87 protein-coding genes and 8 pseudogenes are annotated in these 108,745 nt (G+C 71.2%); 42 read left to right on the top strand and 53 right to left on the bottom strand.

Annotated elements, in window-relative coordinates; genetic code table 11:
- Positions 1 to 459: 459 nt before the first annotated feature.
- The 5 genes from E0504_RS30410 to E0504_RS30430 form a co-directional block, all read right to left on the bottom strand.
- Entirely contained in the window at positions 460 to 1,683 is a 1,224-nt protein-coding gene (locus E0504_RS30410) for a cytochrome P450 (RefSeq protein WP_112109049.1), read from the bottom strand.
- A gap of 78 nt (positions 1,684 to 1,761) precedes the next feature.
- Positions 1,762 to 3,270 carry an aldehyde dehydrogenase family protein gene (locus tag E0504_RS30415; RefSeq protein ID WP_112109050.1) on the bottom strand — a complete coding sequence of 503 codons (1,509 nt, stop codon included), beginning with the start codon at positions 3,268 to 3,270 and terminating at the stop codon, positions 1,762 to 1,764.
- Positions 3,271 to 3,368: 98 nt separating this feature from the next.
- The gene (locus E0504_RS30420) at positions 3,369 to 3,701 is read right to left on the bottom strand and encodes a DUF4286 family protein (RefSeq protein WP_071067129.1); all 333 of its coding nucleotides are present in this window, start codon (positions 3,699 to 3,701) and stop codon (positions 3,369 to 3,371) included.
- A 126-nt stretch (positions 3,702 to 3,827) separates the two neighbouring features.
- Positions 3,828 to 5,309, bottom strand: a complete 1,482-nt coding sequence (locus tag E0504_RS30425) for an aldehyde dehydrogenase (protein WP_112109051.1) — start codon at positions 5,307 to 5,309, stop codon at positions 3,828 to 3,830.
- A gap of 414 nt (positions 5,310 to 5,723) precedes the next feature.
- Positions 5,724 to 6,398 (bottom strand): TetR/AcrR family transcriptional regulator, encoded by a 675-nt coding sequence (locus E0504_RS30430; protein ID WP_112109052.1) that lies wholly within the window; start codon positions 6,396 to 6,398, stop codon positions 5,724 to 5,726.
- 344 nt (positions 6,399 to 6,742) lie between these two features.
- Here E0504_RS30430 and E0504_RS30435 point away from each other — a divergent pair, with 344 nt between their 5' ends.
- A complete protein-coding gene (locus tag E0504_RS30435; RefSeq protein ID WP_112109053.1) occupies positions 6,743 to 8,446 on the top strand; it encodes an amidohydrolase family protein in 1,704 nt (567 codons plus the stop codon).
- Positions 8,443 to 9,225 (top strand): SDR family NAD(P)-dependent oxidoreductase, encoded by a 783-nt coding sequence (locus E0504_RS30440; RefSeq protein ID WP_112109054.1) that lies wholly within the window; start codon positions 8,443 to 8,445, stop codon positions 9,223 to 9,225. Before E0504_RS30435 ends, E0504_RS30440 begins: the two co-directional genes overlap by 4 nt.
- Positions 9,226 to 9,271: 46 nt before the next feature.
- On the opposite strand, the gene E0504_RS30445 is transcribed toward E0504_RS30440, so the two are convergent.
- A complete protein-coding gene (locus tag E0504_RS30445) occupies positions 9,272 to 10,087 on the bottom strand; it encodes a FadR/GntR family transcriptional regulator (protein ID WP_112109055.1) in 816 nt (271 codons plus the stop codon).
- 71 nt (positions 10,088 to 10,158) lie between these two features.
- Between E0504_RS30445 and E0504_RS30450 the strand changes: the two genes are divergently transcribed.
- From E0504_RS30450 to E0504_RS30480, 7 genes are all read left to right on the top strand, one after another.
- Positions 10,159 to 11,307: an acyl-CoA dehydrogenase family protein gene (locus E0504_RS30450; protein WP_112109056.1), complete on the top strand. Its 1,149-nt coding sequence runs from the start codon at positions 10,159 to 10,161 to the stop codon at positions 11,305 to 11,307.
- On the top strand, positions 11,304 to 12,404 hold the full coding sequence (locus tag E0504_RS30455; protein WP_112109057.1) for an acyl-CoA dehydrogenase family protein: 1,101 nt from the start codon (positions 11,304 to 11,306) through the stop codon (positions 12,402 to 12,404). Before E0504_RS30450 ends, E0504_RS30455 begins: the two co-directional genes overlap by 4 nt.
- Positions 12,401 to 13,606 (top strand): acyl-CoA dehydrogenase family protein, encoded by a 1,206-nt coding sequence (locus E0504_RS30460; protein WP_020464250.1) that lies wholly within the window; start codon positions 12,401 to 12,403, stop codon positions 13,604 to 13,606. Before E0504_RS30455 ends, E0504_RS30460 begins: the two co-directional genes overlap by 4 nt.
- Positions 13,603 to 14,814, top strand: coding sequence for an acyl-CoA dehydrogenase family protein (locus tag E0504_RS30465; RefSeq protein ID WP_131626282.1), 1,212 nt, complete (start codon positions 13,603 to 13,605; stop codon positions 14,812 to 14,814). Before E0504_RS30460 ends, E0504_RS30465 begins: the two co-directional genes overlap by 4 nt.
- Positions 14,815 to 15,030: 216 nt before the next feature.
- The gene (locus E0504_RS30470) at positions 15,031 to 16,236 is read left to right on the top strand and encodes an amidohydrolase family protein (protein WP_112109059.1); all 1,206 of its coding nucleotides are present in this window, start codon (positions 15,031 to 15,033) and stop codon (positions 16,234 to 16,236) included.
- A 143-nt stretch (positions 16,237 to 16,379) separates the two neighbouring features.
- Positions 16,380 to 17,576 carry an SRPBCC family protein gene (locus E0504_RS30475; protein WP_131626293.1) on the top strand — a complete coding sequence of 399 codons (1,197 nt, stop codon included), beginning with the start codon at positions 16,380 to 16,382 and terminating at the stop codon, positions 17,574 to 17,576.
- A gap of 1 nt (position 17,577) precedes the next feature.
- A complete protein-coding gene (locus tag E0504_RS30480; RefSeq protein ID WP_235014968.1) occupies positions 17,578 to 18,024 on the top strand; it encodes a nuclear transport factor 2 family protein in 447 nt (148 codons plus the stop codon).
- Positions 18,025 to 18,114: 90 nt separating this feature from the next.
- On the opposite strand, the gene E0504_RS30485 is transcribed toward E0504_RS30480, so the two are convergent.
- Positions 18,115 to 18,306 carry a ferredoxin gene (locus E0504_RS30485; protein ID WP_020464245.1) on the bottom strand — a complete coding sequence of 64 codons (192 nt, stop codon included), beginning with the start codon at positions 18,304 to 18,306 and terminating at the stop codon, positions 18,115 to 18,117.
- Positions 18,307 to 18,412: 106 nt separating this feature from the next.
- Positions 18,413 to 19,228, bottom strand: a complete 816-nt coding sequence (locus E0504_RS30490) for an SDR family NAD(P)-dependent oxidoreductase (protein WP_112109109.1) — start codon at positions 19,226 to 19,228, stop codon at positions 18,413 to 18,415.
- Between the two features lie 236 nt (positions 19,229 to 19,464).
- On the opposite strand from E0504_RS30490, the gene E0504_RS30495 reads away from it, so the two are divergent.
- The 4 genes from E0504_RS30495 to E0504_RS30510 all read left to right on the top strand — a co-directional run bounded on the left by E0504_RS30495 (position 19,465) and on the right by E0504_RS30510 (position 27,960).
- Entirely contained in the window at positions 19,465 to 20,541 is a 1,077-nt protein-coding gene (locus tag E0504_RS30495; protein ID WP_112109060.1) for a Zn-dependent alcohol dehydrogenase, read from the top strand.
- A gap of 111 nt (positions 20,542 to 20,652) precedes the next feature.
- Positions 20,653 to 21,915, top strand: a complete 1,263-nt coding sequence (locus tag E0504_RS30500) for an amidohydrolase family protein (RefSeq protein ID WP_112109110.1) — start codon at positions 20,653 to 20,655, stop codon at positions 21,913 to 21,915.
- Positions 21,912 to 25,661, top strand: a complete 3,750-nt coding sequence (locus E0504_RS30505) for an indolepyruvate ferredoxin oxidoreductase family protein (RefSeq protein ID WP_131626283.1) — start codon at positions 21,912 to 21,914, stop codon at positions 25,659 to 25,661. Before E0504_RS30500 ends, E0504_RS30505 begins: the two co-directional genes overlap by 4 nt.
- Positions 25,662 to 26,289: 628 nt before the next feature.
- A complete protein-coding gene (locus E0504_RS30510; protein ID WP_071059551.1) occupies positions 26,290 to 27,960 on the top strand; it encodes an amidohydrolase family protein in 1,671 nt (556 codons plus the stop codon).
- A gap of 179 nt (positions 27,961 to 28,139) precedes the next feature.
- Here the strand turns inward: E0504_RS30510 and E0504_RS30515 are convergent, their stop codons facing one another.
- From E0504_RS30515 to E0504_RS30525, 4 genes are all read right to left on the bottom strand, one after another.
- A complete protein-coding gene (locus E0504_RS30515) occupies positions 28,140 to 29,339 on the bottom strand; it encodes an amidohydrolase family protein (RefSeq protein WP_112109062.1) in 1,200 nt (399 codons plus the stop codon).
- On the bottom strand, positions 29,324 to 29,485 hold the full coding sequence (locus E0504_RS50590) for a hypothetical protein (RefSeq protein WP_157904194.1): 162 nt from the start codon (positions 29,483 to 29,485) through the stop codon (positions 29,324 to 29,326). Before E0504_RS50590 ends, E0504_RS30515 begins: the two co-directional genes overlap by 16 nt.
- 338 nt (positions 29,486 to 29,823) lie before the next feature.
- Positions 29,824 to 32,172: a CoA transferase gene (locus tag E0504_RS30520; RefSeq protein WP_112109063.1), complete on the bottom strand. Its 2,349-nt coding sequence runs from the start codon at positions 32,170 to 32,172 to the stop codon at positions 29,824 to 29,826.
- Positions 32,169 to 33,182 (bottom strand): LLM class flavin-dependent oxidoreductase, encoded by a 1,014-nt coding sequence (locus E0504_RS30525; protein ID WP_112109064.1) that lies wholly within the window; start codon positions 33,180 to 33,182, stop codon positions 32,169 to 32,171. The genes E0504_RS30520 and E0504_RS30525 overlap by 4 nt, the downstream gene beginning before the upstream one ends.
- Before the next feature lie 213 nt (positions 33,183 to 33,395).
- On the opposite strand from E0504_RS30525, the gene E0504_RS30530 reads away from it, so the two are divergent.
- Genes E0504_RS30530 through E0504_RS30540 form a run of 3 tightly spaced genes read left to right on the top strand, consistent with a single transcriptional unit; the run spans position 33,396 to position 35,875 of the window.
- On the top strand, positions 33,396 to 33,839 hold the full coding sequence (locus E0504_RS30530) for a Zn-ribbon domain-containing OB-fold protein (RefSeq protein WP_112109065.1): 444 nt from the start codon (positions 33,396 to 33,398) through the stop codon (positions 33,837 to 33,839).
- Positions 33,836 to 35,026 (top strand): thiolase family protein, encoded by a 1,191-nt coding sequence (locus tag E0504_RS30535; RefSeq protein WP_071059555.1) that lies wholly within the window; start codon positions 33,836 to 33,838, stop codon positions 35,024 to 35,026. Before E0504_RS30530 ends, E0504_RS30535 begins: the two co-directional genes overlap by 4 nt.
- Before the next feature lie 15 nt (positions 35,027 to 35,041).
- Complete coding sequence (locus E0504_RS30540) at positions 35,042 to 35,875, top strand: SDR family NAD(P)-dependent oxidoreductase (protein ID WP_112109066.1); 834 nt, start codon at positions 35,042 to 35,044, stop codon at positions 35,873 to 35,875.
- 119 nt (positions 35,876 to 35,994) lie between these two features.
- Here E0504_RS30540 and E0504_RS30545 read toward each other — a convergent pair whose 3' ends face one another.
- On the bottom strand, positions 35,995 to 36,660 hold the full coding sequence (locus tag E0504_RS30545) for a cutinase family protein (protein ID WP_131626284.1): 666 nt from the start codon (positions 36,658 to 36,660) through the stop codon (positions 35,995 to 35,997).
- Between the two features lie 236 nt (positions 36,661 to 36,896).
- On the opposite strand from E0504_RS30545, the gene E0504_RS30550 reads away from it, so the two are divergent.
- Together E0504_RS30550 and E0504_RS30555 are read left to right on the top strand one after the other, a co-directional pair.
- The gene (locus E0504_RS30550; RefSeq protein ID WP_306769279.1) at positions 36,897 to 37,481 is read left to right on the top strand and encodes a SigE family RNA polymerase sigma factor; all 585 of its coding nucleotides are present in this window, start codon (positions 36,897 to 36,899) and stop codon (positions 37,479 to 37,481) included.
- Positions 37,478 to 38,611 (top strand): hypothetical protein, encoded by a 1,134-nt coding sequence (locus tag E0504_RS30555; protein WP_112109068.1) that lies wholly within the window; start codon positions 37,478 to 37,480, stop codon positions 38,609 to 38,611. Before E0504_RS30550 ends, E0504_RS30555 begins: the two co-directional genes overlap by 4 nt.
- A gap of 26 nt (positions 38,612 to 38,637) precedes the next feature.
- On the opposite strand, the gene E0504_RS30560 is transcribed toward E0504_RS30555, so the two are convergent.
- From E0504_RS30560 to E0504_RS30575, 4 genes are all read right to left on the bottom strand, one after another.
- Entirely contained in the window at positions 38,638 to 39,714 is a 1,077-nt protein-coding gene (locus E0504_RS30560; RefSeq protein WP_131626285.1) for a MaoC family dehydratase, read from the bottom strand.
- On the bottom strand, positions 39,711 to 40,955 hold the full coding sequence (locus E0504_RS30565) for a CoA transferase (protein WP_112109070.1): 1,245 nt from the start codon (positions 40,953 to 40,955) through the stop codon (positions 39,711 to 39,713). The genes E0504_RS30560 and E0504_RS30565 overlap by 4 nt, the downstream gene beginning before the upstream one ends.
- A gap of 297 nt (positions 40,956 to 41,252) precedes the next feature.
- Positions 41,253 to 42,803, bottom strand: coding sequence for an LCP family protein (locus tag E0504_RS30570; RefSeq protein WP_112109112.1), 1,551 nt, complete (start codon positions 42,801 to 42,803; stop codon positions 41,253 to 41,255).
- A 637-nt stretch (positions 42,804 to 43,440) separates the two neighbouring features.
- Positions 43,441 to 45,021, bottom strand: a complete 1,581-nt coding sequence (locus tag E0504_RS30575; protein ID WP_071059561.1) for an MFS transporter — start codon at positions 45,019 to 45,021, stop codon at positions 43,441 to 43,443.
- 281 nt (positions 45,022 to 45,302) lie between these two features.
- Between E0504_RS30575 and E0504_RS30580 the strand changes: the two genes are divergently transcribed.
- The 3 genes and pseudogenes from E0504_RS30580 to E0504_RS30590 form a co-directional block, all read left to right on the top strand.
- Entirely contained in the window at positions 45,303 to 46,721 is a 1,419-nt protein-coding gene (locus E0504_RS30580; protein WP_112109072.1) for a carboxylesterase/lipase family protein, read from the top strand.
- Between the two features lie 423 nt (positions 46,722 to 47,144).
- Positions 47,145 to 48,350, top strand: coding sequence for an ABC transporter substrate-binding protein (locus tag E0504_RS30585; protein ID WP_112109073.1), 1,206 nt, complete (start codon positions 47,145 to 47,147; stop codon positions 48,348 to 48,350).
- A 174-nt stretch (positions 48,351 to 48,524) separates the two neighbouring features.
- Positions 48,525 to 49,769, top strand: a pseudogene (locus tag E0504_RS30590) (DHA2 family efflux MFS transporter permease subunit); the annotation flags it as partial.
- Between the two features lie 279 nt (positions 49,770 to 50,048).
- Here the strand turns inward: E0504_RS30590 and E0504_RS54420 are convergent.
- The 3 genes from E0504_RS54420 to E0504_RS30600 form a co-directional block, all read right to left on the bottom strand.
- Positions 50,049 to 50,342: a CocE/NonD family hydrolase C-terminal non-catalytic domain-containing protein gene (locus tag E0504_RS54420; protein WP_368672134.1), complete on the bottom strand. Its 294-nt coding sequence runs from the start codon at positions 50,340 to 50,342 to the stop codon at positions 50,049 to 50,051.
- A gap of 116 nt (positions 50,343 to 50,458) precedes the next feature.
- A complete protein-coding gene (locus tag E0504_RS30595; protein WP_112109074.1) occupies positions 50,459 to 51,019 on the bottom strand; it encodes a TetR/AcrR family transcriptional regulator in 561 nt (186 codons plus the stop codon).
- A gap of 271 nt (positions 51,020 to 51,290) precedes the next feature.
- A complete protein-coding gene (locus E0504_RS30600) occupies positions 51,291 to 51,602 on the bottom strand; it encodes a nuclear transport factor 2 family protein (RefSeq protein WP_112109075.1) in 312 nt (103 codons plus the stop codon).
- Between the two features lie 891 nt (positions 51,603 to 52,493).
- Here E0504_RS30600 and E0504_RS30605 point away from each other — a divergent pair.
- The gene (locus E0504_RS30605) at positions 52,494 to 54,467 is read left to right on the top strand and encodes a long-chain fatty acid--CoA ligase (protein WP_131626287.1); all 1,974 of its coding nucleotides are present in this window, start codon (positions 52,494 to 52,496) and stop codon (positions 54,465 to 54,467) included.
- A gap of 109 nt (positions 54,468 to 54,576) precedes the next feature.
- Here the strand turns inward: E0504_RS30605 and E0504_RS30610 are convergent, their stop codons facing one another.
- Positions 54,577 to 55,755: an ABC transporter substrate-binding protein gene (locus E0504_RS30610; protein WP_112109077.1), complete on the bottom strand. Its 1,179-nt coding sequence runs from the start codon at positions 55,753 to 55,755 to the stop codon at positions 54,577 to 54,579.
- A gap of 451 nt (positions 55,756 to 56,206) precedes the next feature.
- Between E0504_RS30610 and E0504_RS30615 the strand changes: the two genes are divergently transcribed.
- Complete coding sequence (locus E0504_RS30615; protein ID WP_020464221.1) at positions 56,207 to 56,545, top strand: hypothetical protein; 339 nt, start codon at positions 56,207 to 56,209, stop codon at positions 56,543 to 56,545.
- 441 nt (positions 56,546 to 56,986) lie between these two features.
- On the opposite strand, the gene E0504_RS30620 is transcribed toward E0504_RS30615, so the two are convergent.
- From E0504_RS30620 to E0504_RS30665, 11 genes are all read right to left on the bottom strand, one after another.
- The gene (locus tag E0504_RS30620) at positions 56,987 to 57,223 is read right to left on the bottom strand and encodes a hypothetical protein (protein ID WP_112109078.1); all 237 of its coding nucleotides are present in this window, start codon (positions 57,221 to 57,223) and stop codon (positions 56,987 to 56,989) included.
- A gap of 482 nt (positions 57,224 to 57,705) precedes the next feature.
- Entirely contained in the window at positions 57,706 to 57,912 is a 207-nt protein-coding gene (locus E0504_RS30625; protein ID WP_198541142.1) for an RNA-binding S4 domain-containing protein, read from the bottom strand.
- 110 nt (positions 57,913 to 58,022) lie between these two features.
- The gene (locus tag E0504_RS52410) at positions 58,023 to 58,679 is read right to left on the bottom strand and encodes a cytochrome P450 (RefSeq protein WP_235014970.1); all 657 of its coding nucleotides are present in this window, start codon (positions 58,677 to 58,679) and stop codon (positions 58,023 to 58,025) included.
- Complete coding sequence (locus E0504_RS52415) at positions 58,676 to 59,242, bottom strand: cytochrome P450 (RefSeq protein ID WP_235014972.1); 567 nt, start codon at positions 59,240 to 59,242, stop codon at positions 58,676 to 58,678. Before E0504_RS52415 ends, E0504_RS52410 begins: the two co-directional genes overlap by 4 nt.
- A 114-nt stretch (positions 59,243 to 59,356) precedes the next feature.
- Positions 59,357 to 60,295, bottom strand: a complete 939-nt coding sequence (locus E0504_RS30635) for an oxidoreductase (protein WP_112109079.1) — start codon at positions 60,293 to 60,295, stop codon at positions 59,357 to 59,359.
- 458 nt (positions 60,296 to 60,753) lie between these two features.
- Positions 60,754 to 61,359, bottom strand: coding sequence for a response regulator transcription factor (locus E0504_RS30640; protein ID WP_071059593.1), 606 nt, complete (start codon positions 61,357 to 61,359; stop codon positions 60,754 to 60,756).
- Positions 61,356 to 62,759 carry a sensor histidine kinase gene (locus E0504_RS30645; RefSeq protein ID WP_235014974.1) on the bottom strand — a complete coding sequence of 468 codons (1,404 nt, stop codon included), beginning with the start codon at positions 62,757 to 62,759 and terminating at the stop codon, positions 61,356 to 61,358. Before E0504_RS30645 ends, E0504_RS30640 begins: the two co-directional genes overlap by 4 nt.
- 73 nt (positions 62,760 to 62,832) lie before the next feature.
- Positions 62,833 to 63,672: an ABC transporter permease gene (locus E0504_RS30650; protein WP_235014975.1), complete on the bottom strand. Its 840-nt coding sequence runs from the start codon at positions 63,670 to 63,672 to the stop codon at positions 62,833 to 62,835.
- Positions 63,669 to 64,811, bottom strand: a complete 1,143-nt coding sequence (locus tag E0504_RS30655) for an ABC transporter ATP-binding protein (RefSeq protein ID WP_112109115.1) — start codon at positions 64,809 to 64,811, stop codon at positions 63,669 to 63,671. Before E0504_RS30655 ends, E0504_RS30650 begins: the two co-directional genes overlap by 4 nt.
- 105 nt (positions 64,812 to 64,916) lie before the next feature.
- Positions 64,917 to 65,693, bottom strand: a complete 777-nt coding sequence (locus tag E0504_RS30660; RefSeq protein WP_112109080.1) for an SDR family NAD(P)-dependent oxidoreductase — start codon at positions 65,691 to 65,693, stop codon at positions 64,917 to 64,919.
- A gap of 495 nt (positions 65,694 to 66,188) precedes the next feature.
- The gene (locus tag E0504_RS30665) at positions 66,189 to 66,860 is read right to left on the bottom strand and encodes a TetR/AcrR family transcriptional regulator (RefSeq protein WP_112109081.1); all 672 of its coding nucleotides are present in this window, start codon (positions 66,858 to 66,860) and stop codon (positions 66,189 to 66,191) included.
- A 283-nt stretch (positions 66,861 to 67,143) separates the two neighbouring features.
- Here E0504_RS30665 and E0504_RS53595 point away from each other — a divergent pair, with 283 nt between their 5' ends.
- Together E0504_RS53595 and E0504_RS30670 are read left to right on the top strand one after the other, a co-directional pair.
- Complete coding sequence (locus E0504_RS53595) at positions 67,144 to 67,266, top strand: hypothetical protein (RefSeq protein WP_255565772.1); 123 nt, start codon at positions 67,144 to 67,146, stop codon at positions 67,264 to 67,266.
- Between the two features lie 138 nt (positions 67,267 to 67,404).
- Positions 67,405 to 68,307: an LLM class F420-dependent oxidoreductase gene (locus E0504_RS30670; RefSeq protein ID WP_112109082.1), complete on the top strand. Its 903-nt coding sequence runs from the start codon at positions 67,405 to 67,407 to the stop codon at positions 68,305 to 68,307.
- A gap of 48 nt (positions 68,308 to 68,355) precedes the next feature.
- Here the strand turns inward: E0504_RS30670 and E0504_RS30675 are convergent, their stop codons facing one another.
- Together E0504_RS30675 and E0504_RS30680 are read right to left on the bottom strand one after the other, a co-directional pair.
- Entirely contained in the window at positions 68,356 to 69,210 is an 855-nt protein-coding gene (locus E0504_RS30675) for a glycosyltransferase (protein WP_112109083.1), read from the bottom strand.
- 238 nt (positions 69,211 to 69,448) lie between these two features.
- Positions 69,449 to 70,300: a sugar phosphate isomerase/epimerase gene (locus E0504_RS30680; RefSeq protein WP_112109084.1), complete on the bottom strand. Its 852-nt coding sequence runs from the start codon at positions 70,298 to 70,300 to the stop codon at positions 69,449 to 69,451.
- 308 nt (positions 70,301 to 70,608) lie between these two features.
- On the opposite strand from E0504_RS30680, the gene E0504_RS30685 reads away from it, so the two are divergent.
- Positions 70,609 to 71,484 carry a hypothetical protein gene (locus E0504_RS30685; protein ID WP_131626288.1) on the top strand — a complete coding sequence of 292 codons (876 nt, stop codon included), beginning with the start codon at positions 70,609 to 70,611 and terminating at the stop codon, positions 71,482 to 71,484.
- A 110-nt stretch (positions 71,485 to 71,594) separates the two neighbouring features.
- Here the strand turns inward: E0504_RS30685 and E0504_RS30690 are convergent, their stop codons facing one another.
- Positions 71,595 to 72,887, bottom strand: coding sequence for an endonuclease/exonuclease/phosphatase family protein (locus tag E0504_RS30690; RefSeq protein WP_235014979.1), 1,293 nt, complete (start codon positions 72,885 to 72,887; stop codon positions 71,595 to 71,597).
- Positions 72,888 to 73,281: 394 nt separating this feature from the next.
- On the opposite strand from E0504_RS30690, the pseudogene E0504_RS54425 reads away from it, so the two are divergent.
- Positions 73,282 to 73,581, top strand: a pseudogene (locus E0504_RS54425) (esterase-like activity of phytase family protein); the annotation flags it as partial.
- A gap of 56 nt (positions 73,582 to 73,637) precedes the next feature.
- Positions 73,638 to 73,841 carry a hypothetical protein gene (locus tag E0504_RS52420; protein ID WP_235014981.1) on the top strand — a complete coding sequence of 68 codons (204 nt, stop codon included), beginning with the start codon at positions 73,638 to 73,640 and terminating at the stop codon, positions 73,839 to 73,841.
- 34 nt (positions 73,842 to 73,875) lie between these two features.
- Here the strand turns inward: E0504_RS52420 and E0504_RS30700 are convergent, their stop codons facing one another.
- Positions 73,876 to 74,343, bottom strand: coding sequence for a hypothetical protein (locus E0504_RS30700; protein WP_243657687.1), 468 nt, complete (start codon positions 74,341 to 74,343; stop codon positions 73,876 to 73,878).
- Positions 74,344 to 74,777: 434 nt separating this feature from the next.
- Here E0504_RS30700 and E0504_RS30705 point away from each other — a divergent pair, with 434 nt between their 5' ends.
- Positions 74,778 to 75,641, top strand: a complete 864-nt coding sequence (locus tag E0504_RS30705; RefSeq protein WP_112109087.1) for an SAM-dependent methyltransferase — start codon at positions 74,778 to 74,780, stop codon at positions 75,639 to 75,641.
- 28 nt (positions 75,642 to 75,669) lie between these two features.
- Here E0504_RS30705 and E0504_RS30710 read toward each other — a convergent pair whose 3' ends face one another.
- A complete protein-coding gene (locus tag E0504_RS30710) occupies positions 75,670 to 77,319 on the bottom strand; it encodes a high frequency lysogenization protein HflD (protein WP_112109088.1) in 1,650 nt (549 codons plus the stop codon).
- Positions 77,316 to 78,695, bottom strand: a complete 1,380-nt coding sequence (locus E0504_RS30715; protein ID WP_112109089.1) for a tetratricopeptide repeat protein — start codon at positions 78,693 to 78,695, stop codon at positions 77,316 to 77,318. Before E0504_RS30715 ends, E0504_RS30710 begins: the two co-directional genes overlap by 4 nt.
- A gap of 190 nt (positions 78,696 to 78,885) precedes the next feature.
- Between E0504_RS30715 and E0504_RS30720 the strand changes: the two genes are divergently transcribed.
- Both E0504_RS30720 and E0504_RS30725 read left to right on the top strand, forming a co-directional pair.
- Positions 78,886 to 80,340, top strand: coding sequence for a DUF4331 domain-containing protein (locus E0504_RS30720; protein ID WP_112109090.1), 1,455 nt, complete (start codon positions 78,886 to 78,888; stop codon positions 80,338 to 80,340).
- A gap of 15 nt (positions 80,341 to 80,355) precedes the next feature.
- Entirely contained in the window at positions 80,356 to 80,760 is a 405-nt protein-coding gene (locus E0504_RS30725; protein WP_112109091.1) for a hypothetical protein, read from the top strand.
- Positions 80,761 to 80,781: 21 nt separating this feature from the next.
- Here the strand turns inward: E0504_RS30725 and E0504_RS30730 are convergent, their stop codons facing one another.
- Positions 80,782 to 81,327: a hypothetical protein gene (locus E0504_RS30730; RefSeq protein ID WP_112109092.1), complete on the bottom strand. Its 546-nt coding sequence runs from the start codon at positions 81,325 to 81,327 to the stop codon at positions 80,782 to 80,784.
- A 278-nt stretch (positions 81,328 to 81,605) separates the two neighbouring features.
- Here E0504_RS30730 and E0504_RS30735 point away from each other — a divergent pair, with 278 nt between their 5' ends.
- From E0504_RS30735 to E0504_RS30755, 5 genes and pseudogenes are all read left to right on the top strand, one after another.
- Positions 81,606 to 81,836: a hypothetical protein gene (locus E0504_RS30735; protein WP_131626289.1), complete on the top strand. Its 231-nt coding sequence runs from the start codon at positions 81,606 to 81,608 to the stop codon at positions 81,834 to 81,836.
- A 782-nt stretch (positions 81,837 to 82,618) separates the two neighbouring features.
- On the top strand, positions 82,619 to 84,820 hold the full coding sequence (locus tag E0504_RS30740; RefSeq protein WP_112109094.1) for an MMPL family transporter: 2,202 nt from the start codon (positions 82,619 to 82,621) through the stop codon (positions 84,818 to 84,820).
- A 206-nt stretch (positions 84,821 to 85,026) separates the two neighbouring features.
- Entirely contained in the window at positions 85,027 to 88,386 is a 3,360-nt protein-coding gene (locus E0504_RS30745) for an AAA family ATPase (RefSeq protein ID WP_235014984.1), read from the top strand.
- A gap of 63 nt (positions 88,387 to 88,449) precedes the next feature.
- Positions 88,450 to 91,116, top strand: a complete 2,667-nt coding sequence (locus E0504_RS30750; protein WP_112109096.1) for an AAA family ATPase — start codon at positions 88,450 to 88,452, stop codon at positions 91,114 to 91,116.
- Positions 91,117 to 91,273: 157 nt separating this feature from the next.
- Positions 91,274 to 93,235: pseudogene (locus E0504_RS30755) on the top strand (BTAD domain-containing putative transcriptional regulator); the annotation flags it as partial.
- Positions 93,236 to 93,249: 14 nt separating this feature from the next.
- Here E0504_RS30755 and E0504_RS30760 read toward each other — a convergent pair.
- Complete coding sequence (locus tag E0504_RS30760) at positions 93,250 to 93,465, bottom strand: 2TM domain-containing protein (protein ID WP_112109098.1); 216 nt, start codon at positions 93,463 to 93,465, stop codon at positions 93,250 to 93,252.
- Between the two features lie 154 nt (positions 93,466 to 93,619).
- Between E0504_RS30760 and E0504_RS30765 the strand changes: the two genes are divergently transcribed.
- The 3 genes and pseudogenes from E0504_RS30765 to E0504_RS30775 all read left to right on the top strand — a co-directional run bounded on the left by E0504_RS30765 (position 93,620) and on the right by E0504_RS30775 (position 97,366).
- The gene (locus E0504_RS30765) at positions 93,620 to 94,429 is read left to right on the top strand and encodes an alpha/beta fold hydrolase (protein ID WP_243657688.1); all 810 of its coding nucleotides are present in this window, start codon (positions 93,620 to 93,622) and stop codon (positions 94,427 to 94,429) included.
- Positions 94,430 to 94,434: 5 nt separating this feature from the next.
- Positions 94,435 to 94,579: pseudogene (locus tag E0504_RS54430) on the top strand (YbhB/YbcL family Raf kinase inhibitor-like protein); the annotation flags it as partial.
- Positions 94,580 to 94,777: 198 nt separating this feature from the next.
- On the top strand, positions 94,778 to 97,366 hold the full coding sequence (locus E0504_RS30775) for a SpoIIE family protein phosphatase (protein ID WP_235014986.1): 2,589 nt from the start codon (positions 94,778 to 94,780) through the stop codon (positions 97,364 to 97,366).
- A 148-nt stretch (positions 97,367 to 97,514) separates the two neighbouring features.
- On the opposite strand, the gene E0504_RS30780 is transcribed toward E0504_RS30775, so the two are convergent.
- Both E0504_RS30780 and E0504_RS30785 read right to left on the bottom strand, forming a co-directional pair.
- Positions 97,515 to 99,038 (bottom strand): catalase, encoded by a 1,524-nt coding sequence (locus tag E0504_RS30780; RefSeq protein ID WP_112109100.1) that lies wholly within the window; start codon positions 99,036 to 99,038, stop codon positions 97,515 to 97,517.
- Between the two features lie 348 nt (positions 99,039 to 99,386).
- A complete protein-coding gene (locus E0504_RS30785; protein ID WP_112109101.1) occupies positions 99,387 to 99,572 on the bottom strand; it encodes a magnesium transporter accessory protein in 186 nt (61 codons plus the stop codon).
- Positions 99,573 to 99,753: 181 nt separating this feature from the next.
- Between E0504_RS30785 and E0504_RS30790 the strand changes: the two genes are divergently transcribed.
- Together E0504_RS30790 and E0504_RS30795 are read left to right on the top strand one after the other, a co-directional pair.
- On the top strand, positions 99,754 to 99,924 hold the full coding sequence (locus tag E0504_RS30790) for a CsbD family protein (protein ID WP_071059584.1): 171 nt from the start codon (positions 99,754 to 99,756) through the stop codon (positions 99,922 to 99,924).
- Positions 99,925 to 100,102: 178 nt separating this feature from the next.
- The gene (locus tag E0504_RS30795; RefSeq protein ID WP_112109102.1) at positions 100,103 to 101,071 is read left to right on the top strand and encodes a TIGR03557 family F420-dependent LLM class oxidoreductase; all 969 of its coding nucleotides are present in this window, start codon (positions 100,103 to 100,105) and stop codon (positions 101,069 to 101,071) included.
- Here the strand turns inward: E0504_RS30795 and E0504_RS30800 are convergent.
- The 4 genes and pseudogenes from E0504_RS30800 to E0504_RS30815 form a co-directional block, all read right to left on the bottom strand.
- Positions 101,068 to 101,313: a DUF6328 family protein gene (locus E0504_RS30800; protein WP_235014987.1), complete on the bottom strand. Its 246-nt coding sequence runs from the start codon at positions 101,311 to 101,313 to the stop codon at positions 101,068 to 101,070. The two genes, E0504_RS30795 and E0504_RS30800, sit on opposite strands and share 4 nt — an antisense overlap.
- 11 nt (positions 101,314 to 101,324) lie before the next feature.
- A pseudogene (locus E0504_RS54435) lies at positions 101,325 to 101,411 on the bottom strand (DUF72 domain-containing protein); the annotation flags it as partial.
- A gap of 30 nt (positions 101,412 to 101,441) precedes the next feature.
- Positions 101,442 to 102,419 (bottom strand): alpha/beta fold hydrolase, encoded by a 978-nt coding sequence (locus tag E0504_RS30810; protein ID WP_306769281.1) that lies wholly within the window; start codon positions 102,417 to 102,419, stop codon positions 101,442 to 101,444.
- A 209-nt stretch (positions 102,420 to 102,628) separates the two neighbouring features.
- Positions 102,629 to 104,188 (bottom strand): CYTH and CHAD domain-containing protein, encoded by a 1,560-nt coding sequence (locus tag E0504_RS30815; RefSeq protein WP_131626290.1) that lies wholly within the window; start codon positions 104,186 to 104,188, stop codon positions 102,629 to 102,631.
- An 80-nt stretch (positions 104,189 to 104,268) separates the two neighbouring features.
- Between E0504_RS30815 and E0504_RS30820 the strand changes: the two genes are divergently transcribed.
- Positions 104,269 to 104,457, top strand: a complete 189-nt coding sequence (locus E0504_RS30820) for a hypothetical protein (RefSeq protein WP_112109104.1) — start codon at positions 104,269 to 104,271, stop codon at positions 104,455 to 104,457.
- Between the two features lie 19 nt (positions 104,458 to 104,476).
- Here the strand turns inward: E0504_RS30820 and E0504_RS30825 are convergent, their stop codons facing one another.
- The 7 genes and pseudogenes from E0504_RS30825 to E0504_RS30855 all read right to left on the bottom strand — a co-directional run.
- Positions 104,477 to 105,037: a hypothetical protein gene (locus E0504_RS30825; protein WP_131626291.1), complete on the bottom strand. Its 561-nt coding sequence runs from the start codon at positions 105,035 to 105,037 to the stop codon at positions 104,477 to 104,479.
- A gap of 162 nt (positions 105,038 to 105,199) precedes the next feature.
- Complete coding sequence (locus tag E0504_RS30830; protein ID WP_112109105.1) at positions 105,200 to 105,652, bottom strand: VOC family protein; 453 nt, start codon at positions 105,650 to 105,652, stop codon at positions 105,200 to 105,202.
- A gap of 50 nt (positions 105,653 to 105,702) precedes the next feature.
- Entirely contained in the window at positions 105,703 to 106,356 is a 654-nt protein-coding gene (locus tag E0504_RS30835) for a TetR/AcrR family transcriptional regulator (RefSeq protein WP_112109106.1), read from the bottom strand.
- A gap of 373 nt (positions 106,357 to 106,729) precedes the next feature.
- Positions 106,730 to 107,005 (bottom strand): annotated as a pseudogene (locus tag E0504_RS30840) (integrase core domain-containing protein); the annotation flags it as partial.
- A gap of 7 nt (positions 107,006 to 107,012) precedes the next feature.
- Positions 107,013 to 107,177: pseudogene (locus tag E0504_RS30845) on the bottom strand (IS30 family transposase); the annotation flags it as partial.
- A gap of 47 nt (positions 107,178 to 107,224) precedes the next feature.
- Positions 107,225 to 108,355, bottom strand: coding sequence for an IS110 family transposase (locus E0504_RS30850; protein ID WP_131626292.1), 1,131 nt, complete (start codon positions 108,353 to 108,355; stop codon positions 107,225 to 107,227).
- Between the two features lie 241 nt (positions 108,356 to 108,596).
- A pseudogene (locus E0504_RS30855) lies at positions 108,597 to 108,745 on the bottom strand (transposase); the annotation flags it as partial.

Here is a 108,745-nt window from a genome sequence, read left to right on the forward strand (position 1 = left end):
CTGGCACGGCGGGAGGGGGTGGTGATGAACCATCAGGCAACACCGCCTCGGGGCGGAAAATACCCCACGACACACAGCCACCATTCCGACCCCCACCACACCCAAACCCAGGCCCCGGAATTCCAGCATCGAGTGCGGTGCGCTCTTGAGTGCTCGCTGTGGATCTTGGCGGCGTGTACCGCGTGTGGTCTGTTTCTGATCTTCGCGGTGTGGTGGGGCGGTCTGGCGGGGCTGTGCCGGGGTGGTCCGGACATGGCGCGCTCGCGCCGGTATCCCTGCTCGACCCAACCAGGCGGCCAACTGGGCGGGCCCGGCGGGTGAACCCGAGCGACTCGCAGAGCCGGATCGCACTGGTGTTCGTGGCGATGGTGTGCGGACAGGCCCCGGCAGCGAACCCGTCCGGGAGACCGTGCGGAGCGCGCGTCCCTGATCAACCGGCCGGCGGCTCCGGTGCCCGGGTCAGCCGACCGGCGCGGAACGGGGGCCGGGGGTGAAGGTGATGGGGACGTGCAGGGGCGCCCGGGTGAGGGTCGAGTGGAAGTGGATGTCGGCATCCTCGCGGAGGCGGATGTCGTGCATCCGCCGAAGCAGCTCCTCGAGGGCGATCCGCATGTTCAGCCGGGCGACGTTCGAGCCGAGGCAGCGGTGCGGCCCGGCGCCGAACGCGAGATGGCGGTTCGGCGAGCGGTCGATGTCGAAGGTCTTCGGGTTCGGGAACTCGGCGTCGTCGTGGTTGGCGGAGGCCCAGTAGATGAGGACCCGGTCGCCCTTGCTGATCTGCTTGCCGTCGAGCTCGATGTCCCGGGTGGCGGTCCGGGCGATCGCGATGAACGGCCCGTCGAGCCGCAGCAGCTCCTCCACCCCGGCGGGAATCCGCTCAGGATGCGAGCGCAGGTAGGCGGGGATCTCCGGCTGCCGGCTGAAACGCAGCAGCATCAGACCGAGCGCCCCGGCCGTCGTCTCGAGCCCACCCAGGATGAGGAGCTGGACGATGCCGACGATCTCCTTCTGGGTCAGCGGGCGGCCCTCGAACTCCGCCTTGAGGAGGGCGTCGACGACGTCACCGCGGGGCGGGCGCTGCCGCCGCTGCTCGACGAAACCGTTGATCCACTCGGAGAGACCGGCCCAGCACTCCTTACCGATCGGGTCGTTCGGAATGGAGGCCTTGGAGGCGAGGAAGGAGACCTTGTCGAGGTCCTCGGTGGGGGCGTCCAACGCGAACTTGAAGAACGACAGGCTCGGGAACGGGCGGGCGAAGTCGTCCATGAACTCGCACTCGCCGCGCTCGATGAACTCGTCGATGAGGTCGGTGACGAGCGCGCGTGCCGGGGCCTCCCAGCCCGCGATCGCTTTCGGCGTGAAGTGCGAGTTCACCAGCTTCTTGTAGACGCGCTGCTCCGGCGGGTCGACCTCCACCGGGATGTTGCGGACGTGCGTCGTGCTCGGCGGGATCGCCAGCCCGTAGGCGGAGCTGAACGACTCCCAGTCCTGGGCGACGTTGAGGACGTCCCCGTACTTCGTCACCACCCAGAAGCCGCCGTGCTGCCCGGTGTGCGTGACCGGGCATAAGGTCCGCATCCGGTCCATCGTCTCGGGAAAGACGGCCGCCAGGTCATGCGAGAGGTGGTCGAAGTCCTTCAGGCACCATTCGTCGGGCATCGGGGCGGCGGCAGGCGTGGGCATCTGGTCCTCACTTTCTCCGAGACGTTCACGGGTAGTTGTGTTCGTTTCCGCCAGGGCGCCCGCACCCGGCCGCCCGGATCAGGCTGTGTCGATCCAGACCGACTTGACGTTGAGGTACTCGTCGAGCGCCTGGTGCCCCATCTCCCGGCCCCAGCCGCTGGCCTTGTATCCACCGAAGGGAACGGCCGGGTCCATGAGGTTGAAGTTGTTCACCCACACCGTTCCGGCCCGCAGGTCGCGCGCCATCCGGTGGGCCTTGCCGATGTCCCGTGTCCACACCCCGCCGGCCAGGCCGAACTCGGTGTCGTTGGAGCGGGCCGTCACCTCTTCGATCGAGTCGAAGGGCAGCACGCAGGCGACCGGGCCGAAGATCTCCTCTCGCACCACCCGCATCTCGTCGTGCACGTCGGTGAGGACGGTCGGCGCGACGAAGTAGCCCCGGGCCAGGTCGTCGGTCTCGATGCGGGCACCGCCGGCGGCGGCCCGCGCGCCCTCCTCCCTGGAGAGGTCGAGGTAGCCGACGACGCGCTCGAGCTGCTCGGCCGAGACCAGCGGCCCGATCCTGGTCTTCGGGTCGAGGCTGTTGCCGACCTGCAGGTTCGCGGCGAACGTGGCGATCCGCTCGACGAACTCGTCGTGGATCGACCGCTCTACGAAGATGCGGGTTCCCGCGCAGCAGATCTGGCCGGAGTTCGTGAACACTGCCATCGCCGCGCCGGGCACGGCCCGATCCAGGTCCGCGTCGGCGAAGACCACATCGGGCGACTTGCCGCCCAGCTCCAGGGAGACCCGCTTCAGGTTGCCGGCCGCCGCCCGCACGATGTGCTGCCCGGTCGTCGTGGACCCGGTGAAGGCCACCTTGTCGACGTCCGGATGCGCAGACAGGGCCGCGCCGGCCGTCTCCCCGGGGCCGGTCACGATGTTCACCACGCCGGGCGGGATCCCGACCTCGGTGAGCAGCTCACCGAGCCGCAGCGCGGCGAGGCTGGCCTCCTCGGCGGGCTTGAGCACCATCGTGCATCCCGCCGCCAGCACGGGCGCGATCTTCCAGATGGCGTTGCTGACCGGCCGGTTCCAGGGCACGATCGCGGCTACCACCCCGATCGGCTCCTTGAGCGTGTAGCTGAGGACCTGGCGCGGGATCGAGTTGGGGATGGTCTCCCCGTGGATCTTGGTAACCCAGCCGGCGAAGTAGCGCAGGACGCCGGCCTCCCAGGACGAGCCCGGCTTCGTCCCGGGGCGGCGGCGCCCGATCGGCGCGCCCATGTCGAGCGCCTCGAGCAGCTTCAGCTCCTCCTGGTGGGCCGTGACCGCGTCCGCGAACGCCCAGATCAGGTCCTGCCGCTCACTGGGGAGCATGCGCCGCCACGGGCCCTCGAAGGCCGCGCGCGCCGCGGCGACGGCCCGGTTGACGTCCTCGGTGCCGCCCTCGGCCAGTTCGGTCAGCGTCTCGCCGGTGGACGGGTTGATGCTGGGAAAGGTCCGGCCGGAGGCCGCCTCGCTCCATTCTCCGCCGATCAGCAACCGCCGTGGCCCGCCGCCGAGGAACGGGAGCGCCACCGCGTCGGGGGGCGTGAGTGTCGACACCGGTTCTCCTCTTTGTGGCGGGTCAGTGGCGGGGTTGGTTCGGTGGCCTCGGGTAGGTGCCCGGCCCTGGTGCCCGGCACCAGGGCCGTCCCGCCGTGCTAGTCGATGAGCTCGTAGAAGGTCCGGATCGGCGGCGGGTCGGTCTGCAGCGAGCTGCTGCGCCGGACGCGGCCGGCGTTCGACGAGGCGCGCAGGTCCTGCAGCGGCGTGGCGAGGTCGTCAGCCTCGATCTCGTAAATGGTTATGTACTCGAGCGTCCCCGGATCGGCCGTCACGTCGGCGGTGTCGCGAACCCGGTAACGGCGCGCGCCCACAAAACCGGGGATCTTGAGGATGTCGGGCACGTGCTCCTCGGAATACCACTTGTTGTACTCGTCCTCGCGCTCGGCGGAGACGGGACGGGTCTGCACGACCAGAATGCCCTTCGGCACGCGATCCTCCCGGTGTCGTTGGCGGCTGCCCGGGACGGTTCTCCGCGGCGGAAGGCGTCGGTATCCCGGACGAGGTGGATGCTAAGCCGCGCTGTCCCCGTCAGGAGACGTTTCCCGCACCCGGTGTCACGGGGTCGGCTGGGACGCCGTCACGAGCGCGGCGGGAAGCCCGATGCTGCGGGTCTCCAGGAAGCCGGCCAGGCCCTCGGGGCCGAGCTCACGGCCGAGACCGGACTGCTTGAACCCACCGAAGGGCACCAGCGGGAACGGCGGATAGGCGCCGTTGACGGCCACGCTGCCGGTGCGGATGCGCCGGGCGACCTCCACGCCGCGTGCCGGGTCGGCCGACCACACACCGCCGGACAGCCCGTACTGGGAGTCGTTCGCGATGCGGACGGCGTCGTCGAGGTCGTCGTAGGGGAGGAAGCAGAGGACCGGCCCGAAGATCTCCTCCCGGGCGATCCGCATGTTGTTGTCGACGTCGCCGATGATGGTCGGGGCGACGTACCAGCCCCGCGGCAGGTGCTCCGGGCGGACGCCGCCGGCGACCACGCGGGCGCCGTCGCGCACCGCGCCCTCGATGTAGCCCTCGACCCGCGTCCGCTGCCGCTCGGCGACCAGGGGGCCGACGAAGACGGAGGGGTCGTGCGGGTCGCCGACCGAGACGCCCGCGGCGGCCGCGGCGGCGATCTCGAGCACCTTCTCGTAGCGCGACCGCGGCACCAGGACGCGGGTGTGCGCACCGCAGACCTGGCCGGAGAGGTGCATGCCGCCGCGCACGACAGTCGGGACGACGGTGTCGAAGTCGGCGTCGTCGACCAGGATCGAGGCCGACTTGCCGCCCAGCTCGAGGGAGACCCGCCGGACGGCCTCGCCGCACAGACTCATGATCCGCTGGCCGGCAGCCGTCGACCCGGTGAACGCGACCTTGGCGACGTCCGGGTGGGTGACCAGGTACTCGCCGACCTCGCGGCCGCCGGGGACGACGTTGACCACGCCGGGCGGCACACCCGCCTCGTCCATCGCGTCGGCGAGGATGAAGTTGCTCAGCGGGGCCTCGGGCGCCGGCTTGAGGACGACCGTGCAGCCGGCGGCCAGCGCCGGAGCGGCCTTCCACGCGGCCAGCGTGACCGGCGCGTTCCAGGGAACGATCGCGGCGACCACGCCGACCGGTTCCTGCGTCACCAGGGCGCCGCGGTCACCGGCCAGCACGGTCCGCTCGAACTCGTAGCTGCGGGCCAGCTCGCTGTAGTACTCGAAGACGGGGGCGACCAGGCCGGTCTGGGCGGCCTTGGCCTGGCTGGTCGCGCAGCCCATCTCGTCGGTGGTGACCTGGGCGATCTCGGTTTCGTGCTTGCGCAGGGCCTCGGCGGCCCGGGCGAGGATGTCGGCTCGCTCGGCCGCGGACATCCGTGGCCAGGGGCCGTTCTCGAAGGCGTCGCGCGCGGCGCGGACCGCCCTGTCCATGTCCTCGCGGGTGGCTTCGGGTAACGCGCCCACGATCTCTTCGGTCGAGGGCGACACCACGTTCAGAGTCCCGGAGCCGGCCGGCGCGGCCCAGGTGCCGTTGATATAGAACGCATCCCTGTACATCAGCCGGTCACGCACAGTGCCTCCCTGGGGGTGACTCTCGGCGGAGCCTAACACCATGAGCGAGTGCTCGCTAGCTTGAATTGATCTTCGTTGGTGTGGTCCGCACTGGTCGTCGACCTTATCAACCATGTGAGTGCTTACTTGCTACCAACGTGCCAGATCGTCGGGCCAGGTGCTGGCCAGAGCGATTCGACGAGCCGGGGTGGCCGTGCCCTCACAGGTATTCCGGGCTGGCGCGGCCGGCCGGCATCCGACCGTCCGCCGGCGCTCGGGGGGCCGGCGCTCGGGGGCCGGCGAGTGAAGCGAGTTGGCTCAGCCATCCTCTTGATCGCACACACACAGCTCACTTCGGCGCTGACACCGCAGCGGGCGCAGGCGTCAGCTGGGAGGTGGGGCGACCGGCAGGGTGGGGCGACCGGCCGGGTGGGGTCAGCGCCGGCGGCGGGAGGGCTCGATGACGGGGAAGAAGCCCTTGATCGTGCTCTCGCTGATCAGGGCGACCGCCCGATCGCGGTTGAACAGGTCGTTGTGGCGGCTCTCCATGGCCAGGACGAGGGCGATGCCCATCACCGCGCGGGCGGAGAGGTCGGGCGACTCGAACTCGAATCCGTAGCGGTCCTCGACGTCGCGCCAGGCATCGGCGAGCCGGTCCATCGCGACCGCGAAGTGCTTGCGGTAGAACCGCCGGCCGACCTTCGGATCGCCGAAGAGCACCAGGCCCAGCAGCGGGAGGACTTCCTCCAGGGTGGAGATGAGCTGGCGGTAGAGGCCGTTCATCGTCTGCAGCTGCCGCTCGGGGGTCAGCGGCTCCTCGAGATCGACGACCTCGGTCGCGGCGACGAGCTCGTCCACGGCCTCGCGCAGCGGCTCGACCACGGCCTCGTAGAAGAGCTGGTCCTTGCTCTCGAAATGGCGGTAGATCACGCCTTCGCTGATTCCGCCACGCTCGGCGATCGCCTTGATGGTCGTGCCGTTCATGTCGCCCGTCTCGATGAAGGCCTGGCGGGCGGCCTTGAGGATCGAGCGCTTGCGGGCCTCGGCGGTGAGCCGCCGAGGCCGTTGTGACCCGGTGGCGTCGGGGGAGTGGGCTACCTGCTCGGCCATGGTTCCTCCCGGCACGCCTAGTACCACAGCTAGTGAATGAACGTACACTACTTCAGCTGGGGGAATCACCGGCTCCGAGAAACGCCGCACCCTCGCGATTTCGGTGTCATGTGCGTCACTGTCGTCCGTGACATTGTTGTCCGTGTCACCGCCTGGCGGGCGCAGCTCGGCGATCGTAGATCATGCGGGCTGCGGGTCGTAGGCGGCGGGTGCCCGGCTCCGGCGATCCACGAGCGGCGTCCGTGCCGCTTGACGGGACACGGCCAGCCTCCCTAGCATTTTTGATGAATGAGGGCTTACTCATCAGTCGACCGCCCGTCCGGCGGACCGGAGGAACGGATGCCATGCACGACATCGTGATCTATGGCGGCGAGGTGGTCGACGGGACGGGTTCGCCGCCCCGTCGCGCGGACGTGGCGATCGACGGGGAGCGGATCACCGCGGTCGGTGAGGTGAGCGAACCCGGCCGCCGCCGGATCGACGCCCGCGGGCGCCTGGTGACCCCGGGATTCGTCGACATCCACACCCACCTCGACGCGCAGCTCTTCTGGGACCCGGTGGCCAGCCCGTCCTCGTGGCACGGCGTGACCAGCATCGTCCTGGGCAACTGCGGCGTCACGTTCGCGCCCGTGCGGCCCGGCGAGCAGCGCTACCTCGCCGAGATGATGGAGTCCGTCGAGGACATCCCGGCCGACACGATCATGGACGGGATCGACTGGAGCTGGGAGAGCTACGGCGACTACCTGAAGGCGCTCGGCCGCCGGCAGCTCGGCGTCAACGTCGGCGGCATGATCGGCCACTGCGCGCTGCGCTACTACGTCATGGGCCCACGTGGCCTGGACGAGGCCCCCGCCACCGACGAGGACATCGCGAAGATGGCGGCGGTCGTCGGCGAGGCGATCGACGGCGGCGCCCTCGGCTTCTCGACGTCCCGCAGCTTCATGCACACCGTGCCGGACGGCCGCGCCGTCCCGGGCACCTACGCCCTGCAGGCGGAGCTCGCCGCGATCGCCGGGGCCCTCGCCTCGCGCGGGCGCGGCACGATCGAGGTCGTCCCCCGCATCGGCGAGCGGGACGGACCGGAGCGGCAGAACTCCGTCGCCGAGCTGGCCTGGATGGAGGAGGTGAGCCGCGCCTCGGGGCGCCCGCTCACCTTCGCGATCATGCAGAGCGACCGCCGGCCCGGCCTGTGGTCCTGGGTGATGGACGAGGTGGCCGCCGCCCGCGGCCGCGGCGCCGACCTGCGTCCGCAGACCGCGGCCCGGGGCAGCGGCATCCTCTACGGGCTCGTCGGCCGCACGCCGTACGACGCGCTGCCGGGCTGGGCGAAGTTCATGGAGCAGCCGTGGGCGGAGCGGCTGGCGGCGCTCCGCGACGCCGAGGTGCGCCGCGCGCTGGTCGAGGAGGCGGAGAACCCGGTCGAGCTGTCGGGCCCGCTGGCGCCGAAGGACCCGTCGAAGCTGTACCTGCTCCCGCCCGGCCCGGCGCGGTACGACGTCGACCCGGGTAACAGCCTGGCGGCCGAGGCGGCTCGCCGCGGGGTCAGCCCGGCGGCGGCGTTCCTCGCCTGCACCCTGGAGACCGACGGCCGCGGGCTGCTCTACTACCCGGTGCTCAACCAGGACCTCGACGCCGTCGCCGCGATGATCACCAACCCGGACGTCGTCGTCGGGGTCGGGGACGCCGGCGCGCACGTGGCCCTCACCATGGACGCGGGCCAGCCCACCTTCCTGCTGCGGCACTGGGTGCGCGACAAGGGCCTGCTGGACGTCGGCACGGCGGTGCGCAAGCTGAGCGCCGAGGGGGCCGAGCTGTTCGGCCTCGCCGACCGGGGCGTCCTCACGCCCGGCGCCTTCGCCGACGTCAACGTGATCGATCTGGATCGCCTCGACCTGGACACCCCCGAAATGCTCGCGGACTTCCCGCACGGCGCGAACCGGTTCGTCCAGCGGGCGCGGGGCTACGACTACACCCTCGTCAACGGCCGTGTCCTGATCGAGGGCGATGAGTTGACCGAGGAGCGTCCGGGACGGATCGTGACCGCATGACAGCGGTTCCCGATCAGTTCGGGTTGTTCGACTTGTTCGCCCTCAAGGACCGGGTCGCGGTGGTGACCGGGGCGTCGTCCGGCCTCGGTGCGGGCATCGCGCGGGCGCTGGCCGCCGCCGGTGCCCGGGTGGCCGTGGTGGCGCGCCGCCGCGACCGGCTCCTCGCGCTCGCGGAGGAGCTGGGCGGCCTGGCCGTCGGCGCCGACCTGCTCGACCCGGAGCAGGTCGACGCCGTGGTGCCGCAGGTCGCCGCCGAGCTCGGCGGGCCGGAGATCCTGGTGAACGCCGCCGGTGCCCGCCTCACCGAGGAACGCGCCGAGAGCGAGCCGCTCGACGCCATCAACCGGACCCTGGCGCTGAACCTGGTGGCTCCGCTCCGGCTCAGCCAGGCGGTGTTCCCGCACATGAAGGCGGCCGGGCGGGGCGCGGTGGTCAACATCTCGTCGATCAGCGGCATCGTCGGTGTCCCCGGCATCCCGCAGGCGTCGTACGCGGCCAGCAAGGCGGGGCTGTCCGGGCTCACCTCCGAGCTGGCCGTCCAGTGGGCGCGGCACGAGATCCGGGTCAACACCATCGCCCCGGGCTTCTTCCGCAGCGAGATCACCGACAGCCTCTACGACACCGAGAGTGGCCAGAACTGGCTGCGGCGGAACACCCCACTGCCCGGCGACGGCCGGGTGGAGGACTTCCTAGGCGCGGTCCTGTGGCTGGTCAGCGACGCGGGCCGGTACGTGACCGGCCAGACCATCGCGGTGGACGGCGGCTGGACGGCCCGCTGACCGCCCACGCTCGACGTGCTGGCCCGGGCGCGCCGTACCGCCCGGGCTAGACGCGCCAGATGGGGTTCGGGACGGCGTACGTCTGCCGGGACCTCGCGTCGGTGACGGTGACCACGCTGTCGTCGAACCGGTCGAGGAGGTAGGCCTGTGAGGCGGTGAGGTGGGCGCGGGTGATGCGCTCGGCCGCCGGCGCGCGGCCGGCCGTGATCTCGGTGAGGATCCGCCGGTGCGTGCGGACGACCTGCTCGGCCTCGACTTCGGCGGGGTACGCGCCCCTGCTGGCGGCCGACTCCGCCCAGGCCTGTTCCTGGGCGGACCACAGCGCCACCAGGCTGCTCACGATGTGGCGGATCGTGGCGTTCGGGGTGAGCGCGACGACGAGTTCGTGGAACTCGCGGGCGGCGTGCGTGAACGCGCTGCCGGTGCCCACGAACCCGGCCGTGGCCTCGACGTTCGCCCGCAGCACGGGGACGATCCGCTCGTGCCGGTCCGGCGCCGCCGCGCACTGTGCGGCGCACAGCGGCTCGAAGGTCTGCAGCCCGGTGGCCAGGTCGCCCAGCGTGACCCGGCCGGCCTGCAGCGCGAGCCCGAGATGGTAGGCGGCGGACGCCTCGTCGGGGCGGTGCACCTCGGCGCCGCCGACCTTGCCGCGCCGCACGGTGACCAGGCCCTCGGTCTCCAGGATCCGGATGGCCTCCCGCACGGACGGATAGCTCACCCCGAACTCCTGGACGAGCTGGTCCTGGGTCGGGAGCTGGTATCCGTCCGTCCCGTCGCCGGCGAGGATGCGCGCACGCAGGGCCGCGGCGACGGTCTCGGCGATCCGAACCTGCGAGACGCGCCCGCGGCGGCTGATCGACACCCCGCGAGCATACCGCTCGTTATCCTTATAAGTATTGAAGGTTGACGCGATTCGGACTACTTTTCCGGTCCATGGAGTACGAGATGGGCGAGGGCGTGGCGACCCTGCGCCGGGAGCTTCGTCAGCTGGTCCGTGAGCACGTGCCACCCGACTTCCTCGGTGCCTTCACCGCCGACCCCGCTGACCTCGAGGTCGCCCAGGCGTTCTGCCGGACCCTCGCGGAGCGCGGCCTGCTGTGCATGGCCTGGCCCCGTGAGTTCGGCGGGCGCGAGTCGTCGCCGTGGGAGCAGATGGCCGTCCGCGAGGAGATGTGGGCCCTGCACGAGCCGCGCGGCGCGCAGTACATGGGCGTCAACTGGGTCGGCCCGACGATCATGCGGCACGGCACGGCCGAGCAGCAGGCCCGCCACCTGCCTCCGATCTCCCGCGGCGAGGTCATCTGGTGCCAGGGCTTCAGCGAGCCCGAGGCGGGCTCCGACCTCGCCTCCCTGCGCACCACCGCCCGCCGCGACGGCGACGGCTGGCGGGTCACCGGCCAGAAGGTCTGGACCTCCTACGCCACGATGGCGCAGTGGTGCTTCCTGCTGGCCCGGACGTCCAAGGGCGCCCGCCGGCAGCAGGGCCTCACGGTCTTCCTGGTGCCGATGTCCGACCCCGCGATCGAGGTCCGTCCCATCGCCAGCATGATCGGTCCACATCACCTCAACGAGGTGTTCTTCGACGAGCTGCGGGTGACCGAGGCGGACGTCCTCGGCACCGTGGACGAGGGCTGGTCGCTCGTCCAGGAGGTGCTGGCCTTCGAACGGGTGGGTATCGCCCGCTACGCCCGGGTCGAGCGGCTGCTGCACGAGGCTCCCACCGCCCTCGGTGACCAGTGGGAGAAGCTCCCCGAGGAGCTGCGCGGCCGCTGGGCCCGGATGCTCGTGCACGCCCGCCGGGCCCGGCTGCTCGCCTACCGCGTCGTGGCACTGCAGGCCAGCGGCCGGATCAGGCCCGACGACTCGGCCGCCTACCGGATCGCGGTGACCCGGCTGGACCAGGAGAGCGCGGAGGTGCTCATGGACATCGTCGCCGAGGCGTCCCTGCCCGACGAGGCGGGCCGCCGGTTCCGCCGCGCGGTCGCCGACCACCGGCGCTACTCGGTGTCGGCCACCGTGGCCTCGGGCAGCGTGGAGATGCAGCGGATCCTGATGGCGCGCGCCCTGCTGGCGGCGTCATGACCGCCGTCCTGGGCGCGGCCACGAGCACGGACATGAACACCGAGCTGAGCGACGAGGCCGCCGAGTACGGCCGGACGGCCCTGCGCGCCTTCGAGGCGGCCGGCGGCGACGAGCTCGTCCAGGCCGCCGAGCGGGAGCCGGAGAAGCGGGCCGGCCTGATCGAGCCGCTGCTGGACGAGATCGGCGCCTGGGAGCTCGACCCGCGCGCCGGCGGCGACGAACTGGAGGCCGCGGCCGCGCTGTGCCGGGCCGCCGGCTGGTGGGTGCTGCCCTACCCGCTGGCCGAGCGGCTGTGCCGGCCGGCGGACGGCTCCACGGCCGGCCTGGTCCTCGCCGCCGGGACCGGAGCCGGCGTCGGCACCGGCCCGACCCCGGCGGCCGCGGTCGCCGGGCTCGGCCAGCGCTGGTCGACGGTCACCCTGGACGGTCGCCGCGGCGTGGCCACCGCCCGCCCGCCGGCGGAGGGGCCCCGCTACGGCGCGTTCGTCGCCGAGCTCGACCCCGAGCCGGTCGCGACGTCCACCGGGACCGGGACCGGCACGGAGGATGGCACCGCCGACGGCCGCGCGGACGCCGCGCTCGCGCTGGTGCTGCCGTGCTGGACGCTGCTCGGCATGCTCGACCGGGCGCTCGACCTGACCCGGGCGCACGTCCTCGCCCGCCAGCAGTTCGGCCAGCCGCTGGCCCGGTTCCAGGGCGTGCAGTTCCAGCTGACCGACGCCGAGGTCGAGCGGGTCGGGGTCGAGGAGCTGGCCAAGTTCGCGCTGTGGAGCGTCCAGGCCGGCCACGGTGACGCCGTCGAGGACGCGCTCGCGCTGCGGCACGCCGCCCTGGAGGCGGCCGACCTGGTGTTCCGGGTGACCCATCAGCTGCACGGCGCGATGGGCTTCTGCGACGAGACCACGCTGTCCTGGATCTCCCGCTACAGCCAGCCCGTGCGCCGCCATCCGCTCAGCCTGTCGGCCACCCGCGACCACCTGACCCGCCGGATCGGCCGGGCGGGCCTGTCCGGCCCGTTCGCCGGGCCCGCGGGAGCCGCCGCCCGTGCCGGCGCGGGTTCCGCCGCGGGTTTCGGTGAGGAGGGGCAGCCGCGATGAACACGTCCACCGAGGACCTGGCGGAGTTCCGCGCCGAGGTCCGCCGCTGGTGCCGGGAGCACGTGCCGGCCGACTGGCGGCGCGCGCAGACGGTCGCCGGCGACGCCGAGTTCGTGGCCTTCCAGCAGGCCTGGTTCCAGGAGCTGCGTACGGGCGGCTACGCCGTCCCGCACTGGCCCGCCGAGTGGGGCGGCGGCATGCCGGCCGCCCAGCAGGTGGTGCTGTACCAGGAGCTCGCGGCCCACGACGCGCCGCGACTGGTGCTCGGCTTCGTCTCCATCCACCATGCCGCCTCGACGCTGCTCGCCGCGGGCACCGACGAGCAGCGGGCGCGGCACCTGCCCGCGATCCTCGACGGCGAGATCTGGGTGCAGGGCTTCTCCGAGCCCGAGGCCGGATCCGACCTGGCCGGCCTGCGCACCACCGCGCGTCGCGAGGGTGACGGCTTCGTCGTCGACGGGCAGAAGCTGTGGGCCAGCGGCGCCGCGCACGCCGACTGGTGCCTGCTGCTGGCCCGCACCGATCCCGCCGCGCCCAAACGGCGCGGGATCTCCTACTTCCTGATGGACATGCGCTCACCCGGGCTGGACGTCCGTCCGGTGCGCAACGCGGCCGGCGAGTCGCACTTCTGCGAGATCTTCCTCAACGGGGTGGTGATCCCGGCCGAGAACCTGGTCGGCCCGGTGAACCAGGGCTGGCAGGTGGCCCAGGCGACGCTCAGCGCCGAGCGGGGGATGACGATGCTCGAACTGGCCGAACGGCTGGGCAACGCCGGGTTCCGCTGGCTGGTCGAGGCGTGCCGGGGGCCGGCACCCGGCGGGGGGCGGCTCGTCGACGATCCCCGGGTGCAGGACCGCCTCGCCGAGCTGGAGACCGAGATCGCCGGCCTGCGGGCGCTGTGTCTGGGGCTGGTCGAGCGGCACGAGGCCGGCACCGCCGGCCCGGCGGACGCCTCGGTCGTCAAGCTCTACTACAGCGAGCTGCTCCAGCGGACGATGGACTTCGCGGTCGAGGTCGCCGGGCTGCCGGCGCACACCGAGCTGCGCAAGCCGGCGTCCAGCGGCTGGGAGTCGGGGGCCTGGGTGCTGGACTTCATCGGTTCCTGGGAGTGGACGATCCCCGGCGGCACGAGCGAGATCCAGCGCACGATCATCGGTGAGCGCGGGCTCGGCCTGCCCCGTGAGCCGGTGGTGCCGGCATGAGCGCCGGTCCGGGCACCGCGGGCCCGGCGGGCGCCGTGGGCGCCGTGGGCGCGAGCACGCCGCAGGATGTGGACGACCTGCGCGAGCTGCACCGCGAGCTGCGTGACGTGGCGCGCGACATGCTCCGCAAGACCACCGGCCGCACCGGCGACGACGAGGCGCCCGTCCCGGTCGACTGGTCGCTGCTGGCCGGCTCGGGCTGGCTGGGGCTGGAGGTGCCCGAGGAGCTCGACGGCGCCGGCGCGACCTTCGCCGAGGTCGCGGTCGTGCTGCACGAGATCGGCCGGGCCGCCGCCAGCAGCGGCTACCTCGGCTCGGCCGTGCTCGGGGTCGGCGCGCTGCGCCTGCTCGAGCCCGGCGCCGGCCGGGACGAACTGCTGGCCGCGGTGGCCGCCGGCGAGCAGCGCCTCGCCGTCGCGCTGCCGGCCGGTGACGACGTCACCATCCCGTTCCACGTCCGCCCGGCGACGCCCGGCGACGCGCCCGGTGCCGGCGGGGGGGCGCGGGTCGACGGCACCGCCGGCTTCGTGCTCGACGCGGCCGAGGCCGACCAGCTGCTCCTGGTGGCCCTCGACCCGACGGGCGTGCCCGTGGTGGTGCGGGTCCGCCCGGACGACCCCGGGGTCACCGTCACCGGGCAGCCGGTCGTCGACGAGACCCGCAGCCTGGGCACCGTCACCGTGGACGGCGCGGTGGTCGACGCCGGGTCGGTGTGGCAGTTCGGAACGGACCCGCAGGAGTCCGTCCGTCGCCTGCTGGACCGCGCGGCGCTGGCCGTGGCCTGCGACTGCCTCGGCCTGGCCGAGGCGATGCTCGAGGCCACCGTCGACTACGCCGGCACCCGGCGGCAGTTCGGACGTCCGATCGGGTCGTTCCAGGCGGTGAAGCACGCCTGCGCCGACATGTTCGTGCGGATCTCGGTGGGCCGGGAGCTGCTGGCGGCGGGGGTGGCCGCGGTGGCGTCCGACGACCCGCAGGCCGGGGTGGCCGTGTCGCGGGCGAAGTCCTACGTCTGTGTCGCGGCCGTCGACGTCGCCGGCCGGGCCATGCAGCTTCACGGCGGCATCGGGTACACCTGGGAGGGCGGCGTCCACGTCTACCTCAAGCGGGCGCTGCTGGGCCGGGCGCTGTTCGGCGCGCCCGCCGCGCACCGTGCCCGTCTCGCCGCGCGGTTCGCCGAGCCGGCGGACGACCCGCTCACCGAGTAGACCGCCCACCGAGTAGGCGGACTGGCGGGCCTGGCGGCCCGGCCGGCGGGCTGGTCCCCGCGCCGGCCGGGCTCGCCGCCGGGCCCGCCCGCGGCGTTGGCGCAGGTAGCGGACCGTTCGTCGACCAGCCCGGCGGCTTCACTGGTGCTCCGGCTGCGCGCTGAGCTACCATATACGTGAGCGTTCGCTTTCTTGCGCCGAAGTCAGGGAGGACTTGTGTCGTTCAGCTGGTTCATTTCGGTCGACGACCACCTCATCGAGCCGGCGCGGCTGTGGCAGGAGCGCCTGCCACAGCGCTGGCGCGACACCGGGCCCCGCATCGTGCGGGACGGTAAGTCGGAGTTCTGGGTCTACGAGGACCGCCAGATCGTCACCACCGGCCTGAACGCCGTGGCGGGCAAGACCCGCGAGGAGTTCTCGCCGGAGCCGATCTCGTACGAGGACATGCGCCCCGGCTGCTACGAGCCCGCGGCCCGGGTGGCCGACATGAACCAGGGCAACGTGCTGTCGTCGATCCTGTTCCCGTCGTTCCCGCGGTACTGCGGCCAGGTCTTCCACGAGGCCAAGGACAAGGAGCTCGGGCTGCTCTGCGTCCAGGCGTGGAACGACTTCATCCTGGAGGAGTTCGGCGCGGCCTACCCCGGCCGCTTCATCCCCATGATGATCATTCCGCTGTGGGACCCGGTGGCCGCGGCGGCCGAGATCCGGCGGACGGCGGCCCGCGGCGGCCGCTCGATCGCCTTCTCGGAGAACCCGACCAAGCTCGGTCTCCCGTCGATCCACACCGACTTCTGGGAGCCGATGTTCGAGGCCTGCGACGAGACCGGCTACGTGATCTCGATGCACGTCGGGTCGTCGTCCAACCTGATCCGCACCTCGCCGGACATGCCGACGCTGGCCTTCATGGCCTACTCGGCGGCGGCGAACCAGGCCGGCACGTTGCTGGACTGGCTTTTCAGTGGCATTTTCGACCGGTTCCCGAACCTCAAGATCGCTCTTTCCGAGGGCTCGATCGGCTGGATTCCGTACTTCCTGGAGCGGGCTGAGCAGGTCATCGACAAGCAGCGGTTCTGGGCGTCGCGGTTCGATATCGACATGAACGCCTCCCACGAGCGCGGCGAGGCCAAGGGCGAGGCGAAGTTCAACCTCGACACCAACATTCGCCAGCTCTTCGCCGACCACGTTTTCGGCACCTTCATCGAGGACCAGGCCGGCGTCCGCCTGCTCGACATCATCGGTGAGGACAATGTGATGCTCGAGTGCGACTACCCGCACTCGGACTCCACCTGGCCGGACACCGTGAAGCTGGCCGGCGGCTGGCTCGGGCACCTTTCCGACGAGGTCCAGCACAAGATCACGATCGGGAACGCGGCCCGCGTCTACAACTTCACGCCTGCTGACCCGGCGACCATCACGCTGTGAGCTCGGTCGGCGTCTCCCGGACGGGAGTCGCCGGCTGGCCGGTACCGGCTGGCGGCACCGGCTGGAATCATCACGACCGCGGCCTCGTTCCGGTCACGGGATTCAGCACCCGCGGAGAATCTTTCAGAACGATGGGAGTGACCGTGGACAGAGAGGCTTTTGACCACGAGCTGGTGCGCCGGCTGATCGAGCACGTCGAGAACCGGACCACCGACCAGGCCGAGTCGGTCCTCGAGGTGTCCACGGACATCTACTCGGCCGAGCACTACCGCGAGGAGGCCGAGGCGCTCTTCCTCGACCAGCCGCTCGTGCTGGGCCTTTCGGGCGCTCTCGTCGGGCCGGACTCCTACCGGACGGTCGACATCCTCGGGACGCCGATCCTGCTGACCAGGGACGCCAGGGGCCAGGTCCGGGCACTGACGAACGTCTGCCGCCACCGCGGCGTGCGGCTCGTCGACGGCGCGGGCAAGGCCGCGCGGTTCAGCTGTCCGTTCCACTCCTGGAGCTACGACAACGAGGGCAGGCTGGTCGGGGTGCCCTCGTCGGAGTACTTCGAGGGGATGTGCCTGGAGGACAAGGGCCTTGTGGAGCTCCCGGTCGCCGAGGGCTACGGGCTCATCGTCGGGCGGCTGCGCCCCGGCCAGCCGCTCGACATCGACGACTACCTCGGCCCGGAGCTCGCGGGCGAGCTCGAGATGCTGGACTTCGCCGACTGGGAGCAGCACAGCGAGCCGCACCCGCACGAGGTCGCCGCGAACTGGAAGGTCACCCTCGACACCTTCCGGGAGAACTACCACTTCAACTATCTGCACCGGAAGACGCTGCGCACCTACGCCTACGGAGGGGTGCTGACCTTCGACCCGCTCGGGCGGCACCTGCGCAACGCCTCGGCGCTGCGTTCCATCGACGCGCTGCGGGACACCCCGGAGAGCGAGTGGGGCGACGTCACACAGCACTTCAGCCCGCAGTACTCGCTGTTCCCCAACACCTGCCTGACTTTCGACAGCCGGCACGTCGAGCTGTGGCAGATCCTGCCCGTCGACAGCAGCACGTCGCGGGTCCTGCACTCGGTCTACCTGCGTCCCGGGCTGTCCCCCGAGGAGCGGGCCAAGGCCGTCGACATGGCGCCGTGGATCTGCGAGACGGTGGTGGACGGCGAGGACTTCTGGGTCGCCGGCCGCACGGAGCCCGGCATCCGGGCCGGGATCGTCGACACGGTGGTGTTCGGGCGTAACGAGCCGGCTCCGCAGCACCTGCACCACGGTTTCACCGAGACGATCCAGGCGTACCGGGAGCGCAGGGCCGCGCAGGCCGGCGAGTCCGCCCCGGCTGGGAAGTGACGTGGGCGCCGAGGACAAGGCGATTGAGGAGAAGGCGACCGAGTCGGAGTTCGCCCCCAGGGACTCCGCCGCGCTCGTCGAGGAGCTGGCGCGGCGGTTCCTCTCCGCGGACATGGACGGCGCGTTCGCGCTGTTCGACCCGGAGATCCGGATGCAGCAGCCGGCGTCCCTGCCGCACGGCGGCTGGTACGAGGGCCACGCCGGCGCGCAGCGGATGGGCGCCGAGTTCGGCAGGTACTGGAGCCGCGTCATCAGCCCACCCAGGATCGTCGGGTGCGGTGAGCTGGTCGTCCAGCAGACCACCCAGACCTGGACGGCGAAGTCCACCGGCCGTTCGGCGACGGTGGACGTGGTCGAGCTGTTCACGGTGACGGGCGGACTGGTCCGCGAGATCCGTGTCTTCCAGCAGGACACCCATCTGCTGATGGGGACGCTCGACGCCAGCTGAGGCGGACACCGGCCGGGACCGCGGTCCGCGCAGACCCGAAGAAGCCCGCCGGCACATCACGTGCCGGCGGGCATCTCCGGTCTGGCGACCTCAGTCGCTGACGGTGATCGCACGCTCCGGGCAGTTGCGGGCGGCGTCCGCCGCCTGCTCGGCCAGCTCCGCCGGGACCTCCGGCAGGATGACCGTCCCGTGGCCCTGCTCGTCCAGCTCGAAGACGCTGGGGCTGATGTCCCAGCAGCGAGCGTGCCCCTCGCACCGGTCCGGGTCGACCTCGATACGCACGGGTCCTCCTTCACTCGTGGCCCGGCGGCAGCCCTGCCGCCGGGCCGGTCGGAAAGCGTGGTGGTCTCTGATCAGTGGTGTTCTCTGATCAGGTTGTGGTCGCTGGTCAGAACGTGGCGGACAGGGCCCACGGCCCGTCCGGGAACGGCCTGCCAAGGTATTCCATGCTGTAGGTGATCCGCCCGGTCAGCTCCGCGGGGTTCCCGCTGCACAGCAGCAGGGCCGCGTCGGCCATGGCCTCGTCCGGTTCCACCGGGGCGTTGTCCGGAGTGTGCGGCGAGACGGCGGCGACACCGGGCGTCATGACCAGCCCGGACGTCCCGAGCGCGTTCACCGCCACCCCGGTGCCCTCGAGCTCCGCGGCCAGGCCGGTGGTCAGGCGGTCCAGCGCGGCCTTGCACATGCCGTAGGGGACGCACCCGTCGCTGGCCCACTCCGGGTAGGGCGGGCCGATCGGGTGCCGGGCCTGCTTGGACGTGATGTTCACGATCCAGCCCTGCCCGCGGCTGACCATCCCGGGAACCACGAGCTGGCAGAGCCGGAACGGGGTGTGGACCATCATCTGGAACATCAGCCCGTAACGGCGCGGCGGGATGTCGAGCGCAGGTCCGTAGAAATTGACTCCGGCGTTGTTGACCAGAATGTCCGCCGGGCCGACGGCTGCCTCCGCACGTTCGATGATCGTCTCGACATCGTCGGGCGCGGTGAGATCGGCGGGAATGGCGACGGCGTGACCGCCGCCGGCCTTGATGTTCTCGATCACTTCGGTGATCGAGCCTGGCAGCCGGGAAGTACCGGCGTCGACCGTGCGCGCGACCAGAGCGACCGCCGCTCCTTCCGCGGCCAGGCGCGCGGCAATGCGCGACCCGATACCGCGACTGGCGCCGGTGACGATTGCTACGCGGCCATCCAACGATCCCACGAAAACCTCACGATCGACGTCGTCGCGCCGGGCCCGGCACGCCATGGGACGGATCCGTAGGGCGCCATGCTAACAGGGTGCTCACATACTTACCTGCCTCGTGCGGGGCTGATCGCAATGCAGAACAGAGCTGCTGGTGGACCTCTTGTGGAGTGAGCGGTTACTGAAATACCCTCGGCGTTGCGCGCGGCCCCCTCACGGTCCCTGGGCCGGCGGTGCTGATGGGAGGATCGCCAGTGCGGGTCGCTGTCGCGTACGAGGCCGAGAAGCCGCTGGTCGTCGAGGATCTCGACCAGCCCGCCGTGGGCCCGCGGGATGTGCTCGTGCGCATCGCCGCGAGCGGTATCTGCCACACCGACCTCCACGTCATCAACGGGCACTCGCCCCTGCCGCTTCCGATCGTTCCCGGTCACGAGGCGTGCGGTGTGGTCGAGGAGGTGGGCTCCGAGGTCCGCCGGGTGAAGGTGGGCCAGCGGGTGCTCGCCGCCGTGTCGCCGGCCTGCGGCACCTGCTGGTGGTGCGTCAACGGCATGTCCAACCACTGCGAGCTCGGCGGGCCGGTCAAGGCGGCGCCGCGGTTCAAGCTGGCCGACGGCCGCACGGCGGCCGCCGTGTGCGGCTGCGGCACGTTCGCCGAGGCGATGGTGGTCGACGAGGCCTCGGTCGTGCCGACCAACACCGACCTGGCCGACGAGGAGCTGGCGCTGCTCGGCTGCGGGGTGACCACCGGGCTCGGCGCGGCGCTCATCACCGCCGGCGTGACCCCCGGCTCGTCCGTCGCGGTGATCGGCTGTGGCGGGGTCGGGCAGTCGGTGATCCAGGGCGCGCGCATCTCCGGCGCGGCCACCATCATCGGCATCGACCTCGTGCCCGCCCGCCGTGAGGCCAGCCTGCGAGTCGGCGCGACCCACGTGGTCGACCCGGCGGAGGCCGACCCGGTCGAGCAGGTGCGCGCGCTGACCGAGGGGCGCGGGGTGGACTTCAGCTTCGAGGTCGTCGGTCTGCCCAACCTGATGGTGCAGGCCTTCGACATGGCACGTAAGCAGGGGGCGGTCACGCTGGTCGGCATGCCGTCCACGAGCGCGACCCTGACCCTGCCGGCCATCTCTGCGATCTTCTCCGGCAAGCGTCTCGCCGGGTCCGTGGTGGGCGGCGCCCAGATCCTGCGCGACATGCCGAGGTTCATCCGGCTGGCCGAGACCGGCCGGCTCGACCTCGGCGGCATGGTGTCCAACCGGATCCGGCTGGACGACATCAACGAGGGCATCGCGCTGCTCGACCGTGCCGAGGGCACCCGGACCGTGATCATTTAGCGGCGGTCGTCTGAAGGTGGCGCAGAGGGGCGACCGCGGGTGACCCTCGGAACGGGGTTCGCCGCCGGGGTCGGCGGACTCACCGCCGACGTGTCGGGAGGGAACGCGAACATGACCGAGCGCACTCTGATCAGGAACGCGAAGATAATCACCTGCTCCGCTCCCGGCACCGACTCCGGGTCGGACGTCATCGCCGACGGCGACCTCCTGATCGAGGGCGACCGGATCGCGCGGGTGGCGGCGGGGCGCATCGAGATCGACTCCGGTGCGGCCCGCGTCGTCGACCTGCACGGGGCGGCCGTCTTACCCGGCCTGGGAGACGCGCACGTGCACATGAGCTGGCCGCTCGACTTCGTCTTCGACCACGTCTCCGTCGCCAACGCGCCGGCCGCGCCGCACGCGCTCGACGTCGCCGCCGTGGCCCGGACGTTCCTGGAGAGCGGCTACACGCTCGTCGTCGGGGCAGGGGTCTCCCAGCCGTTCGACGACGTGCGCACCAGGGACGCGATCGAGCGGGGCCTCATCCCCGGCCCGCGGGTCATCCCGAGCGGCACGATGATCACCGAGCGGGGCGCGATCAGCGCGGACACCGGGATGACCTCGGTCGTCTCCGACGCCCGGGACATCCGCGAGGTCGTCGCCCGCCAGTGCGACACCGGCGTCCGGGCGCTGAAACTGTTCGTCTCCGGGGACGGCATCGTCCCCGAGTACCCCTCCGACGACCTCTACATGAACGACGAGATGCTGTCCGCGGCCGTAGACGAGGCCGACCGGTACGGGGCGTTCATCACGGTTCACGCCCGCGGGTCGGACAGCGTCGCGATGGCGGCGCGCAACGGGGTCCGGGCCATCCACCACGCCTGCTTCCTTGACGACAAGGCGGTGCACGAGCTCGAGGCGCGCCGGGACGACGTCTGGGTGTGCCCCGGCCTGCACTACCTGTACGCGATGGTCAGCGGCCACGCCGAGCCCTGGGGCGTCACCCCGGAGAAGATCGAGCGCTCGGGCTACGAGAAGGAGTTCCACGCCCAGGTCGAGGGCATCCGCCAGCTGCGGGAGGCGGGCATCCGCATCCTGGCCGGCGGCGACTTCGGCCACCAGTGGACAAAACACGGCACCTACGCGGCCGAGCTGCAGCGTTACGTGGAGCTGGTCGGCATGTCACCGCAGGAGGCGATCAACACCGCGACCCGGAACATGGGCCCGCTGGTGGGCCTGGACGTCGGCCAGGTCCGCGCGGGCTACCTCGCCGACCTGCTGATCGTCGATGGCGACCCGCTCGCCGACATCACCGTGCTGCAGGATCCCGACCGCCGCCGCACGGTCCTCAAGGGCGGGCGGTTCGCCTACGTCAACCCGCGGATGTTCCCATGATCGGGGCCACCGGCGAGCGGGCGGCGTCCGGCGACGTGATCGAGGCGCCCCCGCTGGACGGCCCGCCCGTCGCTGATCCGCCCGCGGTCGAGGCCCCGGTGCCCGCCCCGGCCGCTGCGGCGCTGCTCTCCGGAGTCGAGACCCTGGCGCGCCTGCTCGTCGTGCGTGAGCGGCTGGATGCCAAGGACGGCCTGACCACCGGGACGATGGTGTCGGGCTACCCGGGTTCGCCCCTGGGCACGTTCGACCTGACCCTGGACAAGCTCGGCGACAAGCTGGCCGAGCACCGCATCCTGCACCGGCCGGGGCTGAACGAGGAGCTCGGCGCCGCCGTCGTGTGGGGCAGCCAGATGGGCGCGGTCAGCGGCTACGCCGGCGTCGACGGCGTCGTCGGCGCCTGGTACGGCAAGACCCCGGGGCTCGACCGGTGCGGGGACGTCCTCAGGCACGCCAACGCCATGGGCGCCGGCCCGAACGGCGGCGTCGTCATGTTCTGCGGCGACGACCCGACCGCCAAGTCGTCCACCCTGCCCTGCGACAGCCAGTACACGTTCGAGGACGCCTGTATCCCGGTGCTGTTCCCCGGTGACCAGCAGGAGGTCCTCGACCTGGGCGTGCACGCCTACCGGCTGTCCCGGTACTGCGGATCCTGGGTCGGGATGAAGATCGTCACCGCGGTGGCGGACGGCATCGGCAGCGTCGACCTCGATCTCGACCGGCACACTCCGGAGGAACCGGAGGACATCCTGGTCGAGGGCCTGCCGTGGCGGCACCGGCCGCAGGCCAAGGTCGGCCCGCACGCGGTGCCCGGCCAGGAGGCGCTCGTCGTCGACCACCGGCTGCGCGCCGCGCAGGCCTACGTCCGGCACAACGGCCTCGACCGGGTGGTCGGCGCCCAGGCGGGCGCGCCGCTGGGCATCGTGTGCGCCGGCAAGACCTACTTCGACGTGGTCCAGGCGTTCTCCGATCTCGGTGTCCGCCCCGCCGATCTCGCCGCCGCCGGCGTCCGCGTGCTCAAGCTCGCGATGACGTACCCGGTGGTCGAGAGCACCGTCGTCGAGTTCGCCCGGTCGGTCGAGGAGATCCTCGTCGTCGAGGAGAAGCGGCCGTTCATCGAGACGCAGCTGCGGTCGATCCTGCACCAGGCGGGGATCATGGTCCCCGTCGCGGGCAAGAAGGACCTGGACGGGCGCGCGCTGCTGTCGACGGTCGGCGAGCTGGACCCGGCCGCGGTCGGCAAGGCGCTGACCCGGGTCCGCCCGGCACTCGCCGCCGGCCGGCGCGACGAGCCGCGGCGGATGTCGCTGCCGCTGCTCGCGCTGCCGTCCCGGCCGCCGGGCTTCTGCAGCGGCTGCCCGCACAACCGCTCGACGGTCTTCCCGGACGGTGCCCTCGTCGGCGGCGGCGTCGGGTGTCACGGGATCATGTACTTCGAGACCCGGCACCAGGGCATGACCAGCCTGCCGCCCACCCCGATGGGCGCCGAGGGCGTGCCCTGGATCGGGCTGGCGCCGTTTGTCGACGAGCCGCACCTCATCCAGAACCTCGGCGACGGCACGCTGAGCCACTCCGGCATCCTGGCGATCCGGGCGAGCGTCGCCGCCGGCGTCGCCGTCACGTTCAAGATCCTGTACAACACCGCGGTCGCCATGACGGGCGGTCAGGACGTCGTCGGCCTGATGGACGTCCCGGCGATGACCCGGGCGCTGGAGGCCGAGGGCGTGCGCCGCATCGTGGTGTGCGCCGAGGACCCGAAGCGCTACGGCCGTCGCGCCCGCTGGGCACCGGGCGTCAGGGTGCTCGGGCGGGACCACCTCCCGGAGGTGCAGGAGGAACTGCGGGGCGTGGCCGGCGTCAGCGTGATCATCTACGACCAGCGCTGCGCGGCGGAGTCGCGGCGGCTGCGCAAGCGCGGGCTGCTGCCCGAGCCGCCCCGGCGGGTCGTCATCAACGAGGCCGTCTGCGAGGGGTGCGGCGACTGCGGCACCAAGAGCAACTGCCTGTCGGTGCTCCCGGTGGAGACCGAGCTCGGTGTGAAGCGGCGCATCGACGACCTTTCCTGCAACCGCGACTACACCTGCCTGGACGGCGACTGCCCGTCCTTCGTCACCGTGCAGCCCCGGTCGCGGACCTGGCCGTGGACGAGGTCCCCGGCGAAGCGCCGGGCCCGCAGGGCGAGTGCCGAGCAGGCCGCGGGTGCGTCCGCCGGGACGGGCGAGTCGGTGCGGCCGGCCCTGCCCGCCGGCACCCTGCCGGCGCCCGCCAACCCGGGTGTCGACGGCCAGTACGGCATCTACGTCACCGGCATCGGCGGGACGGGCATCATCACCGCCAGCCGGATCCTCGCGGCCGCGGCCGAGTCGGCCGGGCTCATCGTCGGCGGCGTGGACCAGACCGGCCTGTCGCAGAAGGCCGGGGCCGTGGTCTCCCACCTGCACCTGGCGGCGACCAGGGCCGAGATCGGCTCGGCGACGGTCGGCCCCGGCGGGGCCGACCTCTACCTCTCCGGCGACATCCTGCAGGCCGCCGGCGGGCCCCAGCTGGAACGGGTCCGCCCCGGCCACACCGTGGCGGTCGTCGAGACCGAGCTGATCCCGACCACGTCGATGCTCCAGGGCGGCGCGACCGCGCCCGCCGACGAGGATCTGCGCAGGGCGATCACCGACCGGGTCGGCCCCGAGCGGGTCGCCTTCATCGCCGGGCGGCAGATCGCCGAGCAGGTGTTCGCCGACCAGCTCCTCGGCAACGTCGTCCTGCTCGGCGCCGCCTTCCAGCTCGGCGGGCTGCCGTTCACGCTGGACGACGTCGAGCACGCGATGCGCCGGCAGGGCAGGGCCGCGGCGAAGAACCGGGAGGCCTTCGAATGGGGCCGCTGGGCCGCGCACGACCCGGCGGCCGTCGAGGCCAGCCTCGCCGGGCCCGCGGGCGCCGGGCCCGCGGGCGCCGGGTCGGTGGCCACCGGGTCGGCGGGCGCGGAGGCCTCCGGCGCCGGTCCGGAGCCGGGTCGGCGGCCCGGCCTCACCGACCCGTCACCGGCGGCGCTGACCCGCGCGGCGGCGCTCGTCGCCGAGCGCCCGCTGCCCCCGGCGCTGCGTGACCTGCTGGTCCGCCGGGCCGCCCAGGTGATCGACTACTCGGGCGACTCGCTGGCGCGGCGCTTCCTCGGCCTGGTCGAGCAGGCGTCCGCGCGGGACGACGAGGCCAGCGGATGGGAGTTCACCCGGGCGGTCACCGACTCCTGGCACAAGATCCTGACCTACAAGGACGAGTACGAGGTCGCCCGGCTGCACCTGAAGACGGACTACGACGAGGTCGCGCGTGGCCTCGGCATCGACGGCCCGTACAAGGTGACCTACCACCTCCATCCACCCGCGCTGCGCCGGCTGGGCGTGTCGAGGAAGCTCCCGATGGGCCGGCCCTACGCCGTCGCCTTCCACGGCCTGCGGGCGATGAAGCGGCTGCGCGGGACGCCCTTCGACGTCTTCGGCTACGACCCCGACCGCCGCACCGAGCGCGCGGTGATCGCCGAGTACGAGGCGCTGATCACCGAGCTTGTGCGGCCGGTGCCGGCCGGGTCCGGCGTCTCCTACGAGACGCTGGTCCAGGCCGCCGAGTCCGTCCAGGTGGTCAAGGGCTATGCGGAGATCAAGGAAGCCGCGGTGCGGCGCTGGCGTGCCGAGGTCGCTCAGCTGCGGCGTGAGCTGGTCCCGCCCGCCGCTGGTACCGGTGGCGGCACGGCACCCTGACCTGATGTTCCCTCGCGTCGTGGGGAACCGGGGTGCATAACAGCCCGTTTCGCAAAGATTGATCGACCACGGGGTGTCGTGTCCGGTTCGAGCGCCCCCAGGGAAATCATGATCGGCCGTGGTCCGTGGCGGCCGTGTCCGGGTGCGCGGGGTGCGGGGTGCTGGGTGCGGGATGCGCGGGGATCATCGGGTCCCCGGCACGGTCCGGGCCCGACAGGTATGCGTACCGGGCCGGCCGCTATGCACGGCGGCGCGGAACCGTGGCGGGTGAGGGGCAGCCAGGACTCTCTCACCCGCCGCACATCACCCGATGGCGGAGACTCAGGGTGCATAACCGGCTCGGGGAGGAGGTACCGGGCCTCGGTCTGGGTCCTGTTCCGCGGGGGGCGCCAGCCGGCCACCCCGACCCGGGTCCCGACACGACTCCCACTCCTGGCCGATCTTTGCGAAACGAGCTGTAAGTCGTAGGTCGTGGGGCCCGTCCGCGGGCGTCTCGTGAGCGGGCGTCTCGTGAGCAGTGCCTCGTGAGCAGTGCCTCGTGAGCAGTGCCTCGCGAACTCGATAAGTGAGCGAGTATTTGCTATCTTCTGGGAACTATCGTTGCCGCGGGCGACCGATCGGAGTTTCGATGGATCTGCTGCTGCGCCACGCCTCGTTGATCGACGGGACGGGTGCCCCGGCCCGCGCCGCGGAGGTCGCCGTCAGCGGTGGCCGCGTGGTCGCCGTCGGCGCCCCCGGCGAGCTCACCCCGACGCCCGACTGCGAGGTCGTCGACCTCGAGGGGCTCACCCTCGCCCCCGGCTTCATCGACGTGCACACCCACTACGACGCCCAGATTCTCTGGGACGGCGACCTCACGCCGTCGAGCTGGCACGGCGTGACCAGCGTGATCATGGGCAACTGCGGCTTCGGGGTGGCGCCGACCAGGCCCGAGCACCGCGACATCATCATGCGCCTCCTGGAGAACGTCGAGGGGATGTCCCTCAGCGCACTTGACGCCGGCATCTCCTGGTCCTTCGAGACCTTCCCGGAGTACCTCTCCGCCCTCGACCAGCGGCCCAAGCGTCTCAACGTCGGCGCCTTCATCGGCCACTCGCCGCTGCGCGCGTTCGTGGTCGGCGGTGAGGAGCGGCCGGCGACACCGGCCGAGCTCGAGCGGATGCGCGAGATCGTGCGCGAGGCCCTCGAGGCCGGCGCCATCGGGTTCTCCACCTCGCGCCAGCCCGCCCACCAGGGCGCCTACGGCCGTCCGGTGCCGAGCCGCTTCGCCGAGGTCGACGAGGTCTACTCGATGGTCTCGGTGCTCAGCGAGCTCGGGCGCGGCGTCGTCCAGGTCTCCATCGGCCCGGGCCTGTTCGTCGACCAGTTCTCCGAGCTGGCCACCCGCTTCGGCGTCCCGGTGACGTGGACGGCGCTGGTCGCCCGCGCGGACAAGCCAGGCGCGGCGATGCGCACCGTCGAGCGGGGCGGGGCGCTGCCCGGCGAGGTCTACCCGCAGATCGCCTGCCGCCCCATCGTCATGCAGATCACGATGGACGACCCGGTGCCGCTCGCCGAGATCGACGAGTGGAAGGAGGCGCTGGCGCGGCCCCGCGAGGAGCGTGCCGACCTCTACCGCGACGCCTCCTGGCGGGAGCGGGCCCGCCCCGCGACGCTGAGCGCGTGGAGCCACCGCTGGTCCAAGATCGATGTCGAGGAGACCGGCGCCCACCACGACGTCGTGGGCATCCCGCTGGACCGGCTGGCGCAGCAGCGGGGCACCACCCCCTTCGACGTCATGCTCGACCTCGCGCTCTCGGACAGCGTCCCCACCCGCTTCCGGGTGGTGCTGGAGAACGACGGTGACGCCGAGATCGCCCAGCTGCTGGCGGACAAGCGCACCCTGCTCGGGCTCTCCGACGCCGGCGCCCACGCCAACCAGCTCTGCGACGCCTGCTACTCCACCCACCTGCTCGGTCACTGGGTGCGCGAGCGCGGCGCGATCGCGCTGGAGGACGCGGTCTGGCGCCTCACCGGTCATCCCCACCAGGCCTTCCGGGTGGACGGCCGTGGGCTGGTCAAGGAGGGCTTCCACGCCGACCTCGTCGCCTTCGACCCGGCCACGGTGGGCACGACCCCGGTCGAGCGGGTGTACGACCAGCCCGGCGGCGCCGACCGCCTGGTGGTGCGCAGCACCGGCATCGAGCACGTGTGGGTCAACGGCGTAGCCACCCGTTCGTACGGTAAGGACATCCCCGGCGCCACGCCCGGCCGTCTGCTGCGCGCCCGGGGCACCGGGGAGGGCACCCCGCAGTCCTGACCACCGGACCAACCCCGCGCCCGGGTAGCCATTTCGCGGTGGCCACCCGGGCGCTTCCGCGTCCGCGGGCTCTCTGTCTCTGCCGCTCAGGGCCTGGCCGGGCCCGACCCGGCGCCGAGCCGGACCGGCCCGGGGGGCGGGGTTGGTGTCCTACGGTGACTGTCCCTACGCGGACTGTCCTACGCGGACCTGGCGGTCTCCTTGTCGGGGATCCGGAGCAGGTCGGCGGTGTTGCTGCGCAGCACCTTGCGCCGCGTGACCGGGTCGCAGTCGTCGAGGCGCTCGACGTAGTCCATGGGCTGGCGGAGCCCCTCGGGGTGCGGGTAGTCCGAACCGAAGAGGACCTGGTCCGGGCCGAGCACGCTGATGAGGTCGTGCACGTCGTCCTCGGGGAACGGGCAGACCCACAGGTGCTCGGCGAGCATCTCGCTGGGCTTCGCCGAGAGCGTGCCGCCGATCATCGGGCCGCGCCGGCCGAGGGCGGCGGCCTTGTCGACCGTCTTCAGCAGCGGTCGCACCCAGTTGCTGCCGTTCTCGATCGAGATGATCTTGATGTTGGGGTGTCGGCCGAAGAGGTTGTGCAGGGTGAGCGCGCTGAGCGTGTCGACGATCGGCCGCTCGGTGTTGCACAGCGCCCACTGCAGCGGCGACTGCAGGTGTGACGGGTTGCCCGCGTCCTCGGACCAGAGCCGGCCGTACGCCGCGTTGTAACCGCTGTTGGAGACGTGGAACACGACCCCGACCCCGGCCTCGGCCGCCATCGCCCAGAACCGGTCGAAGTCGGGGTGCGCGGGGGAGCGGCCGCCGATCGGCCCGGGGCGCAGGTGCACCAGGCGCGCGTCGGCGTCCAGCACCCGCTTCAGCTCGGCCACGGCGTGGTCGATGTCGAGCAGGGAGAGCATCGGAACGGCGAAGATCCGGTCCTGCTCGGCGTAGCCCCAGTCCTCCTCGAGCCACCGGTTGAACGCGCGCAGGCTGGCGTAGGTCAGTTCGACGTCGTCCGCCATGTCCTGCTCGACGGCCACGCCGAGGGTGGGCAGCATGATGGTCGCCTCGACATCCTGGTCGTCCATCAGGTCCAGCCGCGCGGGCCGCTCGATGAACGCGGGGTGGTCCTTCGCGTTCAGGACCTCGCGGTGGGTGAAGCCGTCCGCCACCTCGCCGACGAACAGGCCCTGCAGCGCGCCGGGGGCGGACGCGTAGTCCCCGGGCATCACGCTCATGAAGGTGCGGCGGTCGCCCAGATAGACCCGGCCCAGGCCGTCGGCCCCGCGCTCGACCCGTACGGTGCGCTCCTTGAAACCGGCCTCGATATGCCGGGAGAAGCAGTCGTCGGGCTCGTAGTAGTGGCCATCGGCATCGATCAGCTGGTAGTCCACCGCGTGCCACCTCCGGGAAAACGATTCAGTGAATACTCGCTGCGCCGGTCGAAGTGCCGGGACTTGCGCGCGGTGCGCTGGCTGGCCACGAGGTGCGGGTCGTCTCCGGGCGCCGGGCAGGCCACGAGACGGATCGTCGTGGTCACCTGGCTGCCTCCTCCGCCTGTCGCGGTTCTGTCGCCTGTCGCGGTTTCGTGTCGCTCGGCGGCCTGCCGCGCAGATCGCGGGCCGGTTCGCACGGCCTCAGTCCTGGTAAGTGAGCATACACTTTTTCCCTATCGGGCGCAGGGGCGTTTGCGGTGGCAGGCTGAATGCCCGCCTTCCCGAAGGCGGGCGATCTCGTTCTCACCGGTAACGCGCGGAACGCCGCCCAGGCAGTTCTCCGGGATCTACGGCGGTGCCGCCCCGAAAGGCGGGTGATGAATGCGGACGCCGGCCAGGACGGCCGGCGTCCGAGGGGATTCCGCGGTGCTTCCGGGATCCGTCAGGTCTGGCGGACGGCTTTGGCGGCCAGGAGGGCGTCGATCTCCGCCGGGGGGAAGCCGAGGTCGGTGAGCACGGCGACGCTGTGCTCACCGACGCCCGGCAGCATCGGCGTGACCGGGTCCGCGTCGACGCCGGTCGGGCCGTACCGCGGCAGGGCCCCGATCTGCTCGAACCAGCCCCAGTCGGCGACCTCGTACGAGGCGACCCGGCCGAGCTGGCGGTTGACCGGGTCGTCCAGCACCGCGCGGCGGAAGCCGTCCCGGTCGAGCGGTTCGATGAGGTCGGCGAGCAGGCCGGCGGCGCGCAGACGGGCCACCCACTCGGCCGCCGGCGCGGCGGCGAACACGGCCTCCAGGACGGACTCGGCCCGGCGGGCGCTCGCGTCGTCCGAGCCCCCACGCAGTGGCACGTAGGACTCCGGCAGGCCGCCGGCCGCGGTGCCGTCGTCGCCGGCGGCCGCGTCGCCGGTGACGGGCGTCGCGGCGGGTGCCGTCAGCTCGCGCAGGCGGGCCCACGCGGCGCGGTCGGGCAGGACGAGCGCGAACCAGCGGTCGTCGCCGCCGGCGTAGATGCGGTAGCCCGGGCCGTACCCGGTCTGGGTCGAGTCGAGCGAGGGGGTCGGGACGCGCTCGCCGTCGCGCTGGAACACCCCGCTCTGCAGGAGCATCCCCGCGCCCAGCAGGCTCGTCGCCACCCGCTGCCCGCACCCGGTCGACTCCCGGGCGTACAGGCCGGCCAGTATGCCGGTCGCGGCCACCCAGCCGCCGCTGACGTCCAGCGGAATCCAGGTGGGGGCGACCGGATCGTTGCCGGTGCCGCCTACAGCCTGCTCCAGGCCGGTCAGCGCCTGCATCAGGGCGTCGTTGCCGGGGTACTTCGCCCGCGGTCCCGTCGGGCCGAAGGCGCTGGCGTGGCAGTACACGGCGCGTGGGTTGAGCCGGGCGACGGTCTCCGCGTCGATCCGGAGCCGTTCGGCCACCCCGACCCGGAAGTTGTGCACGACGACGTCGGCCCACCGGATCAGCCGTTCCACGACGGGCCGGGCTTCTGGGGCGCCCAGGTCCATCGCCAGGCTGCGCTTGCCGCGCTGGCAGGCCGCCACCGCGTAGGCGGCGGCCCGCATGGCCTCGCCCTCGGGCGGCTCGACCTTGACGACCTCCGCGCCCAGGTCGGCGAGGATCTGGGCGCCCAGCGGACCGGCCACGAACGCCGAGAAGTCCAGGACGCGAACCCCCCGCAGGAGACGGCCGGACGTCCCGGCCGCGCTCGCGGCGGGGGCGCCGTCCGCGGGCGCGGGGCGGACGGGACGGACGGAGATCGGCGAGCCGACGACGACGTCCCGCCGGCCGGACTCCGAGCGGGTCACCGCCAGGCCGACCTCGGCCAGGTGCGGGTCGGCCAGCGCGTCGCCGGGGCGCAGCACCGGCTCGCAGGCGATGCCCGCCTCGCGCAGCCGGTTCAGCCAGTCCTCGCGCGGCCGCAGCGCGAACGGCGAGCGCCAGCGGCGGGCACGCTCGTTGAGAGCCCCGGTCATCTGGTCGGCGTAGTAGCCCTCGTCGCTGGGGGTGTCGCCGAGAACGTCGATGAGACGGGAGTACATCCCCTTCCCACCGAACCAGACCTGCAGCAGCTCGCCGTCGGCGCAGCGGTACAGGAAGTTCGGGAAGGTCGATCCCTTCTCCCAGTAGGACTCGATCTCCGTCGCGGCGCGCTCGGAGCGCCCGATCATGCACCCGAGGGTGGAGAGCAGCCCGTCGTAGAGCGACGTCTCGGCCCAGCCGCCGGTGCCCGTCCCGACCCGGCGGCGCAACAACGCGAGCGCGGACGTCGTGAGCAGGAAGGCCGTGCCGCTGCCCGACGCCTGCGCGTCGACGAAGATCGGGCCCGGCCGGTGCCCGGCGAGTTGGGTGCAGAACCCGGCCCGGGCCTCCACCAGCAGCCCGAAGTCCTCCCCGAGGCCCTTGGACGTCCGGCTGGGCCGGCAGCGGGCGTACACCAGGCCCGGGTTGGCCGCCTGGAGGTCGAGGTGGCCCAGGCCGCGCCGCTCGACGAGCGCCTCGGGTCCGTAGACGAACGCGACGTCCGCGCCCCGGAGCAGCGCGCGCACCTCGGCCGCGTCGTCGGTGACGACGAGCTGCTTGTCGCGGTGCCAGACCTCGCCCCAGGCCACGTGCTCGTCGATCGCCGGCGTCGACGTCCCGACCGCCCGGACGACCCGCGCGCCCAGGTCGGCGAAGATCATGCCGGGCACGCCGCCCGCCAGGCCCAGGCCGAGGTCGCTGGTGCCGACCGCGACCTCGACGACCGACAGGCCCTCGCAGGGACGTCCGGCGGGGGCGGTGCTCACGGCGAGACCTCGTCCGCCGGCAGCCCGTCCACTGACAGGCCGTCCACTGACAGCCCGTCCGCCGGCAGCGTGAGGCGGGGCAGTACCTCCCTGGCCGCGAGAGTGATCACCTCGAGGGTGTCCTCGTGCGCCGCCGGGGAGATGATGAAGTGGCGCACCCCCGCGTCCACGTACTGCTGGAAGCGGGCGGCGACCTCCTCGGGCGTGCCGGCCGGGGCGACCCGCTCGAGCATGCCGCCGGGCTTGTTCCCGTAGGCGCCGCCGAGGAACGACGCGACGTCGTCGCGGGCGCGGTCGCCGTCGGGGCGGATCGAGCAGTAGACGTACATCATCCACTCGAAGCCGGACTTCTCCAGGTCGCGGCCGGCCGCGGCGGCGTGCTCGCGGACGGTGCCGACCGTGCGGGCATAGGCGTCCGGTGACATCAGGTAGGGCATCCAGCCGTCGCCGACGCGGGCGGCGCGGCGCATGGCGGGCCCCTTGCGGCCGGAGATCAACAGCGGCGGGCCGCCGGGGCGCCCGCCCGGCCGGTCCGCGCCGCGCAGCTCGACCGGGACGAGCTTCGCCTCGTCGAGGTGGAAGAACTTCCCGTGGTGGGTCACCGGCTCGCCGGACCACAGCGCCCGGAGGATGTCCAGGGTCTCGTCGGTGCGCGCCCCGCGCTCGGCGACGGGCACGCCGACGGCGTCGAACTCCTGGGGGAACTCGCCGCCGACGCCGACCCCGACCGAGATCCGGCCGCCGCTGTGGACGTCCAGGTCGGCGAGCTGTTTGGCGATGATCACCGGGGGGTAGAGCGGGGCGAGCAGGATCGAGGTGCCGACGCGGACGCGCTCCGTCCACGCGGTCATCAGCGCCAGCCGGGTGATCACCTCTCCGGTGCCCGTCCGGGGGAGGATGTGGCCGCCCTGCCAGACGGACTCGATCGGGAGGCGCTCCGCGGCGGCGAGCCACGCCCGGTCCGGCTCGGGGAGGGCCGCTGCTCCGAAGACGATGCGATTGCCTGGCAACCAGGGCTCCTTAACGGACGACCGGCCGGACGGCGTGACCAGGCCGTCCGGGTCGGGGAGCAGACTCGGCGGCTGTCCGCGCGCGTGTCCGGGCTTGCGTGGCAGAATAGCGGAGTGAGCGTACACTCCTCTTCCCTGTGAAGGGAAGCTGAGCAGGGAAGCAAGGGCTGAGCAGGGAAGCAAGGGCTGAGCAGGGAAGCAAGGGGGAGAGGCTTGACCGCGATCGTGGGTATACCCCCGGCCGTGACCGAGGAGACCGAGCCGTTCTGGACGGCGGCTCGTGAAGGCCGGTTGCTCGTCGAGCACTGCCCGGCCTGCGGGTCCGACTCCTTCCCGCCGTACGGGGCCTGCCGGGTGTGCCGGAGCCGTCCGGTCGAGTTCGTGGAGATCACCGAGCGCGGCCGGGTGTACAGCTTCACGGTCAACCACCAGCGCTGGATGCCCGGTCTCGAAGTGCCCTACGCGATCGTCCTCGTCGAGTTCCCGGGCCATCCGGGCGTGCGGGTGGCCGGCCGGCTGCGCGGCTGCCCCCCGGAGGCCGTGGAGATCGGGATGGCGGTCGAGGTCGGCTTCGAGCCGGGGCCCGGCGACTTCGCCGTCCCGAGCTTCGTCGCCGTCGACCGCGCCTCCGAGAGCGGCGCCGGGGCGACCGCGTGACGGGCACCGAGCACTTCGAGAAGCGGGTCGTGCTCTCCGGCGTCGGCCAGTCGGCCGTCGGGCGGCGCATCGACCGCTCCGGGTTCCAGCTGACCCTCGACGCCGTTCACGCCGCGATCGAGGACGCCGGCCTGCAGGTCGACGACATCGACGGCCTGGCCATGTTCCCCGGCGGCGGCAAGGCCAACCTGCCCGGCTACGCCAACGGCAACCTGTACGAGATCCAGGACGCCCTGCGCCTCACCACCACCTGGCGGCAGGGCCAGGTCGAGGGCATGAGTCTGCCCTTCTACGGCCCGGCGCAGGCGATCGCGACCGGCCAGGCCCGCCACGTCGTCATCTGGCGGACGGTGAAGGAGGGCAGCGCCGCGCGCAACGCCGGCGGCCGCCCCGCCTACGGGTCGATCCACCCGGCGGCCGAGGGGCCGCTGGCCTGGCTGCTGCCGATCGGCGCGCTCTCCCCGGTGTGCCAGGTGGCCCCCTACGCCACCCGGTACATGCACGAGTACGGCGTCACCCGCGAGCAGCTCGCCTGGATCCCGGTGACCCAGCGCGCGCACGCCGCCCTCAACCCGGACGCGGTCTACCGCGACCCGCTGACCGTCGACGACTACCTGGCGTCGCGCATGATCTCCACGCCGATCTGCCTGTACGACTGCGACGTTCCCGTCGACGGGGCCACCGCGATCGTCGTCTCGGCGGCGGAGACGGCCCCCGACCTGCGGGCACCGGTCGCCATCGAGGCGATGGCCGGGGTCGTGGACGGACGCCCCTCGTGGGAGCAGTGGGAGGACATGGGCCGGGTCGGCCACGCCACCGCGGCGGCCCTGTGGAACCGGACCGGTCTGCGGCCCGCCGACGTCGACGTCGCCCAGCTCTACGACGGCTTCACCATCGAGGCCGTCTGGTGGCTCGAGGCGATGGGATTCTGCGGTACCGGCGAGGCGGGCGCCTTCGTCGAGGGCGGCAAGCGGATCGCGCTCGGCGGCGACCTGCCGCTCAACACCTGGGGCGGGCAGCTCTCCGGCGGGCGTCTGCACGCCTCCTTCGGTCACACCGCCGAGGCGATCCGTCAGCTCCGCGGCGAGGCCGGGGCACGGCAGGTGGTCGGCGCGGAAGTCGCCGCGGTGACCAACGTCGGCGGATACGAGGCGGGCGCGGCCCTTCTGACGCGCTGGCGTGGCTGAGAGAGGAGACGTCGGATGGCACGAAGTTCTGGACGGGTCGAGGGAAAGGTCGCCATCGTCACCGGAGCCGGCTCCACGCCGGGTGACGGGATAGGCACCGGGAAGGCCAGCGCCGTGGTGCTCGCCCGGGAGGGCGCGAGCGTCCTGCTCGTCGACCTGTACCCCGAGCGCGCCGAGCTGACCTTAAAGATGATTGAGGAAGAGGGCGGCAAGGCGAAGGTTTTCGCCGCCGACGTCACGCAGGCGGACCAGTGCGAGGCGATGGTCGCGGCGGCCGTCGAGAACTTCGGCACGGTCGACATCCTCGTGAACAACATCGGGCTGGCCTCCCTGGGCACCGTCGTGGACCTCTCGGAGGAGGCCTGGGACCGCGCCCTCAACGTCAACCTGCGCACGGTCTTCCTGGCGTCCAAGTACGCCGTGCCGGTGATGGCCGCCCAGGGCTCCGGCTCGATCGTCAACATCTCGTCGATCTCCGCGCTGCGGGGCGACGGCACGATCGCCTACTCGGCGGCCAAGGGCGCGATGCTCGCGATGACCGTCGACATGGCCTACTCGCACGGGCGGCAGGGCATCCGGGTCAACGCGATCGCGCCGGGGCACATCACCACCCCGATGGTGAACTCCGTCTCCGGGCAGGACCCGCGGGCCGACTTCCGCACGCAACTGCGCAACGAGGCCGGCCTGCTCGGCACCCCGGGCACCGGCTGGGACGTCGGCTGGGCCGTGGCCTTCCTCGCCTCCGACGAGGCACGCTGGATCACCGGCATCACCATGCCGGTGGACTCCGGAGTCCTCAGCATCACGCCGCTGTCGATGGCGCAGTACCTGCGCGCCATCCCGGAGTAATAGCCGCCGCACCGCTGGGCTGACCGCGCCGGGCGGCTCGCCGGGACGGACGACACTGTTCCGCCCCGGCGGGCCGCCTTCACCATTGCCGCAGCGCGCCGAGTACTTCAGCGTGCGGACTACTTCAGCGCGAGGACCTTCGACGCGGCGAACTTCCCGCCGTCGGCGGCGCTTCCGTCGAACCCGTACATGATGTGCGCGAAGAAGTTGAACCCCGAGGCGCAGACAGGGTCGCCGAGATTGCAGTACTCCTTGGCCTTCGGGCCGTAGAGCGGACTCGCCGTGGTGATCTTACCGGCGGTCAGTGCCAGTGGGTTGCCGAACACGACCACCGCCGCGACCCGCGGGGCGAGTTCCTTCGGAATGGTCTCGCCCAGGTCGAGGAACGTCGGAATCCCGATCGAGATGTCCGTGATGCTGGCACCCTGCGAGTACCCGCCCAGCACGAACTTCGTGTTCGGGCAGGCGGCCGCGGTCGCCTTCACGTGCCGGGTCATGTCGGTGGCCCCAGGGCCGGCCGACGTCTGTGCGTAGTCCGCGGCGTAGTTCACGGCGTACGAGGCGACCGTCTTACCGGGCAGGTTCTGTTTCACGGCGTTGACGAACGGGCCGCCGGTGATGCCCAGGCCGGGCAGCTCACCGCTGCCCCGGGCGAAAACGACCTCCACGTCGGAACAGGTGGCCGCCTGCGCGGGTCCGGCGACGATGCCACCGCCGAGGGTGCAGGCCGTCGCGGCGACGGCGAGCGCCAGGGCGCGACGTTTCCAGGAGCCGACAAATCTCATGCGCGAATCTCCTCGCGTAATCGACCAGCGCAGTGCGGCTGGTCTGTTGTCCCACCCCCTCCCCTTGTCAAGCTTTGGTGCGTTTTGGACGCTATCGTCCGGTCTGCCCGTGGGTAACGAGTACCTGATCGGGTTCACCCGAAAGTGCCACCGGAGCGCCACGCAGGGACACCGTCGTCGCCCGTGGGGCCGGCGCTCCGTGTCCGTGCCGTGTTCCCTGTCCCGCAAGCCTTTTCGTGGCCGCACTCAACCTGGCGGCGCGCGGCGGCGTTCAGGAGGGCAGGACCACGGAAGGGACGTATCGGGTGCTGGAACGCGAGGAGCGGGCGTTCGAGGAGTTCGTCGCGCGCACGGGCGACCGGCTGGTGCGCTGCGCGGTGTTGCTGGTCGGCGACCGGGGGACGGCCGAGGACCTGGTCCAGGGGGCTCTGGAGCGCACCTACCGGCACTGGCCGCGGGTGTCCGCCGGGCACCCGGAGGCCTATGTGCGGCGGGCGCTGGTCAACGCGGCGGCGAGCCGGTGGCGCCGGTTCCGGATCCACGAGGTGCCGCTGGGTGCGGACACCGAGATCGGCCTGCCGGACCACGCCGACCGGTTGTCGGTGCGCGACGAGCTCATCCGTGCCCTGATGACCCTGCCCGTCCGACAACGCGCGGTGCTCGTGCTGCGCTACCTCGACGACCTGCCCGAGGCGGAGGTCGCGGCCGCGCTCGGCTGCAGCGTCGGCTCGGTCAAGAGCCAGGCCTCGCGCGGACTCGCCCGACTGCGGGCCAGCGCGCACCTCGACGACGTCCTGCCGGCGGAAAGGAGGACTCCGTGACCATCGACGTCGAACGGGATCTACGAGCGGCCATGCGGGCCGTGACGGCCGAAGTCACGGCCCGCCCGGACACCACCCGCCTGGTGCGCGAGCGGTTCCGCCTGCGTCGGCGCAGGCGGCGGGTCGCGCTCGCCGCGGCGGTGGCGGTGCTCGTGGTCGCCATCCCCACGGGTCTGGGCCTGGCCCGGTCGGACTCCGACACCGTCGAGGTCAGGCCGGCCCGCCCGTCACCGACCGCCAGTCCGGCCGCTGGGCCGACGTCCGCCCCGACCGCCGGTCCGGGTTCCGGGCTGGGGCCTGGTCGGGACGTGGGGGGCGTCGGCATCACCTGGATACCCGCCGAGATGACCTTCGAGGAGGACACGAGCGGTGCCGGCACCGGCGAGCCCACCCCGGACATCGCCACCTACTGGTCGTCCTTCAACGCGATGATGGGTAAGCAGATGGCGTTCGTCATGGTCACGGTCAGCTGGGGGCCGGTACCGACCCTCGACGCCGTCGAGTCGAGCATGCGCGTGCAGCCAGAGCGGACCTTCGCCCGCACGACGGTCCGGGGCCGGCCGGCCGTGTTCACCCGCATGGACCCCAAGCGGGAGTTCGCCCTCGTCTGGGCCGAGCAGGACGGGCTGCTCATCGAGGTAGCCGCCGGCACTCCTCTCACCGAAGACGAACTGCGCCGGGTCGCTGAAGGGCTGGTAGTCGGAGCCCGGCCAACGCTCGACCCGAAGACCGAGCAGGCCGTCCGCGAGGCCGTCACACGGGCGTACGCCATGGACGGGCCTGCGGACCGGGCGCTCGCGGCGATCGAGAACGGGCCGGGCCTCGCCGAGACCAGGAGTCGCTTCCTCGCAAACCATCCCGGGTTGGCACACACCCTGCGGGTGACCGTGCAGGACGTGGTGCTGCGGGACCCGGAGCACGCCGTGGCCTCGTTCACGCTGAACTTCACCGACCCAACCATCCTGAGGCCGTTCACCGGGCAGTGGGACGAGCCCCGCTCGTACTCCACGAGCGGCAAGGTCATCCACACGGCGGGCGGCTGGAAGGTCAGCCGCGCCAGCTACTGCATGACCATCCTTGATGACTGCCCGATCGAGACACCTGCCACCCCGGCGGGCGGGCCCTCATGACCGCGCCGGAGCGGCCGGCGCGTCGATCAGGGCAGGACCGCGACGAAGCGCCAGTCGAGGACGTCCCGGTCGGGTTCCTGGCCGGGCTCGCCGTCGCCGGGCTCGCCGTCGCCGGGCTCGCCGTCGCCGGGGCCGCCGTCGCCGGGGCCGCCGTCGGCGCGTACCCGCGAGCGCAGGCTGACCAGGCCGCCGCCCGCGGCGAGCGGGGTGAGGTCCTCCACCGTGATGTCGCTGCGCAGGGTGTCGCCCTCGTACACCGGCCCGACGTGGTCGCAGCCGTGCCAGCCGGTGACGGTGACCAGCCGCGGCAGTGCCCGCGTGACCTGGGCGAACGCGAGGCCGATGGTGTGACCGCCGTAGACCAGCCGCCGCCCGCCGCCGGCCCGGGTGTCGTGGTGCACCTGGGCGATGTTCAGAGTGAGCCGGGCCAGCTCGGGCGCGCTGGACACGACGTCGCCGCCGCCGACCCGCCAGCTCTGCCCGACCTTGAGATCGGCGAAGCCCGCGCCCTCGGTCGCGGCCGCGAAACGCTCGAGGTCCCAGCCCTCGACGACGGCCCCGAGCTCCGCCGTCCCGGCCGTCTCGACGGTCCCGATGGCCTCGATGTCGTCGCGGTGCCCGGTGGTCCGGTCGGGGTCGCGCAGCGGGAGCATCGCGCACCGCCAGAAGTCCAGGACGGGCCGGTCGAGCTGGTCGACGGTGGTGATGCGCAGCACCGCCAGCCCGGTCGGCCGGCGCCCGGGCCGGACGCTGTTCTGCCGCAGTGCGACGACCTCGGTGGACGTCCGCAGCGTGTCGCCGATCTCGGGCGCCCGGCGGAAGACCAGCCCGCGGTAGAACAGGTTGGCCTTCACGTGATGGGTGACCACCGTGGACTGCCCGATGGCGACGTCCCAGACGACGTTCGGCGGGGCGAGCGCCGCGGCGCCGGTCACCTCGGCGCACAGTGCGGTGTCGAGGGCCAGGGCGAGCCGGCCGCCGACGATCGAGCGGTGGACGTCCGTGAGGCCGGCGGTCAGCGTGACCCCCGGCGCGGAGCGGAACCGCTGCCCGACGGCCAGCTCGTCGAAGTAGGGCCCCTCGGCGACCGATCCGATCGTCATCCCGCCCGTCCCGTCGTCTCACTCGCGATCACGCCGGTGTCGATCAGCCGGCCGATCTCGGCATCCGTCAGGCCGAGTATCTCGCCCAGGACGGGCGCGGTGTCCTGGCCGAGGCGCGGTGCCTCACCGGGCGCGCCGTACTCGCCGTCCCAGCGCATCGGCGAGCGCGCCGTGATCGCCGTGACGGTTCCCGAGGACGGCTCGTGAGCCGGCAACCGGACCTCCGCGAGCAGCGGGATCGGGTCCGCGGCGTGCGCTGCGACGACGTCGGACATGCCCCGGTACCGGCCCCACAGCACGCGGGCGGCGTCGAGCTCGTTGCTGACCTGCTGGTAGTCGCGGGCGGCGAACCAGGGACGCAGCACCGCGGCGATGGTCTCGCGTAGCCGGTACCGGTCGGCCTCGTGGGCCAGGTCGGCGTCCAGCGCCGTTTCGAGGGCGGCGAACACCTCGCCGGTCTTGGTCACCGAGCACAGCGCCGCCCACTGGCCCTCGGTGAGCGCCACCACCATCACCCGGTTGCCGTCGCTGCAGGTGAAATCGACGCCGAAACTGCCGTAGACGTGGTTGCCATGCCTGGGCCGCTCGGTCCCGCGGGCCGCGGCCTCCGACAGCCAGCCGAGATTCGCCACACCGCTGAGCGCGACGTCTGCCAGCGCCAGCTCGACGAACGCGCCGGCCCCGGTGCGGTCGCGGTCGCGCAACGCGGCGAGAACCGCCGTCGACACGGTCAGCCCGGTGATGAAATCCCAGGCCGGCAGCACGTGGTTGACCGGAGCGCCGCCCTCCTCCCGCCCGGTGATTCCCGGCAGGCCGACCTCGGCGTTGACCGTGTAGTCGACGGCGGGCCGCCCGTCCGGATAGCCCTGGACGCGAACGTGGATCAGGTCCGGCCGGCGGGCGGTCAGGGCGTCGTAGGACATCCAGCGCCGCCCGACGACGTTGTCGACGAGGACACCGCGATCCGGCCCCGGCGCGGTGATCAAAGCTGTGACCAGCTCCTTGCCCGCGCCGGAACGCAGGTCGACCGCGACGGACCGCTTCCCCTTGTTGAGGGACGTCCAGTAGTAGCTCTCGCCGGTGGGTGCCACCGGCCAGCGCTGGTAGTCGCTGCCGCCGCCGATCGGGTCGACCCGGATCACGTCGGCCCCGAGCTGCGCGAGCGTCATCCCGCCGGTGGGCCCGGCGACGAAGCTCGCACATTCCACGACCTGCAGTCCCGCAAGCGGCCGCCGGGTCATGACGCCGCCCGTGTAAGGGCCGGGGTGAGCCGTCCGAACACCGGGGTGCACCGCCCGAGTGTCGGGGCGAGACAGCGCCCGCCACCGAAGCGTGCCCATGCCCTGCCCGGGCCAGACTCCGCGTCCATGCAGCCACCGCCATACATAGTCGTTAATCAATATTCAGCTCAGAGCATAAGCACCCTTGGATGTCCTGGTCAGCGGAACGCACCTCACCACTCGTCCGGCGATGTTGGTGGCGCCGGCCAGACGTCTCCCGGACCGCTCGGGAAGGTCCCGCCTCAGATCGGGTGGTTTTCACAGCGTGCAGGGCGGTGGCGGCGGCCCCTGCGGTGCGGCGGCCGCCGGGGCTGCGGGCGTCGTGCCGGCGGCGGGTGTGGCACCCGCCATCGCCGGGGCGACGACGCCGGTGTACCCGCTGCCGAGGATGAGGTGGATCCCGGTGATGGTCGAGTCGGCGCGGGCGATCGAGCCGGGTACCGCCGCCTGCACCGTCCACGCGGCCTGCTCCTGGCCGGGGCCGTAGCGCACCTGTGACGCCGCGCGGGGGTCGGCGTTGCCGGCGCTGGTTGCCTGGAACCCCTCCCGCACCAGCGCCGTGGTCACCTTCGCCGCCAGGCCGGACGTGCCGGAGCCGTTGTAGACGGCGACAGCGACCTGCGCGGGCGGGACGGTCACCGGGCCGGGCGTGGCCGAGGCGGTCGTGTCCTCGAGGGTGACGCCGTCGACCTGGCCGCCCAGCGGCATGACGATTTTCGCGAGGTCGACCGGGTCGTAGAGCTGCACCGCGCCGAAGCCGGGCAGCGTTCCGTTGTTCGGGTTTCCGCCGTCGGCGAGGCCGGGCGCGCGGGTCGGCAGGGTCTCGACGTGCATCGTGCCGGCCGCCATGCCCTTCATCGACAGTCCGAGGGCCATGAGCTCGTCGAGTGTGGTGTTACCGAGGGTGACCGCGCCGGTCGCGGCCCGGAGCAGCGCCGACGACTTGAGTGGGTTTGTCAGGACGTCGCCGCTGGTGGCCTTGCGGAGCACGGCGCCGAGGAACTGCTGCTGGCGGTTGATCCGGGCGATGTCGCCCTGCATGAAGCCATGCCGCTGCCGGACGAACGCGAGTGCCTGCTCGCCGTTGACGTGCAGAGTACCCGGGCCGCCGGACCAGCCGCTCATCGTGTCGTTGGTGTTGGTGCTCACCCGCCACCGCTTGTTGTCGTCCTGGAAGTGGTCCTTGAAGTCCGAGGGCAGCACGCAGACGTCGACGCCGCCGATCGCGTCGGTGATCTGTTTGAAGCCCGCGAGGTCGACCGACACGTAGTGGTCGACCCGCATCCCGGTCAGGCTCTCGATCATCTTCACCAGCAGCGACGGGCCGCCGTCGGTGATCGCCGAGTTGAACCTGCCCCGATGCTTCTTGTGCACCTTGCCGGCCGCGTCGGTGTACTCGGGAATGACGACGAGGGTGTCGCGCGGGAACGAGACCATCGTGGTGGCCCCGTCCTCGGCCACGTGGATCAGCATCGTGGTGTCAGAGCGCTGGCCGGCGACGAGCGAGGAGCCGCCGTACTCGTCGCCGGTGCCCGCGCGGCTGTCCGTGCCGACGAGCAGATAGTTCTCGACATCATGGTCCGCGGCCGGACGATCGTCACCCAGGTCAAGGTCGACGTGCGTGACGTTGCCGTTGGCGTAGGCGTACAGCGACCAGCCACCCACACTGAACAGCAGCACTGCGGCGGAAAGCGCGGCCGTGAGCACGGCGCCGAACCGCCCACCACGGAAACGCCCGCGCCGGGATCGGTCAAACCCACCGTCACCACGCAGGCTTAGCTGGGAGGGAAGCGGCGAATCTCCTGGCACGGCCACCCCTCAAATATCCGCCCGATGTACCCGATTGATGATGATAAGCGAGGTGGGTCGGGTCGAGGCAGGGCGGTGATCGGGTCACCCCAGATGTCCTGGCGATTGTCTGGCGCAGGATGGTTGTCAAGGATCACCGGTGCCGATTTCGCGGACGGTCAGTGGGTGATCCGAGCGGGAACGGGTTTGACACGGCAGCGGTACCAGACCCGAGGAAGCCGCCAGCGGTCGTCGGTGGAGTCATGCCGGATCCAGGAGGTCGTGGTGAACGACGCGGTCCGCGCCCGCAGACACGGTCTTAAACCCGTTCCGAATGATGCTTGGAGTTTGCGCAGGCAGATGATCGGGCAGGCGGGGCCGAGAAACGCCCGGTGGATGTCGACCCGGCGTTCCCACTGGGTGCGGAGCTGGCGAGACTGGTGCAGCCAGGGAAAGGTTCGGCCTTCTGGCCAACGTTGGCGGCCCAGGCCGGAGCCCGTGGAGCTTTCCACGGCGGGTTGGCAGCCACACGTCTCCGGGCAGTGGGACCCGAGATGCCCAGGTCCCGCATCCCGGGGCTTGGGGCTTCGCCGTGCTCGTGCCGGCTGCGGGGCCCCGTCAGCGCGGGGCTCCGCCGGGTATGGGCCGGGGCGGTCGCTCAGGCCCTTGCCTCGACCGCGTCCGTCGCTGCGGCGCCCGCGGTGCCCTCCGCCACGGAACCGGCGGCGGCCCCAGCGGCCCCGGTCGGCCGGTCGTGCGGGCTGCGCTGGTCGGGAACGACGGAGGTGGGTGCGGCCGACTTGCGGGCCGGGATGGCGAGGGCTACCAGGAAGGCCACCAGTGCGGCGCCGGCGCCGATCAGGAAGCCGACGCGCAGGCCGGTCAGTGACGGGACCTGCGTCGTCCCGAAGGAGATGGTCATGTTCGCCAGCACGACGCCGATCACGGCACTGGCCGTCGACGTCCCGATGGAGCGCATCAGGGTGTTGAGGCCGTTGGCGGCGGCGCCCTCGGAAGCGGGCACCGAGGCCATGATCAGGGTTGGCATCGCCGCGTAGGCGAGCCCCACGCCGCCGCTGATCGAACAGGCGATGACCAGGACGCCCACGGGGCTGCCCATCAGCCCGAGCGCGGCGACGTATCCGACGGTCATCACAGCTGTGCCGGAGAGGAGGGCGGCCTTCGGCCCGCGGGCGGTGATCAGGCGTCCGGCGAAGGGCGAGACGACCATCATCATCAGCCCCGCCGGCGCCATCCACAGGCCGGTGGCGAGCAGTGACTGGCCGAGGCCGTGCCCGGTGGCCCTGGGTAGCTGCATGATCTGCGGGCAGATCAGCGACATCGCGTACATCGCGAAGCCCAGCACGGTGGAGGACAGGTTCGTCAGGAGCACCGGGCGCCGGGCCGAGGTGCGCAGGTCGACCAGCGGGGCCTTCGTGCGCGTCTCCCACCGGCCCCAGGCCAGCAGGACGGCGACCGCGGCTCCGAACAGCCCCAGGGTGGTGGCGCTGGACCAGCCCCAGGTGCTCCCCTTCGACACGGCGAGCAGCAGCGCGACGAGGCCCGCGGAGAGGGCCACCGCTCCGGGCAGGTCGAAGCTGCCGGAACCCCGGACGGGGGACTCGGGGACCACGACCGTGACCAGCGCCATGAGGATCAGGGTGGCGATGGCCGAACCCCAGAACAGCACATGCCAGTCGAGGTTCTGCGCGACGATCGCCGCGATCGGCAGTCCCAGCGCGCCGCCGATGCCGAGCGACGAGCTCATCAGGGCCATGGCCGGGATCAGCCGCTTCGGTGGGAGAAGGTCACGCATGATGCTGATGCCCAGCGGGATGATCGCCAGACCGAGGCCCTGCAGGGCCCGGCCCGCCACGATCGGCACCAGGGAGTCGGTCAGGGCACAGACCAGCGAGCCCGCCACGAGGATGTAGCCGGAGAGCAGGAGCATCCGCCGCTTGCCGAACAGGTCGCCGAGCCGGCCGAAGACCGGGTTCGCGACGGCTCCGGTGAGCAGGGTCGCCGTGATGGCCCAGGACGCGTCGCTCGCGTTGGAGTGCAGGAGCTTCGGCAGTACCGGGATCAGCGGCACCATCAGCGTCTGCATGAGCGAGACCAGGACGCCGACCGCGGCCAGGACGGCGACGATGGCGCTGGCTCGTGACGGAGCGTCCGTCCCGGCTCCGGAGTCCGGGCCGGGGCCCGGACTCGCTCCGTTCGAGACTTCGCTGGCGTCCATGTGCACCCCAAGATTAGCTGTACAGTACAACTATGTGTATCACGCACATCGACGCGATGTCCGTGTACGACCGGTGGGTTCTTGGTCACACCTCGCGCGGAGGGGTTGTTATCTCCGCTGTCGGCTGAGCTTTTCATGCTGTTTGCCCATATTTGGTACTGGCCGATTGCGCTGACACCAGGGCAATGGGCGCAAAGGTGCAGGTCACGCGCGAGACTTCCGATGTCCCGGGTGGAACAGCCACCTCCCGGGAGCACCTGCTACGTCCTGGGGGGCTTCACATGAACCTTGTAAGGCACCTGGCGGCCGGTCACGTCCGGGGCGACTATCTCGACGGCATCGCGGTATTCAGCGGGATCCCCTACGCCGCCCCGCTGGACGGCCCCGCCCGCTTCGCCGCCCCCCGCTTACCCGAGCGGTGGACGGGCACCCTGGACGCCACCAGGTTCAGCCCCAGCCCGCCGCAGACCTCGTGGATGGGAGGGTTGGAGTCGCTGTGGCATCCCGGTGACGGCACCGACTGCCTGAGCGTGAACGTGTGGACGCCCGATCCCACCGGGCGTGGTCTTCCGGTGCTGGTGTGGTTCTACGGCGGCGCGTTCCTGATCGGCTCCGCCAGCCAGCCCGAGTACGACGGCGCGACGCTCGCCCGCGGGGGAGCGGTCGTGGTGACCGTGAACTACCGGGTCGGCTTCGAGGGGTTCGGCTGGCTGCCCGACGCGCCACTCAACCGCGGCCTGCTCGACCAGCTGGCCGCGCTGCACTGGGTGCGGGACAACATCGCGCAGTTCGGCGGCGACCCCGGCAATGTGACGATCATGGGCCAGTCCGCGGGTGGTACCTCGGTGGCCGTGCTGGTGGCGGCGGACGAGGGGCGGGGGCTGTTCAACCGCGCGATCGCCCAGAGCGTCGCCGGTGGCTTCCTCACCCCGGAGCACGCCCGGGCGACCTCCGAGCGCATCGCCGCGGCCCTCGGGGTGCGCGCCACCGCCAGCGACCTGGCAGCCGTGCGCCCCGAGGCCATCCACGCGGTTCAGCATGAGGAAGGCCAGATCACGCCGTACGGGCCGATCCTGGGTGGGGAGCTCGTCCCCGGTCTGCCGTGGCGGCGGCTGCGCGGCGAGGTCGATCTCGTGGCCGGCTCCACCCGTGACGAGTACCGGCTGTTCGCCATCGCGGCGGGCGTGGCGGACGCCGATCCGACGGCGACCGCGGTGACGGTCGGCCTGCCGCCCTCGGCGGCCGGTGCCTACCGGGCGGCCCACCCGGATCTGTCCGATGCCGACCTGAACGCGATGATCCTCTCCGACGGCGCCTTCCGGATGCCCTCGCTGTGGTGCGTCGGCAACCATCCCGGCCGCGCCTACTGCTACGAGTTCGCCTGGCAGAGCCCCGCCTTCGCGGGCGCGCTCGGCGCCTGCCACGGCATCGACACCCCACTCACGTTCGGCAACTTCGTCGGGACGATGTCGTCGATGCTGCTCGGCAATCCCGTCCCGGCCGGGGTCGTCGACCTGTCGGAGCAGATGCGCTCGGCCTGGATCTCGTTCGCCGCGACCGGCGACCCCGGATGGCCGGTCTACCGGGCGGGCAAGGCGATCACCCGCATCTGGGACGTGCCGTCCCGCCTCGCGGCCGATCCGCAGGCGGTGTCCCGCCAGATCTGGGAGCAGGCCGCGACGGCGGGCTCCGGCCGCTGACAGGTTCCCTGAACCGCGGTCGGCCCGAGTCGCGTCACGAGACCCGGGGCAGGCCAGACGGACGGCGGTGTCAGGTGACCGGTAGTCGTCCCGTTACCAGGCGCGAGATCGACGCCTTGTGATCGTGATTGTTTCCGACCGTTTCGGACTGATTGGGGATGGTTCGATACGGCCGGAAGCACCTTGTGTGCACATCGCGTCGACGCTGGCCCAGGGCTGCGAACTGTGCTTTGCGTGACGATGTCTGTGCAGGTCAGGGCCCATATTTGGCGTCCTGGGAGTAGCGGCTACGATCCTCAAACTTCGCTAATGAAATGCTTAGGCACGAGGGTTGGGTGCCGTGGGCGGCCCAGTGAGGGAAGGCCTGCCGCGGCCACGACATCGCCGCGTGCGTTCGTCCGCGCGCTCATAGGGGGAATCTGTATGCGTAAGGCTGGAGTGGTCGGACCGTTATCCCTGGTAGCCGCGATCGTCGTGGGTGCCCTGACAGGGTGCTCGACATCGGGAGCAGGAGCCGGGGCAAACGGCCCCTGCGACAGTCCCGGAGTCACGGCCGACCAGGTCAAGTTCGGCTTCATCTTCTCCGACACGGGCACGGGCAGCGAGGCGCTCTCGTCGGCCCGCCTGGGGGTTGATGCCAGGATCGGGCTGGCCAACGAGGCGGGCGGGGTCAACGGCCGCCGCGTCACCTACGACTGGCGGGACGACGGAGCCTCCCCGGCCACGAACGTGCGGGTGACCCAGGATCTCAGCAGCTCCACCTTCGGCCTGGTGGGAGTGACCTCCTCGATCGGTGGCTCCCTCGACAGCCTCGAAAAAGAGGGAGTTCCGTACGTCGGTCTCACCCAGCCCTCCTACGCCAAGTACCCGAATGTCTTCGCGCACCTGTACGACGCGGCGCCGGAGACGATCGGCCGGTACTTCCAGGCCAACGGCGGAACGAAGGTCGCCATGGTGAGCACCGGGGGGTCGGCGTTCACCGAGGAGGTCGCCGGGCGGTACCGCAGCGCGTTCGAGGCCGTCGGTCTGCAGGTGGCCCCGCTGATTCCCTTCGCGGCCAGCGTCGACAGCCCGGCGCGGGTGGCCCAGCAGATCGCCGGCAGCGGCGCGAACGCGCTCATGGGCTTCACCACCGTGGACGACCTGGCCGCCATCGTGCAGGCCACCCGCCAGGCGAACCTGGCTCTCACTTCGACCGTCTCGACCAGCGGGTACGACCGCGGCGTGCTCGCCTCGACGGGGCCGGCGCTGCGCGGGGTCTCCTTCCCGGTCTATTTCCACCCGTTCGAGGCGGGCGGGCCGGCCATCGACCGCTACCGCGACGCGATGACCCGTTTCGCGCCGCAGGCCGTCCAGCCCGAAGAGAAGTTCGCCATGTACGGATACATCTACGCGGACATGTTCCTGCGCGGACTTGAGCTGGCCGGCGACTGCCCGACCCGCGAGGGCTTCATCAGCGCGCTGCGGAACGTGACCGACTACGACGCCGGCGGGCTCATCGAGGCGACCGACCTGCGCACCAACGCGACCACCCCGCTTCAGTGCGCCGCGTTCGTCCAGGTCAATCCGGCCGGTGACGCGTTCCAGGTGGTGCGCGAGCGACTCTGCGCCAACGGCCAGGGGAACTGAGCCCTCAGGCGGCGGGTGGTGGTGAGCGGCCCCACCCGCCGCCTCGGTTGACGACTCTCCCATACGCCCTCATAGTGAGGTTGCCTCACTATAAGGGCCGGATGATGCCGGCCCGTGACGTCCGACGCCGGAGCCCTGTCCCACCTCGGCCGCGGCGGGACAGAAGGAGTCGGCATGGACGTCCCCCTCGACCGCCGCCCGAGCCAACGCGTCGTCGTCGCCACCCTCTTCGTCGCGACGATGTTCATCACGATCATGGACACCACGATCGTCAACGTGGCACTTCCCTCCATCGCCGCCGACCTGGGCGTGAGCTCCGGGTCGATCGACGAGGTCGTGATCGCCTACCTGGTCAGCCTGGCCGTCTCCATCCCCGCGTCGGGCTGGCTCGCGGACAGGTTCGGCAGCCGGCCGGTGTTCCTCGCCGCGCTGGGCGTGTTCACGGCGGCCTCCGCCCTGTGCGGGCTTGCCGGCAGCCTCACCGCGCTGGTGGTCTTCCGGGTGCTGCAGGGCGTCGGCGGTGGCCTGCTCACCCCGGTGGGCATGGCGATGCTCTACCGGGTCTACCCACCGGCGGAACGGGCCCGGGCGGCCCGGATTCTCATCGTGCCCACCGTCGTCGCGCCGGCCGCCGGCCCGATCCTCGGCGGGGTGCTGACCGACCAGGCGTCCTGGCACTGGGTGTTCCTGGTCAACGTGCCGATCGGGATCGCCGCGTTCGGCTTCGGCCTGGCGTTCCTGACCGGCTCCCGGGTGCCGGGTGCCGGCCGCTTCGACGCGCTGGGCTTCGTGCTCTCGGCGAGTGGCTTCGCCCTCGTCCTCTACGCGCTGTCCGTCGGGCCGAACCACGGCTGGCGCTCGGCCGGGACCCTCACGGCCGCCGGGGTCGGGCTCCTGGCGACCGGGGCCACCGTGTGGTGGGAGCTGCGCCGCACCCAGCCGCTGCTGGCCCTGCGGCTACTCGGCAACGACCTGTTCCGCACCGTCAGCCTGACCCTGTCGATCGCGTTCATGGCGTTCATGGGCGTGCTGTTCCTCGTCCCGCTGCTCATGCAGACGGTGCGGGGCGCCAGCGCGACGACGTCCGGGCTCGTCGTCTTCCCCGAGGCCCTGGGTGTGCTGACCGCCACCCAGATCGCCGGGCGCCTCTACCCGAGGATCGGGCCGCGCCGGCTGATGGCCGGCGGCCTGGTCTTCGCGGCCGCCTCGATGCTCGCCCTCGGCTTTCTCGACTCGGCCGGATCCCTCTGGCCGCTGCGCGCGCTGCTGTTCGGGGTCGGCTTCGGTATCGGCTTCGTGATGATGCCGGCCCAGACCGCGGCCTTCGCCACCATCTCCCCGCAGCGGACGGGCCATGCCTCCGCGCTGTTCAACGCGCAGCGCCAGCTCGCCTCCGCGCTCGGGGTCGCGCTGGTCTCCACCGCGCTCAGCCTGGCGCGACCCGCCGCCGCGGGGCCCGGCGGCGGGTCGGTCGTCGGCGACACCGGCTCCTTCCGGTGGGCGTTCGCCGTCGCCGCGGCACTGGCCGCCCTCGGGCTCCTCGCCGCGCTGCGCGTTCGGGACGCCGACGCCGCCCCCACCATGCGCCCACCCGCGGCGGTGCCGGCCACCGCCGCGGGTGGGGCCACCACGCCCGTCACGGCGGCTGGCGCGCCCGCGCCCGCGACCGCGGCCGGCGCGCCCGCCGCGGAGACCGTCCTACTCGGGCACGGTAGGGATGACCAGGGTGGAGGTTCCAGGGCCGGTGCTGACGGTCACGTCGACCGGGCTCGCGTTGGGAGTGAGGACGTCGGCGGCGCCGCCGGAGACCCGGACACCGATGCGGTGGCCGACGGCGAAGCGGTGGTGGACCGGCCGGATGCCGATCTCGAAGGCGGTGGGCTCCCCGGCGGTCACCGGCGTCGGTGAGGACGCCGTCCTTGCCCAGGAGCAGCGTCCCGGTGCGGCCGTGGGCGGCCGGGTCGTAGTTCGAGACCTCACGCCAGCCGGCACCGGTGCCTTCGGGACCCTCGAAGCTCACGAACGTCGGGCGGTCCGGCACGGGAGTGTCCGGCAGATCCATCACCCAGCGGTCGAACCAGGCGAGCAGCAGGCCCGGCGCGAGCCCGTCACACTCCGGCCAGGTTGTGGAGACCGGCGCGGACGCGATCGAGGGGCATCTGGCGGGCCGCGACGAGGTAGTCGACGACGTCGGCACGCAGCGCGGTGAACAGGACGTGCGCCAGATAGTCGGTGTCCTCCCCGGGCCGCACGGCCGCGAGGCGCCGGGCGAGCTCGGCGATCCAGTACCGGCTGGACGAGTTCGAGTAGTAGGCGTTCGGCCCACGGTGCTCGAGTGCCCGGATGAGGGTCCGGTTGGCCACCACGAAGTCGAGCAGGGCGTCGAGGTAGGCGCTCAGCGCCTCGGTCGGGCTGCCACCGGGGCCGAGCGGCGCCGGCCCGTGCTCGACGCGCTGGCTCAGCGTGTTCGCCCGGGGCTGCAGGACGGCCTCGACCAGGGTGGTGCGGTCGCCGAACCTTCGGAAGACGGTGCCCTTGCCGACCCCGGCGGCCTCGGCGATGTCGTTCATCGACACCTCCTCGGCCCCCTCGCGGTCGAACAGGTCCGCCGCCGCGGCCAGGATCGCCGCGCGATTACGGGCGGCGTCGGCCCGCTCGGCCCCGGTCACCGCCCACCTCCTCCCGCCGCGCGGACCGGCGGTTCGCCGGCCCGGCGATCCGCCGTGTGGCGCCACTCGCGTGGCGCCGGTTCCAGTCCGCGTGCGCGAACGGTTCCAGCAAATTCTGCCAGGAGTTCCGCGATGGTGTCCGGGGCGCCGCCGCTGCCCCGGACCGGTGTTTCAGATGCCCCGATTCAGCCGCGCGCAGGGTTTCCATCAGGTTAAGCGTGTCGGGATTGTCTGACCTCGGGAATTGCGTGCCGCGCTGCCGCCGGGGCACCTACGAGGGCCGGCCGAGACCGCGGATGAACCCGGTGATCCCCGGGCCCTCCCGCCGGACGGCCTCCGAGTAGTAGCGGCCGCTGGAGATCGTGGTGCCGGCCGGGTCGACGGTCCAGATGACGACCGCCGCCATCTCCATCCCCGTGGCGGCCGCGGTCGCGGTCGTCTCGGTCCACACCGCGTTCCCGTTGACCGCCGTCCGATGGATCTCGACGGCGGAGCCGGGGTGCGTCTCGAACAGGGTGTTCAGGGTGGCGATCTCCTGGTCACGCCCCCGGAAGCCACGGGCCGGCTGTTGCGGGACGATCATCTCGAAGGCGGGTCGAGGCAGGCCCTGAGCCCGTCGACGTCCTTTGTGCTGATGGCCCGGAAGAAGCTCTCGACGGGCCGGAGCGGGTCTGCGTCCGAATGATCCGTGGATGATGTCACGCTGACATCCTTGCGAGGGGAGGAACGGTCGAGAAGCGGGAGGGACACGTTTCCGGATGGCTGCCGATGAATCGGTGAGACCTGCCGTTCAAGGCGGTCGAGAAATTCCGTCATGCGGTCGCGAAATGCAGCCGAACAGTGCGGTTGCGAAATGCGTCCGACGATGGCTGTCGCGCTGACGTTCCCCGCCGCGGTGACCGCCGGGAATCGGTTTCGGTATCGGTGTGCGCGGCGGCGGGGAGAAGAAGTCACCTACCGGACCGGGCGGCTCGTCAAGGGGTGTCCGCCGGCGCCGGCGGCGCTTCGTGCCCTGGTCCAGGGCCCTGTCGTCGGACGGAGGGCCGGGGCGGCCCGGCCTCCGGTCGTGCTGCCCCGGCCGGGACCGGCATGCTGTTCGGTGGCGCCGGCCGGCAGGGCGGAGACCCGCGCAGCCTATCGGATTGAGGGGAAGAAAGCATCGTAATCCGGGCGTACCGCCAGAATAACCCTGACTGCATCAAATTGGCGTTCCAGGTTTGTGAGCGTTCATTGACAAGGGTGGGGAGATCTGTTTTCCTTCGGGCGGTTGGGCGTCGACGTCCAGGAGGAACACGGGGTTGAAGCGGGCAGGGCTCTGGTCGGCCCCGGCACTCCTGCTACTGCTGGCGGCGGGTGGCTCTTCGTCGAACGTGCGGTCGCCGGCAGCGGCGCGAACAATGGTCGGCCGAACGGCGACCTGACGATGTCACCGGGGCCATGAGCAAGGGTGCATACCGAGGGGAGCGGGTGCCACATGGCGGCTGACACGACGACATCCTTCGAGGTGGTCGGCTCGGCAGACGAGGCGGCGGACATCCGGGCCGCGGTCGCCGGCCTGACCGTCCCCACGCTGTTGGCCCGCCAGTGCCGCTCCCGCCCGGATGCGGTGAGCATCCACTGGATGCGCGACGGCGAGTGGCAGGCGTGGACGTGGCGCCAGTACGGCGCGCAGGTCGCGCGGATGGCCGGCGCGCTGGAGCGTCTCGGGTTCGGCCGCGGTGACCGGGCGCTGCTGATGACGCACCCGCGGCCGGAGTTCCACGTCATCGACTCCGCCGTGCTCCTGCTCGGCGGCTGCCCGATCTCGATCTACAATTCGTCGCCGGCGGAGCGGGTGCGTTACCTCGCCGCGCACTGCCGGGCCAGCCTCGTCGTCGTCGAGGGACGCGAGCTGCTTGCCCGGGTGCTGGCCGTGCGCGCCGAGCTGCCCGACCTGCGGCACGTCGTCGTCATCGACCCGGCTCCCACCGGCAGCGGCGATACCGGCGGCGGTACCGGCAGTGAGGCCGCCGGCGGCGAGAACCTCGGCGGCGGGGCCGCCGGTGACGTGCCGCCGGGTGTGCTCCGCTGGGACGACCTGCTCGCGGCCGACCCGGTCGACCTCGAGGCGCGGGCCGCGACCGCCGGCCCCGACGACCCGTGCACCGTGATCTACACCTCGGGGACGACCGGCGTCCCAAAGGGCGTCATGCTGGATCACAGGGCGGTGATCTGGCAGTGTGAGAGCTATCTGCGCCGGCTCGACCGTGACCTGACCGGTGCCCGCTGGGTCAGTTACCTGCCGGTGGCACACATCGCGACCCGGTTCTACGCGCAGTACTTCCACGTCTACGCGGGCCTGGAGGACATCACCTGCCCGAACCCGGCGGACGTCGAATCGGTGCTGATCGACCGGCCGCCGCACCTCTTCTTCGCGCCGCCGCGGCTGTGGGAGAAATACCTGATCTCCCTGCGGGAGTGGATCGGCGCCATGGACGACCCGGCCCGCGCGACGCGGCTCACCCGCGCCATGCGGGTCGGCGAGGAGGCGGCGCTGCTCGAGCTCACCGGCGGGGATGTGCCACCCCGGCTCGCCCGGGAACGGGAGGAGCTGCGGCCCGCCACCCGGGAGCTGCGCGCCCGCCTCGGGCTCGGCGACCTGCTGACCGGGGCGATCGGGGCCGCGCCCGCGAACCCCCAGCTCACCGCGGCGTGGATCGGCCTCGGCGTGCCGATGTTCGAGGGCTACGGGCTGAGCGAGTCGACCGGCATGCTCACGGTCGACCCGTTCGCCTACCGCCTCGGCAGCGTCGGCCGCCCGATGCCCGGCGTCGAGCTGCGCGTCGCGCCGGACGGCGAGCTGCACTTCCGCGCCGGCAGCGCCTTCCGAAGTTACCTGGACGACCCCGAGCAGACCGCCGCCGCCGTCGACGCGGAGGGCTGGGTGCGCACCGGTGACCTGGCCACCATCGACGACGGCTACGTCCGGCTGCGGGGACGTAAGAAGGAGCTCATCATCACCGCCGGAGGCGAGAACGTCTCACCTGTGGCGGTCGAGTTCGCGCTCGCGGCGCAGCTGCTGGTGGGGCAGGTGTGCGTGCTCGGCGACGGCCAGCCGGCGCTGGGTGCTCTCGTCGTCCTGGACCCCCAGGCCGCCGCGGTCTGGGCCGGCGTGAACGGGATCCCGTTCACGCACGTCGACGAGCTCGCGGCCGATCCGCGGGTGCTGGCCGAGGTCGGGCGGCAGATCGCCCGGGCCAACGACCTGCTCGTGCGCCAGGAGAAGGTCCGGCGGTTTCACGTGCTGCGCCACGAGTGGCCGCTCGACTCCGACGAGCTCACGCCCACCGCGAAACTCCGCCGCGATCAGATCGCGGCGAAATACCAGGCCGAGATCGCGGCGATGTTCGCGGCGCCCGCCAATGTCGAGGTCATGCCGCGTGCGGTGGCCGCGAACCATTCCTCGTGATTCTCGGGGCACCCACCGGCTTTCCCACCCGGCCGCTGACCGCCGGCCCGCGCTGCTGGTGGCCGGCCCGCTCACGCCCACGGGCCGGCCCGGAGCGGTGCCGTCCTTGTCAGGTGCCTGTTCCGTCGGCACAGAGATGCTCTCGGACGACCTGGAACGCGTTACCCGCCGGGTTCATCTGGACGAACGCGTAGCAGTCGAGCGGCTGGCTGGCGTTATTTCCGATGTCGACCGGCTGGATCAGCCCGCCCGCGTCATAGTCGGTCACGCCGCGCAGGGCGCTGATGAAGCCCTCGCGGGTGGGGCAGTCACCGGCCAGCTCAAGCCCACGCAGGAACAGGTCGGTATAGATATAGGCGTACATCGCGAACTGCTGTTCTGGAATGGTGGTCTGCGGGGCGAAGCGTGTCATCGCGCTGCGGTAGCGTTCGATCGCCGGCCCGCCCGCCTCGAAGGGCCGAAAGTACACGGTGAACGAGACTCCCGCCAGGCTCTGGCCCAGAGTCGGCAGGATGGTCCGGTCGTACCCCGTGAGCGAGACGCTCGTGGCGAAACTCAGCTGCGCGGCGCGCACGGCCTGCATGATGGCGGCGAGATCCTGCGGGGCGGTGAAGCCGACCAGGGCGTTGGCCCCTGTCGCGGCCAGCTTCTGGGCCACGGCGGCCGGGCTGTCCGTGCTGCGCGAGTAGGAGATCGGCTCGGTAGTGGCGAGCCCGAGTGCCTCGAAGGAGGCCTTGTAGCGCGCGAGGATATCCAACGTGAAGGTGGTCGCCCCCGAGGTCACGAAGGCGACCTTCGAGCCGCCGCCGCTCTGGATGTAGCGACCGATGGTCTCCCGCGACGGCTCGTACTGGTAGGAGAAGAAGTTCTGGTACTTGGCCCAGTCCGTCCGGCCGAGGCCGACGACGGGGATCCCCTGCTGGGAAAGGTTTTCCAGCGAACCACTGATCGCGGAGGTGGCCGCCACGAGGCCGAAGACGGGCTTACTCCGGAGCAGGTCATCGGTGACATGAGCGTTCTGCGACGGGGAGTTCTGGTCGTCACGCCAGTCGTAGGTGATCAGGCGGCCGTGTATTCCGCCTTCGTCATTGGCGAGGCCGATCCTGGCGTCGATCCCGGCCCGGGCCGAAGCATACGCGGCGCTACCCGCACCCGAATCGGAGACGAGGAATCCGATCTCGACCTGATCAGGCGTGACGCCGGGAGCGCCGCAGGCACTGGATGCACTGGACCCGCCCCCGCCGGCCGAGCAACTGGTCGCGGCGACCACAAGGATCGTGGCCGCCATCCCTAACTTTCGTGTCAAACTACCCCGAAACACAAACGTCCCTATCAACGGTAAACGGGAGCGATGGCGGGGTCCGGTGAGCGGTAAACCGGATGAACAGCTCGCGGAGCCGCCGGCCCACCAGGAACCCGCTTTCAGTGGCGATCGCTCTGGACAGGTCAGGATGGTAGCGACCGCCGTAAACCGGCCTGAGTCCGCCTGTTCTCTCTGGTGGCGGGCGTGTGCCATCGCCAACCGGCCGACGCGGGCCGCGCCACCGTGCGGCGGGCCTACCGCGGCCTCGCGCCCGCTGCGCCAACCGTGGTCGGCGGCCATCGAGGTGGTGCCGACGGTGGGTGATGGGTGACGTGTCGGGCGTGTCGTCGGGGCGAGCGTCCGCGCCGGCACCGATTCGGGCCGATCGGCGCCGCGGCACTTGACAGGATGATCTATCGCGACCAGGATCGAATGTATGTTCGATCTCCTCGGAGTCCGGCCACGCCCTCGCACCGTCCAGGATGACTCCGTCGCGCCGGGCGAGCAGTTTCCGTCACAGCGAGTAGCCGATGATTCCCGCCCGCTGTCCGCTCGGGCGTCGAGCGGCCTGCCGCCGAGCGTGGCCCGGGTCGCGGCGCGGACGAGACTGTCCGCCGAACTGCTCGCCGCCATCCTCACCGTCGACGGGCGATCACGGGCGACCCTCGACGACATGGAGCGCGCGGACGCTCTCGCGGACGTGCTCCTCGCCCGCCGCCGGCAGCGGGTCGACCGGCATCGCCCCGAGCTCGCTCGGCCAGCCCGGCACGGTTGACGCGTCAGCCCGCGGTGACGGTCCTGGCCTGACGGATCCGCAGCTGACGCTGTCCACCGTGAAGATCAGTCCGCCGCCATCGCGGGCGGCAGCCTCGTCACTGCCGTCGTAGCCGCGGCCGGTTGTTCTGCTTGATGCCCGTCGGTATCCGGGTCTCTTCGCCGGCCAGGTGTTCAGGCACGAGCGGTGATGTCGGCGATCGTAGGTTGCCTACGTAACGCTGTTCCGGTGCGTCACGCCGCCGGGAACTCTCGGACGCTGCACGATGAGTTCCCGGATGAACAGCTGTCCTCTGTGGAGGACTTCCTCCAGCGCTTTCTTACATCGCCGGCCGTTTATCGACATGCCCGGCTGATGGTTTCTCCCGCCGCTCCTCATGCCCACAGCCAGGGGGCCGTGGTGCACACAGCGGTGATCTGGTGCCGATGGGTACGGCCTCGATCAGCTGTGCGAGTGCGCCCAGCGCAGGACCCGGCGACGGATGGGACGCCGCTGCCCGACAGCCTCGCCGGCCAGGTCGAGGCGGGTGCGGACCGTCCGCCGCTCCGGCTGCGCGGTGGTGGCGCCAAGGGACAGGAAGGTCTCCTCGGAACCGAAGTGCCAGGGGTTGTCCGAGCGACGGGTGGCCGGCTTCTCGTACCCGCTGGAGTGAGTGGCGGCATGGATGGCGTTCAGCACGGCGGGCTCCCGGGTGCAGAGAAGGGGCAGGTGATGAGGCGGTCGAATCTCAGCCGCCCTAATTAATAGTGCATGCACCACGGAGTTCTTGTGGGCCCGATCGACGTGACCTCGGACGCACTCGGCAGGGAACCGTGAAAAATGTGACCGACGCCCGTGTCCTGGAACACAATGCGGCCGAAAAGTGTCGCGAGATCGCGACTGCAGGGTTGCGCCGCTCACATTCGGGCCGGCCATCGGTGACGTGTGTCACCAATGGCGGGAATGTGAATTTCGGCGGGATCTCCGGTGGAACGGGCGCCGCCGACGGGCGCGGACCAGGACAGCCGGCGGGCAGCGGGCGGGCGCAGGCGGGCAGCGGGCGGGCAGTGGAGCCCGTTGCCCGCGAGGGTCTGTCGGCGGCGCGGGGCCCTGACGGCCGGCATCGGCGGGGCGCGCCAGCCGATCCGGACAGGCCGCGCCGAGGTCACGCCGGGGATGGATCAGCCGACGCGCAGCTGCTCGCCGGGCAGCGTCACCTCGTCGCCTGGCCGCAGCTGGCGGCCCCGGCGGGTCTCGACCTCGCCGTTGACGCTGACGCTCCCGCTGGCCAGCACCGCCTTGACCTCCGAACCCGCCTCGACGACGTCGGCGAGCTTGAGGAACTGGCCGAGCCGGATGACGTCGCCGTCGATGCTCACTTCACGCATTCCCTCAGCATGCCCGACCGCCGACCGCCGACCGGACCGGCTGGCGGGACGCCGCGGTCGACGACCGGGCGGGGCCCGCGGCTGGGGTCGTAACGATCAGGGCCGCCGGTTCAGGCGGACGGGTCGAGCTGGAGCGGGAGTGCGACAAGCGAGCGGATCGTCGTCGTGAAGGCTGGCTGGAAGCCGTCCGGAACGCGGTAGTCGGGGATGCGGGCGTGCCATTCGCGCAGGGCGATGCGCAGCTCCAGCCGAGCCAGGTGTGAGCCCAGGCAGCGATGCGGCCCCCGCCCGAACGCGATGTGCCGGTTCGCGTCGCGGTTGAACCGGACGGCCTCAGGCTCGGGGATCTCCCGCTCGTCGGTGTTGGCGGCGCCGAGCAGACCGGTCACCACCTGGCCCTTGCGTACCGGGCAGCCGGCGATCTCGGTGTCCTGGGTCGCGAATCGCGCCACCATCATCACCGGCGACTCCCAGCGGAGCAGCTCCTCCACGGCGTTCGGAATCAGCGTCGGGTCGTTCACCAGCGCATGCCGCCGGTCGGGGTGGAGCGCGAGGTGCAGCATCATGCAGTCCAGCGAGGCCGAGACGGTGTCCAGGCCGGCGACGAGGAAAAGGAAACAGATGTCGAGGATGTCCTCGTGGCTGAGGCGTGCGCCCTCGACCTCGGTCTGCAGGAAGCGGCTGACGATGTCCTCGCCCGGGGTGGAGCGCCGGTCGGCGATGACGGCGTCGAAATACTCGTAGATCGACGCGGCGGTCGTCTTCAACAGGGCAACCGAGTCCTCGTGGCCTCGTGGCCTCGGGGCCGCCCGGTGATCGACTCGGGCCGGATGAAGCCGTCCTTCATTTCAAGGAAGGTGGGGAGCTCGCCGAGCGGAAGCCCCAGCAGGGCGAGGAAGACCTGCGACGGGAACCGCAGCGAGAACTGCTGGACGAAGTCCACCTCGCTCTCGGTGGCGATCGCATCGACGAGGCCGCGGGCCAGCTCGGTGATCGGCCCTTCCATCTCCTTCATGCGCTGCGGGGAGAAGAGCGGGTCAAGGATCCTGCGGTACTCACGGTGTTTCGGCGGGTCGATCTGCAGGGGGATCAACGGCCGCTCGGTGCCCGTCTGGGCCACGCCGACTCCGGAGGAGAAGACCTCGGGGTTTGTGAGAAGTGTTGCGATGTCCGCGCTCCGGGTGACCAGTACCCTCCTTTCGCCCAGCGAAATCGCGCGCTGGGCGCGTAACCCGGGGAAGACGGCCTGTGGAGCCGTCAGGAACGCAGGGTTCTCCATGGGATTTCCCGACTCGGGTGCCGTACCCGACGCCGCACTGTCAGTCGACATGTGAGCTCCTCGCCGTAGGCTGCGACGAATTTATACCAAGTATAAAAACGTCGCAACCTGGCGAAGTGGGCCCGCCGCGCCGTCGCCCGCTGCCGGTGGGTGCCGCGGCGCCACTCAGAGCGGGTAGGTCACCGTGGTCAGCCGCTCGGACAGTTCCCACAGACGTTCGGCGGTCCCGGTGTCCCGCGACGCGGCGTTGGAGGTGACCAGGACCGGGTGGCCGGTCATCTTCAGCAGCCCGGACGGCCCGTAGTACTCGCCACCCCTCGTCGATGGATCAACCGCCGCGCGCAGAAGGGGCAGGGAGCCTTTGAACGCGGAGTGGACGATGGGGTTGGGGATGTGGTCGACGACCTTCTTGAGTTTCCGCTGGATCGGGCTGGGGTTGCCCCCGACCTCCGTGTTCGCGCCACCAGGATGCGCGGCGACGGACCGTGCCGATCCTCCCGCCGCCGTCAGTCGGCGCTGCAGCTCATAGGTGAACAGCAGGTTCGCGAGTTTCGACCGGGCGTAGGCCCGGAACGGCCGGTACTTCTGGGCCAGGTCGAGGTCGTCGAAGTCGATCTTTCCCATCCGGTGCCCGTTGCTGCTGACCGTCACTATGCGACCGGCGTCGGAGGCCGTCACGGCTTCCAGGACGAGCCCGGTAAAGGCGAAGTGGCCGAGGTGGTTGATGCCGAAGTGCTGTTCGAAGCCGTCCTCGGTCCTGCCCTGGGGCAGTAACATGACGCCCGCGTTGTTGATGAGCAGGTCGATGACGGGGCGCTCCGTGACCAGCGCGTCGGCGGCCTTGCGGACCGAGGTGAGCGAGCTGAGATCCATCTGCAGTACTGAGACGTCCGCCTCGGGTACGGCGATCCGGATGGTGTCCAGGGCGTCCTGTGCCTTGACCGGGTTACGGCAGGCCATCACCACTGTCGCGCCGCGCCCGGCGAGCAGCTTGGCGGCCTCGAAGCCGATTCCGGAGTTCGCGCCGGTGACGACGGCCGTCCGGCCGTTCAGGTCGGGAACGTCGGCCGCACTCCAACGCCGCCGCTCAGGCGCTTCCGCCATGACGACCTCCGCGATCGATACAGGGCGAGGATCTCCGCCCATCTGATGTGAAACCCGTGGCCATATCGAGACCACTGGCAGCACACTACAGGCACTGGTCCGCGTGTGATTCCCGTAGCCCACGCGCTCGCGCATGCCAGGCCCAGCACCAGACAGACCGTCGCCGTCCTGCTTCGGTGGCGGACATCCGCCACCGGGATCACGTGGAACCCGGCGCCTTTGCCATTGGCACGAGGGGCAACTGTGCGAGCCCGGTGGACGTCCGCCCGGCGCGTTCTCGGACCCGCTGCCCGTATACCGGCGTCGCGGTATCCTTGCCATTAGGCGCGCGTCGAACGACTGGCCTGGAGATTGGCGCCGAAATAGCCGCTGGCCGAGCGGGCCCCGTTGTGGCCCCGTAGGTGGCAGGCCACCCGCTCCCTCGATGCTCATCCCCGGCCGGCCGGGGATGCCTCGGGTCAGATCCAGCCGCGGGCGCGGGCGAGCTGGACGGCCTCGTGCCGGTTGACGGCGCCCAGCTTCGCGGCAGCCGATGACAGGTAATTGCGTACCGTGCCCCTCGACAGAGCGGCCCGGGCCGCGATCTCCTCGACCGGTGCGCCGCCGGCGGCCAGCTCGAGGACCTCGGCCTCACGCGAGGTCAACGGGCTCTCTCCGGCCGCGATCGCCTCCGCGGCCAGCTCCGGGTCCACGTAGCGGCCGCCGCCGTGCACCGCCCGGACCACGTCGGCGAGGACCTGCGCGGAGACGGTCTTCGGAAGGAAGCCGCGCGCCCCCGCCGCGAGCGCCTGCTTGAGATAACCGGGACGTCCGTGGCTGGTCACGATCACGTTGGCGCACCCGGGGACCTCGGCACGCATCGCCTGGGTGACGGCGATGCCGTCCATGCCCGGCATCTGCAGGTCCAACAGCGCGACGTCGGGGCGGTGCAGCCGCCCCATGGCCAGCGCCTCGGGCCCGGACGCGGCCTGGGCGACAACCGCCATGTCGTCCTCCATGGCCAGCAGTGCCGCCAGCGCGCCGCGGATGAGGTTCTCGTCGTCGGCGAGCAGAACCCGGATCACGGCTGCGCCTCGGCCGCGGTGGGTGCGGGTCGCGGTGCCGTGACCGGGCCCTCCGAGACATCGTCCGGGACGGCGAGCCGAACCTCCAGGACGAAGCAGCCCCCGGATTCCCGGGCCACGCTGAGAACGCCGCCCAGGCCGGCGAGCCGCTCGCCCAGACCGGCCAGGCCGCTGCCCGCCGTGGGCCCGGGCCCAGGCCCCGCGACAGGCCCTGGGCTCGGGGCCGCGCCGGGTCGCGGGGCGTGCTGGCTGGCGGTGCCCGGCGCGGCCGGCGGCACACCGTCGTTGGTGATCCGCAGTACCGCGGTGCGTGCGCGCCCGGGCCCGAGGCGCACATCGAGGTCGACGGTGCAGGTGGTGGCCGCGCTGTGCCGGATCACGTTGGTGGTGGCCTCGCGGACGACCCAGCCCAACGCGGTCTGCGCGGAGGGGGGCAACGCCCGGTCGAGGGTCTCCCGGCTGACACCTCCGGTGATCTGACAGGCCACCCCCGCCGAGCGCAACAGCGCCCGGGCGCCGGCGAGCTCCGCGCCCAGGTCGGCCCGGCGGTAGCCGTCGACAACCGCGCGCATCTCGCGCAGCGAGTCGTGGGCGACCTGGCGAACCTCCAGCATGCGTTCCGCCGCGGCAGCGTCTCCGTGCTCGGCCAGGCGTGCGGCGAGCTCGCTCTGGACGGCCATCAGCGACAGGTTCCGGCCCAGCACGTCGTGCAGGTCCCGGGCGAACCGCAGCCGCTCCTCGGCCACGGCGAGGCTGGTGTGGACCGCCCGGGACCGGTCTATCTCCCACACCACGCCGAGCATCCAGGTCGAGACCCGGTAGGTCAGCGCCACCAGCACAATCGGGTACGCGTAGTACCCGGCCGCCTGGAGCGGTGTGACTTCGGGGCCCACGTCGGCCGCCGGCGCCACGGCGTCCACCATGGCCTGGATCAGGGCGCAGCCGGCGGCCCCCACCACCACGCAGGCGAGCAGCGACGGTGTCCGCAGCAGTGGCGTGACCGCCGCGGTCGACGCGCCACCGGCGATCATCGTCACGATGAGCGTGACCGACATGCCACCGCCGCCGGGATCGGCGTCGAACCCGGGGATGGCGGTGCCCATCGCGGCCAGGACGACCGCGCCCGCGGCCACCCCGGCGATCAGCGGGGCCGCCGCCCGCCGCCCGCCCAGATGGGCCGCGAGCCCGGCGCGCAGCAGCACCACACAGGCCACGGCGTGCAGCGCGGACACGACGAGGAGCCCACCGGCGGCCAGCCCCCAGGCACCCGGCCGGGAGCTGATCGCCAGCAGCACCAGCCCCGGCTCGGTGGCGGAGAACAGGTACAGCGGCCACCGGGTGATGGCGTCCATGCGCTCGGCGCTGCCGCGCTCGCGCCACCAGCGCCACCACCCGGTCATGGAACCCACCGTGTCATGCCCCGCCCGCCGGGTGGGCCATCGGACACCCGACAGCCGGCGGCGGGCGAACCGGTCAACGGCGCGGCTCCCACCGGAACCACCGCCGCGCCGCCCAACCGGCGGCGACCACCCACGCCACCAGCACCAGGGCCGGCGGCACCGCCGCTTCGAACGAGCCGGTGAAGTCGACGGTGCGGCCGTCGCCCGCCGCGCCGGTCAGGCCGAGTCGCATCAGATCGACCACCGGGGTCAGCGGCAGCATCCGGGCGGCCAGCTCCCACGGCGCGGCCAGCGCGTCGAGCGGGACGAGCAGCCCGGACAGGACGAGCGGCACGACCAGCACCGGCATCGTCGTCACCTGGGCCATCTCGACGCTGCGGGTCACCGTGGTGCTGAACGCGGCCAGCGCGACGAAGACGGCCGTGCCAAGGACGATGGCGACCACCACGAGCAGCGGGTTCACCGGCGCGGCCAGATCGGACAGCGCCGCCGTGACCGCGGCCGCCACGAAGATCTGCGCCCAGGCCACCGCGACGGCCGGAGCCGCCGTCCCGGCCAGGATCTCGAGGTCACCGACCTCACCGGCGCGCAACCGTTTGAGCACCAGGTCCTCGCGCCGGGCCACCAGCGCGGTGACCAGGTTGTAGTACACGGCGGCCAGGAGCACGACCGCCGTGATCGCGGTGAGGGCGGCCGCCCCGGCACGGGTCGATCGGCCGCCCTCGACCGGGACCGACATGACCACCGGAATCAGGCTCACCGGTGTTCCGAGTGCGATGAGCAGCGCAACGGCGTTCCGGCGTAGCAGCACCATCTCGGCGCGGCCCAGCGACCTGACCCGACGCGCCGCACCGGAGCCGCTCGTCCCCGGGAGCGGGCGTGCCGGCGCGGCACCCTCGCTCGCTCCGCTCACGCCGCTCGCTCCGCCGCCGCATCCGGTCGGGCCTGGCGGCCGGGCTGGTCGACCTCGCCGGGGAGCGAACCGCCGGAACCGTCCACAGCGACCTCGGAACGGGCCACGGCGAGAAACGCCTCCTCGAGCGACGCCGACCGGGCATTGAGGTTGCGCAACCGCACCCCGTTCCGGTCGCCCCAGGCCAGCAGCATCGTGAGGGTCCGCTGGAGATCCGCGGTGGTCAGCAGGACCCCGCTTCCACAGCCGCCACCCCCGCCTCCGTCGCCGCTCCCACTCCCGTCGCTGTCACTGCCGCCTCCGTCGCCGCTCCCGCCCTTGCCCTTGCCTTTGCCCTTGCGGCCGCCGAACCACGCCTCGGTCAGGTGCAGCCGCGCGCCGGGGAACTCCGGCAGCTCGACGGGGAGTCCGGCGTCGAGCTCGAACGTGATACGGGCGGGTTGCGCCGCGACGACCTCGGCCGGTGTGCCCGTCCGCACGATCCGGCCCCGATGCATGATCGCCAGCTGGTCCGCCAGCGTCTCGGCCTCCTCGAGATAGTGGGTGGTGAGCAGCACGGTCGTTCCCGCCGTGACCAGGCCCTCGACCCCGTCCCAGGTCGCCCGGCGGCTCTGCGGATCCAGACCGGTCGTCGGCTCGTCGAGGAACAGCACCTCGGGCCGGCCGAGGACGGCCGCCGCGAAGTCGAGCCGGCGCCGCTCGCCGCCGGACAGCTGCCGGACGCGAATCCCCGCCCGATCGCGCATGCCGGCCAGCTCGAGTGCCTCGTCCACCGGGCGCGGCGATGTCAGCGTGCCGGCCCACGCCCTGATCGCCTCCGCGACTGTCAGGTCGGCGGGGAAAGCCCCGGACTGGAGCATGATCCCGATCCGGGGCCGCACCAGGCGCCTGTCCCGGAACGGGTCACGCCCGAGTACCCGGACGGTGCCGGCGCTCGGCCGGGCCAGGCCCTCGAGCACCTCCAGGAGGGAGGTCTTCCCCGCGCCGTTGGTGCCCAGCAGAGCGAACAGGCAGCCGCGAGGCACCACGAAGGCCACCCCCCGGACCGCGTCGTGGCCGCGCCGCCCCACCGGACCGTAGCGACGCCAGAGATTCCCGGCGGTGATGACGCCGGCGTTTTCGTCCACGTACTTGTTCATGACCTCGAGCATCCGTCACCATCCGTGTCACCGATGGTGACGGTGTCATCGGTTTCCGTGCGGCGCGCACGGCTCGCCCATGACAAATGTCAGCGTCGCCGATGCTCAGGCAGCGCTGTCGATGACGGCTACCGCCATCCGGCCGCCGTCCACGTCGAGGACCGTTCCGTGGATGAACGCCGCGTCGTCCGAGGCGAGGTAGACGGCCGCGGCCGCGATCGCGTCGGGATGACCGGAGCCGCCGGCGGGAGTACCCCGCATCATGGCCTCGGCCGGATGCTCGACGGCGGCGTCCAGGTCAGGGGTGCGGATAACGCCGGGCGAGACGGCGTTGACGCGCACACCCAGCGGTCCGAACTCGGCGGCCCAGGCCCGGGTGAGCGTCTCCAGCGCCCCTTTCGTGGAGCTGTAGAGCGAGCCCACCGGCAGGCCCAGCCGTGCGACCCAGGAACCGAGGTTGATGATCACGCCCTCGCCCGCGGCGACCATGGCGGGGGCCACGGCCTGGGTTAGGAAGAACGGAGCCTTGACGTTGACGGCGTAAACCCGGTCGAAGGTGCGATCGTCGGTGGTCAGCGTGGTGTTCGGGGGAAAGATGCCGGCGTTGTTGACGAGAATGTCGAGACGGCCGCCGAGGCGGCGGGTCGCCTCCTCGGCCAGCGTTCGACTGCGGGCCGGGGTCCCGTCGAGGTCGGCGTGAACGAAGTCCGCCCGGCCGCCGCTCTCCCGGATCGTGGAGATGACGGCCTCGCCACGGGCGCCGTCCCGACCGGAGACGACGACATGGGCCCCTTCGGCGGCGAACGCCACGGCGATGGCCCGGCCGATGTTGCTCGTGGAACCGGTGACGAGCGCGGTCCTGTTCTGGAGTCGTTGAGCCATGCCCGGGGAGGCTAGGCAGCAATTTTTGGACCCGCAAGTCCAGAATCGCCGAGACCCGTCGCGGGTATCAGGCGCCGCTGCCGTCCCCACAGAGACGCTCATGGGCGACCTGGTAGGCGCTACCGGTCGGATTGGACGGTCATGAACGAGAGTGATGGCGCGCTTCCGGGCGAGTCGATCCGTCCTGCTCTGACGCGCCTGTGCTCAAGAACTCAGGTCGACCGGATCAGCTGGCCCGTGCAGGCGGGACGTCTCGCATCTCGGATCCGCTATTGGTTCCGTCGACGATGAAGCGGGTGGCCGTGGTCGGGCCGATGCCCCGGGAGCCGTCCGTGCGCCACCGCGGTGGTGGGCGCCAAGCCCGGATCCACAGGGATCCTCCCGGTGCAGGTCCGCTTCGCGACAGAACGATGTCACTAATGTAGACGTTGCGGTGAACCCGGCCGAGGTCAGGGTTCGGGAGCAAACCCAGGCCGTCGCTTCTGGCGGAAGTGATCAGCCCTGGTTGGAGCCCGGGCCGGCGGAGCCGGGAAGGTGATCGTCGTGGATCGCGTCCACCAGCAGGCCGATGGCCCAGGCGATGGCCTGGGTCGCCTGATCGCCGTCGAGGTTCCACATCGTGGTCAGCCGCTCGTAGGACGGAATGTGCCACAGGACGTCCAGCACGCCGGTGGCCATCACGCGTTGGGCCTCGGGCCAGTCGGCCGTGTGTTGAGCGACGGCGGCGACAAGCGCCTCGCGGCGGCGCTGGTCCTTGGGTATCGACGCCGCCTGCGCGGGGTTCGTGGGGGTCCACCGTGGAACCGCGTAGGACGACAGCGTCGCGAAGGCGCGTGCGGTGACCTCGGGGAGGCGATCGAGGTCGAGGCCCTCGTAGCTCACACCCGCCTCGTCCTCGAGGCGGCGCAGGACGGCGTCGTGGAGATCAGCCTCGGTGGGGAAGTGCCGGTAGACCGTGCGTTCACCGACGCCGGCCCGCTCGGCGACCGCACGGAACGTCAGATCACGCCAGTCCCACGCGGGGAAGCTGTGGACCAGGGCCGAGCCGGCGTCGACGATCCGCTCGCGCGTCTGGGCCGCCAGCTCCCGCCGGCGCGGGCTGTCGTAGCGCCGGCGAGGCGGTGTCGCCGCGCTTCGGTCTGGGCTGGGTGTTGCCGCGGCGCTCATATTGGTGACATCCTACTGCCGCGAAGGCGGCTCGAGTTAAGGGGGAGTGGCTGTGGATCTTGGCTTGGTCGGTGCCACTGTGGTGATACAGGGTGGCGCGCACAGTGTGGGTCTGGCCACCGCAACGCGGCCCTGATCCCCATGGGCCCCGCCGATTCCAGGGCGACGGCCGTCATCCGCGGCCATACAGGCCCACTACCCCTCCGCCGTCAATCACGTCAGAGTTCCACGCCGTTCGGCATGCCAACAATCACAGCTGAGAATGCGCGAAGGGAAAATGCGGATGACCTTGTTCGACGCATTCAGGTACGACGGCAGGCGCGTGCTCGTGGTCGGGGGTGCCACCGGAATCACCGAGTCGTTCCCGAACGCCACGGCGACCGTCAAGTTCCTCCTCAGCATCTAGGCCGAGCGACCTGAGTAGGCTCGCGCCCGGCCCCGGGCGATCGTGCTCTCCCATGTCGGGTCAATCGGTGTGTTTGAATCCTCCCCGGTGGATCTCCCGAGTCACCTGCTCCCGACAGTTTCTCTCGACGAGGTGAAAATGCGCTTCATCTACCATTACCCCGAGACCAACGGCACCGACCGCGACATGCTCGACGCCGGCGCGCTGGCCGAGGTCGCGGCAGCAGCCGAGCGGGCGGGATTCTACGGATTCTGCCTCAGCGAGCACCCGGCCCCGAGTGCCCGATGGCTGGCCTCCGGCGGGCACCAGAGCCTCGATCCGTTCGTCGCGCTCGGCCATGTCGCCGCCGCGACCCAGCGGTTGCGGCTGCACACGAACCTTTCCGTCGCGCCCTACCGGAACCCGTTCCTGCTCGCCAAGGCGGCGGCGACCGTCGACAAGCTCTCCGGTGGACGGATCGTGCTCGGGCTCGGCACCGGGTACATGAAGACCGAGTTCTTCGCGCTCGGAGTCGACATGGACGAGCGCAACACGCTGTTCGACGAGATCCTTGACGTGCTGCCGATGCACTGGAGCGGTGAGCCGTTCAGTTACAAGGGCCTGCACTTCGACGCCCGGAACGTCATCGCCCGGCCCCGACCGGTGCAGGACCCGATTCCCATCTGGATCGGCGGTAACTCGAAGCTGAGCCGGCGCCGCATCGCGCAGCGGGCGCAGGGCTGGATGCCGCTGGTGGGCCCGCCGGAGCTCAGCGCGGCGGTGCGGACGACCTCCATCGGTTCGCTGGGGGAGCTGGCTGTCATGATCAACGAGATCCGGGACGCCGCCGCGGCCGCCGGGCGGTCGGACACGATCGATGTGCAGTACTCCTACAAGGACCGCTCCATCGCGACGCCGACCGTCGAGCCCGACCGCCACCGTGAGGCGATCGCCGAGATCGAGAAGGCCGGGGTGACCGCCGTGGTGGTGTCGAGCCCATCGGTGTCGTCCGCGGCCACGCTCGAGTTCCTCGAGGCGTTCGGCGCGACCTACCTGTCCTGACCGCGCCTGTCCTGACCGCGTCTGGCGAACGGGCCCGTATCGCGCGAGTCAGCGCTTGACGAGTAGATGCGGCGGGGGAGGGCCGAAACGCCCGCGGACGAAGTCCAGGAGCCCGCGGACACGTCCTTCGAGGTTCCAGTAGGGGCCGCGCCGGGCCGGGACGACCGCGCCCGAGGCGAGATGCCACAGTGCGATGCAGAACCGGATGAACGCGTGGTAGCGGCCGGAGTGGTCCCGCACGAGCAGCAGGGTGTTGCGGAGCTGCAGGTAGTCGATCGCCGCGGCGGTGGAGCCGATGTTCGGGTTCTTGACCATCGCGCCCCGCACGAGTCCGGACTCCCAGCCGGCGGACCTCGCCCGCAGCGCGAGGTCCGCCTCCTCGCAGTACGCGAAGTAGCGTTCGTCGAAGATCCCGATCTCGTCGAGGCAGGCACGGCGGGCGAACATCAGCGTGCCGTGCGGGTGCCCGGCGGGCTCCCAGCCCTCGTCCACGCTCGCGGGCATGAGGATCCCGCCGAAGTAGGGGTCGATGACCGGCGTCGCTCCGTCGCCGACGTCCGCACAGGCCAGACCCGCTCGCGGCTGCTGCGCCAGCACGCCCAGCATGTGACTCAGGCAGGTGGGCTCGGGCAGCGCGTCGTGCGGCGCGAGCACCACCCACTCTCCCGCGTCCGCGTCGGCGAGGAACGCACGGTAGCCGACGTTGGCCGCCGGTCCGAACCCCAGGTTGCTGCCAGCGAGCACCACCGTGACATCGGCGGCCTCGACCGGCGGCATGACCGCCGATCCGTTGTCGACGATCGTGATCGAGACGGGAACGTCCTGCGCGCGGAACGCGTCGATGGTGTCGACGAGTCGCTTCGGCTGGTCACGGTGAACGATTACGACCGAAAGAGGCTGCACAAACCCAGTGCTACATCAGATCAGTGGGCCAGCGTGCGAAATAGGGTGAAGCCGGGCCATGACGGACCGGCTGTGCCGGATTGCCCGCGGCCGGTCAGCGTTCCATCAGGTGATCCGCTCGGCACCGGGACGCGGGGACACGGGAACGCCGGGCCGCGAGCACGGCCGGCAACCCGACCGCGCTGTCACCCGATCAACGATCGACGATCCCAACCCGCGCGCGCCGTGCGCCGCGCCTTCAACCACTCGTGCCGTGGGACGGAAAACGTCCACCGAGAACTGTCTCCGTGGCGGCGAACGCGCGCCGCGCCATCTCGGCTGGCCCCAGGCCCGCGAGCGAGGCGGAGTACACCTCTGTCGCCACGACGGGATCGGCTCCGGTCGCGACGAGAACATCCAGGACAGCCTCGATGTCGGCGTCGCCGTCCCCGGGCAGCAGGCGGGCGGTGATCGTCTCCGTCCTCAGGTCGTCGGCCGGCCGCGCAGGCGCGTCACACAGCTGAAGGACATGGATCCGCTCCGCCGGCACGTCACGCAGGGTGTCGTAATCGGGCCCACCAGGCTGGCGGAACCAATGCCACATGTCGACTACCAGGCCGAGGTTGTCGCGGTCCACCGCATCCAGGAGCCGCATCACCGCCCTGATGTTCGGCACCACCGACCACGGCAGGAACTCGAAACTGATCCGCAGACCCCGCTCCGCCGCGAGATCGCACAGGTACGCCAGCCGCTCCGCCACGCCGGCGATCGACGGTACCTCGGCCTCCAGCGTCGTCGCGATAACCGTCGGGGAGCCGGCCCACTGCGCGATGTCGAGAAGTGGTCGGGCCTGCTCGGCTATCTCCTGTCGGTCGGCGGTGACCCATTCCATCAGAACCTCGACAGTGGGGATCGCCAGCCCCCTGTCCCGGTGGTAACCGAAGAACTCCTCCGGAGTCATACCGTCAGCGACGGCGCCAGCGAGGTGCGAACTCGTCAGCTGCGCCCCGTCGAACCCCGCGTCCGCGACGGCGTCGACGAGTGTCCGGACGTCGGCAGCGTCGACCGGATGGCCGAGCGGTAGAAGAGTCGGAGCCGAAATGGCCCTCATCGGACGAACCTCTCATCGGGAAGAATGCTGCGGCGCGCGAGTCCAGGCTAGATCTCTGACGCCTACGTCATGTGTGAGTTGTGGCGATGTTGTGTTGTTGGGGGCGGCCCCGTTGCGGGCGCCGAGTCGGCGCTGTGCGGTCCCTGGTCTTCGCGGTCTCCATCGGCAAGATAGGTTATTCCAGTCAAAATGGACATCTGCTTACCCAGGTGAACCTGAGTCGCGCTTTCGTTACGTAGGGAATCCCAGATCGGCGAAGGTGGCGAAGGCCGCCGTATGGCACCTTCCCCGACTATCGGGGTGAAGTCGTGGACGGCATTCATTCCTTGGTGACCAAAGGGGCGCGCGTGACAATCATAGGAGACGACGTTGAGATCGTTCTCAATTATGGTCAGCCGGTCAGCTGGTTCGTTCCGGCCAGGGTGACCAGCCAGCAGATCCAGGACCGTGAGCACACGAACATGTTTCTGGCGGAGCTTCTGCCGAGGTATCCCGCCGGGCCGCCCGCGAACCTCATCAACCCGTCGATCGCGGCGATCAACGCCCATCCGCGTATCACGCCCAGCGTCGTCCGGATCGAGATCAGTAATGAGGAAGCCGCCCTGGCCATCCCCAACACGGCTCCGGCCGCCGCGCCGGTCGCGGCAGTGGCCGCAGGAGCACCGGCGGGAGCGCGGCGGGCGGCCCTGCGGGCACGGATGCAAGCCCGGCGCGGCGCGTACACCTGGAGAGAAGGCCGCAGTGTGGCCTTCAACGCATGGATCAACGGCGCGGCGCCACTGGCGAATCCCATCGGCGACAACGCGACCATCAACTGCTGGGAGGCGGTACTGGTAGCCGCGGCAGAAGCCGGTCTGGTCACGGTCGCCCAACTGACCCACGCGTACGGAGCCGTGGACCCCGACACCGCCGTGTACAACCTGTTGACGGCAGGCGGCGTGCAGCAGATCAACTGCGCGAATGCCGCCCCCGCGAACAACATCCAGGCCGGCGACGTCATCATGGTCGAACACGCGGGTCAGCCGCTGCACCATGTCATGGTGGTTCTGACCGCCGACCCGGCGAATTTCCTGCAGATCGAGGTGCTGTCGCTGTGGGGCACCCTCGGCGGCTTCGTTCTCGGCCGGGGGGAGCTGAACTTCCTGCTCCTCCCCACGACGGTGTTCCGTTATTCGACGCTGTAGCGCCGGATCCGCGTGCCGCGCCTGCCACGATCCGCCCGCTGCGAGGACGTGCCGGAACGGGTCGATCCCGCTCCGGCAGTCCGCGATGACCGGCAGAACCGCCACTCGGCTCAGGCGCGACGGGGCCTGATGTCGAGCCAGACGAGCCGGTGGTCGGAGCTGGGGAACGGGTACTTCCCGGTCAGCCGCGAGAGCGGATCGGCGGTCTCCGGCCAGAACACGCCCGCTCCCGCCGGGGCCAGATCGCGGGAGGGCAGCACGTAGTCGACCCGCAGGTTGCCCGGCGCGGTGTCGGCGAAGTCGGCCGTGTCGTGGGCCGGGTCGCCACGGTGCGTGGCGTTGGCGCCGCCCTGCAGTACCGCCGCCTCGGCGGCGCCCGCGCTCGACGGGATGACCGAGGCGTTCACCTGGCGGCTCTGGAGCAGCTGGTTGGCGGCCGAGGAGACGCTGTCGCCATCGACTGGGTCGGCGTTCATGTCACCGGCGATGACGAACCGCGAGCCCGGCCGCAGCCCGCCGCGCCTGCTCTGGTCGTCGTAGATGTAGGAACCGCCGCCCGGCCGGACGTAGTCGGCCCAGAAGCGGATCTCGTCGTGATTGCGCCGCCCGTTTCGGTCCTCCGTCCCGTCGAAGGTCGGCGGTGTCGGGTGGCTCACCAGCAGGTGAACCGTGTCCCGCCCGACCTGGACCGGCACGTCCCAGTGGCTTTTCGACGAAAGCCGGACGGCCGCCAGCTCCTTCGGCGAGTACCAGTCCGCGGGCGCCGCCGTCGCCGGGTCGTCCGGCAGCAGTGCGCCCGGCATGTCCTTCCAGCGGAAGTCCCGGAAGGTCCGGACCTGCCGGACGTCGATCGGGAACCGGGAGTAGACGACCAGACCGTACTGCCCGGGGAAGGCTCCGAAACCCAGCGCGTCGTCGCCGTAGCCCGGCGCTCCGGGGACGGTGACCACCTGGCCGTCGTTGTTGAGGTCGAAACCGGAGGCGATTCCGGTGTTGCTCGGCGCGATGTACCGGAAGGGATACCTGACCGGCTGAGCGCCTTCCTGACTCCTGGCCAGGTAGTTGTCCGCGAACAGCTTTACGGCCAGCGGGTCGTGGTCGAACTCGTTGATCAGAAGTACGTCGGGGTGGGCCCGCTGGATGATCTGGGCGACTGTCTGCGCCTGGACGTCATCGGGTGTTGACAGGTCCGTCCGCAGCTCTCCCGCCGTGGCTCGGTTGAGCGAGGCATTGAAGGTGGCGAAACGCACCGTCGAACCACCCGATCGCTCGTCGGCCCCGGCAACGGTGTTGGTCTCCGGGGACGAAGCGGCGTGCGCGGCGGTGGCCATCCCGGTGAGCACGAGTGCTCCGGCTGCGGCGACGGCCGCGGCACGAGTGATTCTTCGATGGTGTCGGGCCATTGATCCATCTCCGTACGTTCCGGTTGTGGTACACGGCATCGTGGACCGGTCGCCAACGAGAACTGCCCCGTTCGTAACCCGTCGTCACGCAGTGTAGGAAGCCAGGGCGTACGGAGAACTACAGGCAATTGAAGTCTTCGGCACGCTCCGTGTACAGGTGTCTTTCGACACGGAAAACTCTCGACGAGCCATACGGTTAACCGAGGTGCTATTTCCGGGCACCGGCGGGTGGTCGGATTGCTGTCGCGGTTGTGGCGCGACCGCAACACGGTGGCGGCACGAGCAGGCCGGAGATGACGATACGGAGTATGCGTCGGGCGCGCCGATGATCCGTCCAATGCCCGCCCGTGGCGGGTACCCGCGGTCAGCCGGGATGCGTTCATGGAGCAGACCCATGGAGGACACCGCTGGGGCCCGTCGATGTTCCGCGAGTTCGGCAGAGTGGAATCGACCGGAGGAGGAGTCGTGGGACGCTCCCGTGACCGGCGAGGCGCGGACCCGGCGGATCCTCGTGTACCGGCTCAGCTCCACCGGTTGGTACGAGCTGAGCAGGCAGCTCGGCTACCAGGTCGAACCCGGGCAGCGGATCTCCGAGGTCGCCGCCTACGGCGAGGACGGGCTCCTCGTCCTGGAGGCCTCGTTCACCGCCGGTGTGGGTAACCGGAACGCCCTGTACTCGGTGCCGGCCGCCGGCCGTGGCGCGGACGTCACCACCGTGCCCGACCTTCGGCGCTCCCGGAGCGTGCGCTGGTGGGTAAGCGGCTCGTCGCGGACCTCACCGCCTGCCCCACCCTGGGCACCCAGGTCAACCCGCTGTTGGACAACTACGAAGCACTCGCGATCGACCCCCGGGGGCCCGGGCGCGGCACGGCGATCGTCAACGTGCTCAGCGACGACAACTTCGGTGCCACCCAGGTGACCCGCGTGCTCCGGGTCGCGGTGCGGCTGCCCTGACCCCGGCGACGAATGTCGTCGGACGTCGCACGCCCTATCCGATCATTCTCGCCCGAAGCCGGTCGCCGAGGTCGAGACGGCGCGGTACCCGCATGAGCTCGGCCGGCGTGACGACCACCCCGAACGCGCGGAGCCGTTCCGCGAGCAGGTCCCAGTCCTGCGCCCCGCCGCTGTCCTCGACCGCCGCGAGGTCCGGCGGCAGCGGGTGGTCAACGTCGGCCCAGTCCGGCAGCAGGACCATGTACACCGTGCGCTCGATCTCTTCGATCGTCAGCTCGGACAGGCGCTCGTCGGGGGTCCTGCCCCTGCCTGACATGCCCCAGCCCCGGTCATCCAGGAGGGTGACCTCACGGCCGTCCGAGAGCTCGGCGAACTCGTGCACCGTGAAAGAAAGCCCACTGTAGGCGTCGATGTGGCCATCCGGACGCCGGAGGAGAGAAGCCACCGGGCCGGCCGAATCGAGTTCGCACCACATGCGGATTCCCACGGCGACGAGGCTCACTGGATCATCATGGCAGGATCTGTCGCTGTCGGCGTCGCTGACGGCACCCACCAGTCGAGGGCAACCATGGACCGGGCGGGATTCCTGAACTGATTGTGGGGCCCACGCCGTCCGCTGCCAGACTCTGCGACCACGATTTGTTACTCGGCGCGCCGGGCACTGACTGACAGGTAAGGGCGGACCACGGGACGGCTGTCAGGAAGCCGGGGCGCCTGCGATCGCCAGCGCGCAGCCCACGATGTACAGCGCCACGAAGATGGCTGGTAGTACCTGCTCCACCTCGAGCATCGACGCCGGAGCCAGGGTAGAAGGGAGACGCCTCGACCCGGCCAACGAGCCCGCCTTACTAGGATCGAACGCGCTACGTCACTTCCGCTTCTCGTGAGGCCCGGGCCGGGTGCGGAGGTGACCCGTCCTGATCCAGAGGGGGAGCGTTGCCTGACAGTAAGAGTCGGCATGGCATACCAGACTCGACGCCGCTGAAGGTGCGTGACGAGGCACACATCTCGACCTGGATCGAGTCTGGGATCGACATCTCGGTGCCCAGCATCGCCCGGGTCTATGACGCGTTGCTTGACGGCAAGGACAACTTCCCTGCTGATCGCGTCGTCCACGACCAGCTCATCCAGGTGATTCCGGATGGCAAGACGTCCGCGCAGTACAACCGGCAGATGCTCCGGCGTGGCGTCGAGTTCATGGTGGAGCAGGGTGTCAGCCAGTTCATCGACCTGGGGTCCGGTCTTCCGACCGCGGAGAACACCCATCAGGTCGCCCAGCGAATCGCACCCGATTCGAAGGTAGCCTACGTCGACATCGATCCAATCGTGCTGGCGCACGGCCGGGCGTTGCTGGCAGAGAACGACAACACCACGGTCGTCACCGCGGACTTCCGACGTCCCGACGAGATTCTGAGCAACCCGGACGTGGCTGCTCTGATCGATCTGTCGAAGCCGGTCGGGCTTCTGATGCTCGCGGTCGTTCACCACGTCCACGACGACGAGGACCCGGCCGGCCTGGTCCGCGCATACGTCGATCGGATGGCGTCGGGCAGCTACCTGTTCCTGACCCACTTCGTCGACCACGGAGCGGAGACCGCGCCCATCGAGCAGGTGCTTCTCAACGAACTGACCAGGGGGCGCTTCCGCTCGGTCGACGAGATCACCTCCTACTTCGACGGACTGAACCTCGTCGAGCCAGGCGTGGTCTACAACCCGCTGTGGCGGCCCGCCGTACCGGTCGTCGAGCCGTACCCACTGGCTGTCAGGCTGGTGGCGGGCGGTATCGGACGCAAGCCGTAGACCCTGTCACCCTGTGATCCGCCTGGAGTCATATCGTGACCTGGCTGCCGGCACGCAGCGCCACGACGGCGCCGACGAGCACGACCAGGGCGGCTGTCGCCACCGGCGTCCAGCGCAGGCCCGCGGCGAATCCCGGCACCAGCGTCTGGGTGCGCTGGAGCAGCGGGATGAGTGTGCGGTCGAGCAGGAACCCGACGCCGACCAGCGTCGCCGCCATTCCCACGCCGTAGGCGAGAACCAGCAGGACCCCGAACCACGCCCGCCCCAGTGCGACCGCTCCAAGCAGCACGACGACGGCCGACGGCGTCGGCACCATGCCGCCGACGAGTCCCGCGGCGAGCAGGCCGCGTAGCCTCGGCTGATCGGTGACGGGCGGGTGCACGTGCCAGCGCCCGCCATGCGAGTGACCGTGCTGGTGCGCATGACCATGACCATGACCATGACCGTGCGAAGGGCCGTGGTCGTGGTGTCCATGGCTGTGAACGCCGCTGCCGTGGTGGTGGTGATGGCTGTCGTCGCGGTGAGGACGGGCGTGGCTGTGTCCACGGTCGTGTTCATGGCGGTGGTTATTCGAGTGGTCGTGGCCCGCGGTCAGTAGGTCGCGATACGGCGACATGATCAGCCTTGACCGCAGCAGACTGGTACCGAGACCGATCATCAGCAGCCCGCTCGCGACACCGAGCCACGGATAGATCTTCTCCGGAGCGAAGCCGCTCGACGCCGACAGCACGACCGCGAGGGCGAGAACGCCGAGGGTGTGGGTGAGGGTGACCGCTCCGGCGGTGGCGGCGAGTTGCCGTCCTGTCGCCGAGCCGCCGACGATCCGGGCCGCCATCACCGTCTTGCCGTGCCCGGGGGCGAACGCGTGCGCTGTCCCCAACACGACCGCGGCGAGCAGTGCGAGCACGCCCAGGCCGAGTGAGAAGGAGTCCCGCTCGACCAGGCCGTTCACCCAACCGGCGAGGCCGCCGGCCGCCTGCCGGGCCTCGTCTGACGCACCGCTACCAGGCGTTCCAGTGCCGATGGCGCCCGCCTGCGACAACGGGTCGGCCGCGGCGGGTCCGCCCGGACGAACGGTCAGCGTCGCGCGAGTGACGTCGGAACCGCCGCCCAGTGGGTCGTCGGGGTACCGGGTCAACAGGTTCGTCGGTGAGCGGGACGGTACGCCCGAGGAGACCACCGTGGTGCCGTCCCCGACCGCGACCGTCTCCCGCCAGCCGACCCGGTCGGCGTACGCGGCCAGCGTGTACCGAATCGTCGTGGTCGTGGTCGTGGTCGTGTCCGCTGCCCCGGCGGTCTCGGCGGAGTATCGGCAGACCAGCCGCATCGTCGACAGCCCGCCGTCGCCCGGTGGGAACGACAGCGAGCCGCCGATCGGGACGAGCGGGCGGGCCCGGCCGTCGACCGCCAGCGTCGCCCGTCCGGCCGTGCGGGCGCACTCCGCTTCCCGCCAGCGGGCGGCTCCCAGCGCGTCGACGTCCGGCCGGACCTGCGCCGCCGGTATCTCGGCGAAGTCGGCGACCACGTCGACGAGAACCTCCTCGATGCCCACCCGCAGCACGCTCGCGCTGTTGACGGTGAAACTCCCGAGGGGATGTGCCGACGCGGATCCGCCCGCCGTCAGGACGAACGCGGCCACCGTCACGGCCAGGACGGCTGCCCGACGCAGCGAGGTCACCGGGCACTCGCGTCGAGGGACGCGAGAAGGGCCTGTGCCCGGGGCGCGTGCAACGGTGAGAAGTGCGGGTCGGTGTCCAGCGCCGCCCGGAGGTCCGCGACCGCGGCGTCGGTCCGGCCGAGTGCGGCGTGCACGACGCCCCGGTGGTAGGAGAACAGTGCTCGGCGGGTGCCGAGGCCGAGCGCCGACTCGGCGGACGGCAGCGCCTCGTCGTCTCTGCCGAGCTGGTGCAGCACCCAGGCGCGAGCGTCGTCCACGAAGACCCCGGCCCGGTGCGGTTCGCCGCCCGGCGCCGGGGACAGCGCGGCCAGCGCGGCGGCGGGGTCGCCGTGGTCCGCCTCGAACAGCGCCAGCTCGACGTCGACCTCGACTCCCTGCGCGCGCATCAGCTCCGCGGTGGAACGCACCAGGGAGTACTGCCGCTTCGCCTCGTCGGGCCGGCCCAACGATTCGAGCAGTTCTCCGTACTCGGCGACGATCCACGGCTGTGGGCTCCGAGTGGCCGCGACGGCGTAGTCCGCCAGGGCCGCCTCGCTCTCGCCCCGGGCGGCGGCCACGCGGGCACGACCGACGAGCAGCGACACCGATGACGGGTCGCTCGCCTGCCCGCGCCGGTAGGCCTCGTCCGCCCCGACGAGGTCGCCCGAGTGCCGCGCCAGTTCGCCGAGATGGAAGTAGGCGAACGCGGCATCGGCTGCCGACGTCGCGTCGTCTGCTACCCGCCGCAGCATCGCGGCCGCCTGGTCGATCTCGCCGCGCAGCTCGAACGCGTAGGCGACCCGGGCCAGCGACGCGACGTCGGGACGCAGGTCGACCGCGGTCTGCGCCGCCTGCCACGCTTCGGGATAGCGCCCGAGTTCGACGAGCGCGTCGAAGCGCACCCCGTGCGCGGTCGCGTTGAACGGGTTGACGGCGACCGCGGCATTCGCGGCGCGCAGCGCACCGGGGAAGTCGTGACGTGCGGCGGCGAGCGCCGCCTGCCCGGCGAGGGCGGCGTCGTTGTCCACCGGACGCAGTTCCAGCGAGCGGGCGAACGCCCCGTCGGCCCGTGGGTAGGACGTCGGATCACCGGTCACTCTGGCCTGCTCGACGTAGGCGAGGCCGAGCTCGGCCCAGGCCGGCCAGTCCCCCGGCACCTGGTCGAGCCGGTCACGCAGACTCGCGACGGGTGCGGCCGCCGCCCTGCCCGCGGAGGACCACGCCTCGTCCACGGCCGCCGCTCCGGTCGGCGTCGGCGCGACACCGTGGCCCGAGTCATCCCGGACGAGCGGCGGGCCGACCATGGCCAGCACAGCCGCGCCTGTCAGGCCGGCCGCGCAGACCAGGCCGGCGAGCACCCGCGCTCGACTCGCCCCGCCGCCCAGTCGCCGCTTCATGCGTGTCCTCCCCGCTTCCGTCCCGCCGGTCGTTCGCCAGCGATTCGGATCCGCGGCGGTCGCGGACTGCACCTGGGACGCAGAAATGATGTCAGGTAGCCGACACGATCCGTGCTCCTCTCATCACCGAACCACGGACGTTCACCGGACAGGCGCATCCGTCCGGTCCGTCGATCCGTGAGGGAGAACCATGAGCCGACTGACATCCGCACGCGACGGCACGCCCGGCCGCCGACGGCGGGGACGGCTGCCCCGACGGCGCGCTCTGGCTGGCGCGACCGCCCTGCTCTTCGGTGCGACGGGCGCCGCGGTGACCCTCGCACCGACGGCCGCTGACGCGTCCAGCCACCGGGAGGCCCCGCTGATCAGCAGCGACCCGACGGTCGACAACACCGACACCTACGCCTTCGTCAGCCCGGACGACCCGGATTCGGTGACGCTCGTCGCCAACTGGCTGCCCTTCCAGGAACCTGCCGGCGGACCGAACTTCTACCCGTTCGCGACCGACGCCCAGTACGACATCAATGTCGACAGCAACGGCGACGCGAAGCCCGACATCACCTACCGCTGGACGTTCGCCAGCACCTATCAGAACCAGAACACGTTCCTCTACAACACCGGGCCTGTCACCTCGCTCGACGACCCGGACCTGAATTTCCGGCAGACCTACAAGCTGGAGCGGATAGCCGGTGGCAAGACCACCGTGCTGGCGGACAAGGTGCCCGTCGCGCCCTCGTTCGTGGGCGACGCGTCCATGCCGGACTACCTGGCGCTGCGCACGGCGTCCCTGAAGGAACTGCCCGGCGGCGCCAAGACGTTCGCCGGACAGGCCGACGACCCGTTCTTCCTCGACCTGAGGGTGTTCGACCTGCTCTATGGCGGTGACCTGTCCGAGGTCGGGCAGGACAGCCTCGCCGGGTTCAACGTGAACTCGGTCGTGCTGCAGGTCCCCAAGACCGAGCTGGCTCTCAAGGGCGACCCGGCGCGCAACCCGGTGATCGGGGTGTGGAGCAGCACCCAGCGGCGCAGCGCCTCGATCTACGGGCCGACCGACGGCTCCGGCATGCGGATGTCCTTCGGTAACTGGTCGCAGGTCTCGCGCCTCGGCTCGCCGCTCGTCAACGAGGTGGTCGTGCCGGTCGGCCAGAAGGACCGGTTCAACGCCTCCACTCCCGCCCGGGACGCCCAGTTCCTGAACTTCGTCACCAAGCCCGAACTGCCGAAGCTGATCGAGGCGATCTACAAGATCCCCGCGCCGGCGACACCGCGCAACGACCTCGTCGCGGTGTACCTGACCGGTGTGAACAAGGCCAACCTCGGTGTCGACCTGAACGCACACGCGCTCAACGCCGACGTCGACCCGGCGAAGATCGCGCCCTCCGAGCAGCTTCGGCTGAACATGTCGATCCCGCCGACCGCGGAACCGAACCGGCTCGGCGTCCTCGGGGGCGACACCGGCGGGTACCCGAACGGCCGACGGCTGGGCGATGACGTCGTCGACATCTCGCTCCAGGCTGTCGAAGGCGCCCTGCTGCCCAACCCGCCGGCGGCGGTCACCGGCCTCGGTGACGGCGTCGACGGGCCCGACGTGCGGTTCCGCGGATGGTTCCCGTACGTCGGCCTGCCCACCTCGGGTTCGAGCTGACAGGGCGGCACGACCATGACCAGACTCCGGCGAGCCGCCTCGGCCGCCATTACGGTCGCCGTCATTGTCGGCGTGGCGGCCTCCTGCGGCGGGGAGGGACCTCCGCCACTGCCCGAAGCCGGGTCGTTCGCCCCCGGTGCCTGCCAGACGATGGCCCCGGACCTGATAGCGACCCTGCGGCTGACCCAGGCGGACCCCGGCGCACCGGACGAGATCAAGGCGCTCGCCCGCGACCTCACACCGCCCCAGGAGAAGCTCTACGGCCGGATCGGTACGGCCGGGGAGTACGCCGGCGACCTCGAACGGGTCACCACGGCCGTCGGCTTCCTCCGGCTGCGGGTCGATTCCGGGACCTACGACCCCGCTCTGCTGACGGAGGTGAGGACCACCGCCCGGATGCTGGCGGACCGCTGCACCTGACCGCAGGCGCCCGGCCGCCGTCTACCGGGCCCCTGCCGATCTGAGCGGACCGGCTCGGCCGGCCGAGCCGGTCCGCTCCCGCCCGACCAGCGAGCCGAGGAGCATCGCTGTGGCGACTCCGGTCTGACCGATCCACGACGTTCCCGCCTGGTGGTGGTTCCACGCCGGGCACACAGCTGAGACGAGGAGGAAGCCGGCGCTGCCGTACACGGCGAGGGTGAAGCCCCATCGGTGGTCGGCCAGCAGGGCGACGAACGCGGCTGCCAGGAGGACGAGGGCGCCGGCGCTGACGACGTCCACCCACGGCGGTTGCGTCGGTGGTCGTGCCTCGCGGGGCGGCTGGATCGCCGCGACGGTCACGAACCCTGCGAGCAGCGCCGCGGCCCACAGCCGCCGCCAGCCGACGACGGGGGTGGCCGGTGCGGCGACCGCCTCTGTCGGCCGCGGCGGCCCGTCGACCTTCGCGGGCGGGTCGGACCGGACGATGACCGGACCTCGTCCGCGGGCAGGACGCGGGTCGTGGCGCGGACGCTCGGGACGAATCCGTTGGACCTGTGATGCTGACATGTCCCCACGGTGCGGCCCACGTGTTGTGTGGCCGCGTCGCATGGCTGGAGCCAGTGTTGAGAGCCCGCGGTCCACGGTCCGTGCGAACCGACAGCTGACGACCTCGATCCGTCCTCGACCGTGCCGGCGGCCCCACCCAGGCCCCGCCCGACCGGACGTAACAGAGCCACTCGAAGCGGCCGTCTGATCGCCGGCCGCCGGGTCCTCTGGCGTATGCCGAATCCTCCGAATGAAGCAGCGCCGGTTCGGGCGGTAGTGATGTCAGTCGGGAGAGGTGTTTGACCGTGCGGACGGTATTCGATGGGGACGTGTACGTTCACTGCCGCCAGATATATGTCCAGAGCGGTCCGGATGTCGCCGGCCCGGAGTCGGCCTTTCCCGGTCAGGTGAACGGGTTGTGCGGCGCCGCGTTGCCGGGCTGGCTTCACCTGGTTACCGGCCTGCATGCCGGCCGGGTCGGGTTCACCGTGCAGGTTCATGAATCCGTGACTGAGTTGGCCGGTGACTGAGTTGGCCGGTGACTGGGAGGAGGCGGTCGAGGCCTCGTTCACGCCCGGCTCGCCCTCGACAGAGCTGGTGAGTGGGCTGGCGAGGCACATTGGCCGTTGGGGCTGGGGGAGGTGGGCTACCGCGTGCGCTACTGCGAGTGGGGGATGGACGCGGCGCGCGCGGCCGACACCCGGCGCGGCCCGCGCACACCACCGGGCTGTTGACGATCTGTGCATCGCTTCCGTGTCTGGGGCCCCGGGCCTTCCACCTTCACGCCGGGCGCCGCTACCTCGGTGTATTCCGGGCCGCGTCCGCGTTCCGTCGTCCCCGGCTTCGTCCCGTCGGTGGCCGTAGCCCCGCGACCACCACGCACCAACCCTGTCCGGCGACCGGTGGGCCGGGTGGAGGCGGCGCCGAATCCACTAAGCGTCCAGTTGTCATCAAGAGAGTCGACCTAGTGTGATCAAAGGCAGGTGCATGCGGTCGGGCACGGCTGTTGTGGGTTCGTCCAGCCATGGCTCTGGAGGCGAGGTCTCACCATCAGGAAGCCCGTGGTCTTCATCCACTGCCTGTGGATACATGCCGTTTCCGCCGCTCATCGTCGAGGGCAAGGCCCAATACCGTGCCCGCCAGGGTCCGTCAGGGCGGTTCGCCGGCTCTATCCGCGGTTGGCGCCAGCTCGCTGACGAGGCCCTAACCTGGCTCGCCCATCGAGGCCTGTGACGCCCGTCCCGCGCGCGGCAGGTTGCCGCCTGTGCCCGTACTGCGACCAGAGGTCGCGCAGAATGTCCAGGGAGCAGCAATGTTCGAGCGACTGGGACGGGCGATGTTCCGTCGGCGGCGATGGGTCATCAGCCTGGCCGTGGCCTTCGCCGCGTTCGGGGGCATCTGGGGTACGCAGGTGTTCGGCGCGCTGACCACCGGTGGGTTCGACGATCCGGCCAGCGAGAGTGCCCGTGCGCTCGACCGTGCCGAGGCGACACTTGGCCGAACAGGCAATGACCTGGTCGTTCTCTACAGCAGCCCGAGCGCGACGGTCGACGACCCGGCGTTCCGGCGGGCCGTGACCGGGACACTGGACGCGCTCCCGGACGACGTGGTGACCAGGACGATCACCTACTGGGGCACGAACAGCCCGGCGCTGGTCAGCGACGATCGGCGCTCCACCTACGCCGTGCTGACCGTGGCCGGCGACGAGGTGCAGCGCGTCGACGGGCTGAAGGAGATCGAGGACGGGCTGGCCGCTCCCGGCCTTCAGACCCAGGTCGGCGGCTACACCGCGGTCAGTCGCGACATCGGCGAGCGGGTGGCGGCAGACATCGGCCGTGCCGAGACGATCTCCATACCGGTGCTGCTCGTCCTGCTGGTGGTCGTCTTCGGCGGCGTGGCCGCGGCGAGCCTGCCGCTCGTGATCGGTGGTCTGGCCATCCTCGGGGCCTTCACCGCGCTACGTGGGCTGAGCTACCTGACCGACGTCTCGGTCTTCTCGATCAACGTGGTGACGATCCTCGGGCTGGGTCTGGCGATCGACTACGGCCTGTTCATGACCGGACGGTTCCGGGAGGAGATCGCCCGTGGGCTGGGCGTCGAGGACGCGATCGTTCGGACGATGGCCACCGCCGGCCACACCGTCGCGGTCTCCGGCGTCACCGTCGCGGTCTCGTTGTCCGGGCTGCTGATCTTCCCGATGCCCTTTCTCCGCTCGATGGGATTCGGTGGGCTGTCCGCGGTCGTGGTCGCGATGGTGGCGGCGCTGACCGTGCTGCCCGCCCTGCTCGGGGTCCTGGGCCACCGGGTGGACGCGCTCTCCGTGCGGCGGTTCCGTCGCATTCCGCGCCCGGCTCCCACAGCGGGCGAGGTCGAGCACGGGTTCTGGTACCGCCTCGCGCACAGCATCATGCGGCGCCCGGTCATCTACGCGGTCGGGGTGCTCGCGGTCCTGCTGCTGGCCGGTTCGCCGTTTCTCCGGGTGGAGTTCGGCGGTGTCGACCCCAGGGTGCTCCCGGCGGGTACCGAGAGCCGCGTCGTCTCCGAGACCGTCGACCGGGACTTCGTCCGCAACAGCCAGTTGCCGATCGAGGCGATCGTGACCTCATCCGACCGCGCCGGGCTGGAACGACAGGCCGGGCTGGAGCGATACGTCACCGCGGTCCGGGACGTCGACGGCGTGACCGGAGCCGAGGTCACCGGCCAGTCCGGGAGTGTCACCCGGGTCGCCGTCAGTTACCAGGACGACCCGATCTCGGCGCAGGCGCGGGACCTGGTGCGCCGGATCCGGAACGTCCCCGCACCGCCTGGCGGCGAGGTACTGGTGGGTGGCTTCACCGCGGAGCTGACCGACCAGCTCGACACCACCGCCGACCTGCTGCCCTGGATGGCGTTGATCATCGTCGGCGCGACGTTCGTCCTGCTGTTCCTCGCCTTCGGCTCGGTCGTGCTGCCGATCAAGGCGATCGTGATGAACATCCTGTCGCTCGGCGCCTCGTTCGGCGCACTGGTCCTGATCTTCCAGGACGGCCACCTGTCCGGTCCGCTGAACTTCACACCCACCGGGACGCTGGAGGCGACGCAGCCGATCCTCGTGCTCGCGATCGTGTTCGGGCTGTCGACGGACTACGAGGTCTTCCTGATGTCCCGGATCCGCGAGGTGTACGACCGGACCGGCGACAACACCACGGCGGTCGCGGTCGGACTGCAGCGCAGCGGCCGGATCATCACCAGTGCCGCGCTACTCATCCTGGTCGTGATCGGGCTGTTCTCGACCTCCGGCATCACCTTCATCAAGCTGATCGGGGTAGCGATGATCATTGCCGTCCTGGTGGACGCGACGATCGTCCGGGCGCTGCTCGTACCGGCCACGATGCGCCTGCTCGGGAACACGAACTGGTGGGCGCCGTCGCCACTGCGGCGCTTCTACGCCCGTCACGGCCTGCGCGAAGGCGCGGACCCGCCCCCATCGGCGCCTGATCTCCGTCCCGCACCAGCCCACACGCAATCCGACTGATGGATGGTCAGCCGTGCCAGCGCCGGGACGCGGGTCGGTACGCAGGGCCGGTGTCTTTGGGTACCGGGTCCGCGGCCACCTCGAGTAACAGATCTCGGCGGGCTGGTTCCGGACGTAAACTTTGCCCTGCAGACATTGCGAGCAAACGGGACCCGCGCGACTGGCAATCTGTCCTCATCGATTCGGGAGTAGCAACAGGCGTGGCCATGTCATTGCGTCCTGTCCGTGCCGGTAGCCCTGAACAGCCGTCTCCCGGCAGGAATCTTTGCCTCCAGATTCTCGGTCCGTTGCGGATCTGGCGGGGCGGCGTCGAGCTGGGTGCCGGGCCCCGGCAACAGGCCTGCCTGCTCGCGCTGCTCCTCATCCGGGCGGGCCGGCCGATCAGCACGAGCGAGCTGATCGACCTGATCTGGGAGGACGACGTCCCGGCATCGGCTGTCAACATCCTCCAGAAATACATCGGCACGCTGCGGCGGTTGCTGGAGCCCGCGCTGCCGGCCCGCGGAACCGGCTCGTACCTGCAGCGCCGCGGCAACGGTTACCTGTTTTCGGCCGACCCCGGCATGCTGGACGTCGTCACCTTCCGGGAAATCGCCGGAAAGGCCAGGACATGCCTCGCGGAGCAGCGCCTCGATGCGGCGCTCGACTGCTATGTACAGGCGCTGGCGCTCTGGCACGGCCCCGCGGGTGGCGGGCTGACCCACGGATCGACCGCCGTGTCGCTCTTCGCCGCGATCAACGACGAGTTCTTCGACGCATGCGTACCGGCGGCCGAGCTCGCGGTGACGCTGGGCCAACCCGAGCTCGTGCTCCAGCCCCTGCGTCTGGCCGCCTGGATGGCGCCGTTGCACGAAACCGTGCAGGCAAGCCTCGTCTTCACCCTGGCCGCAGCCGGTCAGCAGGCTGAGGCGCTGTCAGTGTTCGGGACGGTCCGCGCCCGGCTCGCCGAGGAGCTCGGCATCGATCCCGGGCCCGCGCTGCGGGCCGCGCACCTGCGGGTCCTTGGCCAGCCACCGACCTCGGCGGCATCGGCCGGCGCGGACGACGACGGGCCGGCGGGAACGGCGTGCGCGCCGGCGGGAACGGCGGGCGGGCACGCAGGCGGGCCGCTGTCAGGGCAACCACCGACCGAGTTGCCCACGCTCGTCGGCAGCGCCGGGAAGCCGTCCGCCGAGCAGCCGCGGGCTCCTTCCCTCGAGACACCGACCGCCGACGGCATGATCGGCCGAGCCGAGGAGCTCGCGGTGCTGCGGCACGCGGTGGACTCGGTGTTTGCCGGCGGCGCGGGGCTCGTCGTCGTCGAGGGTGAGCCGGGGGTGGGCAAGACGCGCCTGCTGGAGGAGGCCGGCGCGGAGGCGGACAGGCGCGGCGCGCTCGTTGTCTGGGGCCGCTGCCTGGAGGGCGACGGGACGCCGTCGATGTGGCCGTGGGTGCAGGCGGTCGGCACGGTCCTCGACAGCCTGCCCGCCGCGGCGCGGGAGGAGTGGCACGCCGGCGAACTCGGCCGCCTCGTGGAGCCGCGCGGCGGCGTTCCCGCCACGCCGGTGCTGCCGGACAGCGGCGCCCAGTTCCGCCTGTTCGAACGGGTTGTCGCCCTCGTCGGCCAGGTCTCGGCGCGGCGGCCGGTGGTACTCGTGATCGACGATCTCCAGTGGGCGGACGTCGCCTCGCTGCAGATGTTCAGTCACCTGGCGGCCCGCCCGCCGGGCGGCGCTGTGATCACCGGCGCGCTCCGCGACCGTGTGCCCGTGCCCGGCTCGGAGCTGGCGCGGATGCTCGCCGCCGCGAGCCGGCTGCCCCGGCACCGCCGGATCCGGCTCGGCCCGCTCGACGCGGCCGAGGTGGCCGAGCTCGTCCGCCGCGAGACCGGTCAGACCCCCGACGTCGGTGTTACCCAAAGCATCCATGCCCGCACTGCCGGCAACCCCTTCTTCGTGCGGGAGTTGTCCCGGCTCCTCGCCGACGGCGGGGTTCTCACTGAGGATGCCGCGGCGCGGGCCGGTGTGCCGTCCACCGTGCGGGATGTCGTCCGCGACCGGATGGCGGGCCTTGACGACGACACCGGCGGCCTGTTGCAGATCGCCGCGCTCATCGGCCGGGAGATCGACCTCGGCCTGCTCGCACGCGCGGCCGACCTTGACGCACAGACCTGCATCGACCGCCTCGAGCCCCTGGAGGCGCTCGGTCTGCTCGAGCCCACGCCCGGGGACCCGTTCTCGTTCCGCTTCGCGCACGACCTGGTCCGGGAGTCGGTCGTCCGGACGACGCCGCCGCTGCGCGCCACCCGGCTGCACCTGCGCGTCGCGGACGCGCTGGAGCGCTCCGACACCGACGGCGAGTCCGTCGCCGAGCGCCTCGCCCACCACCTGTGGGCCGCCGGCCCACTCGCGGACCCGGCCCGGACCTCGAGCGCGCTGGAGCGCGCCGGGCGCCGGGCCGCGGCCAAGTCCGCGTTCGAGGCCGCCGCACGGCAGCTGGTGTCGGCCGCGCAGGTGGCGAGGGCAGCGGGCATGTCGGAGCGGGAGCTGTCCGCCCTGTCGCAGCTCACCGCGGTCGTCGGGATGCGGTCCGGGTACGTCGGCTCCGCGGTCGACCTGCTGGAGCGCGCCGAGGAGCTGGCTCGTGACCTCGGCCGGGAACGGGAGGCAGCCGACTTCCTCTTCTCCCGCTGGGCCGCGTGCTCCCAGGGCATCCAGCTCGACCGCGCCGGCCGGCTGGCGCGCCGGCTGCTCGATCAGGGCGAGGCGTCCGCCGACCCGGTCGTGCGTGCCTACGGCCGGCACGCCTGGGGCATCCACCAGTGGGACGTCGGCAACATCGGCGAGGCGTTCCGGTATCTGAGCCAGTCCAACTCGATCATGTTCGATGGCCTGGCCCAGCGCGAGGATGATCCGCTCCGGCACGACCTGCAGCTGCTCTCGCCCGTGATGCTCGCGTTGAACACCGCGCTGCACGGTGACGTCGACGGGGCGCGGGTGCTGCTCGACAGGCTGGAGGCCGCCGCGTGTGGCGACTCCTACGCGATCACGGTCTGGGCCGCCTTCGCCGTCACGGTAGCGGCGCTGGCCGGCGACCCCGCCTGGGCACTACGCGCAGCGGAACGGGGAATCGCGGTGGACCCGGAACATTCCTTCGTCTTCCTCGGCAGCTACCAGCGACTGGCCCGGTGCTGGGCGCGGGCCGTGACCGGCGAAGACCCGGCCGGCGCCGCGACAGAGGCCAAAATGATCATCGCGGCGACCCTGCTCGACCCGCCACGCTCGGGCCTGGCCACCTGGTACGGACTGCTCGCCGAGATGTGGCTGGCGGCCGGGATGCCGGCCGAGGCCACCGCCACCCTCGACCGGGCCGACTCGTTCCTCGACACCTACGGCCAGCGCTACCCCGAAGGCCTGATACTCCTGCTGCGGGCACGGATGATGCAGGCACGCGGCGAGCCCACCGCCGTCGTCCAGGCCGCCGCCGAGCGGGCTCGCGCGCTGTCCGCCGAGCGCGAGGCTCACCTGTTCGCCCACCGCGCCGAGGAATTGTCGGCCGGGCTGGCGACGGAGCCGGCCGGCCACTGATCGTCACATCACCCGGTGTCCGGTAGGGCCGTCTGGGGATTTGTCGCCGGATAAGGTTCCCGCGTGGGCCAAGGGAAGCTCATCGGGCGGGACGAGGAACGGTCCCGGCTCCTGGCGTTGCTCGGCGACGCGGCCGGGCCGGTCCTGGTGCTCCGGGGGGAGGCCGGCCTCGGCAAGACGGCGTTGCTGGACGAGCTGGCCGCGGCGGCGGCCGGGTTCCGGGTCGTGCGCTGCGCGGGGGCGGAGGCGGAGCGGGACCTGGCGTTCGCCGGGCTGCATCAGCTGGTCTTTCCGTTGCTGCCCGACGCGGCAGGCCTGGATCCCGCGCACCGGGCGGTGATCGACGCGGCGTTCACCGGTACGGCCGCCGCCCCGCAGGTGATGGCGCTCGGCATCGCCGTGCTGGACCTGCTGACCCTCGTCTCGGCGGCCAGCCCGCTGCTGCTGGCCGTCGACGACGGCCAGTGGCTGGACGTACCCAGCACACAGGTCCTCGCGTTCACCGCGCGGCGCCTCGCGGGTACGGCCGTGCGGGTGGCAGTCGCGGTGCGCCCCGAGGCGTCGTCACCGCTCGACGGGGCTGGGCTGCCGGAGCTGAACCTGGAGCCGCTGACCGAGCAGGTTTCCACCCGGTTGCTGGACCTGCAGCAGACCGGGCTCAGCCCGTACCACCGGAACATGATTCTGAAGACCGCGGCCGGCAACCCGTTGGCGCTGATCGAGCTGCCCCGGGCGGAACTGCTGGACACCGGCGCGATCGCGCTGCCGCGGCGGCTGGAGAAGATCTACGGCACGCGGCTGCGCGGCCTGCCGGCGACCGAGCGCGGCGAGCTGCTGCTGGCGGCGCTGGACGGCACCGGTGCCGGATCGGCGCGCAGGGTCGGCGCGGCCCGGTACCGGATGCGCGGCGTCGGCCGGGCGGTCGAGGCGGGCCTGCTGGCCCCGGACCCGGCCACCGGGGAGCCGGTGTTCCGGCATCCCCTCGTCCGCTCGGCCGTCGTGCAGGCCGCGACCCCGCACGAACGCCGGGCCGCCCACGCTGACCTCGCCGAGCTGCACCGCGACAGCCCGGAACGGCGGGCCGTGCACCTGGCCGCCGCTACCGTCGACCCGGACGACGACGTCGCCGCGGCCCTCGAAGAGGCGGCCGTCTCGGCTTCGCGGCGCGGCGGTGCGGCGACCGCGATCACCTGGCTGACCCGCGCAGCGGAACTCAGCCGCCGACCCGCCGACCGGTCCCGGCGGCTGGCCGACGCCGCGTACGTCGCCGGGCAGGCCGGTCTGCTCGACACCGCACAGGGCCTCGCGGAGGACGCCGCGTTGGACGGCCCGGCCGCAGAGATCACCGCAGGGTACGTGGCGCTTTACCGCGAGGGTGAGGTCGTCGCGAATCACCGGCGGATCACCGCGCTGCTGGAGTTCGGAGTCGCCGACGAACAGCTGACCGAACGTGCGCTGAGCCTGATGCTGGCGATCAGCCAGTTCGCTGCCGACCCGGTCCGCTGGGAGCGTACCGACGCGCTGTTCGACCGGTTCGGCGACCGGATGGGCCCGTCGACGGCGATTGCCCGGGACGCGTGGGGCGACCTGGTGAAGCGCGGTCACGGCATACCGGAACGGATCGCTGACGCCCTCGCCGATCCCGCCGCTCGCGCGCCGTGGGACGTGATGAGGCTGACCGTCTCCGCCTACTATGTGGGCGTTCTCGGCGACCACCGGGAGCTGCTGCTGCGGACGGTCGACCGGGAGACGGAGGCCGGCGCGGTCACCAGCGTGATGGTGCTGCTCCAGATGGTCATGCTTGACCAGATCGGCGCCGGCGCGTGGGCGGAGGCTGAGCGCACCGGCCGTCGCGGCCTGGACCTGACCGCCGGGCACGGGTACACGCTGTTCGCTCAGTCGTTCCGGGCGTTCCTCGGCCTGCTGGCCGCCTACCGCGGTGATCTGGCCCGAGCCCGTGACCTGCAGGCGGCCGTGGACGCCTGGGGGCGGCCGCGCGGGCTGGGGTTCCTGACCGAGTACGCGGAGGCGATCGGCGCTGCCGCGGCACTGAGCGAAGGCGAGTACGAGACCGCGTACGCCTACGCCGCTGGAATCACCGCCCCGGGCACGTTCTCCCGCTACTCGCAGCAGGCCACCCGCACGCTGCTCGACCTGGTCGAGGCCGCCGCGCACACCGGCCGGCACGACGCAGCCCTCGCGCACGCCGAAGCCGCCCGGGATGCGGGCCTGCCGGCGCTGTCGCCGCGTCTGGCGCTGCTCACCGCCGGGGCACTGGCGATCACCGCGCCGCGGGAGGAGGCCGGTGCGCTGTTCGTCGCCGCGGTCGCGCATCCCGCCGGTCGGGCGTTCCCGTTCGAGCTGGCGCGGATCCGTCTGGCGTACGGTGCGTGGCTGCGGCGCGCCCGCGAGCTGACTTTGGCGCGCCAGACGCTGACCGAGGCACTCGGCGCGTTCGACCTGCTCGGCGCCGCGACCTGGGCCGAACGGGCCCGAGCCGAACTACGCGCCGCCGGCAGGCCGACCCGCGCGGACCGCGCCGCGGTGGCCGCGCTGACCCCGCAGGAACGGCAGATCGCCGAGCTGGCCGCGACCGGGCTGAGCAATCGGGAGATCGGTGCCCGGCTGTTCCTGTCACCGCGCACGGTCGGTGCGCATCTGTACAAGGTCTTCCCGAAGCTCGGCATCACGTCGCGGGCCTCGCTACGTGACGCGCTCCAGAGCGGCTGACACGACGTAGGTCATCTGACAGATCAGCGGGCACCGACTGCTCGGCGATGCTGCGCGCATCGCCCGCACGGAGGAGCCCGCAGTGAGTACCACCGCCACCCCCGGAGCAGGCACGGCCTCCTCCGGCGGACAGCTGTGTCTTCGGATTCTCGGCCCGTTGCGGATCTGGCGGGGCGGCGTCGAGCTGGAGGCCGGGCCTCGCCAGCAGGCGTACCTGCTCGCTCTGCTGCTCGCCCGTGCGGGCAGGCCGACCAGCATGAGCCAGTTGATCGATCTGATCTGGGGCGACGACGTCCCGGCCTCGGCTGTCAACATTCTCCAGAAGTACGTCGGTGCGCTGCGGCGGCTGCTGGAGCCCACGCTGCCCGCGCGTGCGACCGGGTCGTACCTGCAGCGCCGCGGTGACAGTTACCTGTTCGCCGCCGGCCCCGTCATGCTGGACGTCGTCACCTTCCGGGAACTGGTCGAGGTGGCCAGGGCCGGCGTCGCGGAGCAGCGCCCCGACGCGGCACTCGACTGGTACGTGCAGGCACTCGGGCTCTGGCACGGCCCCGCAGGTGACGGCCTGGCTCACGGATCGAGTGCGATGTCCGTGTTCTCCGCACTGGATGGTGAGTTCCTTGACACGTGCGTGGCGGCGGCCGAGCTCGCGGTGGCCCGGGGCCGGCCTGCGCGCGTGCTCGCGCCGCTGCGCCTGGCCGCGGGGATGGCGCCGCTGCACGAGACCGTGCAGGCGAGTCTCGTCATCGCCCTGGCCGCCGCCGGTCAGCAGGCGGAAGCGCTGTCCGTCCTGCGGGCAGTCCGTGCCCGGCTCGCCGAGGAGCTCGGCATCGATCCCGGACCGGCGCTGGTGGCCGCACACCGGCGTGTGCTGGAGCCGGCATCGGCCGAGGGAAGGCCTTCCGAGCGGCTGCGGGTGCCTCTGCGGGCGCCTGCCCTCGGGACGCCGTCCGTAGACGGCCTGATCGGTCGGGCCGAGAAACTCGCGGTGCTGCGCCGCGCGGTGGACTCGGCGTTCGCCGGCGGCGCGGGACTCGTCGTCGTAGAGGGTGAGTCGGGGGTGGGCAAGACGCGCCTGCTGGAGGAGGCCGGCGCGGAGGCGGACAGGCGCGGCGCGCTCGTGGTCTGGGGCCGCTGCCTCGAAGGCGACGGCACACCGGCGATGTGGCCATGGGAACAGGCGGTCGCCCTGCTCCTCGACAACCTGTCCGCCGCGGCGCGGGAGGACTGGCACGCCGGTGAGCTCGGCCGCCTCGTGGAGCCCCGCGGCGTCACCCCCGCGGCTCCGGCACCGCGGGACAGACCAGTGCTGTCGGACAGACCGGTGCTGTCGGACACGCCGGTGCTGTCGGACAGCGGCACCCGGTTCCGGCTGTTCGAACGAGCTGTCGCCCTCATCAGCCACATCTCGGTGGGACGCCCGGTGGTGATCGTCGTCGACGATCTCCAGTGGGCCGACGTCGCCTCGCTGCAGATGTTCAGCCACCTGGCCGCCCGCCTGCCGGTCAGCACCGTGGTCATCGGTGCGATCCGCGACCGGCTACCCGCACCCGGCTCGGAGCTGGCCCGGATGCTCGCCGCCGCGAGCCGGCAACCCCGGCACCGCCGGATCCGGCTCGGCCCGCTCAACCCGGCAGAGGCAGCTGAACTCGTCCGCCGCGACACCGGCCAGATTCCCAGCCCCGGCGTCGCCCGCAGCATCCACGCCCGCACCGCCGGCAACCCCTTCCTGATCCGGGAACTGGCCCGGCATCTCGCCGACAGCGGCGATCTCACCGACGCCGCCGCCGCACAGGCCGGGGTGCCCTCCACCGTCCGCGACGTCGTCCGTGACCGGATGGCCGGCCTCGACAACGACACCACAGACCTGTTACAGATTGCCGCGCTGATCGGCCGGGACGTCGACCTCGCCCTGCTCGCCCACGTCTCCGAGCTCGACGTCCGGACCTGCATCGACCACCTTGAACCCCTGGAAGCACTCGGCCTGCTCGAACCCCGGCCGGGGAAGCCGTTCTCCTACCGCTTCGCGCACGACCTCGTCCGCGAGTCGGTCGCCGACACCACACCGTTGTGGCGGTTGGCCCGACTGCACCTGCTGGTCCCGGACGCGCTGGAGCGGATGAACGATACGGCTCAGTGCCTGGAGTTCAACGTGGACGGCGAGCGGACAGCCCAGACGTGGAACGCCAGCCCGATGCCCCACGCCAGTATCGACCACAGGGGCCAGAAGAAATGATCCGGGGTGAGAACCGCCCACAGTACGACCTGGACAAGATTGGCCAGGACATAGCACAGAAGATGGATCCTCAGGCCCCACTTCTCGGCGGTCTCACTTTTCTTCGATTTCATTCCAGCAGCCTAGGTCGACGTACTTGACGGGGCGCGAACTCTTTGTGGATCCGCCGTCGTGTGCGTCCGAATTCGTTCAGTGCTCGTCAAGTATCTGACTCTACGCTGACCCTCGATCGCGGCTTAGAGCGCAACGGATATCGAAAGGTCTACATTGACTACGACAACTCGCCGAACGCTGCTGGCCGGATCAGCCGCGGTCGCGACCGGCACCACGGCCGGCGCAGTGCTCGGAGCGTCCGCCGCGCAGGCACGCACCCAGCCCGACGGCAGGCAGAAACCCACCGTGGTACTCGTGCACGGCGCGTTCGCCGACGCCTCCGGCTGGAACGACGTCGCCGCCCGGCTCATCCGCGACGGCTACCCGGTCATCGCCCCGGCGAACCCGCTGCGCGGCGTTGCCGCCGACTCCTCCTACCTGGCCAGCATCCTCGCCACCCTCAGCGGCCCGCTCGTCCTCGCGGCCCACTCCTACGGCGGGATCGTCGTCACGAACGCCGCGACCGGCAACGCCAACGTGAAGGCGCTGGTCTACGTGGCCGCGTTCGTACCAGATCAGGGCGAGACGCTGCTGGGCCTGCAGACGAAGTACCCGGGAAGCAAGCTCAACGAGACGGCGCTGGACCTCCGTCCCCACGGTGCGGGCGTCGACGGATATATCAAGAAAGAGGTCTTCCGCGACGTGTTCGCCGGCGATGTGCCGAGGGCGACCATCGACCTGATGTGGGCCGGCCAGCGGCCGAGTGACGTGCGCACGCTGCAGGAGCCGTCCGGCGCCCCGGCCTGGAAGACCGTTCCTTCCTGGTACCTCGTTGCCCGCAACGACAACGTGCTTCCCGCCGCGGCGCAGCGGTTCATGGCGCGGCGGGCCGGCGCGCGCACCGTCGAGGTCGGTGCCTCGCACGTCGCGATGATCGTTCAGCCCGCGGCGACGGCCGATCTCATCAGGCGCGCCACGCTCTGACGAAGCCCGCCACCGTCACCGACCTGCCGGAGGACGCGGGCGACGAGACCGGTTCCGGCCTGCCCCAGGGCGCGTTCCAGCTACCCGATGACGCTCGGGTCGCCCGTTTCGTCGGTGCCCCCGCCGGCTGACGACGGCCCGCACCGCTACAGGCTGCGGGAGCCAGGATGATCTCCGGCTTGGTGTGATCCGACCGGTGCCTTCTGCGTTCGCGTATCGGGGCTGCGGCTGTCGTCTGCTTGGGCGACCCTGTGGCCAGGGGATGTGCTGATAATCCAGGTAGCACGGTTGCGTTTGTGCGCCGGCTGGGGTGGCATGTCCACCTGGACTGGAGCGGGGTGGGCGGCGGTGACTGTGGGGGGCCGGGCTGACACCCTTGCCGAGCTGCGTCTCGACGCCACCCCCGACGCGGTCGCGCACGCGCGTCGGGCGGCCACCAGGGCTCTCTCCGGTACCCGCTGGCAGGCGATCGCGTCCGATGTCGCGCTCGTCGTCAGCGAGCTCGCGACAAATGCCGTTCTACACGGAAGCGTTCCGGTGCATGTCCGGCTCCGTTCCGGCGCCTCGGCGATCCGGGTCGAGGTCAGTGACGGAAGTCGGGTGGAGCCCGTCCGGCCGCCGCCGGACGGCGGCGGTCTGACCGGGCGTGGTATGGCGCTGGTCGCCTTCACCGCGACACGGTGGGGGGTCGAACCCGATCATGGTGGAAAGACCGTGTGGGCGGAGCTCGGCGAGGCGGGGAACCACCACGGGGCTGTGTCCGACGCGCCGTCACCCAGCGCGCCGAGGGCTGACCGGGGCGAGTATCTGATCACTCTCGGGGATGTCCCGACAGATCTACTGCTCGCGGCGAAGCACCACGTGGACGGCCTCATCCGGGAGTTCGCCCTCGCCGCGGGCGGCGCGGCCACCGGCGCGAGCGGCACCGTGCCGCAGCGGCTGGCGGAACTACTGGAGCTGGTGACGAACCGTTTCGCCCGGCCGCGGGAGGCGATCAAGCGTCAGGCGTTGGCCGCCGTCGCGGCCGGGGAGCCGCGAACCCATCTCCAGCTGGCGTTGCCCCTGGATGCCGCGGACGCCGGCGAGGAGTACCTGGCGGCGTTGGAGGAGATCGAGAGCTACGCCCGTGCCGCCCGCCTGCTCACCCTGGAATCGCCGCCGCAGCATGTGGCTTTCCGCCGCTGGTATGTGGGATCGCTGGTGACACAGCTCCGGATCGCTGCCCGGGGCGGCGTGCCCGAGCCGGTGCGTACCTTCGAGCAGTATCTGCTGGACACTCTCGACGAGGTGGTCAGAACCCAACGCACGGCCGAACGGGCCGCGCGGCTGCAGGGGGTCACCGCGGCCCTCGCTCTGGCGACGACGCCGGAGAAAGTCGCTGAGGTGGTGGTTTCCGAGGGGGTGACCGCCCTGGGCGCGTTCGGGGGCGGCCTGCTGGTCGCGCGGGACGCTGGGCGGCTCGCGGTCCCCGGCACCGTCGGGTACCGCGAGGAGGTGGTCTCGATGCTGCGTGCGGAACGGCTCGACGACCGCCTGCCGGCCGCCGATGCGATCCGCGGCGGTATGCCGGTCTGGTTGGAATCCCGCCAGGACCGCGACTCGCGCTACCCGGAGCTGGCCGAGCGGGAACCGAATGTGGTGTCGATGTGTGCGTTGCCGCTGCTCGTCGGTGACCGTGTGCTCGGGGCGTTGCGGTTCTCCTTCGACCACCCCCGGCTTTTCGACGCTGACGAACGTGACTTTGTCCTGGCGCTGGCGGTGCAGACCGCGCTGGCCGTGGAACGGGCCCGGCTGTTCGCCGCCGAGCGCCGTGCGCTCGAACGCAGCGCTTTCCTCGCGACGCTCGCCGACCGGATCACCACCACGCTGGACCCACGGCGCGTCCTCGAGCAGACCACCGACCTGTTGGTGCCCCGGTACGCCGAACGGGCCGTCGCGGTCCTGACGGACGAGCCGATGACCTCCATCGGCGATCCCTCCCCGAGGGAACTTGCCCTGATGAGGGCGGTTACCCAGACCGGAACCACGACCACGACCACCACTACCGACGGCGACGAGACCGTACTGGCTGTTCCGCTCACCGTCGGCGGCCGTGCGGTCGCCGTCCTCGCTGTGCTCTGTCGCGAGGACAGCCCACGCGCCCGCGACGAGCAGGATGCCATCGAGGAGGTCGCCCGGCGGGCGGCCGTCGCGGTGGGCAACGCTCAGCTGTACGAACAGGAACGGCGCACCGCTCTCACCCTGCAACGCAGCCTTCTCCCGCAGCGACTGCCGACGATCGGTGGGCTGTCGTTCGCCTGGCGCTACCTTCCTGGCAGCGCCGGCGCCCTGGTCGGCGGCGACTGGTACGACGTCCTTCCCCTGGACGACGGTCGGGTGGCGCTTGTCATCGGGGACGTCATGGGGCACGGCATCCAGGCCGCCGCGACCATGGGCCAGCTGCGAGCCTCCGCCCGCGCACACATCACCACCGATCCCAGTCCGTCGGCCGTACTGGCCCGGCTCGATGAGGCGGCGAATCGTCTCGAGCAGGGACAGATCGCCACGGCGGCGCTTGCCGTGCTGGACCCCGCGAACGCGCGGCTCACCCTGGCATCCGCCGGGCACCTGCCACCGCTGCTGGTCCCTCCGCGCGGCGAGGCCTACTACCTGCCGGTCGATCCAGGTCCCCCACTGAGCACGGGACTACCCGAGTACCCGCAGACGCAGACCACGCTCGAGTCGGGCAGCATTCTCCTGTTCTTCACCGACGGGCTGGTCGAGGACCGCAAACGGCCAGTGGACGAGGGGATGAAGCTCCTGCGGGTGGCTGCCACCGCGGCAGCTTCCCCCGACCAGCTGTGCGACCAGGCCCTGGCCGCACTCGGCCGGCTGGCCGGCCACGACGACGACACCGCCCTGCTCGCCGTCATGGTCAACACCCTGGGCCCCGCATGATCTCGCCGAGCTGGAGGTCATTGGCCCAACCGGCGATCTCAGCGTGCTCGCGGTAGTGGCGGACTCGCGGTAGTGGCGGAGGTGGCGCCGCCGGCCGTGGTTCGGGCCCGGCTGGGAGAGCGGGCCCCGAACCACGGCCGGCGGACGGTCAGGCCTTGGCCTGCGCGCTGGACCGGGCCGGGTTGGCCTGCTGCGCGGCCTTCGGGTCGGTCTCGTCCTGCTTGGCCCGTACGCCTGCCTCGATCTGGGTGCCGAGGTCCTTGTCGACATTGCGCCAGTACTCGAAGGCGCGGACCAGCACGGGTTCGCTGACACCGTCGAGCAGGTGCCCGACGACGTTGTCGACCAGCCGCTGCCGCGCGGCATCGTCGAGGACATCGCGGACCATCGTCCCGGCCTGCCCCCAGTCGTCGTCCTCCGGGCGCGAGGTGTAGGCGGCGCGAACCATCTCGCCGTCGGAGTACCAGTGGCCGCCGTCGTCGGTCAGTTCCGGCTGGGCCACCGGGCCGCTGTAGGAGTTCGGCGCGTACACCGGGTCGGTGACGTTCTGCACCCGCATCGCGCCGTCCTTGGAGTAGCTGTGGACGGGCACCTTCGCGGAGTTCACCGGGATCTGCTTGTAGTTCACACCAAGGCGGGCCCGGTGGGCGTCGGCGTAGCTGAACCCGCGAGCGAGCAGCATCTTGTCCGGCGACAGCCCGGTGCCCGCGACGATGTTGTTCGGCTCGAACGCGGCCTGCTCCATCTCCGTGTGAAAATCGGTGATGTTGCGGTTGAGCGTCAGCCGGCCGACCTCGTGCAGCGGGTAGTCGCCGTGCGGCCAGACCTTGGTCAGGTCGAAGGGGTTGAACCGGTAGGTCTTGGCCTCCTCGAACGGCATGATCTGCATCTTCAGCGTCCAGCTCGGGAAGTCCCCGGCGGCGATGTGCTCGAAGAGGTCGCGCTGGTGGTAGTCGGTGTCTACCGAGGCCATCTGGTCACCCTCGTCCTGGGTGAAGAACTCGATGCCCTGGTCGGTCTTGAAGTGGTACTTCACCCAGAACCGCTCGCCGGCGGCGTTGATCCACATGTACGTGTGGCTGGAGTATCCGTTCATGTTTCGCCAGGTACGCGGAATGCCGCGGTCACCCATCAGCCACGTGACCTGGTGCGCGGATTCCGGCGACAGCGTCCAGAAGTCCCACTGCATGTCGTGGTCACGCAGGTTGTTGTCGGCCCGGCGCTTCTGGGACCGGATGAAGTGCTGGAACTTCAGCGGATCCCTGATGAAGAAGACCGGCGTGTTGTTCCCGACGATGTCGAGATTGCCCTCGCTGGTGTAGAACTTGACCGCGAAACCGCGTGGGTCGCGCCAGGTGTCGGGGCTGCCGCGCTCCCCGGCCACCGTCGAGAACCGAATGATCACATCCGTCTCGGTGCCCGGTTGGAACACCGCCGCCCGGGTGAACGCGCTCATGTCCTGGGTGACCTGGAAGGTGCCGAACGCGCCGCCGCCCTTCGCGTGCGGCTGACGCTCCGGGATGCGTTCCCGGTTGAAGTTCGCCATCTGCTCGATCAGGTAGTGATCCTGCAGCAGCAGCGGGCCGTCCGGCCCCACGGACAGCGAGTGCTCATCGCTGGCGACGGGTATTCCGGCATCGGTCGTCGTCGGACGAGGCTTCTGAACGGTCACGACTCACTCCATTACATCGCGGGATTTGACATCGCGGGACTTGCCCACCCGGTCGACAGCCGCGGCACCCGTCCCGGACCGCGATCCCGGCCTCGGCGATCACGAGCTCCGTGTCACCAGATGCCGGACGGCAGCGCCGTGCGACAGCCACCCCCTGTTCGTCGGCTACCCATCCCCGTACCGGGAAAACCGATGCGGACGAGGCCTGCGGCAGTCGGGACCGACGGAGCGCTGGTGATCCCGCCCGGAGTTGCGTGCCGGGTCGTCGCGATCGGCGACCGGTGCACCCACCGGCGTGGCTTCCAGGCCGACGATGAACGCGCGGGCGACTGCGTGCGGCGCCCTGACTCAGGCCCGGTGACGGATCAACGAACCTATGCCGCCACCAAACAGGCCAATCGCTCCCAGAAGGATCCCGAACGCCCCGAACGTCGTCTGTGTGTCCCAGGAGATGGCGGAGGTGAAAGCAATTAGGACACCAATCACAATCAGCGTGATCGCGGCAAGGGTGCCGATAATGCTCGGATCGGTCATATGGCCGTCTTACCCGGCGACGGCGGGTTGTAACGGGGGATCCTGACCTGACCCGGATCGGTGGCCATCGTGCAGAGTTCCCACCGTTTGAACGTGCCTGCTCCTACGGGTCACCGGGCCAGAGCTGGGTATAGCCGCACCGCAACCACGCGCGAACGGTCATCCGACGGAGGAATTTCCGATGAGCATGGTGGACAAGGCGAGGAATGCCCTGCAGCGGTTCACGGGACGCGGCAAGCGGACCGCAGGCCGGGCCAGCGGGGACCGAGGGCTGGAAGCCCGAGGTGCCGCGGAGAAGATCGGTGGGAACATCAAGCAGGCCGGCGAGAACCTGAAGGACACCACGCGTTGACCGATGCGCGGTGTCGGGTGACATCAGGCTCCAGAACGGCACCGCCGAGTTCGAGACCCGCCGGGCCCGTCGCATTGACAGAGCCGATGACATCAACTCCGATCTCGCCGGCGGCCCGGGCAAGGGATCCGGACGAGGGAGACCGGACAAGGGATCCGGACGAGGGAGAGGAGAAGAGATGCGGGTCGGCTACAAGCTGGCAACCGAGGCGTTCGGCCCCCGGGAGATCATCCGTCAGGCGGTCGCCGCCGAGGAGGCCGGCTTCGACTTCGTGGAGCTGAGCGATCACTTCCACCCGTGGCTGGACAACCAGGGGCATTCGGCGTTCACGTGGACGATGCTCGGCTCGATCGCCGAGCGCACCGACCGGGTCGGGCTGGTGACCGGCGTGACGTGCCCGACGATCCGGTACCACCCGGCGGTGGTCGCGCAGGCGGCGGCGACCGTCGCCCTCGTGTCCGACGGGCGTTTCACGCTGGGGCTCGGGTCGGGGGAGCGGCTCAACGAGCATGTCGTCGGGCGCGGGTTCCCCGCTGTGGCCAGGCGGCACGCGATGCTGCGGGAGGCTGTCGAGATCATCCGGCTGTTGTGGCGGGGTGGGTACCAGTCCTACGACGGGCGTTACCTCCAGCTGGAGGACGCGCGGGTGTTCGATCTGCCCGATCCGCTGCCGGAGATCGCTGTCGCCGCCAGCGGTGGGCCGTCGGTTCGGCTGGCGGCCGAGTGCGGCGATGCCCTGTTCGCCACCGAGCCCAAGCCCGGGATCGTCGAGGACTACGCGGCCGCGGGCGGAACCGGGGCGCGTTACGCCGAGGTTCCGCTGGCCTACGCGGCGGACGAGGCCGAGGCGGCCAAGGCTGTACACGCGACCAACCGGTGGGCGCTGACCGGCTGGAAAGTGATGAGCGAGCTACCCAACCCGGTCAACTTCGCCGCCGCGACGACGACGGTCACCGAGGACGACGTGAGGGGGCAGTTCGCCTGTGGTCCCGACCCGGCGCGGCATCTGGCGGCCGCCCGCGAGTTCACCGATGCCGGCTTCGACCAGCTGGTCCTGATGAACGCCGGCCCTGACCCGGACGGCTTCTTCGACTTCTTCCGCTCGACCTTGGCGGCGCCGCTGCGAGCCCTGGCCCCGGCCGCCTAACGGCCGGTGTCCCGATTGCCGCGCAGCCGGACGGCCATCGGGACGATCGCCCACAGGACCACCAGCAGCGCGAGCCGCGCGAGCCCTACCCGGGCGACCCGGCTCGCGACGCGGACCAGCGTCTGCTTCTCCCGGTGACCGAACACGGCCCGGTGAATGCTGACCGGCATCACGAGCAGGCCGGTCGCACCGGCCGGCAGGAGGACGATGGCCAGGTACAGCGAACGCTGCTCGTGGTTCACGTCGTGAGTCGACGCGCCGGCGTGCCTGGCGGGTACAGCACGCCGGTCCAGTGGGCGTAGCTCCAGCCGGACGTACCGATGTGCGCCTGCGCGCCCAACAGCCGTACCGTCCTTCCTTTCTTCGGGTCTCAGGGCTGTCGATCGCCGGTGGTGGGGATGCGCCGGGTCCGCGTCATCGGACGCAGGCTTGGGGTCATCGGACGCAGGCTTGGGCACCGGCACACCCGGCGGCCCGGCAGCGTCCTGTCGATCAGCTCGCGTAGGCGGGCACTGACCGCGTTCGGGCGTTCGAGGATCACCGCGTGCCCGGCACCTGCCTCGACGGAGAGTTCGGCGGCCGGCACGGCCTCGGCCAGCGCCCTGCTGTGTTCCAGGGGAGTCATGAGGTCGGCGTCGCCGACGAGAAGCAGCGTGGGGACGTCCCGCAGCACACCCGTCGCCGCCAACCGGTCGTGGTCGAGCAGCGTGCGCAGGAAGGCGCCGACCACGGGGATCGGGGTGTCCGCGATCATCCTCTCGAGGCGGTCGACCACCTCGCCTGGCACGTGAGTGGTGCCGAAGCCGAGCCGTCGGGTCAGCGCCCTCGACAGGCTGCTGCCCCGCCACCGGGCCCGTTCCAGCACTGACGGGGAGTGGCGCATCGCGGCGGCCACACCGGGCAGCGTCCGGCGCGCCGCGGTGGCGACCATGGCCGGCAGGCCGAGTACCGACCTGGCCAGCCCACCCGCGCTTGTGGACAGCGGGGCCACGGCGACGATCCGGTCGCCGAACAGCTCCGGGTGCGTCTCGGCCAGCCCGAGGATGGTCATCCCGCCCATCGAATGACCGATGAGCGCGATCGGGCCGGTCGGCACCCGGTCGTCGAGGACCCGGAGCAGGTCATCGGCGAGCTGCGCGAGGGTGCAGTGCTCCGCGTCGGACGGGCCCGACCGGCCGTGCGCGCGTTGGTCGTAGCAGACCGTGCGTCCCAGATCGGCGAGATTCCGGCGCTGGGAGGACCAGGCGTCCGCGGTCATGCAGAAGCCGTGCACGAAGACGAGGGTCAGCGTCGCGTCGCTCGGGCCGATCTCGTCGACATGCAGGGACACCCCGTCGGAGGCGATCACCGTCGTCTCCCGCAGGGCGTGCGCGGCGGTCCGCGTCGGCTCCGCCGTTCGCCGCGTTCGCTCTGGGCGCCGTGCCCCGGGGACGGGGGCTGGGGAGCGCCGCATGCCGGGTGGAGCGACAGCCGTTCGGGCCTTCCGGGTCACCAGGCCCACGTCCCCACATCCATCAGTGCGATAAAAGCATCTGTGCCCCGTTCTGGGGTGGTGTATCAGTGCAGCCAGCGGCGGTGGCGCCGGCGGGAGAGCTTCGGCCAGCGGGCGGCGAAGACATCCCTGGTCAGGTGTGCCTGTTCCCGCTCGCCGCCGAGGAGAAGGCCGTAGGTGAAGGAGGATTCGCCGGCCTGGTTGGCGGCGATCGCGAACTCGCGCAGGACGCCCTGGGCGACGACGCAGTCCTGGTGCTCACCCAGGCTGTTCTGGATTTTCTTGGCTCGCCTGGTGTGCTTCGCGGCGTGTTCCCCGTAGACCGGCGTGGCCGCCTCGCTCGCGTAGCGCAGCTGCTTCGCGGCCTTCCGCGCGGCGTGCAGGGCGACGTCCTGGCTGTCGCCGGCGGGGGTGTGGAGGGCTCGATCGACCCGGCGGCGCAGCTTGCGGTCGGTTTTGCGGATCGGGGCGCGCAGGGCCGGCCCTGCCGGGCGGCGACCAAGGGCGGAATACGGTGGTTCGCCGACGAAGGCGATCAGGTCGTCGACGAAATCCAGGTACTGCGCGTCGCGCATCCAGGTCAGGGCCTGCTCCCGGCCGCGCAGGTGCTGTGCGCGCAGATGGCCCTGCACGCGGGCGGCGACGGGGCCCAGCAGGTCCCGTTCGTCGAGCGCGTCGATCCCGGCGGTGAACCGCTCGAGCTGGACCTCGCCGTCGCGGGCGGCGTTGAGCAGGAGGTTCAGTTCCCGCAGTCGGGCCTGGAGCGCGCGCGCCGGTGCTGGGTCGAACAGCCGCTGGAACGTGCGCAGGGCGCTGCGCAGCCGGCGGGCGGCGACCCGCATGTCATGAACAGACTCGGGATCGCCGAGGCGCACGCGGGCGTCAGCGGCCAGCAGGGCCCGGGTATGGGTCGCCAGATAGCCGCGGACGGCCTCACCCGCGGTTCCCCCGGCCGGGGCGCCGTCGGCGGGGAGCTCGGGGAGTTCCGGCCGCGCCGCCCGCGATCCGAGTGCCCGGGCGAGCTTGGACGGCCCGGCGGCCGGCCGGGCCCCGGCCTCACACAGCACCGCGCCGGCCGCCGGCAGGACGTCGAGGTCGTCGCCGAGGGCCTCGACCTCGATCTCCCGCCAGCGGGACAGCGTCGTCGACGTGCCCAGTGTCTGGGCGTGGACCTCGTCGTCGGCTAGTTCCGCCAGGTCCCGTCCGTCGGGGGCGCGCAGAGTGGTCGCGCGGCGGACGGTCCGCACCCTCGCGACGGGGGCCAGGGGCCTGCCGCGGGTGGTGGCGGCCACGAGGTCGGCGAACTCGCCCGGGACAGTGCCCTCGGCGGAGGGGTCCCGCTCGATCGCGTCCAGCGGACGGCTGATCTCGTCCCGGCCGGCCCCCGAGTTCTGGAACTTGAGATGCCAGCCGGCGTCATGCCCGCCCTGGCGCCGTCGCAGCGTGATGCGGTTGCGGGCAAGCCGCAGATCTTCGGTGTCGTAGTAGACGGCGTCGAGATGCTCCTCCGTCGGCCCGGCGGTCGAGGCGACCCCGGCAAGACCGGTCAGGGCCGGGACGACGAACGTCGAACTCACGTCGAACTTGGTCTCTACCTCCCGATGCCCGTGGGCCGGTGTACGCATAACACCCTCCGTGTCGGCTTTCACTTCTCCTTTCGGGCCTACCCCCTCCGATGTCGGTAACCCACCGCCCGCGGGGTGGGGTGAGACGTGCCTGCCTGGCGTACGGCGGCTCAGCGCGGTGTGAGACGGGGCTGTCCGGGTACCCGAACGAACGCCGCGAACATCATGCGCCGGCTCAGGCCAACGCGACGAGGAGCTACCCGGTGAGCCTGCTGACCAGCCTGCTGCACGACCTCGACCAGGACGAACGCGACCACCTCCGCTTCTGATCGCGCGGGACGGGGGCCGCTACTGGAACGGCGGCGCCAGCGTCCTGTTCGGCATAGACGGACCGCTGCCGAATGCCGACAGCATTCCGCGTGGTGCGTCCCGCCGCGATTGAGGCGAACGGCCACCGTCGCGCCAGGGAAGCAGTCCTCCACCCTCCCCGACGGCCGGCTGGGTTGGGGCCGTGGCGTCGAAGATGGATATGGTCCGTAGAATGCTCACTGCCTTCTGGGTGAATTTTCCAGTGATGAGGTCGTTGCAGGCCGGGTTCTCGTACATCAGTTGGACGGCGTACCGGCGTGCCCAGGCGGTGTCGACGGCGTTGTCCTGAGCAGGGACCGGTCCAACGTACGGGTGGATGTCGGGGTCCACCGGCGGCAGGGTCACCGGACCTGACGGCGGCAGCGGCGGCAGCGGTGTGGGACGCGGCGTGTTGCAGTGGGGCGAGCAGTCCACCGCAGCCGCCGCACTTGCCGGTCCGGCGCCCATGAGGACGGCTCCAGCCAGGGCGACAAGGGCGAGCAGACCGAAGACGGCCTGGCGGAAACGGCTGTAGGAGGGATGGGGATGGGGCCGGGGCATGAGAGCTCCGGACGGAAGGCGGTCAGTTGTCTTCTGTTCGGAGCAGCTCGGCTGCCGGATGATCCAGACCCGGTTTTGGCGCCAGGCGGCCAGCGTTTCCCGGAGGCAGCGCGACACGCCGCCGGCTCGGTGTGTGCGGCGTGGGCCGGCTCGCCACCCGGGTCAGGCGGCGGAATCAGCGAGGGGACGGGGCTCGTGGATGTCCCGCAGCTCGGCGTCCACGATGACGATGAGCTCGACGCGCATGCCGTCGGGATCGGTGAACCAGACGGCATGGAACGCACCCAGATCCTCCACTGTGCCGTCGCTGGCGCCGCACGCGACGAGGCGGGCGCGCAGGGTCTCGAACGCTTCCGGCGATTCGGCTGTTAGGGCAAGATGGTCGAGGTGGCCCCGGTCGAACATCGCGGGCAGCGCGGCGCTGTGGGGATTTCCGACCACCTCGGCGGGATGCAGCCAGGAATGCGGGCCGGTCCGCAGTATCGCGTGCCGGAAGGCCGGGGTCGTCTCGCTGAAGACGACGTCCAGGTCGAAGACCCCGTGATAGAAGTCGATGAACCGGTCGAGGTTCCCGGTGAGGACAGCGACGTGGTTGACGCCGACGAGCAGAGACATGTGAGATCCTTCGGTCATTCCCGGGCAGGGCAAGGTTCAAGGGTCTTCGTTCAGGGGACGTTTGTTTCGGAGGCGTTTGTTTCGGAGGCGATGCCGCCGGTTGCGTGGGCGGCAGTCGTGGGGGCGGTAAGGGCGACACCTCGGGCCCGGGCGCCTTCGAGGAGGAGCTCGAGGGCGAGAGCGGCCGACTCGGCGGACTCCGTACCGTCCATCTCCCAGAAGTCGCGCAGGGTCTGCCAGGTGGACGCGGTCGTGAGGAGCTGGACGACCGCGGCGACGCGGCGGGTGTCCTCAGCACCAAGGCCGGGCGCTTCCGCGCGGACGAGCGTGACGGCGGCGCTCTGGCGTTGCTCCCGGCTCGAGAGGCGAGCGAGCAGGCCCTCGGGAGTGAGTAGGAGTTCCCGGATGACCGGGGCTACCGCGTCGAACCCTGGAAAGGCCCGCCGTACGAGCGCGACGGCGCCCCGACCGTCGGTCGGCAGCTCACCGTCGAACCCGATCCGTCGGTTGGCCCAGGCGAAGACCGCGGCAAGCAGCGCTTCCCTTGTGGCGAAGTGCCGGTAGACGGTGCGTTCGGGAACGCCGGCCTCCTTCGCCACCTTCGCGAAGGTGAGGTCCTCCCCGGCCGTAAGCAGGGCGGCCACACCGTCGAGCACGCGTTCGCGCACGACCTCGGAGCGGGCCTCCCGCAGCGACGACTTCATGGCAGTGATGCTGCCAAGTTGGCAGTGACACTGTCAATATCTGTCAGGGAACTGTCGCCCCACCGCGCTGGTGCATGGCGCCGTCACATGGCGAGGATGAGGCGAGGCGTGGTCCCTTCCCCGGCCCCGCCCCCCGGTGCCGCCCTCCGGCCTTCGCCGGTTTCCTGGGGAGCTGGGTGTGGAATCGGGCCGCGTCGGCGGCCAGGGCCTGGGTCAGGCTGGGTCGATGCCGGGCCGGTGGATGTCGACGAGCGGCGCGGGCACGACTCCGCGCATCCCGAAGAGGCGGCCAGATATTTTGAGGTGCTGCCCGTTTCTCGGACACCGGTGTAGTCGGACTACATCAGCTTTATGCTGCTTCCTTCCCTTCGGTCTAGGTTGCGTGGTATGCGCGCTCGATGTGTTCTGGGGTGCGGTAGTCGAGAGCAGAGTGGAGTCGTTGCCGGTTGTAGAAGACCTCGATGTATTCGGCGATCGCCGTACGCGCGGCGCGGCGGGTCGGATAGGTTTCCCGGTGGACGAGTTCGTTCTTGAGTGTTCCGAAGAACGACTCCGCGGCGGAATTATCCCAACACACTCCGGTGGCCCCGACCGATGGGCGTACACCGTGGCTTTTCAGGACGCGATGGTAGGCATCCGATGTATCTTGACCGAATTCAACCGGTCGTCGCAACACCGGCCTGTTGGAGTGAGAGTAGCTGGTTGTTCATCGCTTCGGTGGGGGTCTTCCAGCGGAGGGTCTTGCGGGGCCGGTCGTTGAGGGTCGCGGCGATGGTGGCGAGTTCGTGGCGGGTCCAGCGGGACAGGTCGGTGCCCTTGGGTGCCTCTGTGTTTGTCAAGCTGACCGGGTCAGGGCGTCGTAGAGTCATCAGCTGGCGGGCCTGGGAAGTGACTTGTCCGAAGAGCTGGTGGTCGGGGTTGAGCCAGCCGCGCTGGATTGCAGAGTCGTCCCCGGGTGTCCTCCCGGGCTCGCCGCCGCACGGCGTTCGTCGGCGATCATGACGCGCCAGAGGTGGTCGGCCAGGCGGCGTTTGAGGCATCTCCTGGCTTCCCGTGGAGTTTTCCCTTCGGCGATCTTGGTTTGGTAGTAGAGGTTGCCGGGGCTGCGCAGTGTGCGGATCTGGGTGACGGCCACGGTGTGCAGTGCGGAGTTCAGCTGGCGGTCCCCGGCGCGGGAGAGCCGGTGGCGGGCTTTGCCGGCGCTGGCCACTTCGACGGGCGCGGCACCGACGTAGTTGGCGTAGGCGGCGGAGTTCGGGAATCGGGAGGGGCGCCCGGTCCTGCCGATGAGTCTTCCCGCGATGATCGGGCCGACGCCGACGGTCTTGGTCAGCGTGCTGCCGGACTCGTCGACCAGGGCGCTGATGGCCTTGGCACTGGCCTTGAGGCGGGTGTCCAAGGAGCGGATCTCGGCAACGAGGTCGCCGGCGACGGCCTTGCGGGCTCGTTCGGCGTCTCCGCTCGGGCGGACCGAGCGCAGCAGGGCGGCCGCGGTGGCCGCGGACAGGTCCTTCGGCGCGCCGCCAGCCAGCAACGCCCGCAGCAGAGCGTGCAGCTGGTTCACCGCGCGGACTCGCGCCTGGGCGAGGTTGACCCGCTGTTCGTCCAGCACGGCCAACGCGTCGGCAGCAGTTTCGGCGGCCAATGGCCGCGCGTCACCCTGGAACGCCGCCACGCAGGCTGCCGCAGCAGCGTCAAGGCGGTCGTTCTTGCGGCCCCCGCCGCGAGACAGCTGACGGACCCGTGCTGTCGCAGTGGAAGGGACGTCCACTACCTGCTCGCCACGCGCGAGCAGCCACGAAGCTAGGTGCCGGCCGAGGCCTTCGGCGTTTTCGACCGCCCACCGGCGCTGCGGCCATCGAGCGGCCCAGCTCAGCATCCGCCGGTACTCCGGCAACGTCGCGTCGATGCGGATCGAGGCGACCTGCCGATTGGTGTCGGGCTCGACCACGGTCGCTGTGTGGGTGGATTTGTGCGGATCGACGCCGATCAACATCATCGAGGGCGGCCCCTTCTCGTGACGACATGGGGATCCGCGGCCGACAGCCCGACTTCGAGATACTGCGCCTCGCCGTCACGCCTCTGTCGAGTCAAGCCGCGAACGGACACCGGCCGGGACGACACACCCAAAGCGAGCCAGCCAGCAGGCGGCAGGAAGTACTCGAGTCAACCCGACCGATGTCCTACGGCACGCTACGAGCAGCAAACCCGACCACGACACCGCTCCCCCATACAAGTCGGAAGTACTGGCGTAGCAGCCCGTCGGTGTTCTCGTTCGTGCCGCGCTGCCAGGGGCTGTGCGGGTCGGCGAAGTAGACCCCGAGACCCGTGCCGGCGGTCAGCGCGGCGTGCCCGGCCATCTCCTTACCGCGGTCCCAGGTCAGGGTCC

The organism is Parafrankia sp. BMG5.11 (assembly GCF_004337455.1).

What these genes read in the sequence shown, in the direction of transcription:
- E0504_RS30410 (WP_112109049.1), bottom strand. Translation starts at nt 1,683, where the DNA reads ATGCCCACGCCTGCCGCCGCCCCGATGCCCGACGAATGGTGCCTGAAG.
- E0504_RS30430 (WP_112109052.1), bottom strand. Translation starts at nt 6,398, where the DNA reads ATGGCCGAGCAGGTAGCCCACTCCCCCGACGCCACCGGGTCACAACGG.
- E0504_RS30435 (WP_112109053.1), top strand. Translation starts at nt 6,743, where the DNA reads ATGCACGACATCGTGATCTATGGCGGCGAGGTGGTCGACGGGACGGGT.
- E0504_RS30440 (WP_112109054.1), top strand. Translation starts at nt 8,443, where the DNA reads ATGACAGCGGTTCCCGATCAGTTCGGGTTGTTCGACTTGTTCGCCCTC.
- E0504_RS30450 (WP_112109056.1), top strand. Translation starts at nt 10,159, where the DNA reads ATGGAGTACGAGATGGGCGAGGGCGTGGCGACCCTGCGCCGGGAGCTT.
- E0504_RS30455 (WP_112109057.1), top strand. Translation starts at nt 11,304, where the DNA reads ATGACCGCCGTCCTGGGCGCGGCCACGAGCACGGACATGAACACCGAG.
- E0504_RS30460 (WP_020464250.1), top strand. Translation starts at nt 12,401, where the DNA reads ATGAACACGTCCACCGAGGACCTGGCGGAGTTCCGCGCCGAGGTCCGC.
- E0504_RS30465 (WP_131626282.1), top strand. Translation starts at nt 13,603, where the DNA reads ATGAGCGCCGGTCCGGGCACCGCGGGCCCGGCGGGCGCCGTGGGCGCC.
- E0504_RS30500 (WP_112109110.1), top strand. Translation starts at nt 20,653, where the DNA reads ATGACCGAGCGCACTCTGATCAGGAACGCGAAGATAATCACCTGCTCC.
- E0504_RS30505 (WP_131626283.1), top strand. Translation starts at nt 21,912, where the DNA reads ATGATCGGGGCCACCGGCGAGCGGGCGGCGTCCGGCGACGTGATCGAG.
- E0504_RS30510 (WP_071059551.1), top strand. Translation starts at nt 26,290, where the DNA reads ATGGATCTGCTGCTGCGCCACGCCTCGTTGATCGACGGGACGGGTGCC.
- E0504_RS30540 (WP_112109066.1), top strand. Translation starts at nt 35,042, where the DNA reads ATGGCACGAAGTTCTGGACGGGTCGAGGGAAAGGTCGCCATCGTCACC.
- E0504_RS30545 (WP_131626284.1), bottom strand. Translation starts at nt 36,660, where the DNA reads ATGAGATTTGTCGGCTCCTGGAAACGTCGCGCCCTGGCGCTCGCCGTC.
- E0504_RS30560 (WP_131626285.1), bottom strand. Translation starts at nt 39,714, where the DNA reads ATGACGATCGGATCGGTCGCCGAGGGGCCCTACTTCGACGAGCTGGCC.
- E0504_RS30565 (WP_112109070.1), bottom strand. Translation starts at nt 40,955, where the DNA reads ATGACCCGGCGGCCGCTTGCGGGACTGCAGGTCGTGGAATGTGCGAGC.
- E0504_RS30575 (WP_071059561.1), bottom strand. Translation starts at nt 45,021, where the DNA reads ATGGACGCCAGCGAAGTCTCGAACGGAGCGAGTCCGGGCCCCGGCCCG.
- E0504_RS30580 (WP_112109072.1), top strand. Translation starts at nt 45,303, where the DNA reads ATGAACCTTGTAAGGCACCTGGCGGCCGGTCACGTCCGGGGCGACTAT.
- E0504_RS30585 (WP_112109073.1), top strand. Translation starts at nt 47,145, where the DNA reads ATGCGTAAGGCTGGAGTGGTCGGACCGTTATCCCTGGTAGCCGCGATC.
- E0504_RS30600 (WP_112109075.1), bottom strand. Translation starts at nt 51,602, where the DNA reads ATGATCGTCCCGCAACAGCCGGCCCGTGGCTTCCGGGGGCGTGACCAG.
- E0504_RS30605 (WP_131626287.1), top strand. Translation starts at nt 52,494, where the DNA reads ATGGCGGCTGACACGACGACATCCTTCGAGGTGGTCGGCTCGGCAGAC.
- E0504_RS30610 (WP_112109077.1), bottom strand. Translation starts at nt 55,755, where the DNA reads ATGGCGGCCACGATCCTTGTGGTCGCCGCGACCAGTTGCTCGGCCGGC.
- E0504_RS30615 (WP_020464221.1), top strand. Translation starts at nt 56,207, where the DNA reads ATGTTCGATCTCCTCGGAGTCCGGCCACGCCCTCGCACCGTCCAGGAT.
- E0504_RS30625 (WP_198541142.1), bottom strand. Translation starts at nt 57,912, where the DNA reads ATGCGTGAAGTGAGCATCGACGGCGACGTCATCCGGCTCGGCCAGTTC.
- E0504_RS52415 (WP_235014972.1), bottom strand. Translation starts at nt 59,242, where the DNA reads ATGTCGACTGACAGTGCGGCGTCGGGTACGGCACCCGAGTCGGGAAAT.
- E0504_RS30635 (WP_112109079.1), bottom strand. Translation starts at nt 60,295, where the DNA reads ATGGCGGAAGCGCCTGAGCGGCGGCGTTGGAGTGCGGCCGACGTTCCC.
- E0504_RS30645 (WP_235014974.1), bottom strand. Translation starts at nt 62,759, where the DNA reads ATGACCGGGTGGTGGCGCTGGTGGCGCGAGCGCGGCAGCGCCGAGCGC.
- E0504_RS30655 (WP_112109115.1), bottom strand. Translation starts at nt 64,811, where the DNA reads ATGAACAAGTACGTGGACGAAAACGCCGGCGTCATCACCGCCGGGAAT.
- E0504_RS30660 (WP_112109080.1), bottom strand. Translation starts at nt 65,693, where the DNA reads ATGGCTCAACGACTCCAGAACAGGACCGCGCTCGTCACCGGTTCCACG.
- E0504_RS30665 (WP_112109081.1), bottom strand. Translation starts at nt 66,860, where the DNA reads ATGAGCGCCGCGGCAACACCCAGCCCAGACCGAAGCGCGGCGACACCG.
- E0504_RS53595 (WP_255565772.1), top strand. Translation starts at nt 67,144, where the DNA reads ATGACCTTGTTCGACGCATTCAGGTACGACGGCAGGCGCGTGCTCGTG.
- E0504_RS30670 (WP_112109082.1), top strand. Translation starts at nt 67,405, where the DNA reads ATGCGCTTCATCTACCATTACCCCGAGACCAACGGCACCGACCGCGAC.
- E0504_RS30680 (WP_112109084.1), bottom strand. Translation starts at nt 70,300, where the DNA reads ATGAGGGCCATTTCGGCTCCGACTCTTCTACCGCTCGGCCATCCGGTC.
- E0504_RS30690 (WP_235014979.1), bottom strand. Translation starts at nt 72,887, where the DNA reads ATGGCCCGACACCATCGAAGAATCACTCGTGCCGCGGCCGTCGCCGCA.
- E0504_RS30715 (WP_112109089.1), bottom strand. Translation starts at nt 78,695, where the DNA reads ATGAAGCGGCGACTGGGCGGCGGGGCGAGTCGAGCGCGGGTGCTCGCC.
- E0504_RS30720 (WP_112109090.1), top strand. Translation starts at nt 78,886, where the DNA reads ATGAGCCGACTGACATCCGCACGCGACGGCACGCCCGGCCGCCGACGG.
- E0504_RS30725 (WP_112109091.1), top strand. Translation starts at nt 80,356, where the DNA reads ATGACCAGACTCCGGCGAGCCGCCTCGGCCGCCATTACGGTCGCCGTC.
- E0504_RS30730 (WP_112109092.1), bottom strand. Translation starts at nt 81,327, where the DNA reads ATGTCAGCATCACAGGTCCAACGGATTCGTCCCGAGCGTCCGCGCCAC.
- E0504_RS30740 (WP_112109094.1), top strand. Translation starts at nt 82,619, where the DNA reads ATGTTCGAGCGACTGGGACGGGCGATGTTCCGTCGGCGGCGATGGGTC.
- E0504_RS30745 (WP_235014984.1), top strand. Translation starts at nt 85,027, where the DNA reads ATGTCATTGCGTCCTGTCCGTGCCGGTAGCCCTGAACAGCCGTCTCCC.
- E0504_RS30760 (WP_112109098.1), bottom strand. Translation starts at nt 93,465, where the DNA reads ATGAAATCGAAGAAAAGTGAGACCGCCGAGAAGTGGGGCCTGAGGATC.
- E0504_RS30785 (WP_112109101.1), bottom strand. Translation starts at nt 99,572, where the DNA reads ATGACCGATCCGAGCATTATCGGCACCCTTGCCGCGATCACGCTGATT.
- E0504_RS30790 (WP_071059584.1), top strand. Translation starts at nt 99,754, where the DNA reads ATGAGCATGGTGGACAAGGCGAGGAATGCCCTGCAGCGGTTCACGGGA.
- E0504_RS30795 (WP_112109102.1), top strand. Translation starts at nt 100,103, where the DNA reads ATGCGGGTCGGCTACAAGCTGGCAACCGAGGCGTTCGGCCCCCGGGAG.
- E0504_RS30815 (WP_131626290.1), bottom strand. Translation starts at nt 104,188, where the DNA reads ATGCGTACACCGGCCCACGGGCATCGGGAGGTAGAGACCAAGTTCGAC.
- E0504_RS30825 (WP_131626291.1), bottom strand. Translation starts at nt 105,037, where the DNA reads ATGCCCCGGCCCCATCCCCATCCCTCCTACAGCCGTTTCCGCCAGGCC.
- E0504_RS30830 (WP_112109105.1), bottom strand. Translation starts at nt 105,652, where the DNA reads ATGTCTCTGCTCGTCGGCGTCAACCACGTCGCTGTCCTCACCGGGAAC.
- E0504_RS30835 (WP_112109106.1), bottom strand. Translation starts at nt 106,356, where the DNA reads ATGAAGTCGTCGCTGCGGGAGGCCCGCTCCGAGGTCGTGCGCGAACGC.
- E0504_RS30850 (WP_131626292.1), bottom strand. Translation starts at nt 108,355, where the DNA reads ATGATGTTGATCGGCGTCGATCCGCACAAATCCACCCACACAGCGACC.